The organism is Erwinia persicina NBRC 102418, from assembly GCF_001571305.1.
Classification (GTDB): Bacteria; Pseudomonadota; Gammaproteobacteria; order Enterobacterales; family Enterobacteriaceae; genus Erwinia; species Erwinia persicina.
The window spans coordinates 55,613-168,022 of the sequence record NZ_BCTN01000009.1; the positions used below are offsets into that span (position 1 = coordinate 55,613).

Genomic DNA, 112,410 nt, shown 5'->3' on the forward strand with positions numbered 1-112,410 from the left:
GGCGACGCTGATCCTCTCCGGCGGCGATATTAATACCGGTGTGCCGGAGTCAGACCTGCAGGATGCGGAGCCTGACTTTCGCGGTATGAACCTGATTGGCTATGACGCCATGGCGATCGGCAACCATGAATTTGATAATCCCCTTTCCGTTCTGCGTCAGCAGCAGAAATGGGCCAAATTCCCGCTGCTCTCAGCCAATATTTATCAGAAAAGCACCGGGAAACGGCTGTTTGAGCCCTATGCGCTGTTTAACCGCATGGGGCTGAAAATTGCCGTCATTGGTCTGACCACGGATGACACGGCGAAAATCGGCAATCCGGAAAATTTCACCGATATCGTGTTCCACAAACCAGCCACGGAAGCGAAAGCGGTGGTTGAAGCGCTGCGGGCGAAAGAGAAGCCGGATGTGATTATCGCCGCCACGCATATGGGCCACTATGATAATGGCCAGCACGGTTCCAATGCCCCGGGCGACGTTGAGATGGCGCGTGAACTGCCGGCTGGCTACCTGGATATGATTGTCGGGGGCCACTCGCAGGATCCGGTCTGTATGGCGAAAGAGAATGTGAAACAGGCCGATTACGTGCCCGGCACGCCCTGTACGCCGGATCGTCAGAACGGCACCTGGATTGTGCAGGCGCATGAGTGGGGTAAATATATCGGCCGGGCCGACTTCACTTTCCTGAACGGTAAGCTGACGCTGGAACATTACGAACTGGTGCCGATTAACCTGAAGCACAAGGTGAAAAATGCTGACGGCAGCACCACCTGGGTAAATTACACGCCCGAGATTGCGAAAAATCCGGCGATGCAAAAATTACTGACCCCGTTCCAGAAAAAGGGCGAAGCGCAGCTTGGCATTAATATCGGCAGCGTTAACGGGCGGCTGGAAGGGGATCGCAGCAAAGTGCGCTTTGTGCAGACCTCAATGGCGCGTCTGATTCTGGAAGGCCAGATCGATCGCACTAAGGCTGACTTCGCGGTCATGAGCGGCGGTGGCGTGCGCGACTCCATTGAGGCGGGGCCGATCACCTACAAAGACGTCCTCAAAGTGCAGCCGTTCGGCAATCAGCTGGTCTATGTGGATATGAAAGGCAGCGAAGTGGAACAGTATCTCGCCGTGGTGGCCAATAAACAGGTGGATTCCGGGGCCTATGCGCAGTTTGCCCGCGTCAGTCTGACGGCCGACGGCAGTGGCGTCAGCAATATCCGCATCAATGGAAAGCCGCTGGAGGCTGACAAAACCTATCGCATGGCGACCCTGAGCTTTAACGCGACGGGCGGCGATGGCTATCCGCTGGTGGATAAGCTGCCGGGTTACGTCAATACCGGGTTTGTCGATGCCGAAGTACTTAAGCAATATATCCAGAGCCATTCCCCGCTGGACGTGGCGAAGTATCAGCCGGCCGGAGAGATCGTGTACCAGAAGGCGAAGGAAAAACCTGCTGAGGCTGAGAAGGCCTCCGTGGAGGAGACGTCCCCGGCGCCGAAGAAGTGGCGCCAGGCGAAGATAGATACTGCGATGCATTAATTAACCGGGTTACCCATGGGTCGACCTGTTCCGGTCGACCCTGACCCGCATTATGCCGGGTGGCGACGGCCGGCAGTAAAACGTTCGCGTAACTTGTCGTACAGCCAGTTATACACCACGGTATACGGCAGGAAGAACAGGAAGAAAGCCACTTCAATCATAAATGCCTGCCACAGCGACACGCCGAGCATCCAGGCCGCCAGCGGCAGACCTATCAGGATAAACCCCCCTTCAAAGCCCAGCGCGTGCATAATGCGCAGGCCGAGGCCGCGCTTCACTTGCTCACGCGGATACAGACGATCAAACCCGGCGTTATAAATGATGTTCCATATCATAGCCACCGTCGACAGCATAATGGCCAGTGCGCCCATCTGAAGCAACGGTTTATTCATCACCCAGGCGGCCACCGGCGACACGATGGCAATGGCCAGCACCTCAAATCCTATTGCATGAAAAACACGCTCTTTCAGCTTGCGAGCAGACATACGTCCTCCTTAATTTGCTATGGTCGCTATTTTCCACGTTTTATTTGCTAAGATAAAATGACTATCCATCGAAAAAAGCGATACACCTGTGCGTTACTCACCGGAGTCACTGGAAGCCTTTGTGCAGACAGTCGAAAGCGGATCGTTCTCGGCGGCAGCCCGGGCGCTGCGTAAAAGCCAGTCGACGATCAGCACCGCTGTGGCAAACCTGGAACAGGATCTCGGCTTTACGTTGTTCAGCCGCGAGTCGCGTAATCCGGTACTGACAGAAAATGGGCAGCGGGCGCTGGCGCAGGTCAAAGAGATCCTGGCCGCTTCAGCTCAACTGGATGAACTGGCGATCCGCCTTGCGGGGGAGGTGGAACCGTGCCTGCGGCTGGCAATCTCCGATTTCTGGCAGGCGGGTTACCATGAATCACTGTTGCAGCGCTTCTCCACACGCTACCCTGACATTGAATTCGAATGCATGATCGCCGAAGATGCCGACGTTATTGACCTTTTGCAGAGCAACCGCGCGCACATTGGTGTGGTGCGTGTGCAGGAGTATTATCCTTCCGATATCACTGTACAGCGCCTGCAGATTGAGGCGCAGATGGCGATTTATCTACATCAGGATCATCCGCTGGCGCAGCAACCGCGGGTGACGGAAGCCGATCTGAAGCAGCTCCGGCAGCTGCGTCTGAACACCTGGATTGAACGTACCCCCGTACCGGCGGGCAAGGTCTGGCTGGCGCAGTCCTACCTGCTGCTGCTGGAAATGGCGGAGCAGGGGTTTGGCTGGAGCATCCTGCCACGCTGGCTGACGCAGCAGTTTGGTCATCAAAAACTGCGCGAGCTGCCGGTGCCCGGCTGGCCACAAAACATTCAGGTCGATGTGGTGTGGTCACGGCGAACGCCGCCGGGACCGGCTGGCCGCTGGATGATCGATCAACTGCTTGCCCAGCCACCCGGTTAATCGCGTTTAGCGATATCAGCAAAACTGGCGTTCAGCAGCCGGGCCAGATCCTGCGGGGCCAGTTCAATATCCAGCCCGCGTTTGCCGCCGGAAACATAGACGGTAGCAAACTGCGATGCCAGATGATCAATCACCGTCGGTAGCCGTTTCTTTTGACCCAGCGGGCTGATGCCACCCAGCAGGTAGCCAGTACTGCGCTGTGCAAACTGCGGATCGGCCATCTCGACTTTTTTTGCGCCCAGTGCTTTTGCGACTTTCTTCAGGTCGAGCTGTCCGGCTACCGGCGTGACCGCGACGGCCAGCATTTTATTATCGCCGTTGAGCGCCACCAGCAGGGTTTTATAAACCTGATCCGCGTTCAAATTTAATTTGCGCACCGCCTCGTCGCCGAAATGGGTTTCGCTGCTGTCATGTTCATACGGGTGTAATGTAAAGGCGACTTTTTGTTTTTCAAGCAGTTTTACGGCGGGTGTCATATCGACTCACCTTGTGTCTGAGATAACAGGCAACAGCCATCATTGATGAAGAAAAGTACTGGCGAAAGTTCACTCTTTGAGCGACAATCTTGCCCGCGTCAGCGTAACCGCTGAGACGATAACTAAAATTCATAAATATGTCCTTATTGACGGGCCGATAGCGATATCGGCCTTTTTTTTATTTCTGCGCCAACAGTTCCGGTAAATTTCCTTCGCCGTACAGGTGCAGCGCACCGACAGCAACCACATAGCGCCCCGGCGGCAGCTGGCGTAAAAACTGGCACCACTGGCGATTGCGCTGATGCATAAGCAGATCGTTAAGACTGTTGCTGAAGGTACTCGGCAGCGCAAGTTTTCCTGCGCTGTCCGGCGGGGCTTCCAGCCACCAGCTCACCATCGTTTGCAGCAGGCGGGCATTAGTCTGCCAGTGAATAAGCGTATCTTCCAGCAGCGGCAGTCCGTTATCCGGCAGGGATTTCAGCAGGGCCAGCTGTGTGTCGGGGCCTTCTAACTCAATCACCTTTTTTTGCTGTTCGCGCGCGGCCTGTAACAGCTGATAGTCAATACCGCAGTCGGCACGCAGTCCCAGCCGCTGCGCCTGCTGGGCCTGAAGCATCAGAGCAACCTGCCAGGCAGGCAGGGTATCAATACGTTCCCGATCGATACTTAATTCTTCACAGTAGCGCTGTAGCCGTTGTAGCTGTTCTCCGGAGAGCCGGTCGGCCAGAGAGGGGCATATTTCACTTTCTCTGAAAGGGGACGCTCCGGCAGTGATATCGGCCTCAACGATCAGTGCATCGGCGTGCTGAAGTTTTTCATTCAGCACAGCGGGCAGCGGCATCATATTACGCATGCCCATATGTATACTGCCCACCAGGTGCAGATGGCTACCCCCCGCGTGGAAATCCATGGCTGGATAGCGGTAACTGACCGGCCAAAGCCGACGCCATAATGTCTGAAGCCTGTGTGCAACATTGCCCATGGTTTTCTGCCTCATCCGGTTAATCACACCATGCTAGCGTGATAACTCGCTGACGGACAGGGCAATAAGCCACAGGGGTTAACAGAATTACGCCTTCGGTGGAGGGGAGCGGACAGGCGATTGGCATTACTGACCACCGTGATTGACGACAGGGCCATTGCCGCCCCCGCCACAACCGGACTCAACAGGGTGCCCGTCAACGGATAGAGTCCGCCGGCCGCAATCGGAATACCGCAGGCGTTGTAGATAAATGCCCCGGGTAAATTGTGTTTCATGTTACGCAACGCGGCCTGAGAAATGGCTAAGGCGTCTGCGACAGTGTTCAGATCCTGGCGCATCAGTGTGATGCCCGCTGTTTCGATCGCCACCTGACTGACGCCAGCAATCAGTTGCAGAGCATTCTGTACGCGGCTGACACAGGTCATACCGTCTATCAGCAACTGATAGCTGTCAGGGGGGATGGAAACGTTATGCGCCGGAAGCTCAGGCGAAGACGCTGTCAGCGCTTCCGGCTGTGGTTCTGACTCTGTCAGCGTATCAGGCTTTGCATGAGAAATACCCGCTTACAGGCTGGCGTGATAGCCGGCCTGTTCAATAGCGGCGATCAGCGCATCGGCGCTGGCCTTACCGGTAACGCGGGCTTCGGTGAGGCTGATCTCTGCCTGTTCCACATCATCACGCTGCTCCAGCGTCTCTTTGACTCGTTTAATGCAGTGGCCGCAGGACAAACCGTCCAGTGCCAGCGTGGTTACTTGCGTCATATCATGACTCCTGTTGATCCGGTTTGACCCGGGGCTGTTATTACCTTCATTATGGAGGTTAAACCTTCCATCAAGGGGAAGGTCAAGGAGCAATAATGAATATTAGCGACGTGGCAAAAAAAACCGGATTAACCAGCAAAGCGATTCGTTTCTACGAAGAGAAGGGGCTGGTGACGCCGCCGCTACGGATGGATAATGGCTATCGCAGCTACAGTGCAAAACACGTGGAGGAGCTGACGCTGCTGCGTCAGGCTCGTCAGGTGGGATTTAATCTTGATGAGTGCCGGGAGATGGTCAGCTTGTTTAACGACCCTGAGCGCCACAGCGCCGATGTGAAGGCGCGTACGCTCGGTAAAGTGAGGGAGATAGAAGCGCACATTAATGAACTCCAACTGATGCGTCAGAAGCTCATCGACCTGGCGGCCAGCTGCCCGGGGGACGCTGGCGCCGAGTGTCCGATCATCAACCATCTGGCCGGCTGTCACCCGGGGAGTAAATCGAATTAAACCTTACGCGGTACAATCCGCAGAGTGATCCCCTCCACGGCGACCACAGTGATCGGCGTCCCGGCAGGCAGATCTTCATCGGCCTGGACGCGCCAGTTACCATCACCAATACGCACATGGCCAAATCCATTCACCAGGTCGGCATCCAGTGTAAGCTGGCGGCCTACCATCTGCTGGCCGCGCTGGTTAAGCGTGGAGGGAGGATGCTGCCGGTCGCGGTGTTTAAGCCAGCGATACCACCACAGCGCAGCGATAATCGTCAGTGCGGCGAAGCTCAGTCCCTGCCACTCCCAGGGCATCGGCACCAGCCAGACCAGCAGGCTGACGAGTACGGCTGCCACGCCGCTCCAGAGCAGGTAGCCGCTGGTGCCGAGCATTTCTGCGGCCAGCAGCAGGCCGCCAAGGGTCAGCCATATCCACCATGGGTTGGCAAGCAGCTCATCAATCATCAGCGTTTACGCTCCGCTCTGCTCTCTCCCAGAAGCTCACTGATCCCGGCGATAGAACCCAGCAGGCTGCTGGCATCCAGCGGCATCATCACCACTTTGCTGTTGCCCGATGAGCCGATATTTTGCAGGGCATCGGTATATTTCTGTGCCACAAAGTAGTTGATCGCCTGGATGTCACCGGCGGCAATCGCCTCGGACACCATCTTGGTGGCCTGCGCTTCGGCTTCTGCACCACGCTCACGCGCTTCTGCGGCGAGGAACGCCGACTGACGTTCACCTTCGGCTTTCAGGATCTGCGACTGCTTCTCGCCTTCGGCACGCAGGATCGCCGCCTGGCGCACCCCTTCAGCTTCCAGAATGTCGGCACGCTTGGTACGTTCAGCTTTCATCTGTGCATTCATTGAGGCGATCAGTTCTGCCGGTGGGCGCACATCGCGGATTTCTATGCGGGTAATTTTAATACCCCACGGGTTCGTGGCTTCATCGACAATATGCAGCAGGCGGGTGTTGATGTTGTCACGCTGTGACAGCATTTCGTCCAGTTCCATTGAACCCAATACGGTACGCATATTGGTCATGGTCAGGTTGATGATAGCCAGCTCCAGATTGCTGACCTCATAGGCGGCACGCGCCGGATCGACAACCTGAATAAAGCAGACGGCATCAATCGTCACGCTGGCGTTATCTTTAGAGATAATCTCCTGCGACGGGATATCCAGTACCTGCTCCATCATATTAATTTTGCGGCCAACGCGATCCATAAAAGGGATCACCAGATTCAGACCGGGCTGCAGGGTGTTGGTATAGCGACCGAAACGTTCAACGGTCCACTGGTAACCCTGTGGGACAATTTTGATCCCTGACCAGACGAGGATCAGAGCCAGAATGATAATGACGGGAATCACAGCCAACATAAAAAATAACCTCCGGATTGTTATTATTAATAAATCTATTGGGCGACCTTTTCCCCGCACGCCCTGTCTGCTGCGCCACTTTATGGCGAGGCAGCGATATTACTGTCCCGATGATATGGCAACACCTGCGGGAGCGCCACCCTGAAGACGACGGTTATGGCTGATGCTCGCCGTACTGGAAGGAAAAATCGGCAATATAGCTACCCTCTGCCTCCGCGATCGCGTGTGACAGCGCCAGGTAGTAGGGCTCAAGTCCGATGGCTTCAATCTCTGCGATTTTATCGCGCACCGGTGCGCAGAACAGCGCCGGATTGCCTGCTGCCAGGCGCTTATTATTGACCGGTAGCTCATGAGTGACTGCTTTCATTGCCGTACGGATCGCCTGACGATAACTGCCCGGCACGTTGCTCACGTTATCTGCCGCCGTCAGCACGTTGAGCGTCGGAAATTCATCAGCCATTACGGCCGCCTTCAGCCGGTCAAAAAATTGCTTAAAGAGTTCGAACGACCCCAGATCGGTGACTTTGGGTTTGGTGGATTTTCCCTGAATGTTGCCCGGTGTTCTGCTGGTTTCGGTTGATGGCAATTTGCCTTTCTGTAGCTGAAGGTCAAACAGATAATTGGCGTGTTTCCTGCGTTCATGCAGATCCGGAAATTTTTCGTTAAAGGCTATGATAAACTCAGGAGCGGCCAGATCGGCCAGAGCGTGGTTATCCAGCCAGTCAGAGCGGGCGAAAACAGCCGGCCTGATAAACCATGAAGGAACAGGCTCTGAAAAACGAACGGACTGACCATTGTGATCAAACTCAACGAACTCAGCTCCTTTTTCAAAAGCGAAGCAGCAGTTTTTAAAGCTGATAATGGTGTCATTAATGATAAGGGCATCTTTAACGAACTTTGCCACCTCAGCGCTCATCACAAAGGCCGTTTTTTTGTCGTGATCGCGCAGAACGTAGTTAAGATCTGCCACTGACTTAACGCCAGGCTCAAGATCAAACTCAAAGAAAATATGTGACATATTATAAACTTTCCGCTTTACCTGGATAAGTCATAATATCACATCTTACCATCATGAAGTCAGAAGGCTTTTCATACTGACCTCTCCTTCACGCTTGAAGCAGACTGTGGTTTAGAGACTTTTACAGGCACTCATCGCAGGTAAAGAGCTTTAATGACCCACCTCAAAGTGAACCGTGTGGCTATCGCGCTTCAGCATCAGTGTTGTCTCATCCCGCGCAACCACACTGATAACCACTGATTTCAGGTCACTCATACTCAGTGCCATCAGACGTGCATTCAGCAGCAGTAGGGTGCTTAACATCTCTTCGCCAAACTCAGACGAAATTTCTTTCATCATAAGGTGATGCTCTTCCGTATTGACCCTGTTGTCGATCGCCTGTGAATATCGGTTCATTGCGTTTTTCTCCGGGTTAATTTATTCAACGCCGCCTGACAGGTGCGGACAGAAACCATCTGATTTTCAAGCAGCTGTGCATAGTCATCCTGCTGTGCCAGAGGGCTCCGTTCAAGCGTTATTGCCAGTGACAGTGCATGATGTGCCGCCTGGGATAGCTGCAGGCATGCCGCGCGGTGTTCGCTGTGAAACTGCTCGCTGTCGCACAGTGCCCTCAGCAGCGCTGAACGTGATGCAGCGACCAGCGCCAGGTGTTCCGGTGCCATCTGGCCCCTCCTGTTAATGGTCTCAAACAGATCAGGGCCAGCCTGGTGAAGGCATCTGCCGGAGTTCAGTGGAAATGAGCATGCCCCCCAAAACCTTCAGAACGGGAATTATCATGACCGTAGCCGTGGCCGCCGAAAGCAGAGCTGTGTGCATTATCCGCGCCACGATTTTCAGACCCGCCGTAGGACGAACGGCTCTGATTATTATTGCCGCCGTTCCCTTGCGCAGTGACAAAGTGGACGGTAGAGGGGACGACCGGCTTATTTCGGATAACGGAGGGGACTGACTGAACGGGCGTCTTTACACCAACGGGAACTGACTGAACGGGGGTCTTTACTCCGACGGTGCCTGCCGGAGTGAGCGCAGTGCCCTGGAGCGCTGCCGCTCTGGCATCGGCTTGTTGCTGGCCGATCTGGTCTCGATAGGTCGTCCCGTTGACCTTTTGCTTAGCCGCCCGAAGTGCAGCATGCGTCTTATCACTGTCAGTCGCTAATTGATTATTGAATGAGCCATCAGGATTAAAGCGGCCAGTTCCGTCTCTGCTGACTGTATCATTGTAGTGTGCCAGGTTTTGCCGATCCTGCTCCTGCAAGTTATGCCAGTTGTTGATGGCATCATTAAAAACAGGGGACCGCTGTTCAGCAGTCGCATTCAGTGAAGTGATGACAACAAGAGCAGCCAGCGCGATAGTCGTGCGTTTCATGAGTTTTTTCCAGTAAAGATAATGAGTGAGGTCAGTGTTATTAACAGAATGGTTTTACCGGCCACCAGTACGCGCTCTTCCTGAAAATTTAGTGACTTAGTTTTAGTCATTCCGTTGTCATTTTTTGTGACTATGTTTGATGACTAATGCTAGTCTTTGTCTTGTCTTTTTATTTTGACTTCAATCAATTTAATGCCAGCAATCTAAAAGTCTTTAAGTCACCCTTGTGCGAGGGGGGAATCAACAATGGCTGGCGAGTTTTTCAGGCTTTGGTATGAAGAGGGCTTTTGGTGTGAAGGCGGTGAAAATGCGGATGAGGCTGTTTTATGAGGAGGGAGTGAAACGGATGAGAAAGGCTGCGGGCAGGTAGAGGGAGGAAATAAAGGGGAGCAGGGCCGGCACTGTGAACACCGGCCCGGTAATATCAGTAGAGCAGGGAGTAGAGCTGACGGCGGTATTTTGCTGCCAGAGCATCACCCGTGCCAAGTGCTGCGAGGATCTCCTGCAAAATTTTACGTGCCTGACCGTCGGCCGCGCCCAGATCCTGCTTCAGATGAGAGAACAGCAGTTCAAGCGCTTCTTCATTGCGCCCGACCTGATGAAACTGCAGCGCCAGCTGCGTGGCCAGCCCGGCATTGTCGGGATCCGCTTCCAGCTGCTGTTGCAGCTGCTGGATTTCCGGGGTATCAGCTGCCTGTTTCAGCAGATCAATCTGCGCGATCAGCCCCTGATAGCGGGTATCCTGATCCTGCAGCGGCACCACTTTCAGCACCGCTTCGGCTTCTTCGCTGCGGTTAAGTCCAATCAGTACTTCGGCCAGCAGAAAGCCGATATCGCTGCCCTGATTGCTCAGCGCCCAGGCCTCTTTAAGCAGGGGCAGGGCGTCGATCAGCTTGCCTTCTTCCATCAGCTGCATGGCCTGCTGCGCCTTCAGTTCTTCTTCTTTTGGTAACACTTTTTCCAGCAGGGCGCGGACGGCTTCTTCCGGCTGAGGCCCCTGGAAACCGTCAACCGGCTGACCGTTCTGGAAAAGATAGACCGTCGGAAGGGAGCGCAGTCCAAACTGCTGCGCCACAGCGGGCTCGGCATCACAGTCGAGCCTGGCCAGAATAAACTGGCCGGCATACTCCTGCGCCAGACGATCCAGCAACGGCGTCAGCTGCTGACAGTGCTGGCTGCGCTCAGACCAGAAGTAGAACAGCACCGGGATCTGCATCGACTGTTCCAGCGTCTGGTGCAGGTTGGTTTCATTAATTTCTACAATCGTTGCTTGTGGTGACATGAATTCGTCTCTTTTCACGTAAGTTTATTACTGTATTGGGGCGCGAGCCGCGGCTTCAAGGGGCGGCGATTAATTCTGACGTAAAAACCGGTCCATCAGCCAGCCTGGCAGTAAACGGCGTAGCACCACGATGGCATGCGTGATTAGCGTTACCGGATAGCGCAGACGCGGGCGGCGGCTTTCCAGCGCATGGCGAAGTTTCGGCAGGATCGCCTCAGGCGGTAGCGTAAAGCGGGAGGCGATGCCGGGATTGTGTACCGGCTTATCCTGCTGCGCCTGACGGACATTGTCGGTAAACGGCGTATGAATCGGACCCGGCTCAATCAGACTGACGCGCACACCGCTGCTGTGCAGCTCCATGCGCAGCGCATCTGACCAGGCTTCCAGCGCGTACTTACTGGCGGCATAGGCTCCGCGACCTGGCGTGGAAATCAGGCCCATCACTGAGCTGGTATTGATAATACGCCCGACGCCTGCGATCAGCGCCGGCAGCAGCAGCACGGTCAGCTGGTGGGTACCAAACAGATTGGTGGAGAACTGCTGCTCCAGCTGCTGGCGCGATACCGACTGCAGCGGGCCATAGACACCAAAGCCGCCGTTATTAAACAGACCGTGTAATTCCCCGCCACACAGGGTGAGGATCTCCCCCGCTGCCCGTTCGACGCTGGCAGCGTCATCCAGATCCAGCAGTACACCGCGAAAACCCAGCGCGTCCATTCGGGCGACGTCCTGCGGTTTCCGGCAGGCTGCAATCACATGATAGCCCCGGCGCAGCAGATCGTTGGCCGCCACCAGGCCAATTCCGCTGGAACTGCCGGTAATAACGATACTTTTTTGCATAACTTTACCTGTTACGGCGCTTACAGCCGGGTCACTCATGTTTAACTAAGGGAGTAAGATTTTTGGCCATCAGATCGGCAATAAACGGCTGAGCGGCAGGATTGGGGTGTATACCGTCGTCCTGCATCCATTCCGGTTTCAGATAGACCTGTTCCATAAAGAATGGCAGCAGGGGAATGGCATGCTTCTCCGCCAGTCTGGGGTAAAGTGCGGCAAACGATTCTGTATAGCGTTTGCCATAGTTCGCAGGCAGACGCACCTGCATCAGCAGCGGCTGTGCATCAGCCGCCACGACCAGCTTAATGGCCTGGTCCAGATCCTGCTCGATCTGCTGCGGAGGAAAACCCCGTAGTCCGTCGTTGCCACCCAGTTCAATCAGTACCCAGCGAGGCTGATGTTGTTTTAGCAGGGCGGGCAAACGTGCCAGCCCCTGCGTCGCGGTATCGCCGCTTATGCTACCGTTAATAATGGTAGGGGATTTTTGCCATTTATCATTGAGTAACGCAGGCCATGCGGCACTGGCAGACATACGGTAACCGGCGCTCAGACTGTCGCCCAGCACCAGCAGTGTCTCTGCCGCCGTCGCGCGCAGCGTCATAAACGCCAATAAGAACAGGAAAGGCAAATGCCAGCGGAAAACATTCTTGAAGTTCATCGTCTTAGTAAGTCCGTCGGTCAGGGTGAGCATCAGCTTTCCATCCTTACCGGAGTTGAGCTGGTTGTCAAACCGGCTGAGACGCTCGCCCTGATCGGAGAGTCCGGATCGGGCAAGTCAACGCTGCTGGGTATTCTTGCCGGCCTGGATGACGGTACGGAAGGCGAAGTGATGATGCTCGGGCAGCCGCTGCATCAGATGAATGAAGAGCAGCGGGCCGAACTGCGTGCGAAAAATGTCGGCTTTGTTTTTCAGTCTTTCATGCTGGTCCCCACCCTCAACGCTCAGGAAAACGTGCAGCTTCCGGCGCTGCTGCGCGGCGACAGTGATCGCAAAAGCCGGGAGCAGGCAGCCACGCTGCTCGCCCAACTGGGCCTCGGTGAACGTCTGAGCCATCTTCCTGCACAGCTCTCCGGAGGGGAACAGCAGCGGGTGGCGCTGGCCCGTGCCTTTAACGGTCGGCCGGCGTTGCTCTTTGCCGATGAACCCACCGGCAATCTTGACCGGAAAACCGGTGAGCGTATTGCCGACCTGCTGTTTTCAATGAACCGGGACTATGCCACCACGCTGATCCTCGTTACGCATGATGAACAACTGGCTGCGCGCTGTGACCGCCGCCTGCGGCTGCGCGACGGCAAGCTGTGGGAGGAGGCATGATCTGGCGCTGGTTCTGGCGCGAGTGGAAATCCCCCTCGCTGCTGATTGTCTGGCTGGCGCTGACACTGGCAGTCGCCTGCGTGCTGGCTCTCGGTTCACTCAGCGACCGCATGGAAAAAGGCTTAAGCCAGCAAAGTCGTGACTTTATGGCAGGTGACCGCACACTGCGCAGCGGCAAAGAGGTGCCTGCCGAATGGCTTGAACAGGCGCGTGCGGACGGCCTGCAGGTCGGACGTCAACTGACTTTTATGACCATGACCTTTGCGGGCGATACCCCGCAGCTGGCTTCGGTCAAAGCCGTCGACGATCTTTACCCGATGTTCGGGCAACTGACCACGGTGCCTGCCGGACTGAAACCGGCAGCGGGCACGGTGCTGGCCGCACCGCGTCTGCTGGCATTGCTGGAGCGTAAAGCCGGGGACCAACTGGACGTGGGGGATGCCACCCTGCTTATCGGGGGGGAGGTGGTCCAGGAGCCGGATGCGGGCTTTAACCCGTTCCAGACTGCACCGCGTCTGCTGATGAATCTGGCGGATGTGGAAAAGACCGGTGCGATCCAGCCCGGCAGCCGCATCACCTGGCGCTATAAATTTTCCGGTACGCCCGCGCAGCTGGCGCGCTATGACCGTTATATCGCCTCACGCATCACGGCGGATCAGCGCTGGATCAGCGTGGAGAACAGTGAGGACGCACTGGGTAAATCCATGCAGCGCGCCCAGCAGTTCCTGCTATTGTCAGCCCTGTTGACCCTGATGCTGGCCATTGCTGCCGTAGCGGTGGCGATGAATCATTACTGCCGCAGCCGCTACGATCTGGTGGCAGTGCTGAAAACGCTCGGTGCCAACCGGGCGGCACTGCGCAGGCTGATTATCGGACAGTGGCTGTCGGTGCTGCTGCTGGCGGCCGTGGTGGGCAGCGTCATCGGCCTCGGCTTTGAAGCCCTGCTGTTAAGCATGCTGCGTCCGGTGCTGCCCGGTGAGCTGCCGGCCGCCAGCGCCTGGCCGTGGCTGTGGGCGGTGGGATCGCTGTTTGTCATCTCTCTGCTGGTGGGGCTGCGTCCTTACCGTCTGCTGCTGGCAACCCAGCCGCTGCGCGTCCTGCGTCGTGACACGGTGGCCAACCTCTGGCCGCTGAAGTTCTATCTGCCCGTCATGGCGCTGGTGGTGATCGGTCTGCTGGCACTGCTGGTGGGGGGCAGCAAGCTGCTGTGGGCGCTGGTGGCCGGGATTGTGCTGCTCTCCTTACTGCTGGGGGCGATTGGCTGGGGCGGGCTGCTGCTGCTGCGCCGCCTGACGCTGCGCAATCTGGCATTTCGTCTGGCAGTCAACCGGCTGCTGCGGCAGCCGTGGACGACGCTCAGCCAGCTGGCGGCCTTCTCGCTGTCGTTTATGCTGCTGGCGCTGCTGCTGGTGATGCGGGGCGATCTGTTGGAACGCTGGCAGCAGCAGCTGCCGCCAGGCAGTCCGAACTATTTTCTGCTGAACATGACCGAACAGCAGGTGCCGCAGGTGCAGGCCTTCCTGCAGCAGCATCAGGTCAAGGCAGAAACTTTCTATCCGGTGGCGCGCGTGCGGCTGACCAGCATTAATGAAAAGCCGGCCGACCCGGCGCTGGATGAGTCCCTGAACCGGGAGCTGAATCTCACCTGGCAGAAAGATCTGCCGGATCACAATCCGATGACTTCAGGCACCTGGCCGCCGAAAAAGGGAGAAGTGTCGATTGAACAGGAGCTGGCCGGACGGCTCGGTGTGAAGCTGGGGGATACCGTCACCTTTACCGGGGATACCCAGGAGTTCAGTGCCAGAATCAGCAGCATGCGCAAGGTGGACTGGGAGAGTCTGAAGCCAAACTTCTTCTTTATCTTCCCGCCGGGTACGCTGGACGGACAGCCGCAGACCTGGCTGACCAGTTTCAGAATGGATAATGACAACGGCACGCTGGCACAGCTAAACCGGCAGTTCCCGACGCTCAGCCTGCTGGATATTGGCAGTATTTTGCGGCAGATAAGCCAGGTGCTGGCCCAGGTCAGTCAGGCGCTGGAGATTATGGTGATTCTGGTGACCGCCTGCGGTGTCCTGCTGCTGCTGGCGCAGATTCAGGTCGGCATGCGTCAGCGCCGCCAGGAGCTGGTGGTCTTTCGCACGCTCGGGGCCAGTACCCGTCTGCTGCGCGGCACGCTGTGGTGTGAGTTTGCGCTGCTGGGTGTCGTGTCTGGCGTGGCGGCGGCTATCGGGGCAGAGGCGGCGCTGTGGGGGCTGCAACGTAAGGTGTTCGACTTCCCGTGGCAGCCTGATTTTACGCTGTGGCTGGTGCTGCCATTAACCGGCGCCGTTCTGCTGTCGCTGTGCGGCGGCTGGCTGGGCGTGCGGTTACTGAAAGGGAAAGCGCTGTTCAGAGGGTATTACACGGGATAAGGAAGGGGGGCGGCCGGAAAAAAGGTCGACCCTGCGCCAGACCATGTCGGGGCTGACCTTCTGTGGTGGTCAGCCCGTAACATTAACCCAGCTTTTCTTCGGCCCAGGCAATACCGCTGGCGTACTCTGCCGGCAGCATCGGGACCAGCGCATTCAGTGCCTGGCTTAACGCCTGCGGGCTGACGTCGGACAGGTTCAGGTGGCCGACTTTGCGCCCGGCACGCACTTCTTTCTCATACCAGTGCAGATGCACCAGCGGCTGCGCCAGCCAGGCCAGATTGACATCGGTGCCAATCAGGTTAACCATCACTGACGGCGTGCTGACCACCGGCGTCGGCAGTGGAAGGTCGAGAATAGCCCGCAGATGCAGCTCAAACTGGCTGATGGATGCGCCGTTCTGCGTCCAGTGACCGCTGTTGTGCACGCGCGGTGCCAGCTCGTTGATCAGCAGACCTTCCGGCACCACAAAGCATTCCATCGCCATCACGCCGACGTAGTTCAGTTCATTCATGATGGCAGACAGCATGTGCTCGGCCTGCTGCTGATGCTGCTCGTTCACGTCCGGCAGCACGACGCTGGTACGCAGAATGCCGTCCTGATGCAGGTTGTGCGTCAGCGGGTAAAACACGGTTTTACCGTCGTGGCCACGTGCGCCGATCAGCGACATTTCGCCGGAGAAATTGATCCCCTGTTCAACAATGCACTCGCCGTAGCAGTCGGCGGGCAGTGATTCGGTTTCACCGGCGTGCAGTCGCCACTGGCCGCGACCGTCATAGCCGCCTGTGCGGCGTTTTACGATGGCCAGCGGGCCCAGCGTGGTGAAAACCTGCGCCCACTCATCTGCACTGGAGAGCAACTGCCACGGCGCGGTTGCCAGGCCCAGCCGGTCCAGCAGTTGCTTCTGGGTCAGACGATCGGCCAGCAGTGGAAAGATATCGCGGTTCACAAAGGCGTTATGGCTGGCCAGTTCACGGGTTAATGCCGTTTCAGGCCAGCGCTCGATTTCAGCAGTGATCACGCTCTGTGCAATGGGCAGGGATTCGGGTTCCGCATCCAGGCCCACCGGATAGACGGCAATGCCCAACGGCTCACCCGCCTGGCGCAGCATCCGTCCCAGCTGGCCGTTACCTAATACACAGACCGGCTTCATGCTTCCTCCCGCGGGTCCGGGTTGTTCAGCACTTCGTCGGTCTGGCTCTGACGCCAGTGATTCAGACGATCGGCCAGCCCGGCATCGTGCAGCGCAAGGATCTGCGCCGCCAGCAGGGCTGCATTGGCAGCGCCAGCTTTACCGATTGCCAGCGTGCCCACCGGAATGCCGCGCGGCATCTGTACAATGGAGTAGAGGCTGTCGACGCCGCTCAGGGCCGCGCTCTGCACCGGAACTCCCAGTACCGGCACCAGCGTTTTCGCCGCCAGCATGCCCGGCAGATGGGCTGCCCCGCCTGCGCCGGCGATAATCACCTGATAGCCGTTACCGGCGGCCTGTTCGGCAAAGCTGAAGAGTTTGTCCGGCGTGCGGTGTGCAGACACCACTTCGCAGTGAAAGGGAACGTCCAGGCTGGTAAGGATTTCCGCCGTAAATTGCATGGTTGCCCAGTCACTTTTGGAACCCATAACAATAGCAATGCGGGCCGGTGCGGCGTTCGATGTCATGCGGGTCTGACTCCTGTGATTGTAAAACGTCACCAGGGCCGCTCAACAGGGCGACCCGATGGGAAGGGCAAAGAGAATATCACGACTGCGCGGTGAGGAAAACGGTTGCGTAGCGTCAAATAGCCGCGTTTTCACTCAGACTTTGACCTCAGAACGGAAAGGAAATCAGGCTTATTTCGTCAGCACTGACTTTGATCATTGACCCTTCTTCATGCCAGGCGCCAAGCACCAGGCGTTCAGCCGCCTGCCCCTGGATCAGCAGGGGATGAACGGCGGGGCGATGAGTATGACCGTGGATCAGCCACTGTACCTGATGGCGTGACATCGCCGCCACCACCGCCTGCTGATTGACGTCCATGATTTCCCGGGATTTGCTGCTGTTGGCCTGACGGCTGCCGGCGCGCATTTTCAGGGCGATTCGCTGGCGGACAAAGAGGGGCAGGGCGAGGAACAGCGTCTGCAGCCAGCGCTGCTGGACCTTTGCGCGAAAACGCAGATAGCCTTGATCATCGGTACACAGGGTATCGCCATGCATAATCAGCACGCGCCTGCCGTACAGATCCAGCACCTGCTCTTCCGGCAGCAGGGTCATGCCACTGGCTTTGGCAAAACGTTTGCCCAGCAGAAAGTCGCGATTACCGTGAATAAAATAGCAGGGGATAGCCAGCTGGCGCAGGGCGTGCGCCACCTCGGCATGAAGCGGATTCGGGTCATCGTCACCGATCCAGGCTTCAAACAGGTCACCGAGAATATACAGCGCGTCTGCCTGCTGTGCTTCACGGCGTAAAAAATGCAGAAAACCGGCCGTAATAGCCGGTTCTTCAGTACACAGATGGAGATCTGCGATAAACAGCGTATGCGACATTATTCGCTGACGGTGACTTTCTGAATGATCACGTCGTCTTTTGGCACATCCTGGTGCATACCGCTGCGACCGGTGGCCACGGCTTTGATTTTCTCAACCACGTCCATGCCTTCAACCACTTCAGCAAACACGCAGTAACCGAAGCCCTGCAGGCTTTCGTCACGGAAGTTCAGGAAGTCGTTGTCAGCCACGTTGATGAAGAACTGGGCAGTCGCAGAGTGTGGCGCCTGAGTACGGGCCATCGCCAGGGTGCCTTTGGTGTTCTTCAGGCCGTTACCCGCTTCGTTGCGGATCTCTTCTTTGGTGTCTTTCTGCTTCATGCCCGGTTCAAAACCACCGCCCTGGATCATAAAGCCGTTGATCACACGGTGGAAGATGGTGTTGTCGTAAAAACCTTCGCGGCAGTACTCAAGGAAGTTTTTAACGGTAGCCGGCGCTTTATCATCGAAAGTCTTGATGACGATATCGCCATGATTAGTCTGGAAAGTGACCATATTCTCATCCTGTCAGGGTTGGAGTATTTAACATTGAGCGCCGGGAACTGAGACGGGAGTCTGTCCCGTGCGACAGACGGCTCTTATATCACAAAATGTGATAGCTCGTCAGCCTCCCCTTTATAAAGGAAACGCAGATAACCTTGCTTTGCGCCGCGCTGAAGGTAAGAATACGTCAGAATATTTACTTCGCCATTTTTTCGCTAATCCCGCACACGTTTAAAACGGAATGTCTCAATGCTAAAGATTTACAACACCCTGAGTCGTCAAAAAGAGGAATTTAAACCTATTCATGCCGGTAAAATCGGGATGTACGTGTGTGGCATTACCGTTTACGACCTCTGTCATATCGGACACGGCAGAACCTTCGCCGCCTTTGACGTGGTGGCACGCTATCTGCGTTACAGCGGCTATGAGCTGAACTATGTGCGTAACATCACCGATATTGATGACAAAATCATCAAGCGTGCCAATGAAAAGGGCGAAAGCATTGAGCAACTGACCAATCGTATGATTGCCGAGATGCACAAGGATTTCGCCGCGCTGAATATTCTGCCGCCGGACCAGGAACCGCGCGCCACGCGCCATATTCCAGAGATTATTGAGCTGGTCAGCAAGCTGATTAACCGTGGGCACGCCTATGTCGCCAGCAATGGTGATGTGATGTTCTCCGTCGACAGCGACCCAAACTATGGCTCACTGTCGCGCCAGGATCTCGATCAGCTTCAGGCTGGTGCCCGCGTGGAAGTCGCGGCAGACGTGAAGCGTAACCCGATGGACTTCGTGCTGTGGAAGATGTCAAAAGCTGACGAACCCGGTTGGGAGTCCCCGTGGGGGATGGGTCGCCCGGGCTGGCACATCGAATGTTCAGCCATGAACTGCAAGCAACTGGGTGAGCATTTTGATATCCACGGCGGCGGCTCTGACCTGATGTTCCCCCACCATGAAAACGAGATTGCCCAGTCCACCTGTGCCCATGATGGTCCGTATGTGAATGTCTGGATGCACTCCGGCATGGTGATGATTGACCGCGAGAAGATGTCAAAATCACTGAACAACTTCTTTACCGTGCGCGACGTGCTGGCGCACTACGACGCGGAAACCGTACGCTATTTCCTGATGTCCGGCCACTATCGCAGCCAGCTGAACTACGGCGAAGATAATCTGAATCAGGCGCGCTCGGCGCTGGAGCGCCTCTACATCGCCATCCGTAACACCGACGCCAGTGCTGCTGTGGCCGGCGGGGAAGAGTTTGAAACTCGTTTCCGTGCTGCCATGGATGATGACTTCAATACCCCTGAAGCCTATTCGGTTCTGTTTGACCTGGCGCGTGAAGTCAACCGCCTGAAGGACACCGACAAAACCGCTGCTGAGGGGCTGGCAGCGCGACTGCGCGTACTGGCGGGCGTGCTGGGCCTGCTTGAGCAGGATCCGGAGCAGTTCCTGCAGAACGGCGTGAATATCAATGATGAAGAAGTGGCGCAGATTGAAGCACTGATCCAGATGCGTATTGATGCGCGACTGGCGAAAGACTGGGCGCAGGCCGATGTGGCGCGCGACAGGCTTAATGCGATGGGCATTGTGCTGGAAGATGGTGCTGGCGGCACCCGCTGGCGTCGTAAGTAATCTCCGGGGCGCGGTATTCCGCGCCCTTGTCCTTTCTGCTGAAGGTCAGGACTCCGTTACCATGATCAGACAACTCACCCTCACCAACTACCGCTCCATTCGCTACCTCGAACTTGAACTCGGTCAGCTTAACGTTATCACCGGCCCCAACGGCTGTGGCAAATCCAATCTGTATAAAGCGGTACGCCTGCTGCATGAAGCGGCCTGCGAACGCCTGTCCCCGGCACTGGCAGAGGATGGCGGCATTCAGAAAGCCATGTGGGCCGGAGGCGCGCGGCGCGGTGAACGTCATAGCGAAGTCAAACGGATGATCCTGTCGGCGACGATGGACGACTTCGACTATCAGCTGGAGATCGGCTTTCCCGAACCGCTGATCAGCCTGTTTAACCTCGACCCGGTGGTGAAAAAAGAGCAGCTCTGGCTGAGTGGGCAAAAGCGGCGGCGTTCGGCGCAGCTGCTGGAGCGCAGCAATCAAACCGCTTTTCTGCACAATATCGACGGGGAGCGCGTGGCCTATCCGGCTTCACTGCACCAGGAAGAGTCGGTTTTTGGTCAGTTGGCTGACCCGCATCTCTATCCGGAAGTCTCGCAGGTGCGTGAGAACCTGCGCGGCTGGCGCTTTTACCACGAGTTTGCCGTCTGGCCGGGCAGTGCGCTGCGCGTACCGCAGGTCGGCATCCGCTCGCCGATCCTGGCGCACGATGGTCGCAACCTTGCCGCCGCCTTTGAGACCCTCCGCGAACGCGGCCACACCGAGTTGCTGTTCTCTATTTTGCAGCAGGCGTTTCCCGACAGTCATTTTGAGGTGGAAGCCCAGAGCGGCCGCTTTCAGATGCTGATGCACCGTCAGGGGATCCTGCGGCCGCTCGACGCCGCTGAACTGTCTGACGGCACGCTGCGCTTCCTTTGTCTGGTGGTGGCGTTGCTCAGTCCACGCCCGCCCGCCTTTATGGCGCTTAACGAGCCAGAGAACAGTTTGCATCCCGACCTGTTACCGGCGCTGGCGCAGCTGATCGCTGAAGCGAGTCGCTACAGCCAGATCTGGGTCACCAGCCACTCCCCGCTGCTGGCACAGCTGATCGCCGGACACACGGCGATACGCCACTACCGGCTGCAGCAGGTCGACGGAGCAACACAGATTGCAGGTGAGGAGTGACCACCGCAACAGGAAATGTTAATCGTACTGCGCCCGGGCGCTGCCGCGATCAAAAAAGGCCGCCCGCAGGCAGCCTTTCGCGCATCTGCCTGAATATCAGGCCGTTACGGTGACGCTTTCGCCATCAAACTCAACCTTCTGTCCTGCCACAATTTTGCAGCGCTTACGGGTTTCTTTTACGCCATTGACCGTGACATGACCGCCAGAGATCATGATTTTTGCCATTGCGCCGCTTTCAACCCAGCCTTCCAGTTTCATCAGATCGCACAGATCCACGTGGGGATGATCGCCCAGAGAAAAAGTTGCCATTATGCTGTTGCTCCATCGTCGTTATTTTCACAGGCCTGTAGGGTGTTCTGGATCAGGGTGGCGACCGTCATTGGCCCCACACCGCCCGGCACCGGGGTAATATAGGCGGCGCGTTCAGCCGCCACGTCAAACTCCACATCGCCAACCACTTTGCCGCTTTCCAGGCGGTTAATCCCCACGTCAATGACAATCGCGCCGGGTTTGATCCACTCGCCGGGAATAAACCCGGGCTTACCTACCGCCACCACCAGCAGATCGGCATGTTCGATATGGTGACGCAGATTTTTGGTAAAGCGATGGGTGACGGTGGTGGTGCAACCGGCCAGCAGCAGCTCCATGCTCATCGGGCGGCCAACGATATTGGATGCGCCGACCACTACGGCATTCAGGCCGTATGTATCAATATTGTAACGTTCCAGCAGCGTGACGATGCCACGGGGCGTACACGGGCGCAGCTTCGGAGAGCGCTGGCACAGGCGGCCGACGTTGTAAGGGTGGAAGCCATCCACGTCTTTTTCCGGTGCAATATGTTCCAGCACTTTGACGTTGTCGATGCCCGCAGGCAGCGGTAGCTGCACCAGGATACCGTCAATTTCCGCGTCGTTGTTCAGCTTTGTAATCAGATCGAGCAGATCCGCTTCGCTGGTGGACGCGGGCAGATCGTAAGAACGCGAAAGGAAACCGACCTCTTCGCAGGCACGGCGCTTGCTGCCAACATAAATCTGCGAAGCCGGGTTTTCACCCACCAACACTACGGCCAGACCAGGAGCACGCTTACCTGCCGCCAGACGCTGCTGAACAAGTGCTGCAACCTCTTGTCGCACCTGCTGCGCAATCGTTTTACCGTCAATAATTTTTGCTACCATCAGAAAGGGGATCCATCTGTTTTGAGTTAATTCGGGGATTACGCCTATTTTGTCAGAAGCGCGGCTCGCTGTCAGGCAGAGTTTCAACGATGGACAGGCAAGGGTGACACCACAGACTGCTTTTAAAGCGTTCCACACGGCATTAACCTGCCATTCCCGGTTTATTCCTAAATCATTACCGCCGGGGCTGTGCCAGGATTGAACTGTGACACGGCAACTTATCGAAAAGATAAAGAGGGAATGATGAAAACAACTATTATTGCACTGTCTGCTTTGCTGATGGCTTCACCTGTTTTTGCTGCGACTACGACGGATAACACTGTGGCAGAAGCGCATAAAGGTGCTGATACCGCCAAAGAGAAGCTGCATAAATCCCAGCACGAAGGGGAAGAGATGCAGCTGAAAGCTAAACATGCCGCGGAAGGCGAGAGTCACTCGACCAGCAGCAAGATCTCTGAAGGTTCCCAGAAAACCTGGAACAAAACCAAAGAAGGCACCGAGAAAGGCTGGGATAAAACCAAGCAGGGTGCAGAAGAACTGAAAAACAAAGCGACCAATTAAGGGGCTCTGTTGCTGGTATTTATGAGGAACCCACCGCAAGGTGGGTTTTTTATGGCACGATACGGATCTGAGGCTGAGAGACTGTTCATTACTTCAGCAGTGGAATGCAACTCACTGTAAAAACGTTGACTCAGCAGGATCGCGTCGTATAATCCGACGCAATCACCATGCGCCCTTAGCTCAGTTGGATAGAGCACCGGCCTTCTAAGCCGTAGGTCACAGGTTCGAATCCTGTAGGGCGTACCAATATCTTTCAATGACTTACAGTCAACTCCCCGTTTTCAATTTTCCAGAGTGGGACAGATTTGGGACATCCACCTTAAAAATCGCATCAATATGCCGGGCATGTGCAATCAGAGGGTTAGGTGGCAGGTGCGCATACCTCTGTACCATTTCTATGCTTTCCCAGCCTTCCATTTCCTGCAGTGCCGAAAGCGGAACACCAGCCAACCCTTCTACATATTCATTAAATCACGAAAGCGACAGTTCCCAAGGTCAGCGCATTTTAACCACGCCTCCGCCAGTGTTGAAATCAGCGCGCCTCTTTCTCCCTGCTGGTTTCTTATATTATTAACGTCGGTTTTCAGTGGTTTTTTTACTAATGTTAACTTAGTGGCAATGGAATGTTGAGAGGGCTGCTTTCGTAGCCTGAAGCTAAGGGCATTATGACTTACAGGGTAAGGAATGATGCCCTTAAATGGTTAATTCTCGTTAATCGCGCAGATAAAAAAGGGATTGGTCAGCCCTTTAACAAATAACAGATTGTTATCCAAACGCTTCATTTCCATATAAAACGCCACACCAGGAACTTCAGGCAGAACGTGCCGCTGCCAGATGTCGTTGGGAATATTATCGATCGGCTGATGCTCTTCCCGGGTTATCATGGATCTGGTTAACCCTTTAAAACCACTTTCTCTGGTGGAGAGAAACACTCTTCGCGAGATAATATATTGTATATTTCGTCCTTTAACGGAACCGACCACAAGCCATTCACTCTTTCCTTCATGGGTGGTGATCATATTAACACTTAAGTTCAGGTCAAGGTTCTCGCCATTCATGTAAACAAGGTTTGCATTTACGACAGATTTACAGCGATAAGGTGTCCAGCTCGTGTTGTTAAGGTAAAGGGCAACCCCGCTTATGAGGATGATCGTAAAAACGGATATCCCGATAATAATCCTTTTCATTGCAAGTTACTCAACCAACTTATAGTTACTGCAGTCGGTATGATCCACGTTGTCATTTAGGGTGCATGCAGCCATGAAGTGAATTTTGAACAGCCCCTCTTCCGGGCGAGCCTCCATATAATAGATGTTCTGCTGTGTTTGCGTACAATCTATCCTCTTATTGGCCAGCATCCTTTTAGCGGTATCAAACTGTTTATTGCCTTGCTGGTTATCATTCAGAGTATAAATCCTACATTTCCCTTCAATGCCGACTAACCTCGGCCTGTGATCCCGGGGCATAGCAACGTAAATTGCCATTATTGCAAGGATGATCAGGACAAGGATTAAAACAAGCGCTGCCATTTTTATTGAGAAAGGTTTTTTTTTAAATTTCCCCACTATCTTTTTGTTAATCAAGGTGGGTTTAGTATTTTTTTCTGCCGACGATTCATAAGAGGAAGGGGCATGCTCTATATTTTCAGCAGTGACTGAGTCTACCTGCATCCTTGTCTCAGGATGGATTTCAGCCTCCATTTTGAAGCCTACCCGCGGTACGGTAATCAGAATTTTTGTACTTAACTCAAGCGCTGCGAAGGCTTTTCTTAATTCGCTAATATGGTTACTCAGCGAAGCGCTCGACGGTGAAAATCCAAAGTCCTCCCAGACGCGTTTGATGAGTGTTTCGCGAGTTAACTCGACTTTATTATTTTTTATGAACTCTGTTAGCAAGCGTGTTGCTGGGTTAGACAACTCAACTTTTAGCTGGTGGTTATTCCTGACAAGTAACGATTGGTTTTCTGGGTCGAAGACTATAGTTAGATTTATTATATATTTCATGTGGATACTCATTTACTCCGGGTGTGCAATCAAAAATGCAGCAATGATGAGAATAGTCTTATTTTTTGTGATTGTTAAATTTATTGCAGTTCTACATGCATAGTCAAATTATTTTTAAGCAAGTGATTCCTTCCCTTAAATCCCATTGAAATTAATAGAGTATTATTTTTTAACTTGTTACTCGTTGTTGGTTTTTAATCTTAATCAATGCGTACTTTTGTGAGTGATTTAGTTTTTTATGCTGATTTCTTTATCTTAATTAGATTATTTTGCTAAAATCTTTTTCGGGGGTTATCATTTTCCTCAGTCGCTGGTGGCTATGACGCAACGGGATACAGAGTAGTGCGTTACCTACACTATCTATTACGTGTTTGCTGAATGGCACCAAAGAAGTGGTGGCGGCTTTGCAAAGAAAATGGAATACGGAATATAACTTTCTTTATTAAGGATAAAGCAAAAAATGAATTTTAAAAAAACCATGCTGGCAGCAGTAGTGACTTTAGGTGCAATTGCGGGTGCACACGCTGAGCCAGGTACTGGTACACCAGCTACCGACCAGGGACATGGTAAAGTGACCTTTACGGGTTCTATTATTGATGCACCCTGCTCGATTGATTCTAAGTCTCTTGACCAGACTGTAGATTTAGGCGGTGTTTCAAACGTTTCTCTGCTTAACGGTGGTAACTCCAGCCCGAAACCATTTGAAATCCATCTGGAGAAATGCAGCCTGGAAACCGCTAAAACGGTGACCACGACGTTCAATGGTGCGGCCGGTAAGAATGGCTTACTGGGTATGACCGGTGATGCTAAAGGTGCCAGCATTGCTATTACCGACGGTAGCAATAATTTGATTGAACTGGGTAAAGCAACCCAGGGCCAGGTCCTCAGTGCTGGTGGTTCAGAAGCAACGCTGGCCTTCAGTGCTTATCTGAAAGGCGACGGTGGTGATGATAAAACTATCGTCCCAGGTAAATTCCAGAGCGTGGCAAACTTCATTCTTAACTACAAATAATCTGTTCCGATAACAGGATCAAGAATGCATGCGGGGAATACCTTGCATGCATTCTTGTTGGAATTATCTGTGGGAGATGTGTGAGAGATGAAACCGCTAACCATTCATTACCCGGCGCTTTGCCTGTTGATGCTGTTGCCTGGACAGAGCAGCCAAGCGGCTGGCTGGGGGCAGGTCAACATGCAAGGTGCTGTGATTGAAACTGCCTGCGCTATTGATACCGACAGTCGCGATCAAACTATTGATATGTCGGTGATACCATTGAGCCAAATTATACGTGATGGTGAAGGGGGCAAGTATCCATTCAGTATTCGGTTAGTAAACTGTGTTTTGGATCGCGTGGATGACCGCTTGCCCAAGTGGCGGCGTTTTCAGGTAACTTTTGATGGCAGAGTAGATAATGAACTATTTGGTGTCGACGGACCTGCGCGGGGTGTTGCACTACAGATAGTGGATAGTTACGGGAATATTATCAAACCCGGCATGCCTTCGCCTTATCTGGATATCAGCGAGGGAAATAAAGAACTGAAATACTCTCTGCGGTTAGTGAGTAATAAACAGACATTGCGTAGTGGAGAATACACCTCAACTATCAGGTTTAAAATGGACTATTACTGATCCATTCTCAGAAATGATAAATTAAAGAGCAAAGAATCTATTCAACAGGTGTATCTGTCATTTGCTTTATGGCGCATGGAAAAACAATGATTTTCATTGGTGGCGCTGGTGTGGAAATAAGAAAAGGGACTAATAAGCATGATGATGGCTAACTGGAATTTATTACCCTTTCCCGTCCGTACGCTGGGCGTTTACATTGCCTGTGCGCTAGGTTTTGTTGGGTATTATGCCAGTGCGGAAGAAGTACAGTTCAATACTGATGTTCTTGATGTGAAAGATCGTCAAAATATCGATCTGGGGCAGTTCTCTCGCGGTGGTTATATCATGCCAGGCAACTACATCATGCTTGTGCGAATTAATAAGCAGGAATTACCTGAGCAGTCCGTAATTTTTTATCCCGCAGAGGATGATGCTAAAGACAGTACCGCCTGCATCAGCCCATCAATGGTCGAACAGTTTGGTTTAAAGCCGGACATGAAAGAAAAACTCACCTGGTGGCATCAGGGTGAGTGCCTGTCGTTGAAAAGTTTGCCGGGTATGTCAACGCGTGGCGATTTAGGCAGTGCCAGCCTTACCGTGAGCCTGCCGCAGGCCTATCTCGAGTATTCTGCGGATAACTGGGATCCACCATCGCGCTGGGATAATGGTGTTCCCGGCTTGCTGCTGGATTATTACCTCAATGCGCAAACTCAGCGTCAGCAGCAACGTGGTGAACAGAAATATAACGTCAGCGGCAACGGTACGATTGGTGGGAATCTGGGGGCCTGGCGGCTGCGCGCTGACTGGCAAACACGGCTGGATCATACCACTGGTAGCGGTGAGGGTACGCGCCAGAGCTGGGACTGGAGCCGCTATTATGCTTACCGGGCGCTCCCTCGCATGGGGGCACAGCTGTCGGTTGGGGAAAATTACCTGTATTCCGACATTTTTGACAGTTTCCGCTTTACGGGGGCCAGCCTGACCAGTGATGACAGCATGCTGCCACCGAACCTGCGCGGTTATGCACCCGAGGTGACCGGGGTGGCTCGCACCAACGCTAAGGTCATTATCAGCCAGCAGGGACGCGTCCTCTACGAAACCCAGGTTGCATCTGGGCCGTTTCGTATTCAGGACATCAATGATGCCGTCACCGGGCAACTGGATGTCCGTGTCGAAGAGCAGGACGGTAGCGTGCAGGAGTTCAAAATTGATACTGCCAGTATTCCATATCTGACCCGACCGGGGACCGTACGTTACAAAGTGGCAAGCGGGCGGCCCTCCGACTGGAAGCACAACACCAATGGGCCGCTGTTTGCCACGGGGGAGTTTTCCTGGGGGATTAGCAACGGCTGGTCGCTTTACGGCGGCGGTGTGGCGGGCGGTGATTACAATGCAGTCGCAGTCGGCCTTGGACGGGATCTGATGATGTTCGGTGCGCTGTCATTTGACGTTACCCAGTCGCGTGCGCGCCTGAACAATCAATGGGAAAACGGCACGCTGACCGGTGGCTCCTACCGACTGAGTTATTCGAAAAGCTTCGACGAATTTGACAGCCAGGTGACCTTCGCCGGTTACCGCTTCTCGGAGCGGAACTACATGTCGATGAGTGAATATCTGGATGTGCTGGAGAACGGTATCCGCACCCAGAGCAGCAAAGAAATGTACACCATCAGTTACAGTCAGCAACTCCGCGATCTGGGGGTGAGTGCTTACCTGAACTACAACCACCAGACTTACTGGAACAGTGCCACCAATGACCGTTATACCCTGACGCTGTCGCGTAATTTCGACATCGGTCAGTTCAGGAATATCAGCCTGTCGCTGACGGGATACCGCAATAAATATTACGGTGCCAACGACGACGGCATGTACCTCTCGTTATCGTTGCCGTGGGGAGGCAGCGGATCGATCAGCTACAGCGGCAGCTATAGCCGTACCAACAATAGTCACCAGGTGAGTTACTACGATCGACTGAAAAATGGCGACAGTTACCAACTGAGTAGCGGCATTAGCCGCGACGGCGGTATGGCGAGTGGCTATTACTCTCACCAGGGGGACATGGCGCAGATCGATGCTAACGCCAGTTACCAGGAAGGGCGTTATTCGTCTGTGGGGTTATCGCTACAGGGGGGAGCAACGGCCACCCTCGAAGGGGCTGCGCTGCACCGTTCAGGCATGATTGGCGGAACCCGCTTACTGCTTGATACCGACGGTGTGGCGGATATTCCGATTAGCGGTTATGGCCCAGTGACACGCAGTAACCGCTTCGGCAAAGCAGTGGTAACCGACGTCAACAGCTACTATCGCAATAAAATCAGCATCGACGTCAACGAACTTCCTGAAAATGCTGAGGCGACGCGCTCCGTGGTGCAGGCGACCCTGACCGAGGGGGCCATTGGCTATCGTAAATTTGAGGTGATCGCCGGTGAGAAAGCCATGGCGGTTATCCGCCTGGCTGATGGCACCACGCCTCCGTTCGGCGCCACGGTACAAAACCCTAAAAAGCAGAACGTTGGCATCATTGGCGACGACGGTAGCGTATATCTGAGCGGTATTAACCCTGAAGAAGAGATGACCGTACGCTGGAGTGGACAGGTGCAGTGTGTGGTTACGCTACCCGCACAGATACCGCGCAGCGATACGTCAGCTCTCTTGCTGCCATGCCGTCTGCTGCCGACAGGTAAAGAGGCAGATTGATGTTCGCGCCAGAAACAAAATTTTAGCCACTGTGCCGGGGCGAGCTGACTTCCACTTGCCCTGGCCACCTTACTGAATTGAAAGAACTCAGATAGCGAGTAATCAACGATGAACGTAATGAACAAGAACTTTTTACCCCTGACAGGTGCCCTGCTGACAGGCGTATTGTGCGTACAGCAGGCTCAGGCAGCGATTGCCCTGGATCGAACCCGGGTGGTGTTTAGCGGTGCTGATAAATCTGTCAGCCTGAACATCAGTAACGAAAATAAGCAACTGCCTTATCTGGCGCAGGGATGGGTTGAAGATGCCCAAGGGAATAAAATCACTACGCCACTGATGGTGTTGCCGCCCTTGCAGCGTCTGGAACCCGGCGCTAAAAGCCAGATTAAGATTCAGGCCTTATCTAACGTCAATCTTCTGGCTCAGGACCGCGAGACGCTGTTCTATTTCAACCTGCGTGAGATCCCGCCAAAGAGTGAAAAACCTAACACGTTGCAGCTGGCATTGCAGACGCGCATCAAATTGTTTTATCGGCCTGATGCGTTAAGTGATACCGAAGGTGCTGCGCCCTGGCAGGAAAAGCTGACGCTGATCAAGCAGGGTGGCAAATACCTGGTTAACAATCCGACGCCGTATTACGTGACGCTTATCGATGCCACCACAAAGCCAGGTGGGGCCAGCGTTAAGGGGTTTGAACCGCTGATGATAGCGCCAAAGGCGAAAGAGGTATTGAACGTTAGCGCGTCCATTCTGGGTAATGCGCCAGTGCTGATCTATGTCAATGATTACGGCGGACGTCCACAGTTGCAGTTCGATTGTGGCGGAACCGAATGCAAAGTGAAACCGGGAAAAAAGGGTTGATTACTACCTTAACAGAGGGAACGGAGCATGCAACAACGAAATCAAAGGAAGGATTTCCTGTCTTGTCCTCAGCGGCATGACCTGTTGGTTAAAGGAATGGCGGTGCTGGTAATCCCGTTGGTGTTTGGCTACGTGATGGCGATGCTCCCGGAAACCCATGCAGCGGATAACTGGGATGTCGATGGTGCTAATGGTGTGTTGAATATACGCGGCGCGCTGACTGAGAGTGCTTGCCGGTTAGAGATGTCATCGGCTTATCAGGATGTATGGCTGGGGGAAACAGGGACAGCGCGTATGGCGACAATAGGTGCACAGGGGACGCCGGTTGCCATAACGCTACACCTGCGGGACTGCGTACGCAGTCCCGCGAACAATCGCGACGAGCATAATGGAAATCTGCTATGGGCTGCTTACCAGCCGGCCGTGTCGTTCACTTTTGTCGCACCAGCAGACGCAGATAACCCACAGCTAATCGCGGTACGCGGGGCATCTGGCGTCGCGTTGCGTATGGCTGACTCTCTCGGACGTGATATTCGGCTGGGCAGCCGTGGGGCACCGCTGCTGCTGGCCGCAGGACAAGACTCACTGGACTATATTGTCACACCGGAACGTACGCGCGCACCGCTGCAGGCTGGAGCTTATTCAGCTCATGTTGATTTCAGGCTTAACTATGACTAAGGCGGGGGCCATGGGCACTGTGAGGTTATGCAGACGGAAACCGGCGTTGTATGTGATCTGCCTGGCACTGGCTGTCGTGGGAGCCGCCTTTCAGGCGAGGGCTGCCAGTACCAAAGTGAGAGTCGAGGTGCAGGTTGTAGCGCCGGCGTGCACCATCAATAAAGGTGGTTTAATTGAAGTGCCGTTTGGTGACGACGTGATAACGAACAAAGTCGACGGCAACTATAATAAAAGGAAGATCACCTATTCATTACAGTGCGATGGCGCTTCGTCGAATGCGTTAAAGATGATGATTGAGGGGGCCGGTGCTGCGTTTGATGCCTCTGTACTGGGAACCGCAAAAACTGACTTTGGTATTGAAGTGTTAAGTAATGGTGAGCCTATGCCCATCAATCGCTGGCTGAATTTCAACTATCAGAATGTGCCAAATCTTGAGGCGGTGCCGGTAAAACGCCCCGGTGCCATCCTGACTAGCGGACCGTTTTCCGCTGGTGCCACGATGAAGGTGGATTATCAATGAAAAGCTACTCAGGTGCTGTCTTGCTGCTGATTTGTGGCGTGCTGAGTCCTGCGGGGCAGGCTGCGAAGAATATGATGTTCACTGGCACTTTAATTGATCCTCCTGCCTGCACCATAAAAAACAGCAAGGATGACGCTATTGATGTTGACTTTGGCAATCGGGTAGGGATTAACAAAGTCAACGGGGAGAACTACCTGCAGCCGATGAACTACCAGATTACCTGTGAATCCGGCGCAGACGATAAGGGAATGACGCTGGAGATAGTCGGCACACCAGCAGATTATGATCGGGCGGCGGTCGTTACCGGTATTACCGATCTGGCTATCCAGATTAAGCAAAATGGCATTCCCTTTACCCTGAACAAACCGCTCCCTATCAGCATCCTCAGTAAACCGCGGCTTGAGGCCGTGCCGGTGAAACGGCAAGGTGCGACATTAACAGAGGGGCCGTTTGAAGCTACGGCTACATTGAGGGTGGTTTATCAATGAACTGGGTAAAAGGACTGACTTTTGCGTTACCGATTACATCGTTGCTGGTATTTAGCAGCATGGCGCAGGCTTACAATGTTCGCCTGCACGGTGCGCTGGTAGCGGAACCTTGCGTAATCGCACAGGGTGACGAGAGCGTACAGATGAACTTTGACCCTGTCTTTGCTAATTACCTGTACATTAATAAACGAACGCCCAGTCAGAAGTTTAATATTCGACTGTCGCAGTGCGATCTGAGCCTGTCTAAAATAGTGATGATAGTCTTTAGCGGTGCGGAAAATCCTAATCTGAAGGGGCTGCTGGCTGTTAACAGCGGCAGTATGGCATCCGGTATTGCTATCGGCCTGGAAAACCAGGCGGGGCAGCCATTGGCGCTAAATAAAGAAGGACAAATTTATCCGCTGGACAGCGGCAGCAATGTTCTGATGTTCCAGGCTTATGTGCAGGGTGAACCGGAGGCGATCGCCAAGCGAACCATTGCGGGTGGGCCGTTCAGCGCGGTGGCTACCTTTAGACTTGAATATGAATAAGTGCGCAGTAGCCAGGCAAGACGCTTCGCCCAGGCTATACAACCGTCGTCATGCGACCTTCAAAGTCAATATCTGACGTTTATGCTTTCTTTGCGTGCGGCAGTTCAACAGGCTCCCACCATCATGCACGACGCACGCGGTTTTACGAGCATGCCCGGATACAGAAACTGTCACCGACAGAGACTGAGTTGGGATGCGGACGTACGAAGCAATATCGACATTAGGAGCGCGCAGGACAGGATGCTGGGAAATTATTTAGATTGTCTGTGGCAGCGGAATTAATTAATCCCATCCGGCACCAACGATACGAGGTGGGTGCTCGAATTGTTCGATCTTTTAATATTCCACAATGGTGACAGAAGTGAGTCCATACTTTAAAAAAATAGATCATGAAAATGACCAATCTTATAAAACCAGTCATCTGGTTCTGTTAATTGTACTGAGCTTATTACTCTATTTTGCAGCTCCGATTCCAGCCCGGGCCATACTATGGCCGGTTACAACTGACGTGCACATCACGGAATGCAGGGATACGTGGCAGCAGCCGTGTTCGGAAGATGTTTATTATTCGGGAAAGATCATTTTTCTGGAACAGGGGAAACCTACCGCCCCCAGGCCCCCGCTGTCGTCAGGTGTGCGAATTGTTGGTATCCACTGCGAGGCCGGCGGGAACGGCGTGCCGTTCAGTCAGTGCTCATGGGCTGACAATTTATCGCATCGTCCAGATTTGGCCTATGGATGCAAGTTTGTAGATAAAGACCACTGGGACATCAAGGATATCAGCCAGTGCTCGTTCGGAACGACTTGGGGACCGCATGGTGGGGCCGGCCCGGGGGGGGAGTGTGTGATGGTCGGCGCACAGAGCCAGTCATCTGTGCTGCTTTACACCCCGTGGGGAGCGCTGCATGCCCTGGACGTAGCCAATTCTGGCTCCCGTAATTGCTCGCAACCCCTGGCGCCGGAAGTAGGCTGCAGCGTCGGCACGCTGCAAACCCTGGAGCATGGGGCTCTTGGTCCAACCGATAACGATATAAGAACGACTTATACTAATGTTTCATGCGGTCTGTCTCCAAAGGTGACCATTGTGGGTGGCGCGACGCTAAATCTGGGACCTGGCGTCAGTACGACGTTGACAGCATGGGTTGAGAATCAAAGACTGACGGTTCAATCTGATTTGACGATAACGGGCGCGAAACCGGGAGCCTACTCAGCTAATGCTGTAATAATGGTGTCTCCCGACTGATAGCGTTTTGCATGGAACAAAAGCGCCGTTAACCGCGTATGGGCACTACCTGAGTGTCTTAATGCATTGAAAGCATTTTGGGGTGCCTTGCGATATGCAGCAGAATCGCAAGGCGCAACAGTGCTTTTCTTAAGATGGTCCAACCCATTGCCTGGCGTTTTCACCGCCCATTAATGCCTTAAATTAGTGTTTTTTTGTAGAATTTTCAACATTTTGATCAGTACCGATATCACATGGGCTTTTAATACCAGCATGCCCGGATACAAAACTGTCACCGTCAGAGACTGAGTTACGGATGCAGACGTACGAGGCGGGGGGATATTAGAAGCACGCAGGATACTGGGGAATTATTTTGATTGTCTGTGACAGCGGAATCAATTAATCCCATCCGGCACCAACGATACAAAGTAGATGTTCGTTCTGCCCGGTGTATCTGATATTCCAAATGGTGAAAAAATGAACCTGTGTTTTAAAAAAACAAGCCACAAAAATGACCGGGCTTATAAAGCCTGTCATCTGGCCCTGTTGACCGGACTGAGCTTATTACTCTATTTTGCAGCACCGACTCCGGCCAGGGCCATACTATGGCCAACAGTTACTGAAGCGCGCATCACGCAATGCCAGGGGGCGTCGGAGGGGCCGTGTTCATCTGGTGTTATGTATGCAGGAAGGGTTGGGATGGTGGAACAGGGAGAACCTTCCGTCCCTTACAGACCCACAGACTCAATTCTGAAGTTTGTCGGTATCCACTGTTCGTTCGGCGGGAACGGCAAGCCGTTCACAATGTGCGCATGGGAGGACAATTCGGCGCACCGACCAAGTATGTCCGCCGGGTGCAAGTTTGCAGATACCTTTCACTGGGACATCGATGATGTCACCCAGTGTTCGTTCGGATCGAGTTGGGGCTTCCATAATGGGGCTGGTCCGGGGGCGGAATGTGCGATGGCCGGTGTGCTGACAGGGGCGGGACTCGCCACGCCATGGGGAACATTTAACGCCGGGACCGTTGCTAATACAGGCGCTCGTAATTGTGTGCAACCCCCTGCGCCGGAAGAATCCTGCAGCGTCGGACCGCTGCAAGATCTGCAACACGGGACTCTTGGTCCTAACGCTAGCGATCAAATAACCATTTATACAGACGTATCATGCGGTCCATCTCCAAATGTCACCATCGAGGGGGGAAACAGGCTAGTTCTGGGGCCTGGTGTCAGCACTTGGGTGTCAGTAGGGTTAGTTCCGGGGCCAAGACTGATGGTTAGATCTGATTTGACGATAACGGGCGCGAAACCGGGAGCCTACTCTGGTAATGCAATAATAATAGTGTCTCCTAACTAATAGCGTTTGTATGGAACAAAAGCGCCGTTCACGGAATATGGACAATACCGCAATGCACCTGTTGCCAGTCAGCCTGAACAGGGGGATCATAGCGTATTGTGCGTTTTTGTTGAGTTAGCGACATGTTGATCAGTACCGATGCGGCAAGAACTTTCAATACGGATAGCCGTCTGGCCTGTACGCTGGCCGCCGTGGCCGGGGCGCTGAATACGGCAGCCTTTGAAAGTGTCGGTTTTTTTTCGGCCAATATGACGGGCAATATCTCTTCGTTGTCGGATCATCTGGCGAAGGCTAATCTGACGGCGGGCATCTTCTTTCTGGCCATTGTTTTGTTATTTATCGCCGGTTCGGCTGTGTCGACCCTGATTATTAATGCGGGCCGCAGAAGAGCCATCAGTACTATTTATGCCGTGAACATTTTTATAGAGGGACTGGCACTGGTGCTGCTGGGCGCGGTGGCTGGCTGGCTGCCGCTGGCATCACCGGGGGCGTTGCTGATCCTCAGTCTGAGCTTTCTGATGGGGCTGCAAAATGCGGTGGTCACCCGGATCTCTAATGCGCGGGTCAGAACCACCCATGTTTCCGGCACGGCAACCGATATTGGTATTGAACTGGCTATGCTGTTTGACGTGCTGCGCCGGAAAGAGTCACCGCAGAATGCCCCGCAGTATCTGGAACGCCTTCGGCTGCACTTTTATACCATCCTGGCGTTTTTACTGGGTGGCGTGGCGGGGATCTGGCTGTTCCACTGGCTGGGATATCTGTTTCTGATCGTCGTTGGTGCAGGGCTGCTCGCGCTGGCGCTCAACACCATGTTCAGCAAACGGGTCGTCGTATCCTGAGTCAATGAAAAGGCGTCACCATTTTCGGAATTTATGCTGTAGTTTATGCAGCAGAATAATCATAACGGCAGAGGTGCCAGCCATGAATAAAAAAATAGTCGGGTGCCTGATGCTGGCGCTGCTGACCGGATGCACCGCATCAGTGGGCAATAATTTCGATGATGCCCAGTTGGCCAGTATCCATCATGATGTGACGACAAAGCAGGATCTGATCGCGCTGTTTGGTGAGCCTTCTTCAGACACGCCTTTTCCGCAGGGGCAGTCGATACTGATGTGGACGTGGAGCCAGGCGAAAACCGGCAGTACCACCGAAGGCAGAACCCTGACGGTTCGCCTGCAAAACGATAAAGTCAAAACCTGGACGGTGAGTAAAACCTGAGGAGGGCGCGGGGACTCCTTTCTCCGCGCTGGTAGCATGAATTACCCCTCCAGTAACGACATAATCATCTGCGGCGTCATTGTCATCACTTTCGACATCAGCGATGCGCTCGACTGCTGCAGGATTTGCGCGCGGGTCAGCGCGGAAACCTCGGCGGCATAATCGGCATCTTCAATACGCGATCGTGAGGTGGCGAGATGAGTGGTCGTGGTGGCCTGCACGTTCTGTACCGACATCAGGCGGTTAGCGGCGGCACCGAGCAGCGATCGCTGGCTGTCCACGCGACTGATAGCACGGTCAAGGGTGGCCAGCGGATCGTCCGGGTTACGGAGGCGAATTTCAGACCCGACCTCCGCAATGCTCATCTGGGTATTGTTGGTGGAAGCATCCGTGACGGCGGCCATCGTGGTGGCGAAGTAAATCTGTACGTCTCCCACGCCCTGCAGCGTTTTTAACAGCAGCGTATTGCTGCCGTCATCCTGATGAACCAGTGTGGCCGTTTTATCGACAGTCGCGCCGCGCACGTCCATATAATAGTTGCCGCTGGCGTCCAGGCGCAGCACATCGCTGAATGTGTTGCCAGCGGCATCACTGTAGCGGGTTTCAACATTGGCCGGGTCGAGGGTCACGATGGAGGTTCCCGTGACGGTCGACACGGCCGTAAAGCTGTTCTGGCTGGCGGTGCTGCTGGCCGTCACGCTTAATGTGTTGTTCGTCCCGTCGCTGCTGGCGCTGACGCTGGCATTGAAATACTGATAGTGACCGCTGCCGTCCGCCACTTCCATCAGGTACTGCCCGCCGGACTGGACCAGACGGGCATCATTGCCTGCGACGGGGCTGCCGCCAGCATCGGTAAAGGTCACCGTCGCCGCGCTGATATCGATGGCGGGCGTCTGCGTTACCTGGGCCGGCAGGGGGGAAAAATCGGTGTCCGGCTGACCGGTGGCCTGCGTTATCTGCGCCGTGACATTCCCGCTGGTGCTAAAGCGGATCCCGGCAGCGTAATAGACATTGTTCTGCTCAATATAATACTGGCCGTTACTCTCCGTGAGAGTGGGCGGCGGGCTGGCGGCCAGGGCGTTGCCGCTGTCGTCCAGGAAGTTAACCGACGGTAGAGGGCGGGCGGCAATCTCATCGACGGCGCTGTAGAGGGGCGTCATGCTGGTGGTGCCGACAGCGACTGTGCCGCTGGTCGTCGCGGTTGTCCAGGTGGCGGCGTAGGATGCCGGATAAAACGCCGCCGTGCCGTCAGCAGCCGTTCCCTGTATGTAGAGCTGATTGCTGGCGTTGCTTCTGACCAGTTGCGGAGAGGTCAGTGTTCCGTTGGTGTTATAGCTGACCGACACCGCTCCGCTGTTCAGCGCAATATTATTGGCAATGCCGGTGAGGGTATTGACCGGTGAGACCGCGCCGCTGATACCGCGAATAATCAGGTCTTTTAACCCGAGTTGTTCAACGCTGAACCCGCGCGTTAAGTCGAGGTCGATTTTATTATTATCGTACGCCCCCACCTGTAAGCCCACTTTTCCCGCGCTACCGTTCAACAGGCTGATGCCGTTAAAGCTGGCGGTGCTGTTCAGTCGGTCGATCTCTTTCAGGTTGAGATTAATCTCGGCCTGAATCGCATCACTGTCGGTCTGAGAATAGGTTTCACTCACCCCCTGAACGGTCAGTTCGCGGATGCGCTGTAAGCGATCGTTAATTTCACTCAGTGCGCCTTCAGCGGTTTCAGCAAGCGACAGGCCGTCGGCAGCGTTACGCTGCGCCTGGGCGAGGCCTTTCTGCTGGCTGGTCAGGCGGTTAGCAATTGCCTGTCCAGCCGAGTCGTCGCGGGCACTGTTGATGCGCATCCCGGAGGAGAGGCGACGGATAGACTCATCAAGGGCAGAGCTGGTTTTCAGGGAATGCTGCTGCACGACAAGCGCTGACACATTGGTTTTTAGACTTAGCATGATCCTGCCCGACCCTCATTTTTCCTGATAACGGTTATCGGCATCGGATCAAAAAGTTTTACGGGAAATTTTGCTTAAGGAAGGAAACGGGACTGAGAGAGGGGAGCTGGAGCGGCCAACGGGAATCGAACCCGTGTCATCAGCTTGGGAAGCTGAGGTAATACCATTATACGATGGCCGCAGAGCGGAAAGGATATTAGCACAACTCTGACAGGAAATGTTGAGTCATATCAAAGATAATCAGCACCTCTCATCCTTTCCCTGGGTTATCGTTAAAATGAAACGCCAGCTGACATTCTCTTTCATTGATGTTTATCTTCAGATCGCCCGTCGGGCTGGCCCGATCCAGGTAGCGCATCAGTTCGGTAATCTGGTCGGCGCTGAACGAGTTTGTGCGGTAATGTGTCCTCTCATAGCGCCACAGCAGCTCGAACTCAACCTGCTTAAGTCGTTGAGCGAGATACTGACAAAGCTCCGGTCCCAGCACTTCAACGCGTTTGTTGTAGATAGTACGAAGGATTTTAATCAGTGAACCGGTTTCATTAGGTGTTTGGCCGAAAACCAGTTCCAGACGGCGGTCGTTCAGATCGTCCAGATAGTTGTCCGGGCTGATCACCTGACGTTTGTTAACGTCATAGAGGATCGCATCCCACGTCATCAGCGTTGTTTTAAACAGGCTGTTTGCATCTTCCAGTGGGATCAGATTTTCTCTAAAAGCCCAGGTGTCGGACAGGCACCAGATATCATACTCCATCGCGTGATAGCGAAAACGGATGCCACCAAATCGGGTCATTGCAGGCTGTGACACACCCAGGGTAGAGAGAAGCTGTAATAAACTCTCGCGGTTGCTGTCGACCACGATATCAATATCAGAGGTAAATCCTTTGCGACCAAAAAGCCCGATATCGCGGATCATCCCGCCGAAAATCCATGCGCGGCTGTGCGCTGCCAGCGCGTCGATTAACACCCCGGCAGCCTGACCTTCACGGCGACAAAGGAAAAAGCGTTCGATACGGCGTTTAAGATGCTTCTGGCTCTTGACGACATTCGTATTCATAGAGCGATTTTAACTCATCATGAAGGTCCATCAAATAACTGTCCGTCATCCCTGCAACCGCATCGGTGAGCAGCTGTGCTTCTTTGTACAGCCGGGGCAGCGGATTATGGGGATCTTCAAAGATACGCCGGTAATTTTCTGAGATGCGCCCATAGGCGTAACGGCCAAAAGGGGTGTCTGAGCGATACGTAGGCAGAGGGGTAAAACCGGCTTCGCACTGGGCACGCTTATTATCTTCTTTTTTTTTCTGTCGGTGTTTTATGCCCGTGAATGCCGAGCCACAGCATATCCATCAGTCCCTGAATATAGTTCGAACCCTTCAGCTCCAGTTCCAGAACGGAACGATGCCGATAGCCCCGCGTTCTGTCGAACTCTTTCAGCGCTTCACATAGCTGATGGCCCCGGCTGACCCTCATTAAGTCCTCAAAGGTACAACAAGGCTGCATAAGCACGTGGTGATAATCCCTGAAAGCGTCAACGGCCGCATTGATCAGGGCACTGACGGCATAGACCCGGAACATTTGCATACTCATATCGTTAAGTTCAGCGGGAGAGAGCCCATTGGTATGCGTGTTCCATTGGCGATTTTTTAATTCCGTCTGGCTTATCAGCGCGTCAATCACCTCATCACCTTGATGCCAGCACTGAAGAAAGCTGATGAGATCGTGATAGGAGGCAAGTCCTTTCTTCACGGTATCTTCAGCATCCAGTACGGAATAAGCGATATCGTCGCAGGCCTCCATCAGGTAGGTCAGTGGATGACGCACCCCTTCTTTGAGCCCGGTTTTTTCCCACACCTCTTCAACCACGCCGGCTTCAGAATAAAAAAAACCGTGTTTCGTCCATGGGGTTTGATTCTTGCAACAGGAGGAACGGGGGTATTTTATCAGGGCGGCCAGCGTTGCGTAGGTGAGATTCAGTCCGTACTGATCGTTGAGGATCTGTAACTTTGTCACCAGACGAAAGGTCTGTGAGTTGCCGTCAAACTGAAAGAAATCGTTGTAGAAGGTGTCTTGCTTGTTGACCAGTGGGGCAAGGTGGCGGATAAACCAGGCCCGCATAGCGGCCTCGCCCTGATGACCATAGGGCGGATTGCCTTAGTCATGAGCTAAACCGATCGCTGCCAGCCGCATACCGATGCCTCGGGCAAAATTGGCCACTTCGTGTGAATGGGTTAAGCGGGTCCGTATGCTGTCATAAATTTCAGTAAAGCAATCTATTTATTTGGCTTAAGGCGATAAAAATTGGAACGATAGCCGCATTTATTTCGTATTCTGCGAGGTTTTTGTCTGTAAAAAGCCACATAAAAACCGACACAGGGGCCGGTTACGTTTTTGCCGGGGCAGAAGAATTATACCATCAGGTTAGCGGAGGCCTCATCCCTTGAGCGCTAGAACCAGAGATAAGTGGCCAGACAGTATGCCAGGGTCAGTGACAGCAGAATCAGCTCTGTGGGTTTGATCAGGTACATGGTCGTTCCGTGCAGTTCAGGATGAGTGCTACTTACATCGGTCCTTTTGCCTGAAACTTTAGTCAGTTCACCACCCATGTCACTAAAGTCCCTGACCGCAGGCCAGATTCTGTTTGCGTCGATCTTTATCCTGATACATGGCGGCATCGGCATCCCGCACCGCACTGTCCGGCGTACTCAGGGCCGGGTCCACGCTGACCAGGCCAATGCTGGCACCGGCATACTCTATCTTCGCGACAGAAAGCTGATAGCTACCGCTCAGGATCGCCGAGATGCGCTGCTTCAGCGTGGCGGCAGCGGTGTCATCCTGCGAGGTAACAGTAGTGGCAAGGATAAATTCGTCGCCGCCCAGACGCCCCAGCACGTCGTCTTGTTGTGTCACTGCTTTCAGCCGCCGGCCGATAGCCCGCAGGAATTCATCCCCGGTCTGGTGCCCGTAGCGGTCATTAATTTCCTTAAAGCCGTCCAGGTCAATAAACGCGACCAGCAGGTGATGGGTATCATTGCGCGCATGGTTAAACAGCGCGGGCAGGCGGGCAAACACCGCGCGGCGATTGGGCAGTCCGGTGAGCTCGTCGGTGAAGCTGGCGGCGGTCAGCGTGGCGTTCGCTTCCTGCAACTCCTCTAAAAGCTGCTCTTTGCGAAGATACTGTGAAATAAGCTCGGCAAACAGCTGAAGAACCTGTTCGCCGCGCTGAGACAGTGGCTGCCTGCGGGCGCTGGCCGCGCACAGCGTCCCGAACAGTGTGCCGTCGCCCATAACAACCGGGGTACTGACGTACGTGGTGATCCCCAGCGCCCTGGCCGCGTCAGAATCCCCCCAGATATCAGGTACCTCACAGGTGTAACGCCGCCCCTCGTCCAGGGCGCGCTTACACAGCGTATCCTGCCACGGCACCGTCAGTCCTTCAGGGATCTGCATTTTTCTGCTGTTACGCGCATACAGGATATGCTGTTCGTTACCCGCTTCGTCGATCCGCGTGAGATAGGTGGACTCCATCTCGGTCACCAGCTCCAGCATTTCCAGCAATTGACGCACAAATCCTTCGAGGGTTTTTTCCGAGCCCAGCGCAGTCGAGATGCGCTCAATCAAATTTTCCTTCATAGGTCAGATTTCCCGGGGCGTAAGGTGGAGGATAAATCGTGCAAAAGCTGTCATAGCAGAGAGCATTAACGCGTCGTTATTATTTTTTATCGGCGTGGTTCGCAGGGAGCATTATCCCTCTGTTCCGCGTTGCTGAGTCTATCACTGCAGACCAGAGGAAAACATTGTGAAACCGGGCAAAAAGAAAAGAGTTTGCGATAAACCGGGCCTGGCAGATAGCGAGCTGCTGCAAAAGCTTAGAGGATTATCTTAGATCCGCTGGTGCCGTCTTTCAGGTATCAATAGCGCTTATTATAAAGGCGCTAAAAAGGAAGGGATTGTGCTGAAGGCAACATCATTATTAACCGGGGCAGCGGCGCTACCGCACACCTGGCGGTCGGTCATTCTCAGTCAGATCGGACAGGCGAATGTGAAGCTGATCCGCATGGGCAAAGAAGGGATACCTGAGGAAGTGCATGAGCATTTTGCCGAGCTGCTGGTGGTGATCGAGGGGCAGATGACGCTGGAAATAGACGGACAGGGCGTGGTGCTGAAAAACGGGGACTATTTTGTGATACCGCCGGGCAGCCCGCATCGGGTGCTGCCCGGCAGTCGCGGAACGCTGCTGCTGGTTGATGCTGAAGCGCCGTTACCAGGCCAGTAACTTACCGCTGTAATCAATATAGTGATGGCCGCCCTTACCGCGCCAGGCTTCCAGCTGGTCGGCAATGCCGCCCGCGCTCTGCGCCACCGTCAGGGGGGCGCTTTTGCCGCCCATATCGGTCTGGACCCAGCCGGGGTGCACGCAGAGCAGCGTTTTATCCTGGGCTTCGGGCTGCACCGACAGGCCGCGTGCCAGCATATTCAATGCCCCTTTACTGGCGGCATACAGCGGGTAGGTGGCATCCGGGTTTTCATTCAGGCTGGCCAGCTGCGAGGTCATCAGCGCCAGGATGCCGCTGCGTGGTTTAACCAGTGGCAACAGCATTTCCGCGCAGCGCACTGGTGAGAAAGCGTTGGTCTTAAACAGCGCCAGCAGTTCGTCGTCACTGGTGCGCGACAGCATCTGATGGTCCGGGCCATAAACGCCCGCATTAATAAAAATCACGTCAAACCGCTGGTCTGCCAGTTCGTCCTTCAGCGCTTCGCGCTGTTCCGGCAGGTTAATGTCCAGCGTCAGCCAACGAATAGCGGCGGCACTGGCCGGGGAATCTTTACGCGTGGTTGCCGTCACCTGCCAGCCGCGATCGGCCAGGGTCGTCGCCAGTCCGGAACCGATGCCGCGTGAAGCGCCAATAATCAAAGCCTGTGGAGATGTCATGATAGGGTCTGCCTTATGTGAGCGAGGGTCTGTAAGATTATCTTACGGAAAAGCATAGCAAAAAGAGGGTACCGCGCATTATCGCCCGGTGCCTGATGGGGCGGAGGGGGCACTTTCCCTCCGCCATGAGGATTAGCGGCCAGCCCACCACAGCCTGAGCTTCATCCCCCAGCCGCTGGTAAAGCCGGTGGTGGTGCTCACCACCTGGCCTTTATCAATGATCACCAGCGTCGGGGTGACGCTGACCTGCCAGTGAGCCGACAGCCGGCCTTCCGGATCGTTAACCAGTGGCATCTGATACTGCTTGACCTGCAAATAGCGCTGCACGTTTTCATTATCTCCGGAGCGCAGCGCAATACCGATCACGTTGCTACCCTCACGGGCCATCTCTGCGACCACCGGGGTGGTAAAGCGACAGATACCGCACCAGCTGGCCCAGAAATAGACCAGCAAAGGGCGATCCTGACTCAGGGTGTTCAGCGTGACCTCCTGCCCGTCGAGGGTATGGAGTGGCTGGTCAGCAAAAGCCACAGGGGCACGGGGGCCACGCCACTGATCCATCACCCACATTACCCCCGCCATCAACAGGAACAGTACCAGCAGATCGCGCGTCCAGCGCTTCATACGGCTCATGGCGTCTGCGCCAGCTGCTGTTTCACCAGGCTTTCCAGTTGCTCATAGGAGACCGCGCCCGGCAGCAGGCGGTTGCCAATCAGCGTGGCCGGTGTACCCTCAATGCCAAGGTGCTGCGCCAGTTTCAGATTGGTGTTGACCGTTTCCAGGCTCTGTCTGTCCGGCTGTGCGAGAGTGATGTTCAGCTTCTGTTCCGCCGCTTTGATACTGGCGTCATCGTGGTAGCCTTTTTTCGCCATCAGGCGCTGATGAAGTGCCAGCCAGCGATCCGGCTGCTGCCGCCACAGCGTCAGTACCTCACGGGCGGCGGTGAGCGAGCTTTCTGAACGGTAAGGCAGGGGTTTAATCACCACGGCGACGTCCGGGTACTGTTGCACGATCTTTTCCAGCAGTAAATCGAACTGCTTACAGTACGGGCAGTTGTAATCAGTAAACGCGACCAGTGTCAGCTTCGCGTCTTTTGCTCCCAGGCGGGGCGAACCGGCATCCTCATACAGTGCGGCGTGGTTCTGCGCGATGACCTGGCCGGTGACGTCTGCCTGCTGCTTCTGCGCCTGTTTATCGTAAGCATCGGCGGCTTCCGCCAGGATCTGCGGATTTTCCACCAGCGTTTCGCGGATCAACTGCTGAATACGTGCCTCCTGTTCCGGGGTAAAGGGGGCAGCAGCCCACAGCGGAGTGGCAACCAGTAGCAGGGCGATCAGGGATTTTTTCATGGTTCATTTCCTTTGGCATCATTCAGGGTTTTCAGCAGGGTGGGACGGTCAAGCAGCGGTGAAAGCACCACGCCCTGAGGAATTCCCGGTCCATAAATTTGATTAAACGGCACGGCAACGCTGCCGCGCTGTTGCAAAAAGCGAGTGATGGACTCGGAAGGCCGGCTCCAGTCACCGCGCAGTGCTACCACGTCTTCAGCCATCAGTGCCTGCTGCACATCTTCCCGCAGCAGTACGTTGTATTTGTTGGCTTTACAGGTCACACACCAGTCGGCAGTAACGTCAATAAATACCCGCTTATTGGCGTCCAGTGCCTGGCGGATAGCCTGTTCTGACAAGGGTTGCCAGTTAACGCGATCCTGCAATGCTTTTTTACCCGGTGTGGTACTGATGACACCGGTCAGCAGCATGCCACCCGCACACGCCAGCAGGAGCGTGGTGACCATCGCCGCCAGTTTGATTCCACACTGTTTTATCAGGGTGACCAGCAGTATCAGCATGATAACGGCAGCCACAGTCAGCGTGGCGATAGCACCAATATGGTTGACCAGCAGGCTAACCAGCCAGAAACAGGACACCAGCATCAGTAAGCCCAGCAGGATGCGCAGCACGTTCATCCAGCGGCCGGGGCGCGGTAACTTCAGTGCCAGTGCAGGCCATGCCGCGATCAGCAGCCAGGGCAGGCTCATGCCAATGCCAAGCGCAACAAACATCACCCACAGCAGTGGCAGGGAGGCGGCCAGTGCGAAAGCCACCGCGGTGCCAAGAAACGGGGCAGAGCAGGGCGTGGCCAGCAGAGTGGCAAAGGCGCCCTGCCAGAAATGTCCGCTCAGACCGTGCCCGGCGTGGGTCGCCAGGCGGGTATTAAGTGTTGAAGGCAGGCGAAGATGCAGCACTCCGAACAGACTGGCGCTGAACAGCAGTGTCACCAGCACCATAAAGCCGATAAACCACGGGTTCTGGAACTGGATGCCCCAGCCAAGGGCACGATCCGTCAGGCGCAGCGCCGTCATCAGCAGGGCCAGCGCCATAAATGAGGCGACAATGCCGGCGCTGGAGGCGAGGAACTGTAGCCGCACGCTGCGGCGGTCGCGCTGAGGGGCGGTGATAATACTGCCCAGCTTCATGCCCAGTACCGGCAGCACGCAGGGCATCAGGTTGAGAATAAAGCCCCCGGCCAGCGCCATCAGCAGCATCTGCCACAGCGGCAGGGTCGCGGCAGGTGGCGTGATATTTGCTGCCACCGGCAGGCTGATTTGCTGCGCCAGACCGCCGTCTGCCAGCACCAGCGACAGGGTTTTACCCTTGAGGTCCGGTGCACTCTCCCCCCACTCATCGCTGACCGGCACGTGGGCGACCAGCTGAGATCCGTTCAGAGTAAAACGTGGCTCGCCGAAACTGCTCCCGGCAAGTCCGTCGAGGAACAGCGCCGGTTGCTGCCAGCCATCCTGACGGTCGGCGACAATCTGCAATTCACCCTGCCGGTAACTGGCGGTAATATGTTCCGTCAGGCCGTGTTCAATCGGCACTGTGCCCATTGCCCGGGCATAGTCATGGTTGAATGCCGGGTCTGCGGACGCCGACATCTGCAGGCTGAAGGGGTAATCCGTGAGGATGCAGACGTTACTGCAGGTCGATAGTGTCAGCGTCCCGGCAAGGTGAGCGGGGGCCGGGGCAGGCAGTTCAATCGGCAGTGATACCTGCTGATGATAGCCCTGAGTGCTGATCCCCGCGACGTCAAAGCGCTGTGGAACGGGCCAGAACCAGCGTGCGCCCGTGATGCCATCCTGCCAGCGAATGGCGGGAGCAATGCCTCCTTCACCCGGTGAACGCCAGTAGGTTTTCCAGCCGTCCTGCAGGCGAATATCCAGCAGAAGTCGGGTACGGTCGGGTTGTGAGGCGTCGGCACGCAGGCGCACCTCCGCGTGACGATTTTGAGGGTTTTGCAGCCAGCCGCTGTCGGCCGCTTGAAGCCCGGGCAGCCAAAAAAGCAGCAGGAGGACAACGCTCCTGATAAGCGTAAACATAGTATTTCTCCGTAAATGAAAAAGTCAGAACCGGGGGAAGCGGTCTGTCATTCGCGGAAATTGCAGTTGATCAGATGGATGCGTAGCAGCGGTGCGCGGCGGGCGCGTACCGGGGGAAACCTGAATGGCAGGGCGCACAGTAGCGCTAATACCGCCAGCAGGATATCGGGCGCAGGGACGGCACCGTCGAACAGCAGAGGGGGCACCACCAGCAGGGTTTTGGCGCTTATCTCACAGGGCGTCAGCGGGGCACTTTCGTTGCTGTCCGGAGGGGCAACGCTGAGGCTGGCCGCCACGGATTGCGGGGGCAGGGCGTGCAGGCTCGCCACGCGCTGTGCCATACAAATCAGTATGACCAGACAGGCGAGGATCAGGAAGCCCGTTGCTTTGCGTTGCCGAGTTGTCATCACCCGCCCCATTTGTTAAGTGCGACTATCTTAACCAGACAGTCGCGTTTGACAATGGTTACTCGTGTAAACTTTTGTCTGTCAGCGGATTACACCCTGTTCAGCGTCCCCCAGACCAGATTTCCGCGATGGAAGGTGGCGGTGCGCGGCGAGATACGCGCCACGGCCTCTGCCGAGCAGGAGGCGTCAACCAGCACGAAGCTGGCTTCATCCTGCTCCATGGGCCACACGCGCTCCCCCCGGTCGTTGAGCGGCAGACGGTTGCCGGTGGCAATGGCCAGTGCCCGCGACAGCGGAAGTTCTCCCGGACGCACATACAGCTGGGCGTACAGATTGGCTTTTTCCAGCATATCGCCGAGCCCATACGGCGACCAGTGGTCAATGACGCTGTCGGTGCCGGTCATCACCATAACGCCGTTATCCTGAAGCTGTTTCAGGGGCATATGCAGCGTGCCAATCGGCACCGTCGAGGCAATGCTGATTTGCTGTGCCGCCATGCGCTGCGCAGTTTCTTCCACCTGCTGCGGAGTGAGCGTGGCCAGCGCAAACGCGTGGCTGATGGTCAGTTTTCCCTTCAGCTGCGGAGTCTGCTCCACCCGGTCAATCATATAGCGGATGGCGGCGACGCCCGCCGGAGTGGTTTCATGCAGATGGATATCCACGCCCTTGTTATAGTCAACGGCAATCTGGAACATCGTATCGAGGGATTTTTCCATATTGCCGTCCACGCTGGTGGGATCGAGCCCGCCGACGTAGTGGGCACCCGCCTGCATGGCTTCGCGCATCAGCGGTTCAGATTTTGACAGCAGCAGCCCGTGCTGCGGAAAGGCGACGATCTCACAGCTGAAGCCGCTGCGGCGCTGTTCCAGCACGGCCATCAGGTTTTCCAGATTCTTCAGGCCGGAAACGGGTTCAATATTGCAGTGGCTGCGTGCCACGCTGGAGCCTTTCGACTGCACAAGGTCGATCAGCTTATTGGCCCGTTCCCGGGTATGCGGTGCCAGCTCAGGCAGGAGCTGATGTTCCAGCGCGATCATCTGCTTAATGGTGGTGCCTGCCGGGCGGGACTGCACGCGCCATGGGCCACCATAGAAAGTCTTATCCAGATGAATATGCATATCCCGCATCGCGGGCAGCAGCAGTTTTCCCCCCGCGTCAGCGTGCGGCAGGCTGGCATCCGGCCGCTGGTTGCTGGCACGCAGGGCGACGATTTTGCCGTCGTTAATCTCCAGGCAGTACAGTGCCGTCCGCGTCGCAACGGCGCCCCCATCCTGATAGTCAAAGCCGGTCTCCAGCAGCACATTATTCAGGTAGTAATGGCGGGCGCTGAGGGTCGACAGGGTCTTTTCCTGTCTGACAGGAGAGGGATTGCCTGCAGCAAGGGCAAGCGGGCTGCCAGCGCCCAGCAGGACGCAGGCACCGAGCAGTTTGCTGCCGTGGCTGAGAAAGGTACGACGTTGCGGGTCGGAATTAGTCATCGTGGGCTCCTGACTGAATAAGCTGTGTGGCAATCGCGTCATAGCCGAGCGAACGCGCCAGCTGTAACGGGGTTTTTCCGTATTTATCGGTCAGATGCGGGCTGGCACCGTTATCCAGCAACAGCTGAACAATCGCCTGCTGGTCACGGCCTCCGTCGTTAAGCACGATGGCCTCGAGCAGCGGTGTCCAGCCGAGAAAATTGGTGTGATTCACGTTGATCGCGGTGTGGGCCAGCAGTTCACGGACGATGGGCACGTGGCCTTTCTCACTGGCAGGCGTCAGGCCGACGCCGCCAAAACGGGTCAGGCGGTTCAAATCGGGTGACGCCGGCAGCAGCAGCCGTAACAGCCTCAGGTCGTTATTCAGGCAGGCGATAAGAAACGGGTTTAGACAGGTATTATCCTGTTGATTGATATCTGCCCCGGCGCGCATTAGCCAGGCCACACAGTCATAGTGCTGAAGCTGTGCTGCCAGCGTTATCGCGCTGGTGCGCTGCACGGTCGTGGTGTTGAGGTCGACGCCCTGCGCATGGCATGCCTGCAGGGCATCCAGGTCACCCTGACGGGCGGCATCAAGAAAGCGTTCCTGCAGCGCGCGGGCAGCAGAAGAGGATTCAGTGTGAGCAGATGGCATAAATTTTCCCTGACAGACGAGTGATAATCCATCGAAAGACAATAACAGCCTGTAAAAGCCGGAGATATCCGTTTAAAAATAATTCACGCTAAGTCGGGTTGTTGTTGAATAATAATCAACACAGAGTGAAGGAGGAAACGCCGCGTGAACTCGATATTTAACGAAGAGAATTTGCAGGTATTTACGACGGTGGCGCGCTGCCATAGCTTCAGTCAGGCCGCGCTTGAGCTGGGCGTGACCACTTCTGCCATCAGCTACGCGATTAAGCGTATGGAGACCGGACTGGCGGTTGCGTTATTTTTGCGCCATGCCCGCCGCGTTGAGCTGACGGAGTCTGGTCACTATTTTCATCAAAAGGCACTGGCGCTGCTGGACGATTTCCGCGCAATAAAACAGGGGGTGGATGCCATTGCCCTGGGTGTAGAGTCGCGGGTGCGCATCTGCATCAATCATCTGCTGTTTACGCCCCGTCACACTGCGCGCCTGTTACAGCTGTTAAAAAAGGCCTTTCCCACCTGTCAGGTCACCGTCACTCATGAGGTTTACAACGGCGTCTGGGATGCTTTTATCCATCACCAGGCGACCATCGCCATCGGCGCACCGGACAGCCCGCCGGAGGGCGGGGGGATTACGTGCACCGACATAGGGGGCATACACTGGCAGTTCGCTATTGCGCCTGACCATCCGCTGGCGGCCCTGCCGCAGCCGATAGGCGAAAACGCGCTGAGACGCTTTACCAATATTATGGTGGCGGACACGGCCCTGACCCTGAATCAGCGCATTGGCTGGCTGCTCCAAGGGCAGGAGGTCATTCTGGTGCCGGACTTCCAGACGAAATGTCAGTGCCAGATTCTGGGAGAGGGGATCGGTTTTCTGCCGGACTACCTTGTCAGGGAAGCGGGCGAGGCGCTGGTGACGCGCCAGGTCAGAAATCCCCGACCGGCCTCCAGGCTGCTGCTGGTCACCCGCGAACCGGCCAGCGGTCAGGTGACGCAGTGGATCAGACAACAGTTTTTGGCAGGGGGGGCCTTAAGTACGCTGTATCAGGATTTTCTGCATCGCGAAGATAAAACAGACGGAATGTAAAAACTGTGTTAACTTGAAGGCTCATTACCAAATTTTCTCTTAAAATAAAAATATGTAGGTCTATTATTCAAAACATTAAATATCAGTGCCCGTCTTGTCACGGCTGCCAGTTCCGCTTTTCGCCATTCAGTATCACCGCTAAAAATCCCCATGGTGCCAACTGCATTTTCTGTAAAGCCCAGATGGTTTGTCGTCCCGCGACCACAGCACAAAACTAAACCCGTCGAGCGTTTTCCCCAGGCCTGTTGTTGATGTTAACCTTAGCGACTTATCCCCGTTAACCGTCAATATCCCAGGGCCGTATGATGACCACCTCAACTGAAAAACTTCTTTCCCTCTGTAGTGACAGCCTGGCTGCCGCCGCCCCGCAGGATATGCCCATCATTACGACGGCAGATCCCGCGCTGGTCGAAGAACTTCGCCAACTGCTGGCCGTGAAAAACGGCTGCTATGGTTTTGTCTCTGCCCTGCATATTTTCCCGTGGCAGGCGGTGGAAAATGAACCCGGCCTGCAGCAGTGGAACCAGCCTGAGCTGTGGATAGAGGCTTTCCAGGATCTGGCGCGTGACGCGCTTTTCTTTGCAGAAGATATCTTTGGCGTGCAGTTCTGCCTGCGGCAGGGCGGCGTGTTCAGCTTCGAACCGGAAACCGGCGAGTTTAGCTGGATGGCCGAAAGCCTTGAGCACTGGAGTGCCCTGATTCTGGAAGACTATTCCGTATTAACCGGTTATCCGCTGGCGCAGGACTGGCAGGATCAGCACGGTGCACTGCCTGCGGGTTACCGTCTGCTGCCGAAAATCCCGTTTATTCTGGGCGGGGAATTTGTGCCGGATAACCTTCACGCGGTGCGCAGTGTGGATGGCATGCGCACCCGTGCGCTGTTTGCCGTGCAGATGCGCGACCGGCCGGACGGCTCACAGGTCGCTTTTGATCCCTCCGCGTCCTGATCTCAGCTACCCGGCATCGCCGCGCCAGAGGCAATAAACCACACCAGAAAGGCCATCGCGGCAATAAAAATCAGGGTAGGGGCAATCGCTCTTTTATTCATCGCATTTCACACTCAGTGGGGTAAGGGAAAGCGGGAAGCCAGCTTTCCGTGCGCCGCTGAGTGTACCATATTCCTCGTGCTGCCCGACACGGCCACCGATCCCTGTTTCACCGCAGGGTTTTATGCCAAAATGATAGCGCAAACATTTTAGCCGTCGGGGGAGCAGATGCAAAATTGTGATGAGGGACGTGAGGCGGCTGTCAGTAAAAATCCCACGCTGGAGGATGTTGCGCGCGTAGCCGGGTTCTCTCCGATGACCGTCAGCCGGGCGATTAACAAGCCGCAGGTGGTGCGGCCGGCGACAGTGGCCCGGGTGATGGAGGCCATTCAGGCGACGGGCTACATTCCCAATATGCTGGCGGGGGGACTGGCTTCAAAGCGCAGCCGTCTGATCGCGGTGGTGGTGCCGCAGATTAATAACAGCATGTTTGTCGATACGGTACAGGCTATCAGCGATCGCCTGGCGCAGCGCGGCTATCACATGTTGCTGTGCGTCACCGGCTACTCCTCTGATAACGAGGCCTCCATCGTGGCCACTATTCTTTCGCGACGTCCCGATGGCATGGTGCTGACCGGTATTCACCACAGCCCCGAGTTGAGAAAAACTATTCTGAACACTGGCCTGCCGGTCGTAGAGATCTGGGATCTGACGCCGACGCCACTGGATATGCTGGTGGGCTTCTCTCATGAGAAGATCGGCACGCAACTGGGACACTACTGCCTGCAAAAAGGCTATCTCAATCTTGGACTGGTTTGGGCGGGCGATCGGCGTGCGCTGCAGCGGCGTAAAGGGCTCTCTGATGTGATGCAGGGCCAGCCGGGTTGCCGCATACGCGGCGTCAATGCGCCGGTACCCACCTCACTTGATGCCGGCCGGCAGGGCATGCGCCAGTTGCTGGCCCGGGGTGAACGGTTTGACGCCATTCTCTGCAGCTCAGATACCCTGGCGCAGGGGGTGATCATGGAAGCGGAGGCGTGCGGGCTTCCCGTCCCCGCGAAGCTGGCGGTCATTGGTTTTGGTGACCTTGCCTTCGCGGCAGCGAACCGGCCGTCGATCACCACGATAGCGATTGATCGGGTAAAAATGGGGGAGGACGCAGCCACCCTGCTGGCGGATAAAATTGAAGGCCAGCGCCCGCAGGAGCCGGTCGTTGACCTTGGTTTTCAGCTTATTGTGCGGAACTCGGGCTAGTGGTTATCTGGTGGAATGCTTTTTCGGGCACACTTTGCCAGTGCGTTGCGCTCCGCTTTATTCAACTGCCGATGAAAGAAGCGAGCGGTGGCATCGGCGACCTGATGACGCTCCTGATCGACAGTGACCAGATGGTAACTCTGCTCCAGCTGTAGCAAAACGGTTTCACCGGCATAATGACGCTGTACATAGTGAGAGTTGCTGATATCCGACAGGTCGTCCTCACGGCCGTGGACCAGCAGCGCGGGTACTTTTACCTGTGGCATCACTTTTTTGGCTGCGCCGGCAATACGCAGCAGTTCGCGTAATATGACGCCGGGGGTATTGGTGTGCCCGGCGGCTGAACTGTCGCCGCTCTCCAGTTTGAGCAGAATTCGCTCGCGCAATTCCTCGTTTTTAATCCCATAGGGAAACGCCTCCCTGAAGTGATAGTGGTTGCGAAACAGCGGAATCGACAGCAGCACGGGCAGCATGAAAGAGAACGATGAAACCGCCCAGCCGTTACATTTCAGCGTGATAGCGTAGAGCGCCAGCCCGCGCAGGTCGTGAAACTGGTGAGCCAGTAAAATAGCCATTGCCGCACCAACCGAAAGCCCGCCAGCAAATACCTGATATCCTTCTGCTCTCAGTCGCTGATACTCAGCAGCGATGGCGGCCATCCACTGGTGTCGATCGCTGCTGAGGAGTGCATGGATATCGCGACAGTGACCCGGCAGTAGAGGAATTGAAACCGTAAAGCCATAACGACGTAAACGCAGTGCGACTGAGTCCATCTCTTTTGGTGTCCCGGTCAGACCGTGGATCAGCAGAACGGCAATGCTGCTTCCCTGATGAAAAATCGCGTTGTTCATGGCGTGACCTGCCCCCCTGGTTTTTCTGCCTGATAGAAGACTTTCAGTTCGCCGCTGGCCAACAGGCATTCATTGCAGTCGATATGGAAATTCAGCAGGCTGATGCCTGCGATCTCCCCGCTGATGAAGACGTAAATCATCAGTGTCTGATTCACCGTAGCGTCTTCAAACACCTGAAAGTGACTGACGCCGCCAAGTAGCGCAGTGACATTGGTTTGTTCCTCACCGGCTATGCCTTTCAGACCACAGGCCGCCTGAGCGGCCAGTTCAATAAATCCGCTGCGGTCGAGAGTGGTGTTGTTATTCAGCAACCGGTGCTGCGGATGCAGCGTGACGCAGGCGATGACCTTCTGTGAGGTTGCATCCAGCAGGGTATCAATACAGCACATCCCTCCACGATGCGGGACTACCTCTCTGGCAGGCAGGGGAAATTTCATACTGCTTGTCTCGCTTGTCGGGGCCACTCAGGCCGCCTGTGCTTCAATGGTTCTGAGAATGAAATTCTGCAATTCACCCAGGGTTTGAATCGTCACCAGTTCGGTATTTTTACCGATTTTAATGGCGAACATCTTCTCAAAACTGACCACCATATCTACCGCATCCAGGCTGTCCATTCCGAGGTCTTCATACAGCCTGGCCTCCGGGATCAGATCACTTTTTTCCAGTTCAAAATCCTCAATCAGGACCTGATTGATTTTTTCTTTCAGTAGCGCTTTATCCATTTAAGTATTCCTCATAGTGATGCTGGATTGGGTGTTATCTCATACGTAATGCGTATTGACGTGCTTCGCCGGCGTGGCGATAACCGGTGGCTTGCCGGGCTCGCTAACGGCATAAACTCACGCCACGGAGCAGGTTCTGATGCCCAAGCAGGTATCCACAGGCCAGGAAAGAGGAAATGACAGCACCGAGCACCCCCGGTCCGGTTACCGCTTGTCCGGCAAGATACAACCCCGGCAGACGTGTGGTAGGTGACGGATTAAACTGCGTCATATCATGAGCAGCCCCATACATACCGGTATGGGGGGTATGCAGATATTTCTGCAGGGTTACAGGTGTGGCACCGTCGATCACGCGCAGCGAATCGAGTTCAGGCAGGGCCTGACGCAGTGACCGGGTCAGCTCAGACAGACGACGTTTTTTAAGCGCCCGATAGGCTGCCGGGCGTTTGCCTTCGCCGGTACCGTAGAAGGAACGATATTCACTGTCACCGCAGGGAATGACCGCCACATAATCCGCGGTCTGATGCGCTCTGCTGCGGTTGAGCACCGACGGACCCGGCATCACATAGAACGGCCCCTCATCCCCGCGATGCTGCGGCATAAATGCCTGTTCAAATGGACGGTCGTGACGGCAGTAAAGCAGATTTTTTTTGTCCAGCAGGGGCGGTGACTGTTGACGATCGCCACTCAGATACAACAGGTGCGCAGATATCCCGTCGTATAAGTTATTCAGGCGATGGCAGGCTGCCGGGCGTAGCGCATTTTCCGGTAACATATCAGGCAGATAATGCGGATGTCCGGTATAGATTACTGCTGAGCTGGCGATTGACTCACCGTTACTTAACTCAACGTGACACAGTGCGCCATCAGGACGGCAGTGTATTTTCCTGACGCTGTGGCCGCAGTGCAGCGTCACGTTCTCCTCTTTCATCCGTTGTTCAAAGGCTTGTACCAGCGAGGATCCGCCCCGGGAGAAGGTACGTACCCCGTTAAAATGGCTGCCGGCGACGCGGGCATGTTGCAGAAAAGAGACACTATCCGGACTCACGCCATGATACAAACAGGGCACTGCCAGAATGGTTTGCAGGTAATGATTTTGCGTAAAACCGGCAATGAAATCTTTCAGCGAGACATGCCACTGTGGATTATTGTTGGGCTGGTGAGTGAGCGAACCCTGCAGTGAGTGAAATGACGAGGTATTGTAGGCGCGCCGGACTTCCGCCATATAGCCACAGATACCGGCCTTTTCTGCCGGAAAATCAGCGCACATGCCGGCGACCATGGCATCAAATCCCACTGGCAGAAAATACTGGCGGCCATCAGAAAAGCGCACGGTTTCAAAGTGATTCTGATCAAAGTCGACACATTGCAGGTGCTGTAACCCAAGATAACGCAGGTAAGCGCTCAGAATACCGTCTGCTGACAGCTCTCCGACGAAGTGAACGCCGCTGTCAAAATAGACGCGGCTCTTCAGAAAACCGCGCATCGTTACACCCACCTGCCGGGCGCGTTCCACTAACGAAACCTGATAACCATGCATGGCCAGCAGGAGTGCAGAAGCCATGCCGGAAGCACCCGCACCAATCACCACAGCGGTAGGTTGAGTCTTTTTCATGGTCAGAAACCTATCACCAGACTGGCATTGGTGCCGCCAAACCCGGCAGCGTTGCACAGTGCATGGTGAACAGGCTGCTGGCGCGTTTCGGTAATCACATCCAGCTGCTCTGAGGCTTCATCCGGCCCGTCAAAGTTGATATTTGCTGCCATAAACCCCTGGCTGGCCATCAGGCAACTGTATACGACCTGTGCGGCACCACTCATCCACAGCTCATGCCCGGTCATGGATTTAGTCGAGGACACCGGAACCCCTTTCGGTCCGAAAATATGAAGAATATTAGCGGCTTCCATGCTGTCTCCCACCGGCGTCGAGGTGGCGTGTGCGCAAATATAGGAGATGTCACGTGGCTGCAGGCGGGCGTTGTTCAGCGCCATACTCATGGCACGACCCAGGCCGGTGGGGCTGGGGGCGACAATATTTTCACCGTCTGAGGAGAAACCGTAACCGAGGACTTCCCCCCAGATCGGCGCATTGCGCTTACGGGCGAGATCATAACGCTCCAGTACCAGCGCAGCGGCCCCTCCGCCCGGCACCAGCCCGTCACGGCTTTTGGCAAAGGGACGGCTGGCCGCCTGAGGGGTGGCCATACGCGTGGAAAAGGCACCAAGCCCGTCAAAGCTACACATGGATTGCCAGTTAATTTCCTGTGCTCCGCCACATATGACGCGATCCTGACGTCCCAGCATGATCATATCCGCGGCCTGACCTATTGCATGCCCGCTACTGGCGCATGCTCCGCTAATGGTCCAGCTGGCGCCCTGGGTGCCTAAAATTGCGTTAAGGTTCATGGTGATGGTGGAGGTCATCGAACGGAATACCAGCCCGCTGCCAAGTCTGGTGGTGCTGAGCGTCTCCCTGAGACGGTCGGTCTGCTCAATAGCGGCTAACGTGCTGGAATCACAGCCAAAAATTAAGCCAGTGCGATCGTTGTGAATATCCTGAAGCGCCAGGCCTGAATCGGCCAGGGCACACATTGCCGCCTCGGCCGCCCATTCGGCAAAGAGAGGCAAAGACTTCCGTTGTTTTCTACTGAGCGGATGCTGCCAGGTAAACTCCCTGATGGCTGAGGTCAGGGAAGAGAGAAAGCCCATTTCTGTGCGCAGCGGATCGTTAATAATGCCGGAACGCCCTTTAAATAAGGCGTCGGTCACTTCCTCCGTTGATGTACCGATACTGGAGATAATACCTAAACCTGTAATTGCAACCCGATGTAACATAATGACCCTTAATTTATTTATTTCACGTTTTGATGCCGTCAACGTCTTATATGTGGCATCTGTTGATTATTTTTTTGGGGAGCCTTGTCTGTTTGCTGGGATGATAATCCGTCAGTGATTTTTATTTGTGATAAATAAAGGGTTGGGTTTATTTTATTTTTCTTAGGATCTTTTTGCATTTACTGTTATTCGTTTTTATTTTTGATTGTGGGTGCTTATTTTATTTCTGTTTTTATCAGGTGGATTTACCTGTTGAAACAGGTGTGTTGTTTCTTATGAAATAGTGTAATTGTTTATCAATGCGATCATTAAAATGAATAATTTAAGGTAGTTTATCGTCGTGGTTTAATAAAAGGAGATAAGAGAATGGAGAGGTGTGCAATATTACCGGTCCGGGACGGGGAAATAGCACTGGTCACCGGCGCCAGTAAAGGGATTGGTGCAGCAATAGCGCGCCGGCTGGCGAGCGAAGGTTTTATACTGTGGGTGAATTATCTCTGCGATCGTGCTGCCGCCGAACATGTTCAGGCCGATATTCAGGCGGCAGGGGGGCAGTGTCTGCTGTTACCGTTCGATGTCGCCGATCACGCCCAGTGTCAGGAGGTGCTGGTACCGTTAATCGAACAGGGTCAGGTGCCTTCTGTGCTGGTAAATAATGCAGGTTTTGCCAGAGACAGCCTGCTGGCTATGATGCCGGAAGAAGACTGGCAGCGAGTACTGGCTGTTCATCTGGGCGGTTTCTTTAACGTCACCTCACCGATTGTGGCGGCGATGCTGCGGAAAAAACGCGGGCGCATCATCACTATTGCTTCCACCTCTGGAGAGACGGGTGTTGCCGGCCAGGTGAACTACTCGGCAGCGAAGGCCGGGCTTATCGGTGCCACCCGTTCACTTGCCGTCGAACTGGGGCGGCGCAATATTCTGGTCAATGCGGTGACCCCGGGATTTATCGCAACAGAAATGATCGCCGGGCTACCGATGGATAATCTTGTTGCCAGCATCCCGCTGCGTCGCACCGGGCAGCCCGAAGAGGTGGCTTCTGTCGTCAGTTTCCTGGCGTCTGATGATGCCAGTTACATCACCGGGCAGGTGATTGGCGTTAACGGGGGGTTATTTACCGGCTGATAAGGTCTGCAATAATCCACTCTTCCAGCGCTGGCAAAATGCGGCATAAAAGGCGGGTTGTTCGACGAAATACATCCCGCCTGGCAGCGTAAACATCTGTACGGTGTAGCCACGAGCCACCATTTTATGGTGCGGTACGCTGAATATCTGATAAGACATATTCATGCGTGCTGCTTCACACCAGTGCAGTCGGGCAATGATCCGGCAGCGTTCAGCGAAAGCCAGCGGTGAATGATAGTCCACGAACATCTGTTTGACCGGCGCGGGGGTGCGTTCACGACACAGCGTGGAGTATCCTATGCCAAAGTGTTCGCCCAGCGCGACACGAGCATCCTCAAAATAGCTGGCATAATGCCCATGCCAGACCACATGAATCGAGTCTACTTCATCAAAACGGCTAACGCGCTCTACCGCAAATTCCAGCGGATAAGGACAGGGCGAACCATCAAGGCACGGCTTGTTTTTAAACCAGGGATAACGCTTCATGCTTGTTCCTTTGCGGCTGCAATGAAAATGTTAAAAGGGAACAGATCTGATTATTTGCGCTAACCTCAGCCTGGAAATGATGACTGCCTGACTGGTGTACCTTTACCGTTATTTTTTCGTGCGGTTTTATGGAACAAATAAATTTACAGCGCTTAATGTGCTGAATGACGTCGCTGCCCCCCTGAATGGCGGTGAAGCGAGCCAGCGAGATTTGCACAACCCCGGGTAATAACGGATTACCGGGAAAATGCCCCTCGAAGCCACTAAATTCATACGGGAAAGAAAAATAACCTGTAATCTCCTGCTTTTCCTGAGAGGACACGAGAATAGAAAACGGCTGAATAATATAGCGGGGGAATTCATCAAATATACCTGGCATCGGCATCTCACAAAATGACCTGTTGAAGCTCTCGATGCTACTGAATGCCTGCAGGGGATATTTTGCGTGAAATGGGATCGGGACAGATCGCTGCCAGTAAAAGCAGCTTTTCCCTGACATGAGCATGAAAGGTCAAGGCTGAAATCCTGTCATTCGCTCATCCTTAAACAAGAATTCTTTAACTTTATTACCATGCGTGATTATATTTTTTGCAATTTAATTATGCCTGTATTGCACGCGACCTGCATTCCGTCTGGATAAAATTTCCGCTAAATGCGCCACTTTAATCCCTGCAGTTCATGATGGCATTGTTATGAAATGTTAGGGCAAACACCTGATCTTAACTTTAAATATTAATACTTCAATTTTTACATTTTGACATCTTTGTATGGTTAAGATTGCGGCAATGTAAACAGATAAAAACAGTTCTTTAACCTTAATGACATCCGCTGCGCGGATGCCATTTTCTGAGTGTGTGAGAGTCGTAAAAATGCTCCTTCAAAAAGAAACCACCCGCCGTAAGTTCTTACTCGGGTCGCTGTTGGCATTGCCGTTGGGTGAGATGGTCTTTAAGGGACTGACTGCCGCCCAGGCTGCCGAAATGGCCGCCCCGGAACTGGCAGACTACCAGCCGATCTTCTTCAGCAGTGATGAATGGCAGTTTATTCTGGCCGCTTGTGACAGCCTGATCCCCGCCGGAGGGAAAGGCAAAGCTCCGGGGGCACTGGAAACGAATGTGCCGATTTTTATCGACCAGCAGATGCATACCGATCTGGGTGATGAGATCTATATGAAAGGGCCGTTTAATCCCCAGGCACCGGCCACCATGGGTTACCAGATCCCCTTCCGTCCGCAGCAAATCTACAAGACCGGCATCAAACTGACTCATCAGTGGTGCCTGCAGCACCATCAGAAGCCTTTCCATCAGCTTAACCAGCAGGATAAAGACAGCGTCCTGACCCAGCTGCAAAAAAACGATATCCACTTCGCCGACCTCGGTGAGCCTGACCTGAAAGCCTCCCAGTTCTTCAGCGGTCTGCTTTCCGATGCCAAACATGGCTATCTCTCTGACCCGATGTACGGCGGCAATAAAGGGATGAAAGCCTGGATCGCCATTGGCTTCCCCGGCGCACGGGCCAGCTATCTGGAATGGGTGAAACAGCACAACATCCCGTATCCCTTAGGCCCGGTCAGCATTAAGGGCGAACGCGCCTGAGTTTGCTGAGTGTCTGTCCGTTTTTTTGTCAATGACACCCCACGACTTCGCGCTGCCGCTAAGACGCCTGCACGCGAACGATAAGGGTTGATAGGGTTAAATATGTCTCAAATTAATAAAGAAGAAGTCGACGTTGTTGTTGTCGGCCTGGGATGGGCTGGCTCGCTGATGAGTATTGAGCTGGCGATGGCCGGGCTGAAAGTCCGCGCGCTGGAGCGCGGTGCCGATCGGGGTTACGAAGAGTTCGCCTACCCGAAACCGGCGGATGAATATGCCTATGCGGTGCGTAACAAAGTGATGGCCACCCCGGCCGAAGCGGCGGTGACCGTGCGTTACAACATGAGCCAGACCGCACTGCCGACCCGTAAATGGGGCGCATTCTGCCCGGGTAACGGTGTGGGCGGTTCCGGACTGCACTGGACGGCGGTGCTGATCCGTCCAACGCCAACCGATCTCAAGTTGAAAACTTACGCTGACCAGGCCTACGGCGCGGGTGTGCTGCAGGACGACATGCGCATTATGGACTTCCCGTTCAGTTGGGAAGAGATCGAACCCTATTACGAGAAGTTTGAGATGATCTGCGGGCAGTCCGGCCTGACCGGCAACCTGCGCGGCCAGATCCTCGAAGGTGGCGATCCGTTTGAGGGGCCGCGCGCGAATCCGTTCCCGCTGCCTCCGCTGGACGATACGCTGAATAATACGATGTTTGTAAAGGCGGCGAAAAAGCTGGGTTATCACCCGTTCCCGAACCCGTCAGCCTGTGTATCCCGTGCCTGGACTAACCCGTACGGCAACCAGATTGCCCCCTGCAACTACTGCGGCTACTGCAGTAAGTATCCCTGCCTGAATTATTCCAAAGCCTCACCACAGACGGCGGTTATGGATGCCCTGAAGCGGATGGATAACTTCTCCTATGAAGTCCACGCCAACGTGATGAAAGTGGTGCTGCACGAGGATAAGAAAACCGCGAAAGGGGTTATCTACATCGACAAAGATGGCAACGAGTGCTTCCAGCCGGCGAAAATCGTCATTCTGAGCAGCTTCCAGTTCTGCAACGTGCGCCTGATGCTGCTGTCTGGCATTGGTAAGCCCTATAACCCGATCACGGAAGACGGGGTGATTGGCCGCAACTACGCTTTCCTCAGCAACGGTGGCGCCACGCTGTTCTTTAAAGATAAAAACTTTAACCCGTTTGCTACCGCCGGGGCGACCGGACAGATGTTTAACGATATCTCGCCGGGCAACTTTGACGGCCCGGGGCTGGGCTTTATTGGTGGTGCCAAGATCCACAGTTCACAGGCCACCGGGACGCCGATCAGCACCGCGCTGCCGAAAGGCACCCCTGCCTGGGGAACGGGCTGGAAAGAGGGGATGGAAGAGTGGTACGGCCATTCAATGAAGATCAGCATTACCACCACCTGCATGTCGTATCGTGATATTTATCTCGATCTTGATCCGAACTACACCGATGACTATGGCTACCCGCTGCTGCGCATGACTTTCGACTGGAAACAGAACGAACTGAAATTACAGCAACACCTGAAAGGCATCGTCAGCGATATTACCAAAGAGCTGAATCCGGACAGTTACAGTGAAAGTTTCCTGCCCATGGATGCCCACTTTGACCTGACCAAATACGTGTCAACCCACAACGTCGGTGGCGCGGTGATGGGTGACAATCCGCAGACCTCGGCGCTGAATAAATATCTGCAAAGCTGGGATGTACATAACGTCTTTGTGCCGGGCGGCAACGCCTTCCCGCAGAACTTCCAGGCGAACCCGACCGATACCATCGGTGCCATTACCCTGATGGCCGCGCAGGCGATCAAAGAGATCTACCTGAAAAACCCCGGCCCGATGGTGCAGGCATAAGGAGATGACGATGATGAACTTTAAACGGTTGCTGGTTGCCAACGCCGTGCTGCTGGCGGGGGCGTTTGCTGCGTCAGCACAGGCTGACGACAGCCTGGTGAAGCAGGGGGAATATATTTCGCGCCTGGGCGACTGCGGTGCCTGCCATACGGTGCCGGGTAAACCGGCATTCTCCGGTGGGCTGGCGATCGAATCCAGTCTGGGCACGATTTACTCCACAAATATTACCCCGGATAAACAGCACGGTATTGGTGACTATACCGAGCAGCAGTTCTCCGATGCGGTGCGTAAAGGCGTGCTGCCGGATGGTACCCGCCTGTACCCGGCCATGCCGTACCCGGATTACGCTAAAATCTCCGATGCGGATATGCACGCGCTGTACGCCTATTTTATGCAGGGCGTAAAGCCCAGCGCCGAACAGCCACCGGAAACGGATCTCAGTTTCCCGTTCAGCCAGCGCTGGGGTATGCGTTTCTGGAACTGGGCTTTTGCCAGTGATAAGCCGTTCCAGCCGATTGGTGGTGCTACGGCAGAGGTGAATCGCGGGGCTTACCTGGTGGAAAGCCTGGGCCACTGTGGCAGTTGCCACACGCCGCGCGGTATCGGTATGAATGAGAAAGCACTCGACAGCAGCGACAGCACGTTCCTCTCCGGCGGCAATCTGAATGGCTGGGAAGTTCCGTCGCTGCGGGGCCTGCCAAAATGGACCGAACAGGAAACCGTGGATTATCTGGCTACCGGGCGTAATGACAAAGCCGCGGTAGGCGGGGAGATGACCTCGGTGATTGAGCACAGCACGTCGTGGATGACGGAAGCGGATTTGAAAGCAATCGCGGCTTACCTGAAGTTTACCGGCGGCCAGCCGGCGGTGCCGTCCTCAGACCGGACGGTGAGTGCCACCGAAGCGAAGCTGACGGCGGCAAAAAACCTGACCACCGGCGAGCGTCTCTATCTGGATAACTGTGGGGCCTGCCACTTCGTCACCGGAAAGGGCGCGCCGCGTATCTTCCCGGAGCTGGACCAGGGCACACTCGTTAATGCCGGTGATCCGACTGGCCTGATCCACACCATTCTCGCCGGGGCGCAGCAGCCCTCTACGGCTAAAGCGCCGTCCACATTGGTGATGCCGGGCTTCGCCAGCCGTCTGAGCGATGAGGAGGTGGCGCAGCTGGCGACCTTTATTCGTCAGGGCTGGAGTAACAAGGCGGATGCGGTGAGCGCAGGACAGGTGAAAGAGGTGAGGGAGAGTCTGAAGAAATAGCCCGTACCGGTTATTTTATTGCACGCTCTTTTGAAAACAGATGCGGTTTACCCCGCGATACGCCGCGGGTCATTGTTCTGGCTATTCATCAGCGGGCGACCTTGTCACGGTCGCCCCTTTTGATTAATGAACGATCTCAGCAGACGCCGAAATCGCCCTCTTCATGATAAAGATTGACCGAATCAGCGGCTACCGCGACCTCTTTTTTCTCCGCATCATTCACCCTGGCGCAATACAATGTTGAGCCATCGACGCGCAGCACCTGCATTTTGGGGCCGCCGGTTTTGGACTGTACAAAATCATCTGGTTTAAACATGGTCTTCTCCTGACAGGGGGACTGACAGTGTCTGTCAGCCTGGAATATTCTGCAAGTTAGCGATTTCTCCGCAGTCTCTGGCACGGTGTCTATACTGGTAGCTGATGTTAAATAACCGGAGGATAAACAATGACCATTCATAAGAAAGGACAGGCGCACTGGGAAGGCAATATCAAGCAGGGTAAAGGCACCATCTCAACCGAGAGTGGGGCACTCAGCCAGCAGCCTTATGGTTTTAACACGCGCTTTGAAGGCAAAGCCGGTACCAACCCGGAAGAACTGATTGGGGCGGCGCATGCTGCCTGTTTCTCCATGGCGCTCTCGCTGATGCTGGGCGATGCCGGCCATACGGCGGAAAGCATTGATACCACTGCCGATGTGTCACTGGATAAGGTAGATGGCGGATTTGCCATCACCAAAGTGGCCCTGCAAAGTAAGGTGAAACTTCCGGGCATTGAGAAAGCCGCGTTTGATACCATCATTCAGCAGGCGAAAGCCGGTTGCCCGGTGTCAAAACTGCTCAGTGCTGAGATCACCCTCGACTACCAGCTGGAAAACTAAGCCTGACCGGGCGGGCTCAGCGGGCAGGGTAAGGATTGCGTTAAGATAGTGAAAAAAAAGCGCTAACCGGCGGGTTTTAGGAGTTCGTGAGATAGGGAAGTGTTGCAGTATCCCCGATATTTGTTGTGCGGCAGTGAGCAGGCCGTGAGCAACCCGAGGATATCAATATGAAAAAAACAACACTGACTTTACTGATTAGCCTTTTCACAGCAAGCACTCTTTTTTCCACCCTCTCCTTTGCTGATGGCCCGGGTCGCGGGCCTGATCCCCAGTGGCAGCAGGATCGCGGACAGGATCACCGCGGTCACGCTGACCGTCATGACGATCGTGACGATCGCCGTCACGGTGGCCCGCAGGAGCGCGATCATTTTGCCTGGAACGGGCATGACTTCCGTCGTGGACACCCGGCCCCGGAACGCTTCCGTGGAGACGATTATCGCGTGGATGACTGGCGCGATCGCGGGCTGTATGAACCGCCCCACGGCGCGCACTGGGCCTATGTTGATGGCAACTACGTGCTGATTGCCGCCGCGACGGGGGTGATCACCGCGATCCTGTTGGGCAATTTATCAGGTCTCCATTAATGCACTCCCGCCGGTGGCATCCCGCCACCGGCAAGCTGCCTTACCCTGTTTCTTTCTGAGCGCAGTTCCCCCAACCTATCGTCTGCAATGATTATCCTCTGCCAATATTAACTATCCCGCATTTCGCCTTATAGACGTCTGGACATGTAGCCATCGATTTGTGTAGCATGGAGCAATTAGACAAATCTGAACAGGAACAGGCCAATGACGCAGCATATTAAGATCCTCGATGGCGGAATGGGGCGCGAACTGGCCCGTGTGGGAGCGCCCTTCCGTCAGCCTGAATGGTCAGCGCTGGCCCTGTATGAGGCACCCGAACGCGTGCGGGAAGTCCATGACAGCTATGTGGCTGCCGGCGCTGGCACGCTCACTACCAACAGTTATGCCGTCGTGCCTTTCCATATTGGTGACGAACGCTTTGCCGCGGATGGCCAGCGCCTGGCCGCGCTGGCGGGACAGCTGGCGCGGCAGGCGGCCGATGCTGCTGCCCACCCGGTTCAGGTCGCGGGTAGCCTGCCACCGGCTCTGGGCTCTTACCGCCCCGACCTGTTTGAAGCCGGACGCGCGCTGGAGATCCACCGCGTGCTGGTGGAGGCTCAGACCCCGTATGTGGATGTCTGGCTGGGGGAAACCATCAGCTCCATTGCAGAAGCCGACGCCATACAGCAGGCCGTGGCGGGCCAGCCTCAGCCTCTGTGGCTGTCATTTAGCTTACATGATGACCCTGATCATCCCCGGCCTGCCAGCACCCTGCGATCCGGGGAAAGCATTGACGCTGCCGTGTCCAGCGCGGTGGCGTTAGGGGCTGCCAACATTCTGTTTAACTGCAGTCACCCTGAAGTGATGCTGTCAGCAATAGAGCAGGCGACAGCAACCCTGCAGCGTCTGGGATCGTCTGCGGGGATTGGGGTGTATGCGAATGCGTTTGAGCATGGCAGTAACGGCGGCGGCGCGAACGAAGGCCTGAGTGGTTTGCGCAAAGATACGCATCCGGAAGGTTATCTGCACTGGGCGCAGGAGTGGGTGGCTGCCGGGGCGACGCTGGTTGGCGGCTGCTGCGGTATTGGCCCGGAGCATATTCAACGTCTGGCATCAGCACTGAAGTAAACACTCGATCTTCTACCGCGTTGGCGGAAAACAACAATAAAAATCAGGAAACACAACATCATGAATCGTCGCGACTTTATCAAAACTACCGGGGCTCTCTCTGTCGCCGCAGCCTGTTCCAGCCTGCCGCTGCACTCTCTCTGGGCGGCGGAAACTGTGCCCGCGACGCCAAAAAAAGGCGGCCACCTGATTGTGGGCATGGATAACGGATCCAGTACCGACCGTCTTGACCCGGCGTTCTGGTTTGAATCCTATATGTACTTTGTCGGCTCCCAGTTGTTCAACTGCCTGGCTGAAGTCGATGAAAACGGAAAAATCACCCCATCTCTGGCCGAGCGTTGGGAGACCAGCGACGGCAGCAGAACCTGGGTGCTGACGATTCGCCAGGGCGTACAGTTTCATGATGGTCGCAGCCTGACGGCAAAAGATGTGGTCTATTCGCTCAATCATCATCGCGATGAAAAATCCAGCTCCTCAGTGAAAGGCTATCTGGAACCGGTGGTATCCCTGGAAGCCACGGCACCCCATCAGGTGACGATTAAGCTGAAAGAGCCGAACGTCGAATTTATTGCGCTGCTGAGTGATGTCCACTTTGCCATCACTGCGGAGAATGAGAGTTTTGATAAAGGGATCGGCACCGGGGCATTTATTCTGGAAAGCTTTAAGCCCGGCGTGCGTGCCCTGGTGAAGCGCAACCCGAACCACTGGAACCCGGCCCGTGGGCACGTGGATTCGGTTGAAACGCTGGCGATGAGTGACTCCACGGCGCGTGTTGCGGCCCTTGCCAGCGGCTCTGCACATCTGATTAACCGTGTGAATCCGCGTATTGTTGACCGCCTGAAAAATATGCCGTCCATCCGGCTGCTGCGCTCGCGCGACAGCCAGATTTTCACCTTCCCGGGCCTGGCAACCGCGGCACCGTTTAACTCCCTGGACGGTCGTCTGGCGCTGAAATATGCCATCGATCGCGAACAGATGATCAAAACTGTGCTCGGCGGTTACGGTACGGTGGCAAACGATAACCCGATCTTCCCCTCCAGCCCGTACTTTGCCAACGATATTCCACAGCGTCCTTACGATCCGGAAAAAGCCAAATATCACTGGCAGAAAACCGGCTTCAGTGGCCCTCTGGTGTTATCTGTCGCTGAAGCGGGCTTCCCGGGGGCTGTGGATGCCGGACAGCTCTATCAGAATTCCGCTGAGCGGGCGGGCATCCCACTGAAGGTCGAACGCGTGCCGGACGATGCGTTCTGGGATAATGTCTGGATGAAAAAGCCGTTTGTCTCGTCCAACTGGTCGCTGCGCCCGACGGCAGATGCGCTCCTGTCGCTGGTCTTCACCAGTAATGCCCCATGGAATGAGTCACAGTGGAAGGAGCCGGCGTTTGACCAGTTGGTCACAGCCGCACGCGGCGAACAGGACGAGCAGAAACGCCGCCAGATCTACCACGATATCCAGGTGATGCTGGTGGAGAAGGGCAGCGAAATTATCCCGCTGTATGCTGATGCACTGGATGCAGCCAGCAGTAAAATTCAGGGCTTTGTGGCCATTCCGGGCTTTACCATGAGCGGTAACCGCGCGGCAGAAAAAGTGTGGTTTGCATAAGCGCTGATGAGTGAACTCCGTGAACGTCGGGGGAAGGGCCACTTTCCCCTGTTAAAACTGACCGGCCAGCGTCTGCTGGCGGGCGTGGTGATGCTGTGGCTGGTGTCGATACTGATTTTCGCCGGTATTCAACTGCTGCCGGGCAATGCGGCGACGGCCATCCTTGGCCAGTCCGCGACGCCGCAGGCGGTGGCGGCACTGAATCAGCAACTGGGGCTGGATCAGCCGGCGGTAAGCCGCTATCTCAGTTGGCTGGGCGGGGTACTGCGCGGCGATTTCGGCCACAGTTTTACCAGCCGGGAAGCAATAGCGCCGGTGCTGCTGGACCGTCTGGCCAATACGCTGTCGCTGGCCTTTTTCACCGCCATCGTCGCGGTGCCGCTGGCACTGACGATTGGCTTTGTCTCGGCGCGCTATCAGGGAAGCTGGATTGACCGTCTGCTGAACCTGTTTACCCGCGCGGCGGTGTCGCTGCCGGAATTCTTTTCGGGGTATCTGCTGATCCTGGTTTTCTCCATTACCCTGTTCTGGCTGCCCAGTAACAGCAGCGTTGCCGACGGTATGTCGCCCGGCGACAGGCTGCTGGCGATAGCCCTGCCGTGCATGACGCTGATCTTTGCCATTCTCGGCCATATGAGCAATATGACGCGGGCCGCGCTGGTCAGCGCGCAGAATGCGGCCTATGTCGACACTGCACTGATGAAAGGGCTGTCGCCCTCTGCCATTCTGTTCCGCCATGTCCTGCCCAACGCCTGGGGGCCGATTATCAACGTGATTGTGCTGAATCTCGCCTGGCTGATGGTGGGCGTGGTGATCGTCGAAAACGTCTTTGTTTATCCCGGCCTCGGCCAGTACATGGTGGACAGCATCAGCAAGCGCGATATTCCGGTGATCCAGGACTGTGCACTGCTGCTGGCCGGTATTTATATTCTGCTGAATCTGCTGGCCGACCTGGTCACTCTGCTGGCCAACCCGCGCCTGCGCCACAGCCGCTAACCGATAGCGATGCTTTATCCCCTGCGGGTGCTGAAACAGGCCGGCGGGGTTTTACAAGGAACTGATGTGGATGTTTAGGCTGAAACTTGCTGTGCTTCCCGGTGCCACCGCACTGGTGTTGTTTGTTCTGGTCGCGCTGCTGGCACCGTGGCTGGCTCCCTATGCGCCCGGCGAGGTAGTGGGCAGTGCCTGGAGCGGTGTGACCCCCGAAAACTGGCTGGGTACGGATAATCTCGGGCGCGATCTGCTGTCACGCCTGATCTGGGGGACACGGACCTCACTCAGCGTCAGCGCGGTGGCCACGCTGCTGGCGTTTTCCATCGGCACGTCGCTGGGTTTTCTGGCCGGTTATTACCGGGGCTGGGTTGACCAGCTCATCTCCCGACTCAACGATATTCTGATGGCCATTCCCACGCTGATCCTGGCGCTGGTCGTGCTGGCAATGTTGCCGAAGACCATCCCGGTGATTGTCGCCGTACTGGGAATTCTGGAGTCGACCCGCGTGCTGCGCGTGGCGCGATCCCTGGCGCTGGATATTGCCGCTCAGGAGTTTATTGAAGTTGCCCGCCTGCGCGGTGAGCGCCTTGGCTGGGTACTGTGGCGCGAAATTTTGCCGAATGCCTTTACCACGCTGGTGGCCGAATTTGCCCTGCGCTTTATCTTTATCCTGCTGTTTCTGTCGGCGCTGTCATTCCTCGGGCTGGGCATTCAGCCACCGACCGCCGACTGGGGCGGGCTGGCGCGTGATAATAAAGACGGCATCCTGTTTGGCGTATGGGCGGCCCTGATCCCCGGCGCGGCCATTGCCGTGCTGGCGCTGGCGTTAAACAGCGTTGCAGACTGGCTGTTAAGCCAGCATAGCCGTAGCTGGCAGGAGTAGGATATGAACGAACAACCGCTGTTAAGCGTGGAAAAACTGCGTGTCACCGCCGGTCATGCCGTGCTGGTAGACGATATCTCCTTTACCCTGCGCAAAGGTGAGGTACTGGGACTGATCGGGGAATCTGGGGCCGGCAAGTCGACGATCGGTCAGGCGGTGCTCGGCCACTTTCGTCATGGCATGACCCTGAGCGGCGGGCAGATCCACTTTGCCGGGCAGACGCTCACCGGACTGTCTGAGCGTCAGTGGCGCAGGATCCGCGGGGCTAAAATTGCTTATGTGGCGCAGTCGGCCAGCGCCGCGTTTAACCCGGCGAAAAAAATCGGCGAACAGGTGATTGAAAGTGCCCTCCGCCACCGGGTCTTTAACCGGCAGACCGCTATCCGCCGCGCCGTAGAGATCTTTGCCCAGCTGCAGCTACCGCAGCCGGAGGCCTTTTTCCATCGTTACCCACACCAGGTGTCCGGCGGTCAGCTTCAGCGGGCGATGATCGCGATGGCCATCTGCGCCGGGCCGGAGCTGATTGTTTTTGATGAACCCACCACCGCGCTGGATGTCACCACCCAGCTGGAAGTGCTGAAGGCCATCCAGCAGGTTATCCGGTTAACCGGTGTGGCCGCGCTGTATATCAGCCACGATCTGGCGGTGGTCGCCCAGCTCAGTCAGCGCATTATGGTGCTGCGGCACGGCCGTGAGGTGGAAAGCGGAGAGACGGCGACCCTGCTGGCAGAGCCTGCCGAAGCCTACACCCGCGATCTGTTACACAGCCACGGTGAACCGCATGAGCCACGCAGTGCGACACTGCCGCTGCTCAGCGCGCGCGATATCAGTATCCACTATCACGATGCTCCGGTGATCCAGGCGGTATCGCTGGCGGTCGGGCGCGGGCGCACGCTGGCGCTGATCGGCGAGTCCGGGGCGGGCAAGTCCACGCTTGGCCGGGCGGTCTGCGGGCTGGTGTCCCCGTCTGAGGGCGAGATCACCTTTAACGGCCAGCGATTGCCGCCGCAGTTACGCCAGCGTTCGCGGCAGCAGATGCAGCAGGTGCAGATGATCCATCAGCACCCTGATACGGCGCTGAATCCGCGTCTGACCATCGGGCTGCAGATCGAGCGGGCCATGGTCTGCCTGACGGGACTCTCCGCGCCGCAGCGTGAGGCCAGGGTGACGGAACTGCTGGAAAAAGTCGGACTGTCACCGCTGTTTGCCGGGCGCTATCCGCACGCGCTTTCCGGGGGACAAAAACAGCGCGTCTGCATCGCCCGTGCGCTGGCGGTAGAACCGTCGCTTATCGTCTGCGATGAACCGACCTCGGCCCTCGATCCGCTGGTCGGACGCGACGTGCTGGCACTGCTGAAAAAGTTACAGGCAGAAACCGGGGTGTCGCTGCTGTTTATCACCCACGATCTGCACGTGGTGAGGGCAGTGGCGGATGAGGTCATGGTGCTGCGTCACGGTCGGGTGGTGCGACAGGGACGGCTGGAGCAGGTGTTCACTGACCCGCTGGATAATTACACCGCCCGGCTGCTGCGCTCCGTACCGGAAATGCGGCCAGGCTGGTTAGCGGAGGTCAGCACGCCCGTTACCTGACAGCAGAAAATAAATACGAAAGAAACCGGGAATGGATAAAGTTACGCCGCTGAATGACCGATAACCCTGCTTTGATGGCCGACTCAGATCGGCCAGAACATCTGCACATCTTCAGGGGATTCAGGATGACCATTACCAAAAGGCTGTTCGTCATTTTCACCTTACTGGCGCTGTCGTTAATCGCGCTGTCAGCATATTCCCTCTCGGCATTAAGCGGCTTCCAGTCGCGCTTTGAGTTTGTGCAGGTTAACGCCATTCCCAGCATCAAAGATCTGGATAAAACTATCGGTGCCGCCAGTGAGCTGCGTCTGGCGCTGTATGAGCATCAGAGTGAAAACGACAGCAGCAAACAGCCTGCAGTTGAGACTAAAATTGAGCAGATTATCGGCCAGTTAAAAACCCTGACCGATTACTATCTGGCCAATGATATTTCCAGCGATACGGATCGCGCTATGACGCAGGATGCGCTGAACAGCATTACGCTGATTCAGGCTGCTCTGCCAGAATTTATCACTGCGTCTCGTTCGCATGACGACGCCCGTTCGCTGCCGCTGCTGCAGGGTGAAAGCGGGGTGGGGGCTGCCGTCCGTAAGTTATCAGCAGGCCTGCAGGCTCAGATCCAACTGAATATCGATGCCAGTAATGAGCTGCGTCGGGAGAATACGGAGATCTACGGCAACGTGTTCTGGGGGGTAATGATTTTCTCCGGCACGGCGATTATCGTGCTGGGGCTGCTGGCCATCAAAACCATCTTCAGCGTGCGTAACAGCCTGAACGGTATGCAGAACCTGATGGTGCTGGTCAGCGAGTCGCTTGATCTCAGCAAGCAGGCAGATGCCACGCGCAACGACGAAATTGGTAAAACGGCCGCCGCGTTTAACAGCCTGATGGCCCGCGTCTCCGGCGTGCTGGGGTCGGTAACTTCTTCCGCCCAGTCGGTCAGTTCTGCCTCAACCCAGATTGCTGCGGGTAATGAAGATCTGTCGGCGCGTACTGAAGAGCAGGCGGCCTCTCTGGAGCAGACTTCAGCCAGTATCAGTACCCTTAACGATACGGTGAAACAGAGCGCTGAAAATGCCCGTCAGGCCAGTTCGCTCGCCAGCACCGCTAATGACCTGTCTGTCCACAGCGGTAATGCTGTCGCGGCGATGGTCGGTACAATGGAAAAAATTAAAACCAGCTCCAGCAAAATCTCTGATATCACCGGGCTGATCGAAGGCATCGCCTTCCAGACCAATATTCTGGCACTGAACGCGGCGGTAGAAGCTGCCCGTGCCGGGGAGCAGGGGCGCGGTTTTGCAGTGGTCGCCAGCGAAGTGCGCAACCTGGCGCAGCGCTCGTCCACGGCGGCACGTGAAATCAAAGATCTGATTGCCACCTCGGCGCAGCTGGTGGAAAGCGGTTCGGTGCAGGCAGCAGACGTGGGTGAGAATATGGCGAAAGTGCAGGGGTCAATTCGTCAGGTTGCCGATATTGTCGGGGAAATGGCGGCTGCCACCACGGAACAGAGCCAGGGTATCGAACAGGTGCATCTGGCGATTGGTCAGATGGATACGGTGACCCAGCAGAACGCCGCACTGGTGGAAGAAGCTTCAGCGGCCTCGCAGTCGTTGCAGGAGCAGGCATCCACACTGAATCAGCTGGTATCGGCATTCCGTCTTCAGGCCGACCGCCGCGTTCCGGTGGAGCTGGCAGCGAAGAAAGTTCCGGCCATTGCACCGGCAGCACGGCTGGCAAAACCGGCCGCCGCTGCGGTAGACGATAACTGGAGCTCCTTCTAAACCGGACGGGCTGACCGGCGCAGCAGGAAACACAGGAGGCCGATCGCGGTAGCGGTCCGCCCTTTTGCCTTACCTGCTGACGGTCACTCTGTCTGCCTACTGACGCCGTGGCTGCGGGGTGTTTCAGACCCGCACCACCCGACGTTTATGCTTCCACGCAGAAGGCCTGTTCCAGCAGCCAGCGCTGTTGATCCCTGCTCCAGCTCACCAGGCTGTTCTTGCTGTTAGATCGCGCCAGGATCCAGTCGGTATCTCCGGCGCTCAGGGCGGGGGGCGACTGCCAGAAGGGCATGATCGCATTGGCGGTCAGCCAGCTGGCGAGCCGTAACGCCGGCGAGCCCTCTGGCCGGGAAAACAGCGCAGCATCCAGCTGTTGCATCAGTACGACCTGCTGAGGGTGATCGCTTTCACTCAGCATCTGCAGGAACGGCAGCAGCAGGCGGCCACACACTTCCCCATGATGGTAATCCCGGATAGCACCCAGCTCGCCGGCAATGCCGTGGATCACCCCCAGCCCGGCCATACTCAGGCTCTGGCCACCCAGCCACGACGCCATCATCATCTGTTCCCGCGCCTCATCTCCCGCTGCGTCATCCCGGTTAAAGGCCGCCCAGCCGCGCATAAAGGCCTGCATTCCGCTGATGGCCGTCTGACGGGTAAAGGCATTACCGCTGTTGGAGAGATAGGCTTCGAACAGATGGGTAAAGGCGTCGATCCCGCAGCAGGCCAGCACGCGGTCAGAGGCCCCGCGCAGCAGATCCGGGTCGAGCACGGCCACCGGCGGTACGAAGTTCGCATGACGCAGCGAAGCCTTCACATTCAGTGTGGTTTTATCGGTGATCACCGCATTTTGCGTGACCTCGCTACCGGTTCCGGCGGTGGTCGGGACGGCAATCAGCGGCAGCGTGGCCCCGCTGACGGCGGTATCGCCCACTTTTTCCAGATAGCGCAGGGTTGGCAGCGGATGCTGACTCAGGGCGGCCACAGCTTTTGCTGCGTCCAGTACGCTTCCGCCACCAATGGCCAGCACCCGCGCGGCCTTGCCCCGCCAGCGGGCTACCCAGGCGTCAATCTCGTCCGGGGAGGCTTCATGGCTGACCCGCTCAATGCCACACAGCAGCGGCTCCAGCTCGGCCTTCATCTGCTGCCAGGCACTGCCGTTAAGAAACGACTGCCCGCAAAACAGCACGGTTGGCAGCGCCGGATCCTTCAGCAGGGGGATCAGCTGTTGCACGCTCCCACGGCCAAAAAAGGTGTGTCGGTTGGTAATCAGTTGACGGATGGACATCAGCAGAAGCACTCGCAGGTTAAGGGCAGGTAAAGGTGATTGCCTGGTCGGTCGGGGCGTTAATGACAGCGAAACGGTGATCGGAAATACGCTGTGCCAGCCAGCCATCCGCGGTGGTCGCGGAAGGAATATAGCGCTGGCGATCGCTGGACAGCAGCGGGCCGCTGTCGAGTTGACGATCCGGCAGGGCAACCGAGAAGGAGTTGAAACGATCAATAATCATTGCCTGAACGCTGCCACGGGGCTGGCCGCTGAGGGTCTGAATGTCGCCACTGCATTCACGGCCCTGATAACCGGATGAGCAGCCGTTAAGCAACAGCAGCAGCGCCGACGCCAGTAGAGTGCGCATCATCGTCTGCGGTAAGGGGAAATGCGGTAACGGCCAGCGTCCTGAAAACGGCATAGTACATCCTGTTGGTTGAGGTTCCACATAGGGTGTTATGCGAATGATTATAGCCCGGCGTCTCATCGCCGTCATGGTGTTGTCATGCCTTAACTGAGAGTTAGCGTTCACTATCTCTGCACGACTGCGTTTTCAATACCCCCTCACTTTGTAACGTTAAAGTGAATCAATTTAGTTAAACCGTTAACAATAGTTCGCAAGCAAATTAATGAGTGCTACAATCGCCCGCGTTTTGTGACTTGCGTCACATTAGCACCCTCAGTAACGCGCCGCGGGCAGAGAAAAAGAGTGGCTGCGCGTTACAGAGAGTTTTTGCTCATGCCGTAAGCAAAATGCCTCAGGGGTTATATACTTTTTGGGGTTGCCAGGCTGGGCAAGACCGTTTTACGTCAGGGAATGTCGGACGCTTACCGGGCGGAGCCGGGTGAGATTTTTTGTATCTTTTATCCACATCGAATAATTCTTGTGATTAATAAAACTTCTGCTGTTGTTTTAACACCGCTGTTCCTGCTGTCACCCGTTGCTGTCAACGCTGCACAGCCTGCCGCCGTGACCGCGTCGGGCGAGGCACCGTCGCTGATGGTGATAAAGCAGCGCGAAGGGCTGTCCGAACTGGACACCCCGGCGGCCGTCAGCGTGGTGGACGGTGATGACCTGCGTGGCACCAACGCCCGGGTAAATCTGTCTGAAAATCTTGGCAGCGTGCCGGGCCTGCAAATTCAGAACCGTCAGAACTATGCTCAGGATTTGCAACTCTCCGTGCGCGGCTTCGGCAGCCGATCCATGTACGGCGTTCGCGGCGTGCGGCTGTATGTGGATGGCATCCCGGCCACGATGCCCGACGGGCAGGGGCAGACGTCAAACATCGATATCAACTCGGTGGGCAAGGTAGAAGTGCTGCGCGGGCCTTACTCTGCACTGTATGGCAATGCCTCCGGTGGCGTGGTGAATATTGATACCACCACCGGCAGCCAGCCGGCCATGCTGGAAGCGGGCACCTACTTTGGCAGCTTTGGTTCCTGGCGCAACAGCGTAAAAGCCAGCGGTGCTACCGGTGATGGCACGCAGGCGGGGGATGTCAATTACACCCTCTCCGGTTCCCGCTTTACCACCCACGGCTTCCGCGATCACAGCGGCACGCAGAAAAGCCTGGGCAACGGGAAGCTCGGCGTGCGGCTTGACGACGTCAGCACGCTGACGCTGATGTTTAACAGCGTTTCCGTCGATGCCAACGATCCGGGTGGACTGACGCAGGCCGAATATCAGGCCAGTCCGCGGCAGTCGCCGCGCGGCGATAACTTTAATACGCGGAAAAGCCTGGATCAGACTCAGGTCGGTCTGCGCTACCAGCGGGAAATGAGCGACAGGGATCAGCTGACGCTGACCACCTGGCACGGTGAACGTCACACCACGCAATATCAGTCCATCCCCAAAGTTTTTCAGCAGCCAGCCACTTACCCCGGTGGGGTGATCGTGCTGGAGCGTAAATATCAAGGGGTGGATACCCGCTGGAAGCACGACGGACAGCTCGGCTCTGTGCCGGTAACGCTGATTGGCGGTCTTGATTATGAAACCATGACCGAACGCCGTCAGGGCTTCCAGAACTACAACACCGTGAACGGCGTTGACCAGTTTGGTGAGAAGGGTGAGCAGCGCCGCAACGAGAAGAACACTATGTGGAACCTCGACCCCTATCTGCAAACCAGCTGGCAGTTGACGCCGAAATGGACGCTGGATGCCGGTCTGCGTTACAGCACGGTGAACTTTGATTCCACCGACTATTATATAACCAGCGTGAATGGCGATGACAGCGGCAGCGCGCGCTACCATAAGCTGCTGCCGATGGGGTCGCTTAATTATGCCGTCACCGGGGCGTGGAACCTTTATGCTTCGGCCGGTCGCGGATTCGAAACCCCGACCATTAACGAGCTGTCATACCGTTCAACCTCCGGTTTACAGACGGGCCTGAACCTGGGTCTGAAGCCGGCCACCAGCGATACCGTTGAGTTGGGTAGCAAAACCCGCATCGGCTTCGGTCTGCTGACCGCCGCCGTGTTCCAGACCAATACCGACAACGAGCTGGTGGTGGATGACAGTCAAGGGGGACGTGCGGTGTACAAAAATGCCGGAGAAACCCGTCGCCGTGGCCTGGAGCTGGGCTTCGATCAGCAGTTTGCGATGGACTGGCATCTGAAGCTGGCGTGGACGCTGCTGGATGCCACCTACCGCAATGACACCTGCAATGCGTCAGGAACCCGCTGTACACCGGCGGGCAACCGCCTGCCGGGGATTGCGCGCAATATGGGTTATGCCTCTCTGGCTTATGCGCCGGAAAGCGGCTGGCACGCCGGGGCCGATATCCGTTATATGAGCGACATCCAGGCGAATGACGCGAACGATGCGCAGGCACCGTCCTACGCGGTGACCAGCCTGAATACCGGCTACCGTTTCAACTGGAGCCAGTGGTCGCTCGATCTGTTTGGCCGCGTGGATAACCTGTTTGACCGCCAGTATGTCGGCTCGGTGATCGTTAACGAAGGTAATAACCGTTACTACGAACCGGCGCCGGGACGTAACTGGGGCGGCGGTGCAACGCTGGTTTACCAGTTCTGAAAAGAATCCAGTAACCACCTGCTGGTTACAGCAGGTGAAAAACACCCGATGGATAGGCAACACAAGACGGGTATTTGAAAAGATCGGGCTGACGCTGTCACGCCCAATCGATGACTTTAAATTTTGGTAAGGTTCAAACTATGCAAAGTAAAGCATCAAGAATACTGATCCTGTTAACAGCGATATTTGCCACCCTGAGTGGTCTGTATCTGTTAATTGGCGGTATCTGGCTGGCTAAACTGGGTGGCTCGCTCTACTACATCATCGCTGGTGTGGTTATGCTGATCACCGCTTTCCTGCTGTACCGCCGCCGTGGCGCAGCGCTGCTGCTCTATGCGTTGTTCCTGCTGGCAACCACCGTCTGGTCGCTGTGGGAAGTGGGGCCTGACTTCTGGGCGCTGACGCCACGTCTGGATATCACTTTCTTCCTCGGTCTGTGGCTGGTACTGCCGTTCATCTGGCGTGCGCTGAGTGCAGGCGGATCATTCCCGCGCGTGGCGCTGTCAGCCGTGCTGGTGTTTGTGGTGGCCGTTCTGGCTTACTCGGTGTTTAACGACCCACAGGAAATTAATGGCACCCTGAGTCAGGATCAGACCGCTGCAGCCCCGGCTGACGACGGTATTCCTGCGGGTGACTGGCCTGCCTATGGTCGTACCCAGGGCGGTACGCGTTACTCTCCGCTGAAGCAGATTAACGCGACCAACGTCGGTCAACTGCAGGAAGCCTGGACTTTCCAGACGGGTGACCTGAAGACGGCCAGCGATCCGGGTGAGATCACCAATGAAGTGACCCCGATTAAGATCGGCGATGCCCTGTACCTGTGTACTGCGCACCAGAAGCTGTTTGCTCTGGACGCGGCAACCGGTAAGCAGAAATGGATGTTCGATCCGAAGATGAAGACGGACCCGACCTTCCAGCATGTGACCTGTCGCGGTGTTTCTTATGTGCAGACGCCGGAAGCGGCGGCAACGCCTGCGGGCGAGAAGCCTGCGCTGTGTTCACGCCGCATCCTGCTTCCGGTTAATGATGGCAGCATGTATGCGCTGGACGCGGAAACCGGTGCGCTGTGCCCGGAATTCGGTGACAACGGCAAGCTGAACCTGCAGAGCAACCTGCCTTACAACAAAGTGGGCTCTTACGAACCGACCTCACCACCGATTGTGACCGCCACAACGATAGTGATGGCCGGTGCCGTTACCGATAACTATTCGACCAAAGAGCCGTCGGGCGTGATCCGTGGTTTTGACGTCAAGACCGGCAAGCTGCTGTGGGCTTTTGACACGGGCGCGAAAGATCCGAACGTGATTGCGGAAGGCGAGCAGAACTATACGCCTAACTCACCGAACTCATGGGCACCGGCGTCTTACGATGCCAAACTGGATCTGGTGTATCTGCCGATCGGTGTGTCCACGCCGGATATCTGGGGAGGACACCGTACTCCGGAAATGGAGCGTTTCGCCACCGGGATGCTGGCCCTGAATGCCACCACTGGTAAACTGGCCTGGTTCTATCAGACGGTTCACCACGATCTCTGGGATATGGACGTTCCGGCGCAGCCTACGCTGGCTGATATTAACGATAAAGACGGTAACAAGGTTCCGGTCATCTACATTCCGACCAAAACCGGCGATATCTTTGTGTTGAACCGTACCAACGGTAAGCCAGTCGTGCCGGCACCGGAAATGAAGGTTCCGGGTGGGGCTGCGAAGGGCGACCATGTCTCGCCAACGCAGCCTTATTCTGAACTGAGCTTCCGTCCGAAAGCTCACCTGTCCGGAAAGGATATGTGGGGTGCGACGATTTACGATCAGCTGATTTGTCGCGTGATGTTCCATCAGCTGCGTTACGAAGGTCCATTCACGCCACCGTCCGAGCAGGGCACCCTGGTCTTCCCGGGTAACCTGGGCATGTTCGAGTGGGGCGGGATTGCTGTGGATACGGATCGCCAGGTGGCGGTGACTAACCCGATGGCGCTGCCGTTTGTTTCGCGTCTGATCCCGCGTGGTCCGGGTAATCCGATCGAGCCAGATGAGAATGATAAAGGCGGTACGGGTACCGAGTCTGGTGTTCAGCCTCAGTACGGCCTGCCGTACGGCGTGACGCTGAATCCGTTCCTGTCTCCACTGGGCTTCCCGTGCAAGCAGCCTTCATGGGGCTATATCTCTGCGGTTGACCTGAAAACGAACGATATTGTATGGAAAAAACGTATCGGCACCGTGCGCGACAGCTCACCGGTTCCGCTGCCGTTTAAAATGGGCATGCCAATGCTGGGCGGGCCGGTGACCACTGCCGGTAACGTGTTCTTTATCGCCGCAACGGCCGATAACTTCCTGCGTGCTTTTAACGTGTCTAACGGCGAGCAGCTGTGGGAAGCCCGTCTGCCCGCAGGCGGCCAGGCGACGCCAATGACCTATGAAGTGAACGGCAAACAGTATGTGCTGATTGTGGCCGGTGGTCACGGTTCGTTTGGGACTAAGCTGGGCGATTACGTGAAAGCGTATGCGCTGCCTGACAGCAAATAAGCCTTAACGTCAGAAGTAAAAAGGGCGACCCCAGGGTCGCCCTTTTTTTATGCCAGTGCTTTCAGTGCCGCTATCTGTTCGTGCCAGCGCGTCAGCGCCGCGGCCTCATCCTTCAGGTGGAACGTCAGGCCGCTGGTGACCGTCGCGTACGGCGCGCGATGGGCGATCACCTGCTTCACTTCTGCACGGAACACCGCCAGCGCCAGGTCTGTCAGCGTCTCCTCCCGCAGGGTGGCCCGCGCCTGAACTTCAATAACCGCCCCCTCCAGTACCAGCGCCAGCGTCATTTTCCCGTCGCGTTGCAGATTGCGGGTGGTGGTGGAATCAGGCCAGATGGCAAACAGCAGTTCGCCCGGTGAGCGGGCGATGATTTCGCCCAGACTGAGCTGAGCCGCATAGGGCCAACCGTTATCGCCCACGCTGGACAGGCGAATGGCCTGATACCGATGACTGGCGGGCAGGGAGCCGTTAAGCAGTGCCATCAGCGTATCAGACAGCGTATCCGGCAAAGTGTCAGTGGTCATATCCGCTTCCTTTGGTCTGTAAAACGGCCAGTTTACCCTGTAATTGTGTTAACCGGCATGTTCACGTGATTTGGCGATGCCGGTGGCCTCATTTGACCGGGGGGGAGGTGAATGGTGAGGGCAGTAGCACTTCACCGTCGGGATTCTGTATTCACTCTTCAAAATGTTTTGCTACAAAATAATGAAAAGATTTTTATATTTACGTTTTTTCTTAGTTTATTTTTTGTTCCACGCCGCTTATAGCTAAACCCCTCTTAAACCAGACTGATTTAATCCCGCAGCGGTAGCATTATCTTAATCTTCCCCTAAGTATTTTCATTTAAGGTCTATGTATATGGATGTTGGTAAGCTCTTTTTGCGCCTTCAGAGCGCTTAATGGGCGTTTATAGCGCTTTTTGGGTCAACTAAAGCGTAAAGAAAGGTCTGTCCTCTGACAGGTGGTCAGGGGGTGAAATGCCGTAGAGGATCAGGTGTGGGCGTACCGCCTGGCCTGCTCTGAAAAATCATTCGTGATATTAATTGTTTAATGGATGTAATCAATGTCAGACTTTTTGCCTTTCTCGCGTCCGGCAATGGGGGAAGAGGAACTGGCCGCTGTCGCAGACGTTCTGCACTCAGGCTGGATCACCACCGGGCCCAAAAATCAGCAGCTTGAAGCGGCTTTTTGCCAGCTGACCGGTAACCGGCACGCCATTGCCGTAAGTTCAGCCACTGCCGGGATGCACGTCACGCTGATGGCGCTGGGCATCCAGCCTGGTGATGAAGTGATCACGCCTTCACTGACCTGGGTTTCGACGTTAAATATGATCGTGTTGCTGGGGGCGACGCCGGTCATGATTGATGTGGATCGCGATACGCTGATGGTGACTCCGGAACGGATTGAAGCAGCTATCACACCGCGTACCAAAGCCATTATTCCGGTGCACTATGCCGGTGCTCCGGCTGACACTGATGCCATCCGTGCGCTGGGTCAGCGTCACGGTATTGCCGTTATCGAGGATGCGGCCCACGCGGCAGGAACCACGTATCGCGGGCGGCACGTCGGAGACCGGGGAACGGCGATATTCTCCTTCCATGCGATTAAAAATATGAGCTGTGCGGAAGGCGGCCTGGTGGTGACAGACGATGCGGCGCTGGCGGATCGTGTGCGCAGCCTGAAGTTTCACGGTCTTGGCGTGGATGCCTTTGACCGTCAGACTCAGGGCCGTGCGCCGCAGGCCGAAGTGATCTCCCCGGGATTCAAATACAATCTTGCTGACATTAATGCGGCGATTGCGCTGGTGCAACTGGATAAGCTGGCCGCGAACAATGCCCGCCGCGAACAGATTGCACTGCGTTACCTTGATGAACTTTCCACGACGCCCTTCCTGCCGCTTACGCCGCCCAGTTGGCCGCATCAGCATGCCTGGCATCTGTTTATTCTGCGCGTTGATTCTGAACGGTGTGGCCTGAACCGCGACGCTCTGATGCAGGCGCTGAAGGACCAGGGGATCGGTAGCGGTCTGCACTTCCGCGCCGCACACACGCAAAAATATTACCGCGAACGTTTTCCTCTCCTGAGCCTGCCGCATACGGAGTGGAACTCAGAGCGTATCTGCTCGATTCCGCTGTTTCCGGGCATGACCGATGAAGATGTCAGCCGCGTCATTGCGGCCCTGCATGCGCTGGTGAGGAAATAACATGACCGAACAACCAATCAACAAAGTCTCCGTGGTGATCCCGGTCTATAACGAGCAGGAGAGCCTGCCCGAGCTGATCCGTCGAACGGATGAGGCCTGTGCGCAGCTGGCGATGGACTATGAAATCCTGCTGGTGGATGACGGCAGTAGCGATGCGTCTGCCGATATGCTGGTCACGGCGGCCGAAGCCCCTGGCAGCCATATTGTGGCGGTGCTGCTCAACCGTAACTACGGCCAGCATTCAGCGATTATGGCGGGTTTCAGCCACGTCACCGGCGATCTGGTCATTACGCTGGATGCCGATTTGCAAAATCCCCCGGAGGAGATCCCCCGGCTGGTGGAGACGGCCCTTCAGGGCTTTGACGTCGTGGGTACCGTCCGGCAGAACCGTCAGGACAGCTGGTTCCGTAAGTGTGCCTCACGCATGATCAACCATCTTATCCAGCGCACCACCGGCAAAGCGATGGGGGACTACGGCTGTATGCTGCGCGCCTACCGCCGCCACATCGTCGATGCCATGCTGCATTGCCACGAGCGCAGTACTTTTATTCCGATCCTTGCCAATACCTTTGCCCGCCGTGCGACGGAGATCCCGGTGCACCATGCTGAACGCGAGTTTGGTGATTCGAAATACAGCCTGATGCGGCTGATTAACCTGATGTACGACCTGATCACCTGCCTGACTACCACGCCGCTGCGCCTGTTAAGCGTCTTTGGCAGCGTGATTGCTCTGGCGGGTTTTGCTATTTCCCTCCTGCTCATCGTACTGCGCCTGTTTTTTGGCCCGGAGTGGGCAGCAGAAGGGGTCTTTATGCTGTTTGCCGTCCTGTTTATTTTTGTCGGCGCACAGTTTGTTGGTATGGGGCTGCTTGGCGAGTATATCGGGCGAATCTATAACGATGTGCGAGCCCGTCCCCGCTATTTTATTCAGCGCGTTGTGAGCCACGACGCCAACTCCACACAGGATAAATCATCATGAAAGCCGTCGTTTTTGCCTACCATGATATGGGATGCGCTGGCATCCAGGCGCTGGCTGAAGCCGGTTTTGACATCTGCGCGATTTTCACTCATGCGGATAATCCTCACGAAAATCACTTTTTCGGTTCCGTCGCGCGCAGTGCAGCGCAGCTCGGCGTACCGGTTTATGCTCCTGAAGAGGTGAATCATCCGCTGTGGGTTGACCGCATTCGCGAGATGAAACCGGATGTGATTTTTTCCTTCCACTATCGTCAGATGCTGAACGACGAGATCCTGACTGCCGCCCGCGTGGGAGCGTTTAACCTTCATGCCTCGCTGCTGCCGAAATACCGTGGACGCGCTCCCCTTAACTGGGTGCTGGTGAACGGGGAACAGGAAACCGGTGTGACGCTGCACCGCATGGTAAAACGTGCCGATGCCGGGGCTATTATCGCTCGTGAAAAGGTGGCTATTACCGCAGCAGACAATGCGCTGACGCTCCATTATAAGCTGTGCGAGAGCGCCAAAACGCTGCTGACGCGCAGTCTGCCCGCCCTGCGGAGCGGTGATTTCACTGAGGTTCAGCAGGATGAGAGCCAGGCAACGTATGTTGGACGGCGTACACCGGAAGACGGTCGCATTGACTGGCATCAGCCGGCGCAACGGGTACATAACCTTGTGCGGGCAGTGACCGACCCCTGGCCTGGTGCGTTCAGTTATGTGGGAGGTGCGAAGTTTATTCTCTGGCAGTCGCAGATACGGCAGGACTGGCCAGCCGCAAAACCCGGTACGGTGCTTTCCGTCTCACCGTTTGTCGTGGCCTGCGCCGATGGGGCGTTAGAAGTGGTGACCGGGCAAAGCGACAGCGGCGTCTATATGCAGGGCAGCCAGCTTGCGCAAACGCTGGGTCTGGTGGCGGGGGCACTGCTGCATAACCAGCCGACGGCAGCCGTAAAACGTCGTACCCGCGTGCTGATCCTCGGCGTCAATGGCTTTATCGGTAACCATCTGACGGAACGTCTGCTGGCTGATGATAACTTTGAAATTTACGGTCTGGATATTGGTTCCGACGCCATCAGTCGCTTTATCGGTCACGATCGTTTCCACTTCGTTGAAGGGGATATCAGCATTCACTCAGAGTGGATTGAATATCATATTAAGAAATGTGATGTCGTTCTGCCGCTGGTGGCGATTGCCACCCCGATTGAATATACCCGTAACCCGTTGCGCGTGTTTGAGCTGGATTTCGAAGAGAATCTGAAAATTATTCGCGACTGTGTGAAGTACAAAAAACGGATTATCTTCCCGTCGACCTCCGAAGTGTATGGCATGAGCACGGACGCGACCTTTGATGAAGACCACTCTAATCTGGTGGTCGGGCCTATCAATAAGCAGCGCTGGATTTACTCTGTGTCTAAACAGCTGCTGGACCGGGTTATCTGGGCTTACGGCGAAAAAGAGGGGCTGCGCTTTACCCTTTTCCGACCGTTCAACTGGATGGGGCCCCGACTGGATAATCTTAACGCCGCCCGTATTGGCAGTTCACGCGCTATCACCCAGTTGATCCTGAATCTGGTCGAGGGTTCACCGATAAAGCTGATCGATGGCGGACGTCAGAAACGCTGCTTTACCGATATTCGTGACGGTATTGAAGCGCTGTTCCTGATTATTGAAAATAAGCAGCAGAACTGTGACGGCCAGATCATCAATATCGGTAATCCGGACAATGAAGCCAGTATTAAAGAGCTGGCTGAACAGCTGCTGGAAAGCTTTGAGCGTCACCCTCTGCGTGACCGTTTCCCACCCTTTGCCGGTTTTCGCGAGGTGGAAAGCAGCAGCTACTATGGTAAGGGGTATCAGGATGTGGAGCACCGTAAACCGTCTATTCGTAATGCGAAGCGCCTGCTGAACTGGACGCCTGAGGTGGCGATGAACTTCACTATTGACGCCACGCTGGACTTCTTCCTGCAAACCGTGGAACCGGGTGAGATGACCGAATGATCAACGTCGGTCTGCGCATTGATGTAGACACCTGGCGTGGTACCCGTGACGGTGTGCCGCGCCTGCTCTCCATTCTTGAGCGCCAGCAAACCCGGGGCAGCTTTTTTTTCAGCGTCGGCCCGGACAATATGGGGCGGCATCTCTGGCGTTTGCTGAAACCGCGCTTTCTGTGGAAGATGCTGCGTTCAAATGCCGCCTCGCTTTACGGCTGGGATATCCTGCTGGCGGGGACGGCCTGGCCTGGCCGGTGTATTGGGGTAGGTCAGGCAGACGTCATCCGACAGGCCGCTGAACACCATGAAATTGGCCTCCATGCCTGGGATCATTTTGCCTGGCAAACCTGGGCAGGTGTGTGGTCAGCGGAGAAGCTGAGTGAAGAAATCCGTCGGGGCGTGGACGCATTGACTGCCCTGACAGGGCAGCCGGTGACCTGTTCGGCGGCGGCGGGCTGGCGGGCCGATGGTCGGGTGGTCGCCGCCAGACAACCTTTTAACTTCTGTTATAACAGCGACTGTCGCGGTTCTGCGCCTTTTCTGCCGTTGCTACCGGACGGACGGACAGGCACCGTGCAGATCCCGGTGACGTTACCCACCTGGGATGAAGTGGTGGGCACGCGGGTTGCCCGTCAGGACTACAACGCCTTTATCCTCGATGAAATCACCCGCCAGCACGGCGTGCCGGTCTACACCATTCACGCGGAAGCGGAAGGGATCGTGCTGGCGGAAATGTTTGATGCGCTGCTGACCGATGCGCGTCGCCGGGGTATTCGCTTTTGCCCGTTGAGCGAACTGCTGCCGCAGGACCTGTCGCAGCTGCCGACGGGTAAGATTGTCCGGGGTAGTCTCCCCGGCCGTGAAGGCTGGCTGGGATGCCAGCAACCAGTCGAGTGATTGCGGATGAAAACCACCCGTTATGCGTTATTACTGCCCGTACTGTATGTGCTCTATTATCTGATCCCTCTTGAGTTTCGCTCGTTGTGGCAGCCGGATGAGGTGCGTTATGCCGAGATCAGCCGTGAAATGCTGCTCAGTGGAAACTGGGTGGTGCCTCACTTTCTGGACCTGCGTTACTTCGAAAAGCCGATTGCCGGGTACTGGATCAATAACATCAGTCAGTGGCTATTCGGCCACAACAATTTTGCCGTGCGTTTTGGTTCCGTGTTTTCCGTCTCACTCAGCGCGCTGCTGATCGGCTGGCTGGCGATGCGCCTGTGGCGAGACCGGGCCACAGCCGTGCTGTCGGCTGTTATCTTCCTCACCTGTATGCTGGTATACAGCATCGGTACTTATGCCGTGCTCGACCCGATGATCACCCTGTGGCTGACGGCTGCCATGTGCAGCTTCTGGCTGGTCGGGGAGGGGGGCAGTAGCCGTAAGAAAGTAGCGGGCTGGCTGCTGCTGGGCCTGGCCTGCGGTATGGGTTTTCTTACGAAAGGCTTTCTGGCGCTGGCGGTGCCGGTCGTGGCCATCGTCCCGTGGATGATCTGGCAGCGGCGCTTTAAAGAGCTGATGCTGTTCGGGCCGCTGGCGCTGGTGAGCGCCGTTGCTATCTCGCTTCCCTGGTCAGTCAGCATTGCCCGGCAGGAGCCTGATTTCTGGCGCTATTTCTTCTGGGTAGAGCATATCCAGCGCTTTGCAGAGAGTAATGCCCAGCATAAAGCGCCATTCTGGTACTACGTACCGGTACTGATTGCAGGAACGCTACCGTGGCTGGGGCTGCTGCCAGGGGCGCTGTGGAAGGCCTGGCGTGAGCGGCAGGGGGCCCAGGGGGCGATGTATCTGCTGGGCTGGGTGGTGATGCCGCTGGTGTTCTTCAGCATGGCCAAAGGCAAACTTCCGACCTATATTCTGCCCTGTTTTGCGCCACTGGCGATGTTGCTGGCCCATTATGCGATGGCGCTGGCATCGTCCGGCCGGCGCGTGTTTAAACTTAATGGTGCAATCAACCTGCTGGTGGGAACGGTACTGTTACTGGCGATGCTACTGGTAATGGCCCCCTGGGGGCTGGCGAAGCACCCGGTGTATGCCCACCATGAGTTGATTAAAGTCCTGCTGGGCAGCACGGCATTTCTGTTCTGGGCGCTGGTGGGGGCGGCCAGCCTGGTCGGGGATGCTAAACACTGGCGTCTGGCGGCACTGTGCCCTCTTGGTCTGGCACTGGTGGTCGGGGCGGCCATCCCGGACAAAGTGATGAATTCTAAGCAGCCACAGCCTTTTATTACCGATATCAGCCATGAGCTGCAGCAGAGCCGCTTCGTGCTGGCCAATAACACCGGCATGGCGTCGGCGCTGGGCTGGTCGCTGAAAAGAAGTGATATCCGGATGTTAGATCAGCCAGGGGAACTTGAATACGGTTTAGGTTACGCCAACGGAGCCGATCGGCTGGTGACCACCTCTGATTTTGCATCGTGGCTACGTCAGCACCGTCGTCAAGGTAACGTCTCGCTGGTGATGAAACTGTCCGGTGAGGATCGGCAGATTGATGCCGGGATCCCTGCGCCCGATCGTATCGTCCAGCGTGGCAGAATGCTGCTCTACTTCTACCGTCAGCAGCCATGAACCTGCTACTGATTGTGCTGGCCAGTCTGCTGAGTTGTGGTGGCCAGCTGTGTCAGAAGCAGGCCACTCTGCAGAACTGTCGTCGCGGGCTGTATGGCTGGCTGGCGGTAAGCATCATACTGCTTGGTATGGCGCTGTTGGTCTGGTTGCGTGTGCTGCAAACGGTTCCGGTGGGCGTGGCGTACCCGATGCTGAGCCTTAACTTTATTTTTGTTTCTCTTGCCGCCCGCTGGCTGTGGAAGGAGACGATCCCGTGGCGGCATGCGCTGGGCATTGCACTGATTGTGGGCGGCGTGGCGGTAATGGGGAGCTATACCTGATGGGATGGCTCTTTGCCTTTTGCAGCGTACTGCTGGTCAGCGCTGCACAGCTGTTGCTGAAGTGGGCCATGGTGCAACTGCCCCCGCTGGGGCAGACCGGACTGTTTGTTGACACACTTTTTACGCTCTCATGGCCGGTGCTGGCGCTGTCAGGTGGACTGGTGGCCTACGGACTGTCAATGCTGTGCTGGGTGCTCGCCCTGCAGCGGCTTCCCCTGAGCCAGGCCTATCCATTGTTAAGTCTGAGTTATCTGCTGGTCTGGCTGGGCGCGCTCTGGCTGCCCGGGCTGAATGAACCCTTTCTGTGGGGCAAGCTGGCGGGGGCCTTGCTGATCCTCGGCGGGCTGTTACTGATTTTCTCTGCGGGGAAAAACAGCCGCAGATAATGTTATTATCATCCGATTATTGACTCAGAGTCTGGTTGATCACATGAATGCGTTACCCCCTCTCCTGCAGGTCAGGGAGGTCAGTTTTGTACGCCAGGGAAAAACCCTGTTAGCGCCGGTGTCCTTTGAACTTCACTGCGGCGAATTCCTCTGGCTGACCGGGCCATCCGGAGCCGGTAAAACCACGCTGTTAAAAATTATTGCCTCACTGCTTGAGCCGACTGGGGGCGAGGTGTTATTTCACGGCCAGCCGATCGTTGCGCTGAAACCTGAACCCTATCGGCAGCGGGTTTCCTGTGTGTTTCAGACGCCCCAGCTGTTTGGCCGCACAGTCTGCGACAATCTTTCCCTGCCGTATCAGATCCGCCAGCAGGCGGTTGACCTGCAGCATCTGGGCCGTGAATTGCGGCGCGTCAATCTCTCAGAAGAGATGCTGGATAAGCCGGTTGAGCAGCTCTCCGGCGGGGAGAAACAGCGAGTGGCGCTGCTGCGTCATCTGCAGTTTCCTCCGGAGATCCTCCTGCTTGATGAGATCAGCAGTGCGCTGGACGAGGCGAATAAGCTGACGGTGCAGACGATAATTAACCGGCAGGTGAGCAACGGCGTGGCGGCAATCTGGATCAGCCACGACAGCCATGAAGCCGAAGATGGCAGGCGTCGTATCACGCTGCGTCCCGACGGGCAGGAGGGCCGGCATGGATCAGCATAATATTACCAATGCGTCACTGGCGATGGCCCTGATGCTGGTGGTGGTTGCGCTGCTGGTCAGCCGTAAAGAGCGACTCGGGCTGGAAAAAGATATTCTCTGGAGCGTGACGCGGGCTGTCATCCAGCTGGTTATCGTCGGCTTTGTGCTCAAGTATATTTTTGACGTCAATAATCAGTGGCTGACCGGACTGATGGTGCTGTTTATCTGTATTAATGCGGCGCTGAATGCGAAAAAACGCAGCGGGTCGATCGACAGAGGCTTCCTGATTTCGTTTGTGGCGGTGAGCGGTGGAACGACGCTGACGCTGACCATTCTGCTACTCAGTGGCGCGATCGCCTTTGTCCCCATGCAGGTTATCCCGATATCGGGAATGATCGCCGGTAATGCGATGGTGGCGGTGGGGTTGTGTTTCAGCAATCTTAATCAGCGCTTCAGTGATAATCGTCAGAAGGTCGAGGAGATGCTCAGTCTCGGGGCCAGTGCGAAGCTGGCTTCGGCGGCAATCCTGCGCGACAGTATCCGCGCTGCAATGATCCCTACCGTGGATGCCGCAAAAACAGTCGGTCTGGTGAGTTTACCTGGTATGATGTCCGGCCTGATCTTTGCCGGTATCGATCCGGTAAAAGCGATTAAGTATCAAATTATGGTCACTTTTATGCTACTGGGAACGGCCAGTCTGTCGACGATGATTGCGGGCTATCTGGCCGCCCGGCGATTCTATACGGCGCGCGTTCAGTTGAAATAGCCGTATAAGCTTAAGCATTAAGGGCGGGCCACACACCGGGCCCGCCCCGACAACATCAGAAATTCACATTGGCGCTCAGACCACCAATGAAGGCATCTTTAACGCCTGAGACGGCGCCGGGTGACGCGACGTACTGCAGGCTGGGACGGAGGTCAAGCCAGTGAGTGGCGTGAACGTTGTAGTAAACTTCGTAGTTCCATTCTGAACCGTGCTGAATGGGCAGGTAGGTCGGGCTGCGGTCGTCGTACTCACCGTTGTACTCATTGGTGCCCCGCTGCATTTTACTGTAGTCGCTGTTGACGTGAATACGCGCTACGCCAAAACCCATCTCATCCTGCGCACGGCTGGCAAAAGGGCCTTTCCAGGTCAGCTCTACGGCCTGGTAATTATCCGTTTTCGACGTTTTATGATCGTTCATCACAGCCTGTACTGTCAGGCCCAGCCCCCGGTTGACATCGCCATCAGTGGCGGTCATCTGCTGTTGTAACAGCACATAACCCCCGTACGCCTTCGCCTGTCTGCCGTAACCACCATTGCGATAGCTGGCGTATTTATCCCCATTCACCGAAGAGTAGTAGCCACCGATACGGTAGTTGCCCGGCAGTTTGTTCGCGCCGAGCAGGGGTTTCCAGCCAAATTCAAATGGCACCATATTCCCCAGCGACGGACTGCCGTCAAGGTAGAAGCCGTTGCCGCGATCATAGTTATTCCGGTTCTGATTATAGAAACCGGCCTGGAAGAACATATCATCCGGCAGGTTCAGTTTTATCCGTCCTCCCCACTGCGATACCGGCCAGTTATACCAGCGGTCGCCGCGCCAGTTGCCTGGCTGACCGCTACCAAAGGCCAGGTTTTCGAACTTGCTGTCGAATGAGTCGAAGTCTTCACCTGTGGTGACGCGACCGGCTTTGATCTCGACCAGATGGTCAAAGAAGCCCTTATTAACCCAGAATTGTGTCAGACGCCAGGTCTGGCCCCGGCCCCACACTTCCTGTACCGAGGACAGGCCTCCGGTACGCGGGTCGTTAATATGCTGGGTCAGGTCGCGCCCGTTTCGGCTGGTGATGGTGAACTGGAACTGCGTATCATCCCAGTTGAGCAGCTTTTCCAGGTCGAGGCTGGTGCCAAAGGCCCACTGATCGGTATAGCGGGCAGTGGTAGAGGTGTTATAGCCCCCGGCAAGGTTACTGGCGGATTCCATGGTGTAGTTTACCTGAAAGTCGACGCCTTCCTTTTTCAGTTCGCTACGGTAGCCACCCCAGTCACCAAATAAATAATCCGAATCCATACTAAGAGGTGCCATATCGGCATTAGCCACCGTAGAGACCAGTAACAGGGCACTGCTGTAGAGAAGAGGGGAAATTTTACGTTTAAATACGTGTTTATTTGTCACTGTTTTTCGCCTTTTTATTATTTATCTGTACGAGTCCTGGTGGCTCTCTCATGATAAGAAAGCCGTACAGATTGTTTGAGGTACAATGCTTTTTCGTCCCCGGGCGCACGTAATTCATGGCCGGGAAGCTATGACACCATGTGTGCGAATAGCGGGGAGTGTATTTTTGTGCTGAAAATATTTAGCGTGATTATTTATTTGTATAAAAGTGACAGTGAAGATTAGCAAATATGTCTGCGAGAGAATGGGGCGGAAAAATACCCGTTTTGCCGGCGTGCAAACGGGTATTAACAATATCAGAAGTTAATACCGGCGCTCAGTCCACCGACGAAAAGATGGGCGTCGTCACTCACCGAACCGGGTTTGGTGGTTTGTTGCAGGTTGGGCCGTAGAATGAGATGGGGTGTCAGGCGGTAGTTGTAATAGAGGTTATAATTAAAACCATCGCCCCGCATCAGCGGCTGTGGCTTATTATTACTGTATTCTTCGGGAATGTTATAAGCGTTCGCATCCGTGGCAGGGCTATCTGCGGGCGCAGCATGGTAGTGAGGAAGCAGAGGCCCTTTTCTTGCCTGGGCATGGCTGGAGATAAGCAGGGCAGTAATACCCGCCGCATACAGGCACTTTTTCAGATGTGATATTCTTTCCATGATTTCACCTCGTTCTGCGATTAACCATCAGGATAATGACGTTGCCTAATCAGTACATCACAACTCATGTCTTCCGTTTCAATGTTTAATGCGACGGTGAAAATCCTGTATGACAGATATAAAAAAACGCCCACTGGGGGCGTTCCGATACGGCTTTTGAAAGCTTAACGGCGGCCGAATATTTTGGCCGCGAGGAAGCCAACGCCGGCAGCAATCACCAGAGAAACCAGCGGTGATTCCTGGGTTTTCGTTTTCACACAGTCCAGGGCGTCATCAACGGCGTAGGAGGCTTTGGCGGCCTGCTGACGCACTTTGCCTCTGAATTCATGCTCTGGCGAGTCTACGGCTTTACCAAACTCTTCCTGACCTTTGCCGACAGCTTCTTGTGCTTTATCGTTCGCTTTATCAAACAGACTCATTGTGCCTCCTTTTGTTGGCATGATTTCCTGTAACGACTTTAAGCGTAGACTATCCGGTGGGCTTTACCGTGGCTCTTATGTGTAAAAGTATGAATGAAAACGTCAGTAACGGACAAAAAAGAGGGGGATAACTCTCCCCCTCCTGATCTGATGCTCGCGTTCAGATCCTCAGTGATAGCCTTCATCCGGCTTGATTTTGCCGCGGAACACGTAATAGCTCCAGAAGGTGTACACCAGAATGACCGGAATAATTAGCAGGGCACCGACCAGCATAAAACCCTGACTCTGCGGCGGTGAGGCGGCATCCCAGATAGTAATGGACGGCGGGATGATATAGGGCCAGATACTGATACCCAGTCCGGTGAAGCCCAGGAACACCAGCGCCAGCGTCAGCAGGAACGGCGTGTAGTGCGCGTGACGCAGCAATGAGCGCCACAGGCCCCAGGCGGCGGCCAGCACCAGTAAGGGTACCGGCAGGAACCAGAACAGGTTAGGCAGCGTGAACCAGCGATGCATAATGTTGGTGTGAGCCAGCGGCGTCCAGATACTGACGATGGCCATCACCACCAGCAGGGCAATCAGCAACGGTCTGGTCAGCGCCGTCATTTTACGGTGCAGTTCGTTTTCGGTCTTCATGATAAGCCAGGTGCTGCCCAGCAGGGCATAGGCCAGAATCAGACCCACACCGCAGAACAGCGTGAACGGCGTCAGCCAGGCCAGTGCCGGGCCGCTGTAAGTGCGGTTCGTCACTTCGAAGCCATTAATCACGGCACCCAGCACCACGCCCTGGCTGAAGGTGGCAACATAAGAGCCACCGATAAAGGCCTTATCCCAGAAAGGACGGTGCTCTTCAGTCGCTTTAAAGCGGAACTCAAAGGCCACGCCGCGGAAAATCAGGCCGATCAGCATGATGGTCAGCGGGACGGCGAGCGCAGAAGTGATCACGGCGTAGGCGAGAGGGAATGCGCCAAACAGCCCCGCCCCGCCGAGCACCAGCCAGGTTTCGTTACCATCCCATACCGGGGCGACGGTGTTGACCATCATGTCGCGTTCAACAGGATCTTTATTAAACGGGAACAGGATACCGATACCGAGATCGAAACCATCCATGATGATATACATCAGGGTGGCGAAGATGATGATGGTAAACCAGATAATTGAGAGATCGATACCCACCTTACTTCTCCTCCTGTGACGACTGTAATTTCTCTTTCACCGCAGACAGCGGACGAGCCGGCGTATGTGATGTGCCCGGGCCACCGTCTGCCGGAGGGTGACCTTCGCCGGTCTGTGGTCCTTTCTTAATCAGGTTAGCCAGGTAGCTGTAACCCACGCCAAAGACGGCGCAGTAGACCAGCAGGAAAACGATCAGACTGATGCTCATCTGCAGCGTACTGTGCAGTGATACGGCATCACGGGTGCGCAGCAGGCCGTAAATCACCCAGGGCTGACGGCCCATCTCCGTGGTGATCCAGCCTGCCACCAGTGCAATCAGACCGGAAGGACCCATGAGCAGGACAAACCACAGGAAAGGACGCGAGGTGTAGAGGCGCTGGCCGCGACGCATCCACAGGCTGACGGCACCCAGCAGGATCATCAGCATACCCAGCCCGACCATCACGCGGAAGGACCAGAATACCACCCTGGAATCAGGACGATCCTCTTTCGGGAAGGATTTCAGGGCCGGAACCTGCTTGTCCAGACTGTGGGTCAGGATCAGGCTGCCAAGGTAGGGGATTTCCACCGCATACTTGGTGCGTTCCTCTTGCATATCCGGCATACCAAACAGGATCAGCGGGGTGGCTTCTCCCGGACGGTTTTCCCAGTGACCCTCGATAGCAGCGATTTTGGCCGGCTGATGTTCCAGCGTGTTCAGACCGTGAGCGTCACCAATCATGGCCTGAATGGGCGACACGATCAGCGCCATCCACAGGGACATCGACAGCATTTTGCGCACCGCAGGCGTATCGTTTTTGCGTAACAGGTGATAAGCCGCAGAAGCCCCCACGAAGAAAGCCGTCACCAGGAAGGCCGCCACGGACATATGCAGCAGACGGTAAGGGAAGGAGGGGTTGAAGATGATCTTGAACCAGTCCACCGGTACCACAATGCCGTTTTGCAGCGCATAACCCTGCGGTGTCTGCATCCAGCTGTTGGAGGCGAGGATCCAGAAAGTGGAGATGATTGTGCCAAGTGCCACCATACAGGTGGAGAAAAAGTGCAGGCCACGGCTGACGCGGTTCCAGCCGAACAGCATGACGCCAAGGAACCCCGCCTCAAGGAAGAACGCGGTAAGCACTTCATAGGTCAGGAGTGGGCCAGTGATGCTTCCCGCAAACTGGGAAAAGCCTGCCCAGTTGGTGCCGAACTGATAGGCCATGACCAGGCCAGACACGACCCCCATGCCGAAGTTAACGGCAAAGATTTTTGACCAGAAATGGTAGAGGTCGCGATAAACCTCATTTTTGCTTTTCAGCCACAGACCTTCAAGCACGGCCAGAAAACTGGCCAGGCCAATGGTGATGGCGGGGAAGAGAATGTGGAAGGCTACGGTGAAACCAAACTGTATCCTCGCCAGATGGAACGCATCTAATCCGAACATTGCTTACCTCGATCTAACATGAACAACGGCCTTTTATTTTTTCTACCCACAGTTAACAAATAGGTGAAATCAGGCAAAAAAGAAAATTTGTCAGCTGGGGACTTCTCATCGGAAATGTGATCTTAAAACCAAAGCAGGTGGAGAAGTAGCAACAGTAATAGTGAACCGGCCTATAACAGTAACGATTATTACGAGTAATTGTTTCGTCAGCAGGTTAAAACAGCGAAAAATATTGTTAACGTAGGATGGCGGAATGCTGCCTGAATGTGAAAATGCTGTATCTTTATGTAGTAAAAGCTTTTTTTTAAAGTATGTGCAGCCTGTCAGTGCGTAAAAGTTTTGCGGAAAAATGTATAAAACACTGCAGTGTCATGGCGGTTAATATAGCTTTTAAGGCTATAAAAAAGAGCCTTAACACCCCATTATTATAATAACCCTACAGTTTATCCCCTTTTGTGAATAATATGTGTATTTACTGTTATCTTTTGAGTGCTGCTTTATCCGTGGTCTTTTTTGGCGACGTCCGGTGATGTTAAATCCCTTTCCCGCTGAATCAACACAGCATTCTGCGCCGTCATTTGTTAAGTATGTAATACACATAAACATGTAATTTGAATTATTTAGTTACAAATTCATGGCGGTTATCTGCCCAGTTCTTGCTGGAAATCAAGAAAATTCATCTTGAATGATGCGTTGTGGTGGGATGTCAGCGCACATGATATAACCGTAAAAAAGGCTCAGGAGCGGAAGTCAGATGGAAACTTTTATGATGTTGTTACCGGTGTATGTGGCCTACCTGCTGGGGACGGCAAGCCCCGGTCCCAGTAATATGGCCATTATGGGGGTGGCAATGAGCCAGGGGCGTCGCCCGGCACTGATGCTGGCTTTTGGGGTGATCACCGGTTCGCTGTGTTGGGCACTGCTGGTGGCTACCGGGCTTTCTGCGCTGTTACAGGCCTGGGCACAGGCCATTGTCGCGATCAAAATTGTCGGGGGAATTTATCTGCTGTGGATGGCGTGGAAAGCAGCGCGCAGCGCGGTACGACGGGGTGAGATGGCTGCGGCAGAACGCGCATCACCGGGTTCAGCGTTTTCTCTCTATCGTCGGGGGTTGCTGCTGCATCTGGGTAATCCGAAGGCTATTCTGGTCTGGACCGCGATCATGTCGCTCGGCATCCGTCCTGATGCAGCCCCCGGTGTGCTACCGCTGATTGTTGGCGGCTGCGCGCTGCTGGGGATCGTGGTATTCAGTGGTTACGCGCTGCTGTTCTCCACTGCCGCCATGAGTCGCGGCTATCGCCGCTGCCGCCGGGCAATAGAAGGCGTTTTTGCCGTATTCTTTACGATGGCTGGACTGAAGCTGCTGTTGTCCCGTTAGTGTTAAGGGGCGGCACGGCAGGCCGCCCGCACATCAGGTGAGAGAACAGGAGTTCAGCTCTGCTTCCGGCATGCCCGCTTCACGCGCGGCCTGGCAGATCTGCCGCCAGGTGTTCGTATCGACAGGGATGCCATGCTGGCGGCGCAGGGCGCGCTGCGACTCCTCCCATTCACCGGGGATCATAATCGGGCTGTCGCCTGACTGCGGTGAGGCCTTTACCCACTCAATAAAGGCTTCTGCCTCCCGCTGTATTGCCGGAGCATCAAAAGCGGCCGGGTCGAGCACCACGGTAGTCATACAGTTAAAAATGGCCTCCGCCGATTTTTGCAAGGATCCCGGGTGAGTGGTTTGCCCCCCGGAGAGCGCTCCGCCGAGGACTTCACACATCACCGCCAGCGCATAACCTTTATGCAGACCAAAGGCCAGTAGCGAACCATAAGGCGTTTCATGCATAACGGCGGGATCGACGGCCGGTTTACCCTGATGGTCGATCAGATAACCCGGTGCTACATCGATCCCTTTATTCCAGGCGACCCGCGTTTTGCCAAAGGCGATGCCGCTGGTGGCAAAGTCGAGCAGCAGAGGGGATTTTCCCGGGCGCGGGAAGGCAGAGCAAAACGGATTGGTACCAAAACGGCGATCGCTGCCGTTAAACGGGGCCACCATCGGGTCTCCCACCACATTAACAAAGTGGAACGAGATAAAACCGGCACGTGCGCACTGTTCAGCCCAGTGGCCGATACGGCCGATATGGTGCGAGTTACGCAGCGCAACGGCGCACATCCCCAGTTCGCGGGTGCGGTCGATAGCCAGTGCCATTGCTTCTGCTGCCATCACCTGGCCAAACCCCTGACCGCCATCAACGGTGATCACCGCGCCAGCATCTTTCGCGATATGTAACTGCTGATTCAGTTTCAGGTGTCCCTGCGCTCGGGAGATCATATAGCCTGGGATCATTCCGACGCCGTGCGAGTCATGACCGGCAAGATTCGCAGCCACCAGATGTTCCGCTACGCGCTGTGCTTCCTGTTCACTGCTACCTGCGTATTGCCACAGGCGCTGTACCAGCGTCTGTAAACTGTCATGTTTTATTCTTATCTCATCCTGGGTTTGGCTCATTTTTTTTCCTTAAAATAATGAAGGTTACTGTTTATTTTTAAACGAATAATCGTCATTTGTCCGTTTAATTTTCATGCAGCGTGGCGTGAGGTTAACGGGAAAACAGAGACAATACCGTATGAGATATTGCTAATTTTGGTGATTGATATCTATACTATTGCATTGATATATATTGACTTTTTGACTAAAGCCAAATTTTTTCGTTGAAACAAAATGCCTTTGGGGTAAAACAGCCGTATGGAAAGTGAACACAACGATCCCAGCATTATTCCCTTACTGGATCTGTCTGCCATTCCGCGGGAGACTCTGCTGCTGGGGAAACGGCTGGCTGATACCAAATATCAGATTGATATGCTGGGAAAAGTGGGATGGGGGGAGCTGACGGCGAACCTTCACGGTCTGGAAGCCAGCGGCGAATGGAATGGGCCGGACGATGCGCTGACGTTTTTCAGCAAAGTGTTTCCGTTTGCTATTCTCCCCTCCGAAACCGAGCCGATGGGGATCTATCAGGTTCCCACAGAACGCGTGATCGGTCGAAGCTGGCGCTGGTGGCCCGATCATCTCAGCGGCACCAGTGAAGAGAAGCTGCGCGAACATCTGAACGGCCCTCAGGCTGCTGCAAGTACCTCTTATTATTTTATTTCTGCACTGGCTGTTCTGCTGGCGGTACAGGGACAAAGCAGGGTCAACTATTGTCGCCAGCGGCATATCCCCACCATTACCGCCCGGGTGACGTATCTGTCCTACCCGCCTGCGGATCGTTTTAAGCTCTACCATGTCACCCATGGTTCAACCCGGCAGAGCTGGGTAGTGCTTAATGACCGTTATCTTCAGGCGTTACACTGGCCACGCATTTCGCTTCCCGCGCTGACCACCTATGGTGTGCACAGCGCCAGCTGGCCGCAGACATTCCCACCGGTTGCGCGTGTATTTGATGAACTGCATCATCCTCAGCAGGCTGAAGATTTTGTGGCGCCCTGCGTAGATTTACAGGCGCTTAGTGAGACGTTAGAGGAGGAAAGACGTGAGGCACAGCTGGCGGCGAAACCGGTCAAAATGTCTCTGAGCGATATGGATATTGTCAATATCTGGCCGGTCAGTATGACGCTGATGTTTTTTTTCCTGCTCTCTCTGGTGGTGGCGGGTCTTACGGCAGGGCAGGGGTGGCTGGGGTTAACCGGTCTGGTCATCTGTGGCATGTCTGGCAGTCTGCTGCTATTTGTTGCTGCTCCTGTGTTTCTGGTGCGGAAAAATGCACGCAGCGACAGACAACGACCGCAGGATGAAATTTTAGCCGAACCGTCTGAAAACGTTCAGCTTCCTCCCGCTGCGTAATAAAAAACGCCCACGCGAGGGTGGGCTAAAACTATTCATCTGACTTTGCAATTTATTATATAGCAATTAATGTTCGCACTTTTTCCGTAGAAATAATAAGCGTTTATATAGATCGATCTGTGGGGATCGATCGGCTAAATCGATTGATAATGTAAACTGTGAAGCTGACGATACAATTCAGATTAAATTGATATATTTTACAGAAAGTTACCAATAACAAATTTAATGTTGCCGGGAAAATCCCGCTTTAACCATCTCTTCACGCAGGACGTTGGCGATAGCCCGGTTGCCGCCGGTAATGGGAAAAATTACGTTATTAATGACATCATCTACATCATGTTCATTAAATTCCTGCGAGGTCAGTTGGGTTCCGCCTTCATCATTAATCGCTATTGACCCTTTAATATGATCGCCTGCGTTCCTGGCAGACAGACTGTATCGGCCAAGACTGGTATTGATTGTGCTCATAAGATCTCCTTGTAACCTTTTCAGTGGGAAAGTGGGGCAAGTGAGTCTCTAAAGTAACCCGCTAAGTTTAGTAACGCCGGTCACTTTCCTCTAAGTCTGAAAGGTAAAGAAGTTGAAGAGCGTGAACTGACTCGCAAAATATCAGGCTCGGCTTGCGGCTTAAAATATCCGGGTTTATTCCGCCAGCATCACCTCAAGTTCCAGCCCGTTGAGATCCTGACGTGATGCCGCCGAGAGATGCGGGTCGGTGATAATGGCATCAAACTGAGTCAACGGCAGGGCAAGGAAGGTGGCGATTTTGTTGTATTTTGAGCTATCCGCCAGCAGCACACGCTTCCGGCTGACTTCACTTACAGCCCGTTTTACCGCTATTTTCTCCTCATCCGGCGTAAAGATCCCGCGCGTTCCCCAGCAGGAGGCGGAGATAAACGCAATATCGACTGACAGATTACGTAGCGCCTGTGCTGCCGCCTCTCCTACGCACGATCGGTTATCCCGGCACAGGGTGCCGCCAGTATGAATCATTCTGCACTGGCTGTTTTCTATCAGAAAATGAGCAATGACGAAATCGTTGGTGATAATCAGCAGGTCGTCACGCGTCCCCAGTTCCCGCGCCAGCGCCAGGGTAGTCGTTCCCGCGTCCAGATAGATACAGCTGTTAAGGGCAATATGGCGGGCCGCCATGGCACCAATCGCTTGTTTTTCCAGGCTATACATACTGGTTTTATCCAGATGTGTGGGCTCGCTGGACAGACGCTCTGTCGAACGGACACCGCCCGAGACCATCAGTACGGCTCCCTGTTCCTCCAGTTTTTGCAGATCGCGGCGAATGGTCATATGGGAGACCGCCAGGCGCTCTGTCAGTTCAGCAATACTGACCACGCCACGCTCCTGTACCAGCGCTAAAATTTGTTGATGTCTTTCTACCGGGATCATATTTACTCCTGATGGATCTGCAGGGATGCTGCGCTGAGTGTAAAGGAGGGCTTTGCCGTTCTGCACCACAATTTTTATCAATTTATCACGTTACAGTGAAATAACCTGTCCTTAACTTCCCAGTTAAATAATCTAACGCAATGAAAATAAGAAGATTTTATCATTATAGCTGAATAACTTAAGTATGTTAATTATTGTTAAAATGAAATTATCCCTGTTAATTATTGTGATGCTCATCACCAAAATTGCCGGAAAACACGCCTATACTTCACACATCAAAACAAATAATCACCAAAATTAACACGGAGAGCGTATGTCTGACACAGCATCAATGTCGGTTTGTGTTGTTGGCCTCGGTTCGATGGGCATGGGGGCCGCGCAGTCCTGTATTAAAGCGGGTCTGAAAACCTGGGGGGTGGATCTTAATCCGCTGGCGCTTCAGACGCTGCGCGACAGCGGCGCTCAGGCAGCAGACACCTCCGCCCGTGATTTTGCTGACCAGCTCGATGCCGTGCTGCTGCTGGTGGTCAACGCTGTGCAGGTGAAGCAGATCCTGTTTGGCGAAAAGGGTCTGGCCGAACTGCTGAAACCGGGTACGGTCGTCATGGTTTCTTCCACCATCTCTTCTCAGGATGCGCAGGACATTGAGCAGCAGCTGGCCGCACATCAGCTGATCATGCTGGATGCCCCGGTGTCCGGCGGGGCAGCAAAGGCCGCCACCGGCGAGATGACAGTGATGGCTTCCGGCAGCGATCGGGCGTTTACGCGATTACAGCCGGTGCTGGATGCGGTAGCCGGGAAAGTGTATCGCATTGGCAGTGACATCGGCCTTGGCTCTACCGTGAAAATTATCCATCAGCTGCTGGCGGGCGTGCATATTGCGGCGGGGGCAGAAGCCATGGCGCTGGCAGCCCGTGCCGGTATACCGCTGGATACCATGTATGACGTGGTGACCCATGCGGCGGGCAACTCGTGGATGTTTGAAAACCGCATGCGTCACGTGGTCGACGGGGATTACTCCCCTCAGTCTGCCGTGGATATCTTTGTGAAAGATCTGGGGCTGGTCGCGGATACGGCTAAAGCGCTGCATTTTCCGCTGCCGCTCGCCTCCACCGCCTTCAATATGTTTACCTCTGCCAGCAACGCGGGTTTTGGTCGCGAAGATGACAGCGCGGTGATTAAAATTTTCAGCGGCATTACGCTGCCGGAAAAACAGGAGCAGAAATAATGCGTCTGGGTGTGATTGCCGATGATTTTACCGGGGCCACGGATATTGCCAGCTTCCTGGTACAGAACGGAATGTCCACAGTGCAGGTCAACGGTGTTCCTGAGCAGCCGCTGGCCCACACGGCTGATGCCCTTGTGGTCAGTTTGAAATCGCGTTCCTGTGCGCCTGAAAAGGCCGTGGCGGACTCGCTGCAGGCGCTGCACTGGCTGCAGGAGCAGGGCTGTGAGCGGTTTTACTTTAAATACTGTTCCACCTTCGACAGTACACCGCGCGGCAATATAGGTCCTGTCACCGATGCCCTGCTGGCGGCGCTGGGTGAAACGCAGACCATTATTTCTCCATCACTGCCAGTTAATGGGCGCACGGTCTACAAGGGGCATCTGTTTGTTACCGATCAGCTGCTGTCGGATTCCGGGATGCGTCACCATCCGGTCACGCCGATGACCGACAGTAATCTGCTGCGTCTGATCGAAGCCCAGGGCAGCGGCAAGGCTGGATTAATTGACAGCCAGACGCTCGATCGGGGCGCAGAGGCGGTAAGGCAGGCACTGGAGGCCCTGGCCAACAAAGGCGTGCGGTATGGGGTACTGGATGCACTAAGTGAACAGCACCTGCTGATCCAGGGCGAAGCGCTGCGGGATATGCGCCTGGTGACCGGCGGTTCTGGGCTGGCTATTGGACTGGCACGCCAGTGGGCCACGGACAGCTACGATGCAACGCGGGTCCAGGCTGCAGGTTATCCGCAGGGCGCGCGTGCCGTGGTGCTGTCGGGCTCCTGTTCCAGCATGACTAACCGTCAGGTTGCACGCTATCGTCAGCAGGCGGCGGCCTGCGCTGTTGATGTTGAAAGGGCGCTGCATGACCGCGACGGCTACGCCAGTGAGCTCAGTGACTGGGTGGCGCAGCATGAGCATGACCCGCTGGCTCCGCTGGTGTATGCCACCGCCGAACCGGAGGTCTTACAGCGTATCCAGCGGCAGTACGGTGCAGCACGCAGCAGCGACGCAATAGAGCAGTTGTTCTCCGCGCTGGTGCGCGATCTGCAGCAGCGCGGCTGGCAGCGCTTTATTGTGGCGGGGGGAGAAACTTCCGGTGTGATCGCACAAACGCTGGGCATTGATGCTTTTCACATCGGCCCGACTATCTCTCCCGGCGTCCCCTGGGTCCGGGCCGTCAGCCAGCCGGTATCGCTGGCGCTGAAGTCCGGTAATTTCGGTGATGAAAACTTTTTTGCCCGCGCACAAAGGGAGTTTGCAGTATGACAGAACAACTGGCACGTGAAGAAATGGTGCGTCTCGGTGCTTCTTTCTTTCAGCGCGGCTATGCCACCGGATCGGCGGGAAATCTGTCCGTGCGTCTGGAGGATGGAACTCTTCTGGCAACGCCGACCGGCTCCTGTCTTGGTGAACTTAAGGCTGACAGGCTGTCGAAAGTGACCCCGGAAGGCGAGTGGATCGGCGGGGATAAACCCTCGAAAGAGATCAGCTTCCATCGTGCTATTTATCTTAATAATCCAATGTGCGGCGCTATTGTGCATCTGCACAGCCTCTATCTGACGGCGCTCTCCTGCCTGGAGAATCTGAACACCCAAAACTGTATTCGCCCTTTTACACCGTATGTGGTCATGCGCGTGGGGGATGTGCCGGTGGTGCCATATTACCGGCCGGGCGACCCGCGGCTGGCGGAGGACCTGGCACGGCTGGCACCCCATTATAAGGCCTTTCTGTTGGCGAATCATGGCCCGGTGGTGGTGGGGAAAACCCTGCGTGAAGCCGCCGACAACACCGAAGAGCTGGAAGAGACTGCCCGACTGATCTTTACCCTGGGTGACCGCCCGATTCGTTATCTTAACGATGACGAAGTGGCTGAATTACGGAGCTGAATATGCCTAAGTTTGCTGCCAATCTTTCCATGATGTTTACTGAGCTGCCCTTTTTATCGCGTTTTGACGCGGCGGCAGAAGCGGGTTTTCAGGGGGTGGAATTTCTGTTTCCCTACGATCATGAGGCCGGGGTGCTCAGGCAGGCCTTAGCGCGTCATCATCTTGAGCTGGTGTTATTTAACACGGCCCCGGGCAATACGGCGGCAGGAGAGTGGGGCGTTGCAGCGATCCCTGGCCGTGAAGCCGATGCCCGCCAGGATATTGACCGTGCTCTGGAGTATGCGTTAGCACTTAACTGCCGCCAGGTACATATCATGGCCGCCGTCGTCCCGGAGGGCGCCGACCGTGAGGCTTACTGCCGCACCTTCATTGATAACATACGCTATGCTGCCGGGAAGTTTGCTCCACACGGAGTGCGTATTTTGCTCGAAGCCCTGAACCCGGTGACCAAACCCCACTACCTCTACGCCAGTCAGTATCAGGTGCTGGAGATAATTAAACGAATCGATCGGCCGGGGGTATTCAGCCAGCTCGATCTTTTCCATGCCCAGCGGGTGGATGGCAACTTAAGCCATCTGATCACTGACTATATCGGGCAGTACCATCATATTCAGATCGCTTCTGCGCCGGATCGCCATGAGCCGGATGAAGGCGAGATCAACTATCCCTGGTTGTTCGACCTGCTGGATCGCAGTGGTTACACCGGCTGGATCGGTTGCGAATATTCCCCCCGTACCACCACTCTGGAAGGACTGGGCTGGTTTAACGCTTACAAATAATGGCGTTGTTTTCATTGACGCTGCGTGTTCTGCACGCAGCGCTGGCTTTTTGCTGCCTGAATCCGGCGGCAGGCCGGGGAAAGAAAGAAAAGAGCGGTGCTGCAGAGCACGGTATATAACTAAAATCCTGTGAGGCTGAAAAGATGTCTACTGCCCTGTTACTCACTATTGCTGTCGCCAGCGTGCTGATACTGCTTTTACTGGTCATCAAAGCCAGGGTTCATCCGTTTGTCGCGCTGATTGTCGTCAGCCTGCTGGTGGCTATATCGACCGGTATTCCGGCCGATAACATCATGAAAGTCATTGTCTCGGGAATGGGAGGTCTGCTGGGCTCCATTACCATTATCATTGTGCTGGGAGCGATGCTGGGGGCAATTATTGAATCGTCGGGCGGTGCCGAGTCGCTGGCGCAGCGTTTCACCCACACCCTGGGCGTTAAACGGACGGTTGCAGCACTGACGATGGCCGCGTTTATTCTGGGTATTCCTGTCTTTTTTGAAGTGGGGTTTATCATCGTTATTCCCCTGATTTATGGCTTTACCAAAGTCGCGCGTGTGTCTCCGCTTAAATACGGTCTGCCCATGGCCGGGGTAATGTTAACGGTACATGTGGCACTGCCGACGCATCCAGGGGCGGCGGCGGCGGCCGGACTGTTAGGCTCTGATATGGGCTGGTTGATGCTACTGGGGATCGCCGTGTCGATGCCGGTAGGCGTGGTGGGATACTTTGTTGCGAAGGGCATGAACCGGCGTCAGTATCATCTCTCACTTGATGTGCTGGAGCAGCTCCAACTGGCAAAACCGGAGAGCAGCCCGCGCCAGAACCCGGTATCGCCACCGGGTGCATGGCTGATCTCCTCGCTGATTGTCGTGCCGATCGTGCTGATCGTCGTGGGCACGCTGGCACACAGCATGTTAGCAGAAGGGAGTATGTTGCGGCAGCTTCTCACCCTGGTGGGTACACCCGCCATTGCATTACTCATTGCCCTTGCGCTCTCTGCCTGGCTGTTAGGCCTGCGCCGTGGCTGGAGTAAAGACAAACTGAGTGAGCTTCTCGATCGGGCGATTCCCGGTTCAGCCGGGGTGATTCTGGTAGCCGGGGCAGGGGGAGCCTTTGGTAAGGTGCTGGTCGAATCCGGTGTAGGCAATGCGCTGGCGCTGTCGCTGGAGACCATCCACCTGCCGCTGATCCCCGCAGCGTTTATTCTTTCCCTGGCGCTGCGCGCTTCTCAGGGGTCGGCTACGGTGGCGATTTTGACGACCAGCGGACTGCTGACCCAGGCGGTCACCGGACTGAGTGATATGCAACTGGTACTGGTGACGCTTTCGGCCTGCTTCGGTGGGCTGGGGCTGTCCCACGTCAATGACGCCGGTTTCTGGGTCGTGACGCGCTACCTTGGCCTGTCGGTGGCGGATGGCCTGAAAACCTGGACAGTACTGACGACGGCGATGGGGCTGACGGGGTTTGTGCTGGTCTGGCTGCTGTCCCAGATGATCTAGTCACGACACCAGACGCGAAAATGAAATCTTCTTCTATACTTAAGTCACTACGTGGTAGTGACTTTTTTATTGAGAAGAGGGCAAGGAATGAAAATTATTCTCTGGATTATTGCGATCATTTTCATCGTCGGCCTGCTGACGATTACGGGCGTGTTTAAGCTCATTTTCTGATCGAAGGCAGACAGGGTGTGACTGCATTGTTTCAAAACACGGGGTCAGCGACAGGCTGGCCCCGTTCTTTTTGGCAGTCGATCCTCACCCGCCGACCTTAAGGATGCTTTCTCGGCCGATTGGTCACAGGTATCATGCGCATTCAGGCGCTTGTGGCAAACGGCGCAGACGGCACCGTGCCGCTCGTCATTATTATCCACAGATGTCGTAAATTTGAATTTGGTACTTCCGCATCTGCCACACCTTAGCATTTTCATAACCTCTACTCTTCCTGAGCTGCATTGGATAAGAAATATCTTATCAAAAATTCCGCAGAGATCTATAAATAATATTTATTAATTATGGCAATGTGCGATGTCTGTTAATCTATTGATTTTTATTGTTTTTATTTATTTGTGATGCTTTATGTTAAGGTTTTTCCGTATTGGAAACATCATTTTTTAAGTATTATGATGATTTTCATCAAGTTACCGTATTCGGTATTGATAACAGGAAAGTTAAGGAGGGCAGATTAGTCTTATTTTCTGGAAACAGGATTCCTGATATTAGCGAGTTCACCTGAGGTTATATTTCCGTTGTGCAATTATATTTTTTTATATCCATATGTTATATAATATAAAAAAATAGAAAGCGCTGTTCACCTGTCAGACAGGCATCACTGATTAATGGGACGTTTAACTGTCTTATATATAATGATTAATCGAAGTAGTAATACATTTGGTCAGAATTTCTGACAAAACAATGCGGATGTTGCAAGTCGCCACCATCCAGGGAGCAGTAAAAACATCGTGAATAAAAAAACAGCCATAATTCTGTCGACATTGCTCGGCGGAACGACTCTGGGGTATGCCCATGCGGCAACGCTGATGAACGGCGTGGCCAGCACGTGGCGCACCTTCAGTGATAACGTCAGCCAGACGTGGAATGAGCCCCAAACGGTGGATCTCTATGTTCCCGCCATTACCTGGCATAACCGCTGGACGTATGACAAAGAAAAGACCGACCGATACAATGAACGCCCATGGGGCGCGGGCGGTGGGATCTCTCGCTATGACGTGAAGGGCAACTGGAACGGTATCTACCTGATGGCGTTTAAGGATTCCTATAACAAATGGGAACCGATCGGTGGATACGGCTGGGAAAAGACCTGGCGGCCGATCAACGATCCGGATTTTCATCTCGGTTTAGGTTTTACTGCAGGGGTGACCATGCGTGATAACTGGAACTATATTCCCATTCCGTTGGTCCTGCCCCTGGCGTCTGTCGGCTATGGCCCTGCTACTTTCCAGATGACTTACATTCCAGGAACTTACAATAACGGTAACGTTTATTTTGCCTGGTTACGCTGGCAGTTTTAACCGCCAGAAGGGGGCACATAACAATGTCGTATGGTAAAAAAAAGCGATATTTATCACTTTTTCGTCGTCGGCTACTGGACAAAAGCCGTGGCAATTGCTGTACTAACCCCCGACACAGTTTAGTGTCCATTTTTCATGTAAAGGTAATATAGATGTCTAAGATCAAAGGTAGCGTTAAGTGGTTTAATGAGTCCAAGGGATTCGGTTTCATTACTCCTGAAGATGGTAGCAAAGATGTGTTCGTTCACTTCTCTGCCATCCAGAGCAATGGTTTCAAAACTCTGGCTGAAGGTCAGCGCGTAGAGTTCGAAATCACCAACGGTGCCAAAGGCCCATCTGCTGCTAACGTTGCCGCTATTTAAGTTATCAGACAGAATTTTAAAAACCCGCCTGAAGGCGGGTTTTTTTTTGCCTGTTGTCCGCGCTCAGGTGAAGCACGGCCACTAAAGCATAAAATACTGTATCAGCCAGACGAAGATGGCTGAGCCCGTCAGCAGGACGGCGAGATATTCATTTCGGCAACGGGGAAGAAGGTGCATGGCGATCATCTCAGCGATTTCGATGATAATCAGTTTGCCCGGCCTGTATTAAGGAAACATTAACATTGACCGCCGTGAATAATAAAAAGCGCATTTTTTACACTCATCAGCTTTTGTAACATTACCCTGTGATCTGGCTCCTTGCAGGGAGTGCCTTGCTAACGCTATAACTTCAGACAGGAAATTTTACCTGTTAACCCCTGCTGCTGGCACACTGCGGAGAATGATCCATGAATATTCGTCTGGCTGAATCGAAAGATGCCTTTGCCCTCAGCGCACTGTTAGCCGAACTGGGGTACGCTGATACGGAACCCTTTATTGAGCGTCGTCTGGCACAATTGATGGTTGATGAGACAGAACGTCTGCTTATCGCTGAACACGGCAACACGGTACTGGGTTTCCTGTCGCTGCATTTTATTCCTCAACTGGCTCTGGCCGGTGATTTTGCCAGGATCAGCTATTTCTGTATAGCGGAGGGGGAGCGCAGTAAAGGGGCCGGGCAGCAACTGCTGCAGCATGCTGAACGGCTCGCGCGTGAGCGCGCCTGCGACCGCATGGAAGTGCACTGCCATCAACGCCGTGAAAAAGCGAATGCGTTCTATGCGCGTGAAGGCTACGGTGAATCACCGCGCTATCATATCAAAGAGCTGAACTGAATGATGAAAGTGGCTTTAGGGCAGTTTGCCGTCAGTCGTGAATGGCAGGAAAATGCGCATACCTGCATCGCGTTAATGCAACAATCAGAACAGCAGGGCGTCCGCTTACTGGTGTTACCTGAGGCCGTGCTGGCAAGGGATATTAACGATCCTGACCTGGCCGTTAAATCTGCTCAGGCGCTGAATGGCCCCTTTATGAGCCAGCTGCTTGCTGCCAGCAGCGATAATACCCTGACCACGGTGCTGACGTTGCATGTGCCGGGCGAGGACGGGCGTGTACTCAACGTACTGGTCGCCATCCGTGGGGGCATCATCCTTGCGCGTTATGACAAACTCCACCTGTATGATGCTTTTGCCGTACAGGAGTCACGTCATGTGAGCCCTGGCGACAGGATACCGCCACTGGTTGAGGTGGATGGCCTGAAGGTCGGGCTGATGACCTGCTATGACATCCGTTTTCCTGAGCTGGCTCGCCGTCTGGTGCTGGATGGTGCCGATCTGCTGGTGTTACCCGCTGCATGGGTGCGCGGACCGCTGAAAGAGAAGCACTGGGAAGTGCTGGTCACCGCGCGGGCGCTGGAAAATACCTGCTATGTCCTGGCCGCCGGGGAGTGCGGGCCACGCAATATCGGTAACAGTCTGGTGGTTGACCCGCTTGGTGTGGCCATTGTCAGAGCGGCAGAGGGGCCTGCGCTGGTGCTGGCAGATATTGACCCTGAACGCATTGCTGACGTTCGCCGGGCACTCCCGGTGCTGGCTAATCGCCGCTTTGGGCGCCCTGAGCTCTCCTGAACACCTTTTGTTACAGCTTGCGGTTGAATTGCCGCGCGAAGCGCGCGTTAATAGCCTCCGGTTTACTCGCGTTATCACGAGTATCGGTGGTCAGGTTAATTAAAGAAGGTAAGTATGGAAGGTATCAGTCTCGCCAAATTGCTGATCGTTGGCGCATTAATCGTCCTGTTATTTGGAACCAAAAAGTTGCGAACTTTGGGTGGAGACTTAGGTTCAGCCATCAAAGGGTTCAAAAAGGCGATGAATGATGACACTTCCGCCGCGCAAAAAATGGCGACAGAAGATAAACCCGCCGGACAGGTTACTCATAAAGAATGAGACTGACGGGCAAAAAAAACGGATGACACAGTCATCCGTTTTTTTTGCCCGAGGTGGGGGCCTGCCGGAAGCCCACCGTCGTTTATTTGACCTCTAAACCCTTCGCCTGCATATCTGCATGATAAGACGAACGCACAAACGGGCCACAGGCGGCATGAGTGAAGCCCATATCCAACGCGGCCTCTTTCATTTCATCGAACTCTGCGGGGCTGACATAACGCTGTACCGGAAGATGGTGACGGCTTGGGGAGAGATACTGCCCCAGGGTCAGCATGGTGACACCATGACGACGCAGATCGCGCATCACTTCAACGATTTCCGCGTTGGTTTCGCCCAGGCCGACCATCAGGCCCGATTTGGTCGGGATGTCCGGATGCGCTTCTTTAAAACGCTCCAGCAGCTTCAGTGACCAGTCATAGTTCGCACCCGGACGAACCTGACGATAAACGCGCGGCACGTTTTCCAGGTTGTGGTTAAACACATCCGGTGGTGTATCAACCAGGATTTCAAGAGCGCGATCCATACGACCACGGAAGTCAGGAACCAGCGTTTCGATTTTAATCGCCGGGCTTTTTTCGCGTATGGCGCGGATGCAGTCGGCAAAATGCTGTGCTCCACCGTCGCGCAGATCGTCACGGTCAACGGAGGTGATCACCACGTAGCGCAGCGCCATATCGGCGATAGTTTGTGCCAGTTTACCGGGTTCGTTTGCATCCGGGGTCATCGGACGTCCATGGGCCACATCACAGAATGGACAGCGACGCGTGCAGATGGCGCCCAGGATCATAAAGGTTGCCGTACCGTGGTTAAAGCATTCCGCAAGATTAGGGCAGGAGGCCTCTTCGCAGACGGAGTGCAGACCATTTTTACGCATCGCGGCTTTGATGCCCTGGATGCGGCTGGAATCAGCGGGAAGCTTAATACGCATCCACTCCGGCTTGCGTAAGATCTCCGTACGCTCGGTGACCACAGTTTTCACCGGGATCAGTGCCATTTTGTCTGCGTCGCGGTATTTAACACCGCGTTCCATCACGATCGGTTTACTCATATTCTTGCAGGTTCCAGGTTGGATTGCGGCAATCTGTAGGTGCTAAAACAGCCGCGAACACTCAATGAGTTGGTGATTTTCAACTTTTTTTGAAAAAGCGCAAAAAATTATATCATCTCCACGGGACAGATTCAGCCTGCCTGAGCGAGAAAGCGTTACAGAATTGTAAATCAATTTTCGCATCTCCCTATCTTAACGGGAGTTGGGGACTTTCGCTCCAGGAAACGTCAGGAATTGCCAGCTGTCTGGCAAAATTCTCAATCAGCCGCGAGCGCAAATCATCGGGGTTGACACCGGCGGTCAGCGCCGACAGCTGCGTCATCTCCATCCCGGCATAGCCGCAGGGGTTAATACGCAGAAAGGGGGTTAAATCCATATCGACATTCAGGGCCAGTCCGTGAAACGAACAGCCGTGCCGGATACGTAACCCGAGTGAGCAGATTTTTTTACCTGCCACGTAAACGCCCGGCGCATCGGGGCGAGCGCTGGCGCTGACGGAAAAATGTGCCAGCGTCTCTACCACGGTCTGCTCCAGGGCGGTGACCAGCTGACGCACACCGACTTTACGACGCTTCAGATTCACCATCACATACATCACTTGCTGCCCGGGGCCGTGATAGGTCACCTGACCGCCGCGGTCGCTTTGCATCACCGGAATATCGCCGGGCATAAGAAGATGTTCACTTTTTCCCGCCTGACCCTGAGTAAATACCGGCAGGTGTTCGACCAGCCAGATTTCGTCCGGTGTCTCATCGTTACGCTGGTCGGTAAACTGGTGCATGGCGAGAGAGATGGGGGCCCACGGCTGGATGCCGAGCTGGCGTACAATCAGGGTATTTTGAGACAAAACGGAGGGTCCGGTTGACTGAAGAGGGGGGCAGTATAACGTCGGCGCAGGACAAGAGCCAGCTTGCCCGACCGACGTCAGGGTTACAGCACCATGCGAACAATTTCAATCTTACCCAGTTCATCGTACAGGGTTTCTACCTGCTCGATATGGGTTGCCGTAATGGTAATCGATACTGAGTGATAGTTACCTTTACTGCTGGGTTTGACGTCCGGAGAGTAATCGCCAGGTGCATGACGCTGTACGACTTCAACCACTTGATCAACCAGCTCCGGTTGTGCCAGACCCATCACTTTATAGGTGAAAGAGGTAGGGAATTCGAGCAGTTCTTTAAGATTGGTTTTCATAGGGACTCCGGTGACACAAACAAGTACTCCTGCCGCAGCAGGAGTTCACAGATACTAACAATATGGGGATATTTCAGCGATATTTCAAGTGGGGGGCGATCAGCGACCGACCCCCATGCAGGCAGCGTCTGGCACGTCATACAGACGGCAAACTGCGCTAAAACGCGGAGATTAACCGAACCAGTGGTGGAACATCAGTTTGATATAATCGACGATGCGACCAAAGAAACCGCCTTCCGGCATTTCGTTCAGGACGACCAGCGGGTGCTGTTCAATGGTTTTTCCATCAAGCTGGAAGTTAATGCTGCCCACAACCTGGTTTTTCTGCAGCGGAGCATGCAGTTCGGTGTTGGTCAGGGTGTAGCTGGCTTTCAGGTCTTTCATCCGGCCACGAGGAATGGTCAGGAAGACATCTTTCTCGACGCCCAACTGTACGCGGTCGCTGTTACCAAACCAGACCGGCTCCGAGGCAAATTCTTTGCCCGCTTTCAGTGGCGCAACGGTTTCAAAGAAGCGGAAGCCCCAGGTCAGCAGTTTCTTACTCTCGGTTTCACGACCTTTGTAGGTTCGACCGCCCATGACGGCAGAGATCAAACGCATCTGACCTTCGGTAGCTGAGGCTACCAGGTTATAACCGGCGGCCTCCGTGTGGCCGGTTTTGATACCATCCACATTCAGACTGGTATCCCACAGCAGACCATTACGGTTCATCTGGCGGATATTGTTAAAGGTAAATTCTTTTTCGTGGTAAACGGCATATTCGTCCGGAACGTCACGGATCAGCGCACGTCCAATCAACGCCATATCACGCGGGGAGCTGTACTGGCCTTCAGCATCAAGACCATGCACCGTCTGGAAATGGGTGTTTTGCAGGCCAAGCGCTTTCACGTAGTTATTCATCAGACCCACGAACGCATCCTGGCTGCCGGCGACATAATCAGCCATAGCCACGCAGGCGTCGTTGCCTGACTGCAGGACGATGCCGCGTGTCAGCTGCGAAACCGGCACACGATCGCCGGGTTTCAGGAACATCAGCGATGAACCCTTAAATACCGGATTGCCGGTTGCCCAGGCGTCTTTTCCAACGGTGACGATATCATCCTGATGGATTTTACCGGCTTTTACCGCCTGGCCAATGACATAGCTGGTCATCATTTTTGTCAGACTCGCCGGGTCACGGCGCGCATCGGCATTTTTCTCGGCCAGTACCTTCCCTGAGTTGTAGTCGATAAGAACGTAGGCTTCAGCATCAATCTCCGGTACGCCGGGGATCATGGTTTTGATGTTCAGGTCGTCAGCATAGGCAACAACGTTGAGGCTGAGGGCGATAAGTGTGCCTGTGGTCAGGCGTTTGAGCAGTCGGGATGGCTTCAGAGTGTTCATGTAAGGACGACAACATCCATGGGCTAGGTTATAAAAAGTGACTCACTATAGCAAAATCATCCTGCGACGACCCGCCTAAATCAGGCGGGCCTGCAGAGGATTACATTGAGCCAGGTGCGACGGTAATAAACGATTGTTGCTGCGCCTCGCTAGCCAGGCGCTGCTGTAATGCGGCAGCCTGCTGGCGGGAGGTGAAGCGGCCAAGCTGAACGCGGTAGACGTTACCGCTGCTTTCGACAGAGCCAGGTACGCCAAACTGTTTACCCAGGCTGGTGG

The 112,410-nt window shown here is 55.2% G+C and carries 116 protein-coding genes, 2 tRNA genes and 2 pseudogenes (2 of these 120 only partly in view); 60 read left to right on the forward strand and 60 right to left on the reverse strand.

Features of this window, described 5'->3' with window-relative positions:
• Positions 1-1,531: the 3' portion of a bifunctional UDP-sugar hydrolase/5'-nucleotidase UshA gene (gene ushA, locus EPE01S_RS11575; protein ID WP_072277443.1), read on the forward strand. It extends 224 nt beyond the left edge of the window; the window shows 1,531 of its 1,755 coding nt (coding positions 225-1,755); its start codon lies off the left edge, out of view; the stop codon is at positions 1,529-1,531.
• A gap of 50 nt (positions 1,532-1,581) precedes the next feature.
• Here ushA and EPE01S_RS11580 read toward each other — a convergent pair whose 3' ends face one another.
• Positions 1,582-2,016 carry a multidrug/biocide efflux PACE transporter gene (locus EPE01S_RS11580; RefSeq protein WP_062745070.1) on the reverse strand — a complete coding sequence of 145 codons (435 nt, stop codon included), beginning with the start codon at positions 2,014-2,016 and terminating at the stop codon, positions 1,582-1,584.
• Between the two features lie 88 nt (positions 2,017-2,104).
• Here EPE01S_RS11580 and EPE01S_RS11585 point away from each other — a divergent pair, with 88 nt between their 5' ends.
• Positions 2,105-2,971 carry a LysR family transcriptional regulator gene (locus EPE01S_RS11585; RefSeq protein WP_062745073.1) on the forward strand — a complete coding sequence of 289 codons (867 nt, stop codon included), beginning with the start codon at positions 2,105-2,107 and terminating at the stop codon, positions 2,969-2,971.
• Here the strand turns inward: EPE01S_RS11585 and ybaK are convergent.
• From ybaK to EPE01S_RS24080, 4 genes and pseudogenes are all read right to left on the reverse strand, one after another.
• Positions 2,968-3,447, reverse strand: a complete 480-nt coding sequence (gene ybaK / locus EPE01S_RS11590) for a Cys-tRNA(Pro)/Cys-tRNA(Cys) deacylase YbaK (protein ID WP_062745076.1) — start codon at positions 3,445-3,447, stop codon at positions 2,968-2,970. The genes EPE01S_RS11585 and ybaK overlap by 4 nt on opposite strands.
• A gap of 178 nt (positions 3,448-3,625) precedes the next feature.
• On the reverse strand, positions 3,626-4,429 hold the full coding sequence (locus tag EPE01S_RS11595) for a TraB/GumN family protein (RefSeq protein WP_062745078.1): 804 nt from the start codon (positions 4,427-4,429) through the stop codon (positions 3,626-3,628).
• Positions 4,430-4,542: 113 nt separating this feature from the next.
• A pseudogene (gene copA, locus EPE01S_RS24075) lies at positions 4,543-4,815 on the reverse strand (Cu+ exporting ATPase); the annotation flags it as partial.
• 177 nt (positions 4,816-4,992) lie between these two features.
• Complete coding sequence (locus tag EPE01S_RS24080) at positions 4,993-5,190, reverse strand: cation transporter (RefSeq protein ID WP_062745084.1); 198 nt, start codon at positions 5,188-5,190, stop codon at positions 4,993-4,995.
• A 95-nt stretch (positions 5,191-5,285) separates the two neighbouring features.
• On the opposite strand from EPE01S_RS24080, the gene cueR reads away from it, so the two are divergent.
• Positions 5,286-5,696 (forward strand): Cu(I)-responsive transcriptional regulator, encoded by a 411-nt coding sequence (gene cueR, locus EPE01S_RS11610; protein ID WP_062745087.1) that lies wholly within the window; start codon positions 5,286-5,288, stop codon positions 5,694-5,696.
• On the opposite strand, the gene EPE01S_RS11615 is transcribed toward cueR, so the two are convergent.
• From EPE01S_RS11615 to tesA, 9 genes are all read right to left on the reverse strand, one after another.
• The gene (locus EPE01S_RS11615; RefSeq protein WP_062745090.1) at positions 5,693-6,145 is read right to left on the reverse strand and encodes an NfeD family protein; all 453 of its coding nucleotides are present in this window, start codon (positions 6,143-6,145) and stop codon (positions 5,693-5,695) included. The two genes, cueR and EPE01S_RS11615, sit on opposite strands and share 4 nt — an antisense overlap.
• Positions 6,145-7,059: an SPFH domain-containing protein gene (locus EPE01S_RS11620; protein WP_062745093.1), complete on the reverse strand. Its 915-nt coding sequence runs from the start codon at positions 7,057-7,059 to the stop codon at positions 6,145-6,147. Before EPE01S_RS11620 ends, EPE01S_RS11615 begins: the two co-directional genes overlap by 1 nt.
• A gap of 154 nt (positions 7,060-7,213) precedes the next feature.
• On the reverse strand, positions 7,214-8,077 hold the full coding sequence (locus tag EPE01S_RS11625) for a hypothetical protein (protein ID WP_062745096.1): 864 nt from the start codon (positions 8,075-8,077) through the stop codon (positions 7,214-7,216).
• 150 nt (positions 8,078-8,227) lie between these two features.
• On the reverse strand, positions 8,228-8,473 hold the full coding sequence (locus EPE01S_RS11630; protein ID WP_062745098.1) for a hypothetical protein: 246 nt from the start codon (positions 8,471-8,473) through the stop codon (positions 8,228-8,230).
• Positions 8,470-8,739, reverse strand: a complete 270-nt coding sequence (locus tag EPE01S_RS11635; RefSeq protein ID WP_062745100.1) for a hypothetical protein — start codon at positions 8,737-8,739, stop codon at positions 8,470-8,472. Before EPE01S_RS11635 ends, EPE01S_RS11630 begins: the two co-directional genes overlap by 4 nt.
• A 65-nt stretch (positions 8,740-8,804) precedes the next feature.
• Positions 8,805-9,443, reverse strand: a complete 639-nt coding sequence (locus EPE01S_RS11640) for a hypothetical protein (protein ID WP_062745103.1) — start codon at positions 9,441-9,443, stop codon at positions 8,805-8,807.
• Positions 9,444-9,867: 424 nt separating this feature from the next.
• Entirely contained in the window at positions 9,868-10,725 is an 858-nt protein-coding gene (locus EPE01S_RS11645) for a co-chaperone YbbN (protein WP_062745106.1), read from the reverse strand.
• Positions 10,726-10,794: 69 nt separating this feature from the next.
• Positions 10,795-11,565, reverse strand: a complete 771-nt coding sequence (locus EPE01S_RS11650) for an SDR family oxidoreductase (protein WP_062745109.1) — start codon at positions 11,563-11,565, stop codon at positions 10,795-10,797.
• Between the two features lie 31 nt (positions 11,566-11,596).
• On the reverse strand, positions 11,597-12,220 hold the full coding sequence (gene tesA / locus EPE01S_RS11655; RefSeq protein ID WP_062745111.1) for a multifunctional acyl-CoA thioesterase I/protease I/lysophospholipase L1: 624 nt from the start codon (positions 12,218-12,220) through the stop codon (positions 11,597-11,599).
• On the opposite strand from tesA, the gene ybbA reads away from it, so the two are divergent.
• On the forward strand, positions 12,191-12,877 hold the full coding sequence (gene ybbA / locus EPE01S_RS11660; protein ID WP_062745114.1) for a putative ABC transporter ATP-binding protein YbbA: 687 nt from the start codon (positions 12,191-12,193) through the stop codon (positions 12,875-12,877). The two genes, tesA and ybbA, sit on opposite strands and share 30 nt — an antisense overlap.
• Positions 12,874-15,291: a putative ABC transporter permease subunit YbbP gene (ybbP, locus tag EPE01S_RS11665; RefSeq protein WP_062745116.1), complete on the forward strand. Its 2,418-nt coding sequence runs from the start codon at positions 12,874-12,876 to the stop codon at positions 15,289-15,291. Before ybbA ends, ybbP begins: the two co-directional genes overlap by 4 nt.
• Positions 15,292-15,373: 82 nt before the next feature.
• Here ybbP and purK read toward each other — a convergent pair whose 3' ends face one another.
• From purK to ppiB, 4 genes are all read right to left on the reverse strand, one after another.
• Positions 15,374-16,441, reverse strand: a complete 1,068-nt coding sequence (gene purK, locus EPE01S_RS11670; protein ID WP_062745118.1) for a 5-(carboxyamino)imidazole ribonucleotide synthase — start codon at positions 16,439-16,441, stop codon at positions 15,374-15,376.
• Positions 16,438-16,947, reverse strand: coding sequence for a 5-(carboxyamino)imidazole ribonucleotide mutase (gene purE / locus EPE01S_RS11675; protein WP_062745120.1), 510 nt, complete (start codon positions 16,945-16,947; stop codon positions 16,438-16,440). Before purE ends, purK begins: the two co-directional genes overlap by 4 nt.
• Before the next feature lie 148 nt (positions 16,948-17,095).
• Positions 17,096-17,812: a UDP-2,3-diacylglucosamine diphosphatase gene (lpxH, locus tag EPE01S_RS11680; protein ID WP_062745122.1), complete on the reverse strand. Its 717-nt coding sequence runs from the start codon at positions 17,810-17,812 to the stop codon at positions 17,096-17,098.
• Positions 17,812-18,306, reverse strand: a complete 495-nt coding sequence (gene ppiB / locus EPE01S_RS11685) for a peptidylprolyl isomerase B (RefSeq protein WP_062745124.1) — start codon at positions 18,304-18,306, stop codon at positions 17,812-17,814. The genes lpxH and ppiB overlap by 1 nt, the downstream gene beginning before the upstream one ends.
• Before the next feature lie 237 nt (positions 18,307-18,543).
• Here ppiB and cysS point away from each other — a divergent pair, with 237 nt between their 5' ends.
• A complete protein-coding gene (gene cysS / locus EPE01S_RS11690; protein WP_062745127.1) occupies positions 18,544-19,932 on the forward strand; it encodes a cysteine--tRNA ligase in 1,389 nt (462 codons plus the stop codon).
• 61 nt (positions 19,933-19,993) lie between these two features.
• Entirely contained in the window at positions 19,994-21,088 is a 1,095-nt protein-coding gene (locus tag EPE01S_RS11695; RefSeq protein ID WP_062745372.1) for an AAA family ATPase, read from the forward strand.
• A 96-nt stretch (positions 21,089-21,184) separates the two neighbouring features.
• Here the strand turns inward: EPE01S_RS11695 and ybcJ are convergent, their stop codons facing one another.
• Both ybcJ and folD read right to left on the reverse strand, forming a co-directional pair.
• Positions 21,185-21,397, reverse strand: coding sequence for a ribosome-associated protein YbcJ (gene ybcJ / locus EPE01S_RS11700; protein WP_062745129.1), 213 nt, complete (start codon positions 21,395-21,397; stop codon positions 21,185-21,187).
• Positions 21,397-22,263: a bifunctional methylenetetrahydrofolate dehydrogenase/methenyltetrahydrofolate cyclohydrolase FolD gene (folD, locus tag EPE01S_RS11705; RefSeq protein ID WP_062745132.1), complete on the reverse strand. Its 867-nt coding sequence runs from the start codon at positions 22,261-22,263 to the stop codon at positions 21,397-21,399. The genes ybcJ and folD overlap by 1 nt, the downstream gene beginning before the upstream one ends.
• 243 nt (positions 22,264-22,506) lie before the next feature.
• On the opposite strand from folD, the gene EPE01S_RS11710 reads away from it, so the two are divergent.
• Positions 22,507-22,824 (forward strand): KPN_00521 family repetitive protein, encoded by a 318-nt coding sequence (locus EPE01S_RS11710; RefSeq protein ID WP_062745135.1) that lies wholly within the window; start codon positions 22,507-22,509, stop codon positions 22,822-22,824.
• A 169-nt stretch (positions 22,825-22,993) separates the two neighbouring features.
• A tRNA-Arg gene (locus EPE01S_RS11715) sits at positions 22,994-23,070 on the forward strand.
• 21 nt (positions 23,071-23,091) lie between these two features.
• Here the strand turns inward: EPE01S_RS11715 and EPE01S_RS23935 are convergent.
• The 3 genes and pseudogenes from EPE01S_RS23935 to EPE01S_RS11725 form a co-directional block, all read right to left on the reverse strand.
• Positions 23,092-23,271 (reverse strand): annotated as a pseudogene (locus EPE01S_RS23935) (integrase); the annotation flags it as partial.
• Positions 23,272-23,525: 254 nt separating this feature from the next.
• Positions 23,526-24,011, reverse strand: coding sequence for a FidL-like protein (locus EPE01S_RS22895; RefSeq protein ID WP_072277445.1), 486 nt, complete (start codon positions 24,009-24,011; stop codon positions 23,526-23,528).
• A gap of 6 nt (positions 24,012-24,017) precedes the next feature.
• Complete coding sequence (locus EPE01S_RS11725) at positions 24,018-24,827, reverse strand: winged helix-turn-helix domain-containing protein (protein WP_072277448.1); 810 nt, start codon at positions 24,825-24,827, stop codon at positions 24,018-24,020.
• Between the two features lie 460 nt (positions 24,828-25,287).
• Between EPE01S_RS11725 and EPE01S_RS11730 the strand changes: the two genes are divergently transcribed.
• The 10 genes from EPE01S_RS11730 (at position 25,288) to EPE01S_RS11780 (ending at position 36,009) form a co-directional block, all read left to right on the forward strand.
• Positions 25,288-25,839: a fimbrial protein gene (locus tag EPE01S_RS11730; protein ID WP_062745145.1), complete on the forward strand. Its 552-nt coding sequence runs from the start codon at positions 25,288-25,290 to the stop codon at positions 25,837-25,839.
• 87 nt (positions 25,840-25,926) lie between these two features.
• Positions 25,927-26,457 (forward strand): fimbrial protein, encoded by a 531-nt coding sequence (locus EPE01S_RS11735; RefSeq protein ID WP_062745148.1) that lies wholly within the window; start codon positions 25,927-25,929, stop codon positions 26,455-26,457.
• 138 nt (positions 26,458-26,595) lie between these two features.
• Positions 26,596-29,133: an outer membrane usher protein gene (locus EPE01S_RS11740; protein ID WP_157076011.1), complete on the forward strand. Its 2,538-nt coding sequence runs from the start codon at positions 26,596-26,598 to the stop codon at positions 29,131-29,133.
• A gap of 117 nt (positions 29,134-29,250) precedes the next feature.
• Entirely contained in the window at positions 29,251-29,994 is a 744-nt protein-coding gene (locus EPE01S_RS11745) for a fimbria/pilus periplasmic chaperone (protein WP_118664502.1), read from the forward strand.
• Between the two features lie 27 nt (positions 29,995-30,021).
• Positions 30,022-30,672 carry a fimbrial protein gene (locus tag EPE01S_RS11750; protein ID WP_062745151.1) on the forward strand — a complete coding sequence of 217 codons (651 nt, stop codon included), beginning with the start codon at positions 30,022-30,024 and terminating at the stop codon, positions 30,670-30,672.
• Positions 30,644-31,192: a fimbrial protein gene (locus tag EPE01S_RS11755; RefSeq protein WP_244634624.1), complete on the forward strand. Its 549-nt coding sequence runs from the start codon at positions 30,644-30,646 to the stop codon at positions 31,190-31,192. The genes EPE01S_RS11750 and EPE01S_RS11755 overlap by 29 nt, the downstream gene beginning before the upstream one ends.
• Complete coding sequence (locus tag EPE01S_RS11760) at positions 31,189-31,680, forward strand: fimbrial protein (protein ID WP_062745154.1); 492 nt, start codon at positions 31,189-31,191, stop codon at positions 31,678-31,680. The genes EPE01S_RS11755 and EPE01S_RS11760 overlap by 4 nt, the downstream gene beginning before the upstream one ends.
• On the forward strand, positions 31,677-32,210 hold the full coding sequence (locus tag EPE01S_RS11765) for a fimbrial protein (RefSeq protein ID WP_062745156.1): 534 nt from the start codon (positions 31,677-31,679) through the stop codon (positions 32,208-32,210). Before EPE01S_RS11760 ends, EPE01S_RS11765 begins: the two co-directional genes overlap by 4 nt.
• Before the next feature lie 2,700 nt (positions 32,211-34,910).
• Positions 34,911-35,630 carry a YoaK family protein gene (locus EPE01S_RS11775; protein ID WP_062745162.1) on the forward strand — a complete coding sequence of 240 codons (720 nt, stop codon included), beginning with the start codon at positions 34,911-34,913 and terminating at the stop codon, positions 35,628-35,630.
• Positions 35,631-35,712: 82 nt separating this feature from the next.
• Positions 35,713-36,009, forward strand: a complete 297-nt coding sequence (locus tag EPE01S_RS11780; protein WP_062745163.1) for a hypothetical protein — start codon at positions 35,713-35,715, stop codon at positions 36,007-36,009.
• 41 nt (positions 36,010-36,050) lie between these two features.
• Here the strand turns inward: EPE01S_RS11780 and EPE01S_RS11785 are convergent, their stop codons facing one another.
• The 5 genes from EPE01S_RS11785 to EPE01S_RS11805 form a co-directional block, all read right to left on the reverse strand.
• Positions 36,051-37,961, reverse strand: a complete 1,911-nt coding sequence (locus EPE01S_RS11785) for a flagellin N-terminal helical domain-containing protein (RefSeq protein ID WP_062745164.1) — start codon at positions 37,959-37,961, stop codon at positions 36,051-36,053.
• Positions 37,962-38,068: 107 nt separating this feature from the next.
• Positions 38,069-38,142, reverse strand: a tRNA-Gly gene (locus EPE01S_RS11790).
• A 69-nt stretch (positions 38,143-38,211) separates the two neighbouring features.
• Entirely contained in the window at positions 38,212-39,018 is an 807-nt protein-coding gene (locus tag EPE01S_RS23735) for a hypothetical protein (protein ID WP_174522425.1), read from the reverse strand.
• Positions 39,019-39,248: 230 nt separating this feature from the next.
• Positions 39,249-40,079, reverse strand: coding sequence for a deoxyguanosinetriphosphate triphosphohydrolase family protein (locus EPE01S_RS11800; RefSeq protein ID WP_062745165.1), 831 nt, complete (start codon positions 40,077-40,079; stop codon positions 39,249-39,251).
• Positions 40,080-40,571: 492 nt separating this feature from the next.
• The gene (locus EPE01S_RS11805; protein ID WP_062745166.1) at positions 40,572-41,594 is read right to left on the reverse strand and encodes a sensor domain-containing diguanylate cyclase; all 1,023 of its coding nucleotides are present in this window, start codon (positions 41,592-41,594) and stop codon (positions 40,572-40,574) included.
• A gap of 319 nt (positions 41,595-41,913) precedes the next feature.
• Between EPE01S_RS11805 and EPE01S_RS11810 the strand changes: the two genes are divergently transcribed.
• Positions 41,914-42,237 (forward strand): cupin domain-containing protein, encoded by a 324-nt coding sequence (locus EPE01S_RS11810; protein WP_245006690.1) that lies wholly within the window; start codon positions 41,914-41,916, stop codon positions 42,235-42,237.
• On the opposite strand, the gene EPE01S_RS11815 is transcribed toward EPE01S_RS11810, so the two are convergent.
• The 7 genes from EPE01S_RS11815 to EPE01S_RS11845 all read right to left on the reverse strand — a co-directional run bounded on the left by EPE01S_RS11815 (position 42,223) and on the right by EPE01S_RS11845 (position 48,789).
• Entirely contained in the window at positions 42,223-42,897 is a 675-nt protein-coding gene (locus tag EPE01S_RS11815) for an SDR family oxidoreductase (protein WP_373279672.1), read from the reverse strand. The two genes, EPE01S_RS11810 and EPE01S_RS11815, sit on opposite strands and share 15 nt — an antisense overlap.
• Positions 42,898-43,026: 129 nt before the next feature.
• Complete coding sequence (locus EPE01S_RS11820; RefSeq protein WP_062745168.1) at positions 43,027-43,527, reverse strand: protein disulfide oxidoreductase; 501 nt, start codon at positions 43,525-43,527, stop codon at positions 43,027-43,029.
• Positions 43,524-44,243, reverse strand: coding sequence for a DsbA family protein (locus EPE01S_RS11825; protein WP_062745169.1), 720 nt, complete (start codon positions 44,241-44,243; stop codon positions 43,524-43,526). The genes EPE01S_RS11820 and EPE01S_RS11825 overlap by 4 nt, the downstream gene beginning before the upstream one ends.
• On the reverse strand, positions 44,240-46,270 hold the full coding sequence (locus EPE01S_RS11830) for a protein-disulfide reductase DsbD family protein (RefSeq protein ID WP_062745170.1): 2,031 nt from the start codon (positions 46,268-46,270) through the stop codon (positions 44,240-44,242). Before EPE01S_RS11830 ends, EPE01S_RS11825 begins: the two co-directional genes overlap by 4 nt.
• Positions 46,271-46,317: 47 nt before the next feature.
• A complete protein-coding gene (locus EPE01S_RS11835) occupies positions 46,318-46,677 on the reverse strand; it encodes a hypothetical protein (RefSeq protein ID WP_062745171.1) in 360 nt (119 codons plus the stop codon).
• Positions 46,678-46,766: 89 nt separating this feature from the next.
• Positions 46,767-48,155: an amidohydrolase family protein gene (locus EPE01S_RS11840; protein WP_062745176.1), complete on the reverse strand. Its 1,389-nt coding sequence runs from the start codon at positions 48,153-48,155 to the stop codon at positions 46,767-46,769.
• The gene (locus tag EPE01S_RS11845) at positions 48,148-48,789 is read right to left on the reverse strand and encodes an ankyrin repeat domain-containing protein (RefSeq protein ID WP_062745179.1); all 642 of its coding nucleotides are present in this window, start codon (positions 48,787-48,789) and stop codon (positions 48,148-48,150) included. The genes EPE01S_RS11840 and EPE01S_RS11845 overlap by 8 nt, the downstream gene beginning before the upstream one ends.
• A gap of 144 nt (positions 48,790-48,933) precedes the next feature.
• Here EPE01S_RS11845 and EPE01S_RS11850 point away from each other — a divergent pair, with 144 nt between their 5' ends.
• The 3 genes from EPE01S_RS11850 (at position 48,934) to EPE01S_RS11855 (ending at position 50,822) form a co-directional block, all read left to right on the forward strand.
• On the forward strand, positions 48,934-49,875 hold the full coding sequence (locus tag EPE01S_RS11850; RefSeq protein WP_062745181.1) for a LysR substrate-binding domain-containing protein: 942 nt from the start codon (positions 48,934-48,936) through the stop codon (positions 49,873-49,875).
• Between the two features lie 74 nt (positions 49,876-49,949).
• Positions 49,950-50,093: a cold shock small protein YmcF gene (ymcF, locus tag EPE01S_RS24165; RefSeq protein WP_420899360.1), complete on the forward strand. Its 144-nt coding sequence runs from the start codon at positions 49,950-49,952 to the stop codon at positions 50,091-50,093.
• An 87-nt stretch (positions 50,094-50,180) separates the two neighbouring features.
• Positions 50,181-50,822 carry an SMI1/KNR4 family protein gene (locus tag EPE01S_RS11855; RefSeq protein ID WP_062745183.1) on the forward strand — a complete coding sequence of 214 codons (642 nt, stop codon included), beginning with the start codon at positions 50,181-50,183 and terminating at the stop codon, positions 50,820-50,822.
• A 2-nt stretch (positions 50,823-50,824) separates the two neighbouring features.
• Here EPE01S_RS11855 and EPE01S_RS23455 read toward each other — a convergent pair whose 3' ends face one another.
• Positions 50,825-50,923, reverse strand: coding sequence for a YoaK family small membrane protein (locus EPE01S_RS23455; protein WP_137268681.1), 99 nt, complete (start codon positions 50,921-50,923; stop codon positions 50,825-50,827).
• Positions 50,924-51,089: 166 nt separating this feature from the next.
• Here EPE01S_RS23455 and EPE01S_RS11860 point away from each other — a divergent pair, with 166 nt between their 5' ends.
• Positions 51,090-52,115 (forward strand): LacI family DNA-binding transcriptional regulator, encoded by a 1,026-nt coding sequence (locus EPE01S_RS11860; protein WP_062745186.1) that lies wholly within the window; start codon positions 51,090-51,092, stop codon positions 52,113-52,115.
• On the opposite strand, the gene EPE01S_RS11865 is transcribed toward EPE01S_RS11860, so the two are convergent.
• The 5 genes from EPE01S_RS11865 to EPE01S_RS11885 form a co-directional block, all read right to left on the reverse strand.
• A complete protein-coding gene (locus EPE01S_RS11865) occupies positions 52,112-52,966 on the reverse strand; it encodes an alpha/beta hydrolase (protein WP_062745189.1) in 855 nt (284 codons plus the stop codon). The genes EPE01S_RS11860 and EPE01S_RS11865 overlap by 4 nt on opposite strands.
• On the reverse strand, positions 52,963-53,403 hold the full coding sequence (locus EPE01S_RS11870) for an ApeP family dehydratase (protein WP_137268679.1): 441 nt from the start codon (positions 53,401-53,403) through the stop codon (positions 52,963-52,965). Before EPE01S_RS11870 ends, EPE01S_RS11865 begins: the two co-directional genes overlap by 4 nt.
• Positions 53,404-53,430: 27 nt before the next feature.
• On the reverse strand, positions 53,431-53,688 hold the full coding sequence (locus tag EPE01S_RS11875) for a phosphopantetheine-binding protein (RefSeq protein ID WP_062745192.1): 258 nt from the start codon (positions 53,686-53,688) through the stop codon (positions 53,431-53,433).
• Between the two features lie 103 nt (positions 53,689-53,791).
• Entirely contained in the window at positions 53,792-55,303 is a 1,512-nt protein-coding gene (locus EPE01S_RS11880) for a phytoene desaturase family protein (RefSeq protein ID WP_062745194.1), read from the reverse strand.
• Positions 55,304-55,305: 2 nt separating this feature from the next.
• Entirely contained in the window at positions 55,306-56,523 is a 1,218-nt protein-coding gene (locus tag EPE01S_RS11885) for a beta-ketoacyl-[acyl-carrier-protein] synthase family protein (protein ID WP_062745197.1), read from the reverse strand.
• A 366-nt stretch (positions 56,524-56,889) separates the two neighbouring features.
• Here EPE01S_RS11885 and fabG point away from each other — a divergent pair, with 366 nt between their 5' ends.
• Positions 56,890-57,648 (forward strand): 3-oxoacyl-ACP reductase FabG, encoded by a 759-nt coding sequence (fabG, locus tag EPE01S_RS11890; RefSeq protein WP_062745199.1) that lies wholly within the window; start codon positions 56,890-56,892, stop codon positions 57,646-57,648.
• On the opposite strand, the gene EPE01S_RS11895 is transcribed toward fabG, so the two are convergent.
• Both EPE01S_RS11895 and EPE01S_RS11900 read right to left on the reverse strand, forming a co-directional pair.
• Positions 57,634-58,134 carry an acyl-CoA thioesterase gene (locus tag EPE01S_RS11895; protein ID WP_062745201.1) on the reverse strand — a complete coding sequence of 167 codons (501 nt, stop codon included), beginning with the start codon at positions 58,132-58,134 and terminating at the stop codon, positions 57,634-57,636. The genes fabG and EPE01S_RS11895 overlap by 15 nt on opposite strands.
• Positions 58,112-58,513, reverse strand: a complete 402-nt coding sequence (locus EPE01S_RS11900) for an ApeI family dehydratase (RefSeq protein WP_157076012.1) — start codon at positions 58,511-58,513, stop codon at positions 58,112-58,114. The genes EPE01S_RS11895 and EPE01S_RS11900 overlap by 23 nt, the downstream gene beginning before the upstream one ends.
• A 490-nt stretch (positions 58,514-59,003) precedes the next feature.
• On the opposite strand from EPE01S_RS11900, the gene EPE01S_RS11905 reads away from it, so the two are divergent.
• From EPE01S_RS11905 to EPE01S_RS11915, 3 genes are all read left to right on the forward strand, one after another.
• Positions 59,004-59,729, forward strand: a complete 726-nt coding sequence (locus EPE01S_RS11905; protein WP_062745205.1) for a gluconate 2-dehydrogenase subunit 3 family protein — start codon at positions 59,004-59,006, stop codon at positions 59,727-59,729.
• 102 nt (positions 59,730-59,831) lie between these two features.
• On the forward strand, positions 59,832-61,601 hold the full coding sequence (locus tag EPE01S_RS11910; RefSeq protein WP_062745206.1) for a GMC family oxidoreductase: 1,770 nt from the start codon (positions 59,832-59,834) through the stop codon (positions 61,599-61,601).
• Between the two features lie 13 nt (positions 61,602-61,614).
• On the forward strand, positions 61,615-62,862 hold the full coding sequence (locus EPE01S_RS11915; RefSeq protein ID WP_157076013.1) for a c-type cytochrome: 1,248 nt from the start codon (positions 61,615-61,617) through the stop codon (positions 62,860-62,862).
• Between the two features lie 136 nt (positions 62,863-62,998).
• Here the strand turns inward: EPE01S_RS11915 and EPE01S_RS11920 are convergent, their stop codons facing one another.
• Positions 62,999-63,178 (reverse strand): GDFGVC terminal motif YodC-like protein, encoded by a 180-nt coding sequence (locus EPE01S_RS11920; RefSeq protein WP_062745212.1) that lies wholly within the window; start codon positions 63,176-63,178, stop codon positions 62,999-63,001.
• A 129-nt stretch (positions 63,179-63,307) separates the two neighbouring features.
• On the opposite strand from EPE01S_RS11920, the gene EPE01S_RS11925 reads away from it, so the two are divergent.
• From EPE01S_RS11925 to EPE01S_RS11960, 8 genes are all read left to right on the forward strand, one after another.
• Positions 63,308-63,739, forward strand: a complete 432-nt coding sequence (locus EPE01S_RS11925; RefSeq protein ID WP_062745214.1) for an OsmC family protein — start codon at positions 63,308-63,310, stop codon at positions 63,737-63,739.
• A 167-nt stretch (positions 63,740-63,906) separates the two neighbouring features.
• Positions 63,907-64,323 carry an RcnB family protein gene (locus EPE01S_RS11930; protein WP_062745216.1) on the forward strand — a complete coding sequence of 139 codons (417 nt, stop codon included), beginning with the start codon at positions 63,907-63,909 and terminating at the stop codon, positions 64,321-64,323.
• Between the two features lie 204 nt (positions 64,324-64,527).
• A complete protein-coding gene (locus tag EPE01S_RS11935) occupies positions 64,528-65,430 on the forward strand; it encodes a homocysteine S-methyltransferase family protein (protein WP_062745219.1) in 903 nt (300 codons plus the stop codon).
• Positions 65,431-65,490: 60 nt separating this feature from the next.
• The gene (locus EPE01S_RS11940) at positions 65,491-67,035 is read left to right on the forward strand and encodes an ABC transporter substrate-binding protein (RefSeq protein ID WP_062745223.1); all 1,545 of its coding nucleotides are present in this window, start codon (positions 65,491-65,493) and stop codon (positions 67,033-67,035) included.
• A 6-nt stretch (positions 67,036-67,041) separates the two neighbouring features.
• Positions 67,042-68,031, forward strand: a complete 990-nt coding sequence (locus EPE01S_RS11945; RefSeq protein WP_062745227.1) for an ABC transporter permease — start codon at positions 67,042-67,044, stop codon at positions 68,029-68,031.
• Between the two features lie 70 nt (positions 68,032-68,101).
• Positions 68,102-68,911 carry an ABC transporter permease gene (locus tag EPE01S_RS11950; protein WP_062745384.1) on the forward strand — a complete coding sequence of 270 codons (810 nt, stop codon included), beginning with the start codon at positions 68,102-68,104 and terminating at the stop codon, positions 68,909-68,911.
• Positions 68,912-68,914: 3 nt separating this feature from the next.
• Complete coding sequence (locus EPE01S_RS11955; protein WP_062745229.1) at positions 68,915-70,501, forward strand: ABC transporter ATP-binding protein; 1,587 nt, start codon at positions 68,915-68,917, stop codon at positions 70,499-70,501.
• Positions 70,502-70,626: 125 nt separating this feature from the next.
• Complete coding sequence (locus EPE01S_RS11960; protein WP_062745232.1) at positions 70,627-72,282, forward strand: methyl-accepting chemotaxis protein; 1,656 nt, start codon at positions 70,627-70,629, stop codon at positions 72,280-72,282.
• A 145-nt stretch (positions 72,283-72,427) separates the two neighbouring features.
• Here the strand turns inward: EPE01S_RS11960 and EPE01S_RS11965 are convergent, their stop codons facing one another.
• Positions 72,428-73,570 carry an iron-containing alcohol dehydrogenase gene (locus tag EPE01S_RS11965; protein ID WP_062745386.1) on the reverse strand — a complete coding sequence of 381 codons (1,143 nt, stop codon included), beginning with the start codon at positions 73,568-73,570 and terminating at the stop codon, positions 72,428-72,430.
• A gap of 19 nt (positions 73,571-73,589) precedes the next feature.
• Entirely contained in the window at positions 73,590-73,973 is a 384-nt protein-coding gene (locus EPE01S_RS11970; RefSeq protein WP_062745234.1) for a hypothetical protein, read from the reverse strand.
• Between the two features lie 465 nt (positions 73,974-74,438).
• Between EPE01S_RS11970 and pqqU the strand changes: the two genes are divergently transcribed.
• Together pqqU and EPE01S_RS11980 are read left to right on the forward strand one after the other, a co-directional pair.
• Positions 74,439-76,586 (forward strand): TonB-dependent receptor PqqU, encoded by a 2,148-nt coding sequence (gene pqqU / locus EPE01S_RS11975; protein WP_174522426.1) that lies wholly within the window; start codon positions 74,439-74,441, stop codon positions 76,584-76,586.
• A gap of 140 nt (positions 76,587-76,726) precedes the next feature.
• A complete protein-coding gene (locus EPE01S_RS11980) occupies positions 76,727-79,108 on the forward strand; it encodes a glucose/quinate/shikimate family membrane-bound PQQ-dependent dehydrogenase (protein ID WP_062745237.1) in 2,382 nt (793 codons plus the stop codon).
• Between the two features lie 47 nt (positions 79,109-79,155).
• On the opposite strand, the gene EPE01S_RS11985 is transcribed toward EPE01S_RS11980, so the two are convergent.
• Positions 79,156-79,632: a pyridoxamine 5-phosphate oxidase gene (locus tag EPE01S_RS11985; RefSeq protein WP_062745241.1), complete on the reverse strand. Its 477-nt coding sequence runs from the start codon at positions 79,630-79,632 to the stop codon at positions 79,156-79,158.
• A gap of 539 nt (positions 79,633-80,171) precedes the next feature.
• Between EPE01S_RS11985 and arnB the strand changes: the two genes are divergently transcribed.
• The 9 genes from arnB to fetB are packed head-to-tail and all read left to right on the forward strand — an operon-like array spanning position 80,172 to position 88,987.
• Positions 80,172-81,311, forward strand: a complete 1,140-nt coding sequence (gene arnB, locus EPE01S_RS11990) for a UDP-4-amino-4-deoxy-L-arabinose aminotransferase (RefSeq protein ID WP_062745244.1) — start codon at positions 80,172-80,174, stop codon at positions 81,309-81,311.
• A gap of 1 nt (position 81,312) precedes the next feature.
• Entirely contained in the window at positions 81,313-82,290 is a 978-nt protein-coding gene (gene arnC / locus EPE01S_RS11995; RefSeq protein ID WP_062745246.1) for an undecaprenyl-phosphate 4-deoxy-4-formamido-L-arabinose transferase, read from the forward strand.
• Positions 82,287-84,269 carry a bifunctional UDP-4-amino-4-deoxy-L-arabinose formyltransferase/UDP-glucuronic acid oxidase ArnA gene (arnA, locus tag EPE01S_RS12000; protein WP_062745248.1) on the forward strand — a complete coding sequence of 661 codons (1,983 nt, stop codon included), beginning with the start codon at positions 82,287-82,289 and terminating at the stop codon, positions 84,267-84,269. The genes arnC and arnA overlap by 4 nt, the downstream gene beginning before the upstream one ends.
• Positions 84,266-85,159 carry a 4-deoxy-4-formamido-L-arabinose-phosphoundecaprenol deformylase gene (gene arnD, locus EPE01S_RS12005; RefSeq protein WP_062745250.1) on the forward strand — a complete coding sequence of 298 codons (894 nt, stop codon included), beginning with the start codon at positions 84,266-84,268 and terminating at the stop codon, positions 85,157-85,159. The genes arnA and arnD overlap by 4 nt, the downstream gene beginning before the upstream one ends.
• 6 nt (positions 85,160-85,165) lie before the next feature.
• On the forward strand, positions 85,166-86,827 hold the full coding sequence (gene arnT / locus EPE01S_RS12010; RefSeq protein ID WP_062745252.1) for a lipid IV(A) 4-amino-4-deoxy-L-arabinosyltransferase: 1,662 nt from the start codon (positions 85,166-85,168) through the stop codon (positions 86,825-86,827).
• Positions 86,824-87,147 (forward strand): 4-amino-4-deoxy-L-arabinose-phosphoundecaprenol flippase subunit ArnE, encoded by a 324-nt coding sequence (gene arnE, locus EPE01S_RS12015; RefSeq protein WP_062745254.1) that lies wholly within the window; start codon positions 86,824-86,826, stop codon positions 87,145-87,147. Before arnT ends, arnE begins: the two co-directional genes overlap by 4 nt.
• Entirely contained in the window at positions 87,147-87,533 is a 387-nt protein-coding gene (gene arnF / locus EPE01S_RS12020) for a 4-amino-4-deoxy-L-arabinose-phosphoundecaprenol flippase subunit ArnF (RefSeq protein WP_062745256.1), read from the forward strand. The genes arnE and arnF overlap by 1 nt, the downstream gene beginning before the upstream one ends.
• Positions 87,534-87,576: 43 nt before the next feature.
• Positions 87,577-88,242: an iron efflux ABC transporter ATP-binding subunit FetA gene (gene fetA / locus EPE01S_RS12025; protein ID WP_062745261.1), complete on the forward strand. Its 666-nt coding sequence runs from the start codon at positions 87,577-87,579 to the stop codon at positions 88,240-88,242.
• Positions 88,229-88,987 carry an iron efflux ABC transporter permease subunit FetB gene (gene fetB / locus EPE01S_RS12030; RefSeq protein WP_062745264.1) on the forward strand — a complete coding sequence of 253 codons (759 nt, stop codon included), beginning with the start codon at positions 88,229-88,231 and terminating at the stop codon, positions 88,985-88,987. Before fetA ends, fetB begins: the two co-directional genes overlap by 14 nt.
• 55 nt (positions 88,988-89,042) lie before the next feature.
• Here fetB and EPE01S_RS12035 read toward each other — a convergent pair whose 3' ends face one another.
• The 5 genes from EPE01S_RS12035 to EPE01S_RS12055 form a co-directional block, all read right to left on the reverse strand.
• A complete protein-coding gene (locus EPE01S_RS12035; RefSeq protein ID WP_084344200.1) occupies positions 89,043-90,290 on the reverse strand; it encodes a carbohydrate porin in 1,248 nt (415 codons plus the stop codon).
• Between the two features lie 386 nt (positions 90,291-90,676).
• Complete coding sequence (locus EPE01S_RS12040) at positions 90,677-91,030, reverse strand: carbohydrate porin (RefSeq protein WP_062745267.1); 354 nt, start codon at positions 91,028-91,030, stop codon at positions 90,677-90,679.
• Positions 91,031-91,194: 164 nt separating this feature from the next.
• Positions 91,195-91,449 carry a CsbD family protein gene (locus EPE01S_RS12045; protein WP_062745270.1) on the reverse strand — a complete coding sequence of 85 codons (255 nt, stop codon included), beginning with the start codon at positions 91,447-91,449 and terminating at the stop codon, positions 91,195-91,197.
• Between the two features lie 168 nt (positions 91,450-91,617).
• Positions 91,618-92,625, reverse strand: a complete 1,008-nt coding sequence (cydB, locus tag EPE01S_RS12050; RefSeq protein ID WP_062745273.1) for a cytochrome d ubiquinol oxidase subunit II — start codon at positions 92,623-92,625, stop codon at positions 91,618-91,620.
• A 1-nt stretch (position 92,626) separates the two neighbouring features.
• Positions 92,627-94,051, reverse strand: coding sequence for a cytochrome ubiquinol oxidase subunit I (locus tag EPE01S_RS12055; protein ID WP_062745276.1), 1,425 nt, complete (start codon positions 94,049-94,051; stop codon positions 92,627-92,629).
• Positions 94,052-94,805: 754 nt separating this feature from the next.
• Between EPE01S_RS12055 and EPE01S_RS12060 the strand changes: the two genes are divergently transcribed.
• Positions 94,806-95,429, forward strand: a complete 624-nt coding sequence (locus EPE01S_RS12060) for a LysE family translocator (protein ID WP_062745279.1) — start codon at positions 94,806-94,808, stop codon at positions 95,427-95,429.
• A gap of 33 nt (positions 95,430-95,462) precedes the next feature.
• Here the strand turns inward: EPE01S_RS12060 and EPE01S_RS12065 are convergent, their stop codons facing one another.
• The gene (locus tag EPE01S_RS12065) at positions 95,463-96,548 is read right to left on the reverse strand and encodes a malate/lactate/ureidoglycolate dehydrogenase (RefSeq protein WP_062745282.1); all 1,086 of its coding nucleotides are present in this window, start codon (positions 96,546-96,548) and stop codon (positions 95,463-95,465) included.
• 237 nt (positions 96,549-96,785) lie between these two features.
• Between EPE01S_RS12065 and EPE01S_RS12070 the strand changes: the two genes are divergently transcribed.
• A complete protein-coding gene (locus EPE01S_RS12070; RefSeq protein WP_062745284.1) occupies positions 96,786-97,883 on the forward strand; it encodes a hypothetical protein in 1,098 nt (365 codons plus the stop codon).
• 222 nt (positions 97,884-98,105) lie between these two features.
• Here the strand turns inward: EPE01S_RS12070 and EPE01S_RS12075 are convergent, their stop codons facing one another.
• Positions 98,106-98,351, reverse strand: a complete 246-nt coding sequence (locus tag EPE01S_RS12075) for a hypothetical protein (RefSeq protein WP_062745286.1) — start codon at positions 98,349-98,351, stop codon at positions 98,106-98,108.
• Positions 98,352-98,525: 174 nt separating this feature from the next.
• Positions 98,526-99,287 (reverse strand): DNA-binding transcriptional repressor YgbI, encoded by a 762-nt coding sequence (ygbI, locus tag EPE01S_RS12080; RefSeq protein WP_062745289.1) that lies wholly within the window; start codon positions 99,285-99,287, stop codon positions 98,526-98,528.
• A 313-nt stretch (positions 99,288-99,600) separates the two neighbouring features.
• Between ygbI and ltnD the strand changes: the two genes are divergently transcribed.
• From ltnD to tatE, 11 genes are all read left to right on the forward strand, one after another.
• Positions 99,601-100,515, forward strand: coding sequence for an L-threonate dehydrogenase (ltnD, locus tag EPE01S_RS12085; protein ID WP_062745291.1), 915 nt, complete (start codon positions 99,601-99,603; stop codon positions 100,513-100,515).
• Positions 100,515-101,777 carry a 3-oxo-tetronate kinase gene (gene otnK / locus EPE01S_RS12090; RefSeq protein WP_062745293.1) on the forward strand — a complete coding sequence of 421 codons (1,263 nt, stop codon included), beginning with the start codon at positions 100,515-100,517 and terminating at the stop codon, positions 101,775-101,777. The genes ltnD and otnK overlap by 1 nt, the downstream gene beginning before the upstream one ends.
• Positions 101,774-102,397 carry a 3-oxo-tetronate 4-phosphate decarboxylase gene (otnC, locus tag EPE01S_RS12095; protein WP_062745295.1) on the forward strand — a complete coding sequence of 208 codons (624 nt, stop codon included), beginning with the start codon at positions 101,774-101,776 and terminating at the stop codon, positions 102,395-102,397. Before otnK ends, otnC begins: the two co-directional genes overlap by 4 nt.
• Before the next feature lie 2 nt (positions 102,398-102,399).
• On the forward strand, positions 102,400-103,176 hold the full coding sequence (locus EPE01S_RS12100) for an HPr family phosphocarrier protein (protein WP_062745297.1): 777 nt from the start codon (positions 102,400-102,402) through the stop codon (positions 103,174-103,176).
• Between the two features lie 143 nt (positions 103,177-103,319).
• A complete protein-coding gene (locus EPE01S_RS12105; RefSeq protein ID WP_062745299.1) occupies positions 103,320-104,675 on the forward strand; it encodes a GntP family transporter in 1,356 nt (451 codons plus the stop codon).
• Between the two features lie 87 nt (positions 104,676-104,762).
• Positions 104,763-104,846: a small membrane protein YohP gene (locus EPE01S_RS24170; protein ID WP_017346848.1), complete on the forward strand. Its 84-nt coding sequence runs from the start codon at positions 104,763-104,765 to the stop codon at positions 104,844-104,846.
• A gap of 788 nt (positions 104,847-105,634) precedes the next feature.
• Positions 105,635-106,204 carry a lipid IV(A) palmitoyltransferase PagP gene (gene pagP / locus EPE01S_RS12110; protein ID WP_062745302.1) on the forward strand — a complete coding sequence of 190 codons (570 nt, stop codon included), beginning with the start codon at positions 105,635-105,637 and terminating at the stop codon, positions 106,202-106,204.
• A 152-nt stretch (positions 106,205-106,356) separates the two neighbouring features.
• Positions 106,357-106,566 (forward strand): transcription antiterminator/RNA stability regulator CspE, encoded by a 210-nt coding sequence (cspE, locus tag EPE01S_RS12115; protein WP_004156612.1) that lies wholly within the window; start codon positions 106,357-106,359, stop codon positions 106,564-106,566.
• A gap of 407 nt (positions 106,567-106,973) precedes the next feature.
• Positions 106,974-107,399, forward strand: a complete 426-nt coding sequence (locus EPE01S_RS12120; RefSeq protein ID WP_062745305.1) for a GNAT family N-acetyltransferase — start codon at positions 106,974-106,976, stop codon at positions 107,397-107,399.
• A 3-nt stretch (positions 107,400-107,402) separates the two neighbouring features.
• Entirely contained in the window at positions 107,403-108,191 is a 789-nt protein-coding gene (locus EPE01S_RS12125; RefSeq protein WP_084344201.1) for a deaminated glutathione amidase, read from the forward strand.
• A gap of 114 nt (positions 108,192-108,305) precedes the next feature.
• On the forward strand, positions 108,306-108,509 hold the full coding sequence (gene tatE, locus EPE01S_RS12130; protein WP_062745309.1) for a twin-arginine translocase subunit TatE: 204 nt from the start codon (positions 108,306-108,308) through the stop codon (positions 108,507-108,509).
• Between the two features lie 82 nt (positions 108,510-108,591).
• On the opposite strand, the gene lipA is transcribed toward tatE, so the two are convergent.
• The 5 genes from lipA to rlpA form a co-directional block, all read right to left on the reverse strand.
• Positions 108,592-109,557 carry a lipoyl synthase gene (gene lipA, locus EPE01S_RS12135; RefSeq protein WP_062745311.1) on the reverse strand — a complete coding sequence of 322 codons (966 nt, stop codon included), beginning with the start codon at positions 109,555-109,557 and terminating at the stop codon, positions 108,592-108,594.
• Between the two features lie 187 nt (positions 109,558-109,744).
• Positions 109,745-110,404, reverse strand: a complete 660-nt coding sequence (gene lipB, locus EPE01S_RS12140; RefSeq protein ID WP_062745313.1) for a lipoyl(octanoyl) transferase LipB — start codon at positions 110,402-110,404, stop codon at positions 109,745-109,747.
• Positions 110,405-110,487: 83 nt separating this feature from the next.
• The gene (ybeD, locus tag EPE01S_RS12145) at positions 110,488-110,751 is read right to left on the reverse strand and encodes a DUF493 family protein YbeD (RefSeq protein WP_062745316.1); all 264 of its coding nucleotides are present in this window, start codon (positions 110,749-110,751) and stop codon (positions 110,488-110,490) included.
• 171 nt (positions 110,752-110,922) lie between these two features.
• Positions 110,923-112,134, reverse strand: coding sequence for a D-alanyl-D-alanine carboxypeptidase DacA (gene dacA, locus EPE01S_RS12150; RefSeq protein WP_062745318.1), 1,212 nt, complete (start codon positions 112,132-112,134; stop codon positions 110,923-110,925).
• 100 nt (positions 112,135-112,234) lie between these two features.
• Positions 112,235-112,410, reverse strand: partial view of an endolytic peptidoglycan transglycosylase RlpA gene (gene rlpA / locus EPE01S_RS12155; protein ID WP_062745320.1) — the end only. It continues 985 nt past the right edge of the window; the window shows 176 of its 1,161 coding nt (coding positions 986-1,161); the start codon falls outside the window, past its right edge; the stop codon is at positions 112,235-112,237.

Bases quoted from the DNA above. Each gene is read 5' to 3' on its own strand.
- EPE01S_RS11910 (WP_062745206.1), top strand. From the start codon at position 59,832: ATGTCTCAAATTAATAAAGAAGAAGTCGACGTTGTTGTTGTCGGCCTG.
- EPE01S_RS11820 (WP_062745168.1), bottom strand. From the start codon at position 43,527: ATGAGCCGTATGAAGCGCTGGACGCGCGATCTGCTGGTACTGTTCCTG.
- ygbI (WP_062745289.1), bottom strand. From the start codon at position 99,287: ATGATCCCGGTAGAAAGACATCAACAAATTTTAGCGCTGGTACAGGAG.
- cspE (WP_004156612.1), top strand. From the start codon at position 106,357: ATGTCTAAGATCAAAGGTAGCGTTAAGTGGTTTAATGAGTCCAAGGGA.
- EPE01S_RS12035 (WP_084344200.1), bottom strand. From the start codon at position 90,290: ATGGCACCTCTTAGTATGGATTCGGATTATTTATTTGGTGACTGGGGT.
- ybcJ (WP_062745129.1), bottom strand. From the start codon at position 21,397: ATGGCAACTTTTTCTCTGGGCGATCATCCCCACGTGGATCTGTGCGAT.
- EPE01S_RS12055 (WP_062745276.1), bottom strand. From the start codon at position 94,051: ATGTTCGGATTAGATGCGTTCCATCTGGCGAGGATACAGTTTGGTTTC.
- EPE01S_RS11785 (WP_062745164.1), bottom strand. From the start codon at position 37,961: ATGCTAAGTCTAAAAACCAATGTGTCAGCGCTTGTCGTGCAGCAGCAT.
- EPE01S_RS11860 (WP_062745186.1), top strand. From the start codon at position 51,090: ATGCAAAATTGTGATGAGGGACGTGAGGCGGCTGTCAGTAAAAATCCC.
- ppiB (WP_062745124.1), bottom strand. From the start codon at position 18,306: ATGGTCACTTTCCAGACTAATCATGGCGATATCGTCATCAAGACTTTC.
- EPE01S_RS11695 (WP_062745372.1), top strand. From the start codon at position 19,994: ATGATCAGACAACTCACCCTCACCAACTACCGCTCCATTCGCTACCTC.
- arnB (WP_062745244.1), top strand. From the start codon at position 80,172: ATGTCAGACTTTTTGCCTTTCTCGCGTCCGGCAATGGGGGAAGAGGAA.
- otnK (WP_062745293.1), top strand. From the start codon at position 100,515: ATGCGTCTGGGTGTGATTGCCGATGATTTTACCGGGGCCACGGATATT.
- EPE01S_RS11980 (WP_062745237.1), top strand. From the start codon at position 76,727: ATGCAAAGTAAAGCATCAAGAATACTGATCCTGTTAACAGCGATATTT.
- EPE01S_RS12100 (WP_062745297.1), top strand. From the start codon at position 102,400: ATGCCTAAGTTTGCTGCCAATCTTTCCATGATGTTTACTGAGCTGCCC.
- EPE01S_RS11835 (WP_062745171.1), bottom strand. From the start codon at position 46,677: ATGACAACTCGGCAACGCAAAGCAACGGGCTTCCTGATCCTCGCCTGT.
- arnD (WP_062745250.1), top strand. From the start codon at position 84,266: ATGATCAACGTCGGTCTGCGCATTGATGTAGACACCTGGCGTGGTACC.
- purE (WP_062745120.1), bottom strand. From the start codon at position 16,947: ATGACATCGAACGCCGCACCGGCCCGCATTGCTATTGTTATGGGTTCC.
- EPE01S_RS11965 (WP_062745386.1), bottom strand. From the start codon at position 73,570: ATGTCCATCCGTCAACTGATTACCAACCGACACACCTTTTTTGGCCGT.
- EPE01S_RS12040 (WP_062745267.1), bottom strand. From the start codon at position 91,030: ATGGAAAGAATATCACATCTGAAAAAGTGCCTGTATGCGGCGGGTATT.
- ybeD (WP_062745316.1), bottom strand. From the start codon at position 110,751: ATGAAAACCAATCTTAAAGAACTGCTCGAATTCCCTACCTCTTTCACC.
- fabG (WP_062745199.1), top strand. From the start codon at position 56,890: ATGGAGAGGTGTGCAATATTACCGGTCCGGGACGGGGAAATAGCACTG.
- arnE (WP_062745254.1), top strand. From the start codon at position 86,824: ATGAACCTGCTACTGATTGTGCTGGCCAGTCTGCTGAGTTGTGGTGGC.
- ybbP (WP_062745116.1), top strand. From the start codon at position 12,874: ATGATCTGGCGCTGGTTCTGGCGCGAGTGGAAATCCCCCTCGCTGCTG.
- arnT (WP_062745252.1), top strand. From the start codon at position 85,166: ATGAAAACCACCCGTTATGCGTTATTACTGCCCGTACTGTATGTGCTC.
- EPE01S_RS11845 (WP_062745179.1), bottom strand. From the start codon at position 48,789: ATGCCATCTGCTCACACTGAATCCTCTTCTGCTGCCCGCGCGCTGCAG.
- EPE01S_RS12045 (WP_062745270.1), bottom strand. From the start codon at position 91,449: ATGAGTCTGTTTGATAAAGCGAACGATAAAGCACAAGAAGCTGTCGGC.
- EPE01S_RS11880 (WP_062745194.1), bottom strand. From the start codon at position 55,303: ATGAAAAAGACTCAACCTACCGCTGTGGTGATTGGTGCGGGTGCTTCC.
- tesA (WP_062745111.1), bottom strand. From the start codon at position 12,220: ATGAACTTCAAGAATGTTTTCCGCTGGCATTTGCCTTTCCTGTTCTTA.
- arnF (WP_062745256.1), top strand. From the start codon at position 87,147: ATGGGATGGCTCTTTGCCTTTTGCAGCGTACTGCTGGTCAGCGCTGCA.
- EPE01S_RS11870 (WP_137268679.1), bottom strand. From the start codon at position 53,403: ATGAAATTTCCCCTGCCTGCCAGAGAGGTAGTCCCGCATCGTGGAGGG.
- EPE01S_RS11915 (WP_157076013.1), top strand. From the start codon at position 61,615: ATGAACTTTAAACGGTTGCTGGTTGCCAACGCCGTGCTGCTGGCGGGG.
- ybaK (WP_062745076.1), bottom strand. From the start codon at position 3,447: ATGACACCCGCCGTAAAACTGCTTGAAAAACAAAAAGTCGCCTTTACA.
- EPE01S_RS12075 (WP_062745286.1), bottom strand. From the start codon at position 98,351: ATGAGCACAATCAATACCAGTCTTGGCCGATACAGTCTGTCTGCCAGG.
- EPE01S_RS11725 (WP_072277448.1), bottom strand. From the start codon at position 24,827: ATGAAATATATAATAAATCTAACTATAGTCTTCGACCCAGAAAACCAA.
- arnC (WP_062745246.1), top strand. From the start codon at position 81,313: ATGACCGAACAACCAATCAACAAAGTCTCCGTGGTGATCCCGGTCTAT.
- EPE01S_RS11615 (WP_062745090.1), bottom strand. From the start codon at position 6,145: ATGATTGATGAGCTGCTTGCCAACCCATGGTGGATATGGCTGACCCTT.
- EPE01S_RS12105 (WP_062745299.1), top strand. From the start codon at position 103,320: ATGTCTACTGCCCTGTTACTCACTATTGCTGTCGCCAGCGTGCTGATA.
- EPE01S_RS11635 (WP_062745100.1), bottom strand. From the start codon at position 8,739: ATGGCACCGGAACACCTGGCGCTGGTCGCTGCATCACGTTCAGCGCTG.
- EPE01S_RS11645 (WP_062745106.1), bottom strand. From the start codon at position 10,725: ATGTCACCACAAGCAACGATTGTAGAAATTAATGAAACCAACCTGCAC.
- EPE01S_RS11825 (WP_062745169.1), bottom strand. From the start codon at position 44,243: ATGAAAAAATCCCTGATCGCCCTGCTACTGGTTGCCACTCCGCTGTGG.
- EPE01S_RS12065 (WP_062745282.1), bottom strand. From the start codon at position 96,548: ATGAGCCAAACCCAGGATGAGATAAGAATAAAACATGACAGTTTACAG.
- EPE01S_RS11745 (WP_118664502.1), top strand. From the start codon at position 29,251: ATGAACAAGAACTTTTTACCCCTGACAGGTGCCCTGCTGACAGGCGTA.
- EPE01S_RS12070 (WP_062745284.1), top strand. From the start codon at position 96,786: ATGGAAAGTGAACACAACGATCCCAGCATTATTCCCTTACTGGATCTG.
- fetB (WP_062745264.1), top strand. From the start codon at position 88,229: ATGGATCAGCATAATATTACCAATGCGTCACTGGCGATGGCCCTGATG.
- EPE01S_RS11855 (WP_062745183.1), top strand. From the start codon at position 50,181: ATGACCACCTCAACTGAAAAACTTCTTTCCCTCTGTAGTGACAGCCTG.
- EPE01S_RS11730 (WP_062745145.1), top strand. From the start codon at position 25,288: ATGAATTTTAAAAAAACCATGCTGGCAGCAGTAGTGACTTTAGGTGCA.
- EPE01S_RS11650 (WP_062745109.1), bottom strand. From the start codon at position 11,565: ATGCAAAAAAGTATCGTTATTACCGGCAGTTCCAGCGGAATTGGCCTG.
- EPE01S_RS11750 (WP_062745151.1), top strand. From the start codon at position 30,022: ATGCAACAACGAAATCAAAGGAAGGATTTCCTGTCTTGTCCTCAGCGG.
- EPE01S_RS11960 (WP_062745232.1), top strand. From the start codon at position 70,627: ATGACCATTACCAAAAGGCTGTTCGTCATTTTCACCTTACTGGCGCTG.
- tatE (WP_062745309.1), top strand. From the start codon at position 108,306: ATGGAAGGTATCAGTCTCGCCAAATTGCTGATCGTTGGCGCATTAATC.
- EPE01S_RS11985 (WP_062745241.1), bottom strand. From the start codon at position 79,632: ATGACCACTGACACTTTGCCGGATACGCTGTCTGATACGCTGATGGCA.
- EPE01S_RS11900 (WP_157076012.1), bottom strand. From the start codon at position 58,513: ATGCCAGGTATATTTGATGAATTCCCCCGCTATATTATTCAGCCGTTT.
- EPE01S_RS22895 (WP_072277445.1), bottom strand. From the start codon at position 24,011: ATGAAAAGGATTATTATCGGGATATCCGTTTTTACGATCATCCTCATA.
- EPE01S_RS11580 (WP_062745070.1), bottom strand. From the start codon at position 2,016: ATGTCTGCTCGCAAGCTGAAAGAGCGTGTTTTTCATGCAATAGGATTT.
- EPE01S_RS11735 (WP_062745148.1), top strand. From the start codon at position 25,927: ATGAAACCGCTAACCATTCATTACCCGGCGCTTTGCCTGTTGATGCTG.
- EPE01S_RS11840 (WP_062745176.1), bottom strand. From the start codon at position 48,155: ATGACTAATTCCGACCCGCAACGTCGTACCTTTCTCAGCCACGGCAGC.
- fetA (WP_062745261.1), top strand. From the start codon at position 87,577: ATGAATGCGTTACCCCCTCTCCTGCAGGTCAGGGAGGTCAGTTTTGTA.
- EPE01S_RS11620 (WP_062745093.1), bottom strand. From the start codon at position 7,059: ATGTTGGCTGTGATTCCCGTCATTATCATTCTGGCTCTGATCCTCGTC.
- EPE01S_RS12125 (WP_084344201.1), top strand. From the start codon at position 107,403: ATGAAAGTGGCTTTAGGGCAGTTTGCCGTCAGTCGTGAATGGCAGGAA.
- EPE01S_RS11640 (WP_062745103.1), bottom strand. From the start codon at position 9,443: ATGAAACGCACGACTATCGCGCTGGCTGCTCTTGTTGTCATCACTTCA.
- EPE01S_RS11780 (WP_062745163.1), top strand. From the start codon at position 35,713: ATGAATAAAAAAATAGTCGGGTGCCTGATGCTGGCGCTGCTGACCGGA.
- cueR (WP_062745087.1), top strand. From the start codon at position 5,286: ATGAATATTAGCGACGTGGCAAAAAAAACCGGATTAACCAGCAAAGCG.
- EPE01S_RS11940 (WP_062745223.1), top strand. From the start codon at position 65,491: ATGAATCGTCGCGACTTTATCAAAACTACCGGGGCTCTCTCTGTCGCC.
- EPE01S_RS11875 (WP_062745192.1), bottom strand. From the start codon at position 53,688: ATGGATAAAGCGCTACTGAAAGAAAAAATCAATCAGGTCCTGATTGAG.
- EPE01S_RS11895 (WP_062745201.1), bottom strand. From the start codon at position 58,134: ATGAAGCGTTATCCCTGGTTTAAAAACAAGCCGTGCCTTGATGGTTCG.
- EPE01S_RS11595 (WP_062745078.1), bottom strand. From the start codon at position 4,429: ATGGGCAATGTTGCACACAGGCTTCAGACATTATGGCGTCGGCTTTGG.
- EPE01S_RS11885 (WP_062745197.1), bottom strand. From the start codon at position 56,523: ATGTTACATCGGGTTGCAATTACAGGTTTAGGTATTATCTCCAGTATC.
- EPE01S_RS11970 (WP_062745234.1), bottom strand. From the start codon at position 73,973: ATGCCGTTTTCAGGACGCTGGCCGTTACCGCATTTCCCCTTACCGCAG.
- EPE01S_RS11775 (WP_062745162.1), top strand. From the start codon at position 34,911: ATGTTGATCAGTACCGATGCGGCAAGAACTTTCAATACGGATAGCCGT.
- EPE01S_RS23735 (WP_174522425.1), bottom strand. From the start codon at position 39,018: ATGAATACGAATGTCGTCAAGAGCCAGAAGCATCTTAAACGCCGTATC.
- EPE01S_RS11805 (WP_062745166.1), bottom strand. From the start codon at position 41,594: ATGAAGGAAAATTTGATTGAGCGCATCTCGACTGCGCTGGGCTCGGAA.
- purK (WP_062745118.1), bottom strand. From the start codon at position 16,441: ATGAAGCCGGTCTGTGTATTAGGTAACGGCCAGCTGGGACGGATGCTG.
- EPE01S_RS11755 (WP_244634624.1), top strand. From the start codon at position 30,644: ATGTTGATTTCAGGCTTAACTATGACTAAGGCGGGGGCCATGGGCACT.
- EPE01S_RS24170 (WP_017346848.1), top strand. From the start codon at position 104,763: ATGAAAATTATTCTCTGGATTATTGCGATCATTTTCATCGTCGGCCTG.
- EPE01S_RS11905 (WP_062745205.1), top strand. From the start codon at position 59,004: ATGCTCCTTCAAAAAGAAACCACCCGCCGTAAGTTCTTACTCGGGTCG.
- EPE01S_RS12060 (WP_062745279.1), top strand. From the start codon at position 94,806: ATGGAAACTTTTATGATGTTGTTACCGGTGTATGTGGCCTACCTGCTG.
- EPE01S_RS23455 (WP_137268681.1), bottom strand. From the start codon at position 50,923: ATGAATAAAAGAGCGATTGCCCCTACCCTGATTTTTATTGCCGCGATG.
- EPE01S_RS11830 (WP_062745170.1), bottom strand. From the start codon at position 46,270: ATGTTTACGCTTATCAGGAGCGTTGTCCTCCTGCTGCTTTTTTGGCTG.
- cysS (WP_062745127.1), top strand. From the start codon at position 18,544: ATGCTAAAGATTTACAACACCCTGAGTCGTCAAAAAGAGGAATTTAAA.
- EPE01S_RS11930 (WP_062745216.1), top strand. From the start codon at position 63,907: ATGAAAAAAACAACACTGACTTTACTGATTAGCCTTTTCACAGCAAGC.
- EPE01S_RS11630 (WP_062745098.1), bottom strand. From the start codon at position 8,473: ATGAACCGATATTCACAGGCGATCGACAACAGGGTCAATACGGAAGAG.
- ybbA (WP_062745114.1), top strand. From the start codon at position 12,191: ATGCCAGCGGAAAACATTCTTGAAGTTCATCGTCTTAGTAAGTCCGTC.
- EPE01S_RS11740 (WP_157076011.1), top strand. From the start codon at position 26,596: ATGATGATGGCTAACTGGAATTTATTACCCTTTCCCGTCCGTACGCTG.
- EPE01S_RS11765 (WP_062745156.1), top strand. From the start codon at position 31,677: ATGAACTGGGTAAAAGGACTGACTTTTGCGTTACCGATTACATCGTTG.
- EPE01S_RS11925 (WP_062745214.1), top strand. From the start codon at position 63,308: ATGACCATTCATAAGAAAGGACAGGCGCACTGGGAAGGCAATATCAAG.
- lpxH (WP_062745122.1), bottom strand. From the start codon at position 17,812: ATGTCGCATACGCTGTTTATCGCAGATCTCCATCTGTGTACTGAAGAA.
- EPE01S_RS11945 (WP_062745227.1), top strand. From the start codon at position 67,042: ATGAGTGAACTCCGTGAACGTCGGGGGAAGGGCCACTTTCCCCTGTTA.
- EPE01S_RS11920 (WP_062745212.1), bottom strand. From the start codon at position 63,178: ATGTTTAAACCAGATGATTTTGTACAGTCCAAAACCGGCGGCCCCAAA.
- dacA (WP_062745318.1), bottom strand. From the start codon at position 112,134: ATGAACACTCTGAAGCCATCCCGACTGCTCAAACGCCTGACCACAGGC.
- EPE01S_RS24080 (WP_062745084.1), bottom strand. From the start codon at position 5,190: ATGACGCAAGTAACCACGCTGGCACTGGACGGTTTGTCCTGCGGCCAC.
- lipA (WP_062745311.1), bottom strand. From the start codon at position 109,557: ATGAGTAAACCGATCGTGATGGAACGCGGTGTTAAATACCGCGACGCA.
- EPE01S_RS11625 (WP_062745096.1), bottom strand. From the start codon at position 8,077: ATGTCACATATTTTCTTTGAGTTTGATCTTGAGCCTGGCGTTAAGTCA.
- EPE01S_RS11955 (WP_062745229.1), top strand. From the start codon at position 68,915: ATGAACGAACAACCGCTGTTAAGCGTGGAAAAACTGCGTGTCACCGCC.
- otnC (WP_062745295.1), top strand. From the start codon at position 101,774: ATGACAGAACAACTGGCACGTGAAGAAATGGTGCGTCTCGGTGCTTCT.
- EPE01S_RS11865 (WP_062745189.1), bottom strand. From the start codon at position 52,966: ATGAACAACGCGATTTTTCATCAGGGAAGCAGCATTGCCGTTCTGCTG.
- arnA (WP_062745248.1), top strand. From the start codon at position 82,287: ATGAAAGCCGTCGTTTTTGCCTACCATGATATGGGATGCGCTGGCATC.
- EPE01S_RS11950 (WP_062745384.1), top strand. From the start codon at position 68,102: ATGTTTAGGCTGAAACTTGCTGTGCTTCCCGGTGCCACCGCACTGGTG.
- folD (WP_062745132.1), bottom strand. From the start codon at position 22,263: ATGGTAGCAAAAATTATTGACGGTAAAACGATTGCGCAGCAGGTGCGA.
- EPE01S_RS11710 (WP_062745135.1), top strand. From the start codon at position 22,507: ATGAAAACAACTATTATTGCACTGTCTGCTTTGCTGATGGCTTCACCT.
- EPE01S_RS11935 (WP_062745219.1), top strand. From the start codon at position 64,528: ATGACGCAGCATATTAAGATCCTCGATGGCGGAATGGGGCGCGAACTG.
- EPE01S_RS11800 (WP_062745165.1), bottom strand. From the start codon at position 40,079: ATGCGGGCCTGGTTTATCCGCCACCTTGCCCCACTGGTCAACAAGCAA.
- EPE01S_RS12120 (WP_062745305.1), top strand. From the start codon at position 106,974: ATGAATATTCGTCTGGCTGAATCGAAAGATGCCTTTGCCCTCAGCGCA.
- EPE01S_RS11760 (WP_062745154.1), top strand. From the start codon at position 31,189: ATGAAAAGCTACTCAGGTGCTGTCTTGCTGCTGATTTGTGGCGTGCTG.
- ltnD (WP_062745291.1), top strand. From the start codon at position 99,601: ATGTCTGACACAGCATCAATGTCGGTTTGTGTTGTTGGCCTCGGTTCG.